Origin of the sequence: Agrobacterium sp. Ap1 (assembly GCF_017313375.1) — a bacterium.
Classification (GTDB): domain Bacteria; phylum Pseudomonadota; class Alphaproteobacteria; order Rhizobiales; family Rhizobiaceae; genus Neorhizobium; species Neorhizobium cellulosilyticum.
Genome location: NZ_JAFLMY010000002.1, coordinates 169,662 through 281,886, shown reverse-complemented (window position 1 = coordinate 281,886; position 112,225 = coordinate 169,662). Strand labels below are relative to the sequence as shown.

General features: G+C 59.8%; 111 protein-coding genes and 1 riboswitch (2 of these 112 only partly in view). Of the genes, 50 read left to right on the top strand and 61 right to left on the bottom strand.

Annotated features, from left to right (window positions below; genetic code table 11):
* Window positions 1-637, top strand: the 3' portion of a protein-coding gene (locus tag JZX87_RS04715) for a transporter (protein WP_206824192.1). The gene continues 350 nt to the left of window position 1, outside the view; the window shows 637 of its 987 coding nt (coding positions 351-987); the start codon falls outside the window, past its left edge; its stop codon occupies window positions 635-637.
* Window positions 638-700: 63 nt separating this feature from the next.
* On the opposite strand, the gene JZX87_RS04710 is transcribed toward JZX87_RS04715, so the two are convergent.
* The 3 genes from JZX87_RS04710 to JZX87_RS04700 all read right to left on the bottom strand — a co-directional run bounded on the left by JZX87_RS04710 (window position 701) and on the right by JZX87_RS04700 (window position 2,340).
* A complete protein-coding gene (locus JZX87_RS04710) occupies window positions 701-1,174 on the bottom strand; it encodes a BA14K family protein (protein WP_206824191.1) in 474 nt (157 codons plus the stop codon).
* 171 nt (window positions 1,175-1,345) lie between these two features.
* Window positions 1,346-1,831 carry a BA14K family protein gene (locus JZX87_RS04705; protein WP_148142853.1) on the bottom strand — a complete coding sequence of 162 codons (486 nt, stop codon included), beginning with the start codon at window positions 1,829-1,831 and terminating at the stop codon, window positions 1,346-1,348.
* Window positions 1,832-1,926: 95 nt separating this feature from the next.
* A complete protein-coding gene (locus tag JZX87_RS04700) occupies window positions 1,927-2,340 on the bottom strand; it encodes a winged helix-turn-helix transcriptional regulator (RefSeq protein WP_502711294.1) in 414 nt (137 codons plus the stop codon).
* Between the two features lie 90 nt (window positions 2,341-2,430).
* On the opposite strand from JZX87_RS04700, the gene JZX87_RS04695 reads away from it, so the two are divergent.
* Window positions 2,431-3,330 (top strand): NmrA/HSCARG family protein, encoded by a 900-nt coding sequence (locus JZX87_RS04695; protein ID WP_206824188.1) that lies wholly within the window; start codon window positions 2,431-2,433, stop codon window positions 3,328-3,330.
* A 49-nt stretch (window positions 3,331-3,379) separates the two neighbouring features.
* Here JZX87_RS04695 and JZX87_RS04690 read toward each other — a convergent pair whose 3' ends face one another.
* The gene (locus JZX87_RS04690; protein ID WP_183823039.1) at window positions 3,380-4,624 is read right to left on the bottom strand and encodes an aromatic ring-hydroxylating oxygenase subunit alpha; all 1,245 of its coding nucleotides are present in this window, start codon (window positions 4,622-4,624) and stop codon (window positions 3,380-3,382) included.
* A gap of 91 nt (window positions 4,625-4,715) precedes the next feature.
* Window positions 4,716-4,948: riboswitch (cobalamin riboswitch) on the bottom strand.
* A gap of 150 nt (window positions 4,949-5,098) precedes the next feature.
* Here JZX87_RS04690 and JZX87_RS04685 point away from each other — a divergent pair.
* The 5 genes from JZX87_RS04685 (at window position 5,099) to JZX87_RS04665 (ending at window position 9,453) form a co-directional block, all read left to right on the top strand.
* Complete coding sequence (locus tag JZX87_RS04685; RefSeq protein ID WP_148142857.1) at window positions 5,099-5,707, top strand: DUF6656 family protein; 609 nt, start codon at window positions 5,099-5,101, stop codon at window positions 5,705-5,707.
* A 31-nt stretch (window positions 5,708-5,738) separates the two neighbouring features.
* Complete coding sequence (locus tag JZX87_RS04680) at window positions 5,739-6,731, top strand: L-threonylcarbamoyladenylate synthase (RefSeq protein ID WP_206824187.1); 993 nt, start codon at window positions 5,739-5,741, stop codon at window positions 6,729-6,731.
* A 2-nt stretch (window positions 6,732-6,733) separates the two neighbouring features.
* Window positions 6,734-8,194 carry an FAD-binding oxidoreductase gene (locus JZX87_RS04675; protein ID WP_286194150.1) on the top strand — a complete coding sequence of 487 codons (1,461 nt, stop codon included), beginning with the start codon at window positions 6,734-6,736 and terminating at the stop codon, window positions 8,192-8,194.
* On the top strand, window positions 8,191-8,571 hold the full coding sequence (locus tag JZX87_RS04670) for a winged helix-turn-helix domain-containing protein (protein ID WP_148142859.1): 381 nt from the start codon (window positions 8,191-8,193) through the stop codon (window positions 8,569-8,571). Before JZX87_RS04675 ends, JZX87_RS04670 begins: the two co-directional genes overlap by 4 nt.
* A gap of 315 nt (window positions 8,572-8,886) precedes the next feature.
* Window positions 8,887-9,453, top strand: a complete 567-nt coding sequence (locus JZX87_RS04665) for a DUF6101 family protein (protein ID WP_148142860.1) — start codon at window positions 8,887-8,889, stop codon at window positions 9,451-9,453.
* Window positions 9,454-9,535: 82 nt separating this feature from the next.
* On the opposite strand, the gene ubiA is transcribed toward JZX87_RS04665, so the two are convergent.
* From ubiA to JZX87_RS04650, 3 genes are all read right to left on the bottom strand, one after another.
* Window positions 9,536-10,486 carry a 4-hydroxybenzoate octaprenyltransferase gene (gene ubiA / locus JZX87_RS04660; RefSeq protein ID WP_206824182.1) on the bottom strand — a complete coding sequence of 317 codons (951 nt, stop codon included), beginning with the start codon at window positions 10,484-10,486 and terminating at the stop codon, window positions 9,536-9,538.
* Between the two features lie 217 nt (window positions 10,487-10,703).
* Window positions 10,704-11,960, bottom strand: coding sequence for a cyclopropane fatty acid synthase (locus JZX87_RS04655; protein WP_148142861.1), 1,257 nt, complete (start codon window positions 11,958-11,960; stop codon window positions 10,704-10,706).
* 172 nt (window positions 11,961-12,132) lie between these two features.
* Entirely contained in the window at window positions 12,133-14,433 is a 2,301-nt protein-coding gene (locus tag JZX87_RS04650; protein WP_206824180.1) for a Tex family protein, read from the bottom strand.
* A gap of 227 nt (window positions 14,434-14,660) precedes the next feature.
* Here JZX87_RS04650 and JZX87_RS04645 point away from each other — a divergent pair, with 227 nt between their 5' ends.
* From JZX87_RS04645 to JZX87_RS04630, 4 genes are all read left to right on the top strand, one after another.
* On the top strand, window positions 14,661-14,843 hold the full coding sequence (locus JZX87_RS04645; protein ID WP_148142863.1) for a hypothetical protein: 183 nt from the start codon (window positions 14,661-14,663) through the stop codon (window positions 14,841-14,843).
* A 155-nt stretch (window positions 14,844-14,998) separates the two neighbouring features.
* Complete coding sequence (gene purD / locus JZX87_RS04640; protein WP_206824179.1) at window positions 14,999-16,270, top strand: phosphoribosylamine--glycine ligase; 1,272 nt, start codon at window positions 14,999-15,001, stop codon at window positions 16,268-16,270.
* Window positions 16,271-16,396: 126 nt separating this feature from the next.
* Window positions 16,397-16,873: a plant virulence effector HPE1-like domain-containing protein gene (locus JZX87_RS04635; protein WP_206824177.1), complete on the top strand. Its 477-nt coding sequence runs from the start codon at window positions 16,397-16,399 to the stop codon at window positions 16,871-16,873.
* Window positions 16,874-17,152: 279 nt separating this feature from the next.
* Window positions 17,153-18,985, top strand: coding sequence for a methyl-accepting chemotaxis protein (locus tag JZX87_RS04630; RefSeq protein WP_148142866.1), 1,833 nt, complete (start codon window positions 17,153-17,155; stop codon window positions 18,983-18,985).
* Between the two features lie 153 nt (window positions 18,986-19,138).
* Here JZX87_RS04630 and JZX87_RS04625 read toward each other — a convergent pair whose 3' ends face one another.
* The 8 genes from JZX87_RS04625 to JZX87_RS04590 form a co-directional block, all read right to left on the bottom strand.
* Window positions 19,139-19,633 carry a 2-thiouracil desulfurase family protein gene (locus tag JZX87_RS04625; RefSeq protein WP_206824176.1) on the bottom strand — a complete coding sequence of 165 codons (495 nt, stop codon included), beginning with the start codon at window positions 19,631-19,633 and terminating at the stop codon, window positions 19,139-19,141.
* Window positions 19,630-19,935, bottom strand: coding sequence for a type II toxin-antitoxin system RelE/ParE family toxin (locus tag JZX87_RS31745; protein WP_206824172.1), 306 nt, complete (start codon window positions 19,933-19,935; stop codon window positions 19,630-19,632). The genes JZX87_RS04625 and JZX87_RS31745 overlap by 4 nt, the downstream gene beginning before the upstream one ends.
* Window positions 19,928-20,179, bottom strand: a complete 252-nt coding sequence (locus tag JZX87_RS04615) for a type II toxin-antitoxin system ParD family antitoxin (protein WP_206824171.1) — start codon at window positions 20,177-20,179, stop codon at window positions 19,928-19,930. Before JZX87_RS04615 ends, JZX87_RS31745 begins: the two co-directional genes overlap by 8 nt.
* 121 nt (window positions 20,180-20,300) lie before the next feature.
* Complete coding sequence (gene glyS, locus JZX87_RS04610; RefSeq protein ID WP_206824169.1) at window positions 20,301-22,649, bottom strand: glycine--tRNA ligase subunit beta; 2,349 nt, start codon at window positions 22,647-22,649, stop codon at window positions 20,301-20,303.
* A gap of 110 nt (window positions 22,650-22,759) precedes the next feature.
* Window positions 22,760-23,083, bottom strand: a complete 324-nt coding sequence (locus JZX87_RS04605; RefSeq protein ID WP_148142871.1) for a type II toxin-antitoxin system PemK/MazF family toxin — start codon at window positions 23,081-23,083, stop codon at window positions 22,760-22,762.
* 2 nt (window positions 23,084-23,085) lie between these two features.
* Window positions 23,086-23,304, bottom strand: coding sequence for an antitoxin MazE family protein (locus tag JZX87_RS04600; RefSeq protein WP_148142872.1), 219 nt, complete (start codon window positions 23,302-23,304; stop codon window positions 23,086-23,088).
* 64 nt (window positions 23,305-23,368) lie between these two features.
* Complete coding sequence (locus tag JZX87_RS04595) at window positions 23,369-25,288, bottom strand: DUF2207 domain-containing protein (RefSeq protein WP_206824167.1); 1,920 nt, start codon at window positions 25,286-25,288, stop codon at window positions 23,369-23,371.
* 14 nt (window positions 25,289-25,302) lie between these two features.
* The gene (locus JZX87_RS04590) at window positions 25,303-25,854 is read right to left on the bottom strand and encodes a LemA family protein (RefSeq protein ID WP_206824164.1); all 552 of its coding nucleotides are present in this window, start codon (window positions 25,852-25,854) and stop codon (window positions 25,303-25,305) included.
* A gap of 428 nt (window positions 25,855-26,282) precedes the next feature.
* On the opposite strand from JZX87_RS04590, the gene JZX87_RS04585 reads away from it, so the two are divergent.
* Window positions 26,283-26,573 (top strand): addiction module antidote protein, encoded by a 291-nt coding sequence (locus JZX87_RS04585; protein ID WP_502711293.1) that lies wholly within the window; start codon window positions 26,283-26,285, stop codon window positions 26,571-26,573.
* Between the two features lie 32 nt (window positions 26,574-26,605).
* On the opposite strand, the gene JZX87_RS04580 is transcribed toward JZX87_RS04585, so the two are convergent.
* From JZX87_RS04580 to JZX87_RS04570, 3 genes are all read right to left on the bottom strand, one after another.
* Window positions 26,606-27,562 carry a glycine--tRNA ligase subunit alpha gene (locus JZX87_RS04580; protein ID WP_148142875.1) on the bottom strand — a complete coding sequence of 319 codons (957 nt, stop codon included), beginning with the start codon at window positions 27,560-27,562 and terminating at the stop codon, window positions 26,606-26,608.
* Window positions 27,563-27,644: 82 nt separating this feature from the next.
* On the bottom strand, window positions 27,645-27,836 hold the full coding sequence (locus tag JZX87_RS04575; RefSeq protein WP_148142878.1) for a hypothetical protein: 192 nt from the start codon (window positions 27,834-27,836) through the stop codon (window positions 27,645-27,647).
* Between the two features lie 57 nt (window positions 27,837-27,893).
* Window positions 27,894-28,760: a S49 family peptidase gene (locus tag JZX87_RS04570; RefSeq protein ID WP_206824161.1), complete on the bottom strand. Its 867-nt coding sequence runs from the start codon at window positions 28,758-28,760 to the stop codon at window positions 27,894-27,896.
* A gap of 157 nt (window positions 28,761-28,917) precedes the next feature.
* Between JZX87_RS04570 and JZX87_RS04565 the strand changes: the two genes are divergently transcribed.
* Window positions 28,918-30,258, top strand: coding sequence for an Nramp family divalent metal transporter (locus JZX87_RS04565; protein ID WP_183684978.1), 1,341 nt, complete (start codon window positions 28,918-28,920; stop codon window positions 30,256-30,258).
* On the opposite strand, the gene JZX87_RS04560 is transcribed toward JZX87_RS04565, so the two are convergent.
* Both JZX87_RS04560 and JZX87_RS04555 read right to left on the bottom strand, forming a co-directional pair.
* The gene (locus JZX87_RS04560) at window positions 30,227-31,060 is read right to left on the bottom strand and encodes a tRNA1(Val) (adenine(37)-N6)-methyltransferase (protein WP_206824158.1); all 834 of its coding nucleotides are present in this window, start codon (window positions 31,058-31,060) and stop codon (window positions 30,227-30,229) included. The genes JZX87_RS04565 and JZX87_RS04560 overlap by 32 nt on opposite strands.
* Window positions 31,057-31,278, bottom strand: coding sequence for a putative signal transducing protein (locus JZX87_RS04555; RefSeq protein WP_148142882.1), 222 nt, complete (start codon window positions 31,276-31,278; stop codon window positions 31,057-31,059). The genes JZX87_RS04560 and JZX87_RS04555 overlap by 4 nt, the downstream gene beginning before the upstream one ends.
* A 97-nt stretch (window positions 31,279-31,375) precedes the next feature.
* Between JZX87_RS04555 and JZX87_RS04550 the strand changes: the two genes are divergently transcribed.
* The 4 genes from JZX87_RS04550 to moaB all read left to right on the top strand — a co-directional run bounded on the left by JZX87_RS04550 (window position 31,376) and on the right by moaB (window position 35,915).
* On the top strand, window positions 31,376-32,392 hold the full coding sequence (locus JZX87_RS04550) for a polyprenyl synthetase family protein (RefSeq protein ID WP_148142883.1): 1,017 nt from the start codon (window positions 31,376-31,378) through the stop codon (window positions 32,390-32,392).
* Window positions 32,393-32,545: 153 nt separating this feature from the next.
* Window positions 32,546-34,381, top strand: coding sequence for a tetratricopeptide repeat protein (locus JZX87_RS04545; RefSeq protein ID WP_183823079.1), 1,836 nt, complete (start codon window positions 32,546-32,548; stop codon window positions 34,379-34,381).
* Window positions 34,382-34,389: 8 nt separating this feature from the next.
* Window positions 34,390-35,367, top strand: a complete 978-nt coding sequence (locus tag JZX87_RS04540; RefSeq protein ID WP_206824562.1) for a 4-(cytidine 5'-diphospho)-2-C-methyl-D-erythritol kinase — start codon at window positions 34,390-34,392, stop codon at window positions 35,365-35,367.
* Window positions 35,367-35,915, top strand: a complete 549-nt coding sequence (gene moaB, locus JZX87_RS04535; protein WP_206824154.1) for a molybdenum cofactor biosynthesis protein B — start codon at window positions 35,367-35,369, stop codon at window positions 35,913-35,915. The genes JZX87_RS04540 and moaB overlap by 1 nt, the downstream gene beginning before the upstream one ends.
* 2 nt (window positions 35,916-35,917) lie before the next feature.
* Here the strand turns inward: moaB and JZX87_RS04530 are convergent, their stop codons facing one another.
* Window positions 35,918-36,433 carry a glycosyltransferase family protein gene (locus JZX87_RS04530; protein WP_183823084.1) on the bottom strand — a complete coding sequence of 172 codons (516 nt, stop codon included), beginning with the start codon at window positions 36,431-36,433 and terminating at the stop codon, window positions 35,918-35,920.
* Window positions 36,434-36,560: 127 nt separating this feature from the next.
* Between JZX87_RS04530 and JZX87_RS04525 the strand changes: the two genes are divergently transcribed.
* From JZX87_RS04525 to JZX87_RS31225, 3 genes are all read left to right on the top strand, one after another.
* Complete coding sequence (locus JZX87_RS04525; RefSeq protein ID WP_206824152.1) at window positions 36,561-37,718, top strand: PA0069 family radical SAM protein; 1,158 nt, start codon at window positions 36,561-36,563, stop codon at window positions 37,716-37,718.
* A gap of 286 nt (window positions 37,719-38,004) precedes the next feature.
* Window positions 38,005-38,667, top strand: coding sequence for a ribonuclease HII (gene rnhB, locus JZX87_RS04520; RefSeq protein WP_206824151.1), 663 nt, complete (start codon window positions 38,005-38,007; stop codon window positions 38,665-38,667).
* A gap of 133 nt (window positions 38,668-38,800) precedes the next feature.
* On the top strand, window positions 38,801-39,430 hold the full coding sequence (locus JZX87_RS31225; protein WP_286194149.1) for a DUF6984 family protein: 630 nt from the start codon (window positions 38,801-38,803) through the stop codon (window positions 39,428-39,430).
* Window positions 39,431-39,530: 100 nt separating this feature from the next.
* Here the strand turns inward: JZX87_RS31225 and JZX87_RS04510 are convergent, their stop codons facing one another.
* The 9 genes from JZX87_RS04510 to JZX87_RS04470 form a co-directional block, all read right to left on the bottom strand.
* Window positions 39,531-40,010, bottom strand: coding sequence for a F0F1 ATP synthase subunit B (locus tag JZX87_RS04510; protein WP_183823091.1), 480 nt, complete (start codon window positions 40,008-40,010; stop codon window positions 39,531-39,533).
* Window positions 40,011-40,013: 3 nt separating this feature from the next.
* The gene (locus JZX87_RS04505; RefSeq protein WP_148142890.1) at window positions 40,014-40,625 is read right to left on the bottom strand and encodes a F0F1 ATP synthase subunit B; all 612 of its coding nucleotides are present in this window, start codon (window positions 40,623-40,625) and stop codon (window positions 40,014-40,016) included.
* A 92-nt stretch (window positions 40,626-40,717) separates the two neighbouring features.
* Window positions 40,718-40,945: a F0F1 ATP synthase subunit C gene (locus JZX87_RS04500; RefSeq protein ID WP_112455014.1), complete on the bottom strand. Its 228-nt coding sequence runs from the start codon at window positions 40,943-40,945 to the stop codon at window positions 40,718-40,720.
* Between the two features lie 68 nt (window positions 40,946-41,013).
* Entirely contained in the window at window positions 41,014-41,766 is a 753-nt protein-coding gene (locus JZX87_RS04495; RefSeq protein ID WP_148142891.1) for a F0F1 ATP synthase subunit A, read from the bottom strand.
* Between the two features lie 61 nt (window positions 41,767-41,827).
* Complete coding sequence (locus JZX87_RS04490) at window positions 41,828-42,187, bottom strand: AtpZ/AtpI family protein (protein WP_246435949.1); 360 nt, start codon at window positions 42,185-42,187, stop codon at window positions 41,828-41,830.
* A 228-nt stretch (window positions 42,188-42,415) separates the two neighbouring features.
* On the bottom strand, window positions 42,416-43,594 hold the full coding sequence (locus tag JZX87_RS04485) for a cell wall hydrolase (RefSeq protein WP_206824149.1): 1,179 nt from the start codon (window positions 43,592-43,594) through the stop codon (window positions 42,416-42,418).
* A 204-nt stretch (window positions 43,595-43,798) separates the two neighbouring features.
* On the bottom strand, window positions 43,799-45,700 hold the full coding sequence (locus tag JZX87_RS04480) for a potassium transporter Kup (RefSeq protein WP_148142893.1): 1,902 nt from the start codon (window positions 45,698-45,700) through the stop codon (window positions 43,799-43,801).
* A gap of 378 nt (window positions 45,701-46,078) precedes the next feature.
* Entirely contained in the window at window positions 46,079-47,233 is a 1,155-nt protein-coding gene (locus JZX87_RS04475; RefSeq protein WP_183824086.1) for an Mrp/NBP35 family ATP-binding protein, read from the bottom strand.
* Between the two features lie 350 nt (window positions 47,234-47,583).
* Window positions 47,584-48,306, bottom strand: a complete 723-nt coding sequence (locus JZX87_RS04470; RefSeq protein WP_148142894.1) for a helix-turn-helix transcriptional regulator — start codon at window positions 48,304-48,306, stop codon at window positions 47,584-47,586.
* A 369-nt stretch (window positions 48,307-48,675) separates the two neighbouring features.
* On the opposite strand from JZX87_RS04470, the gene JZX87_RS04465 reads away from it, so the two are divergent.
* Together JZX87_RS04465 and JZX87_RS04460 are read left to right on the top strand one after the other, a co-directional pair.
* Window positions 48,676-49,557 (top strand): SMP-30/gluconolactonase/LRE family protein, encoded by an 882-nt coding sequence (locus JZX87_RS04465; RefSeq protein WP_206824148.1) that lies wholly within the window; start codon window positions 48,676-48,678, stop codon window positions 49,555-49,557.
* A 165-nt stretch (window positions 49,558-49,722) separates the two neighbouring features.
* Complete coding sequence (locus JZX87_RS04460; RefSeq protein WP_206824147.1) at window positions 49,723-50,328, top strand: PRC-barrel domain-containing protein; 606 nt, start codon at window positions 49,723-49,725, stop codon at window positions 50,326-50,328.
* An 87-nt stretch (window positions 50,329-50,415) separates the two neighbouring features.
* Here the strand turns inward: JZX87_RS04460 and JZX87_RS04455 are convergent, their stop codons facing one another.
* The gene (locus JZX87_RS04455; protein WP_206824558.1) at window positions 50,416-52,452 is read right to left on the bottom strand and encodes an NADH:flavin oxidoreductase; all 2,037 of its coding nucleotides are present in this window, start codon (window positions 52,450-52,452) and stop codon (window positions 50,416-50,418) included.
* A gap of 156 nt (window positions 52,453-52,608) precedes the next feature.
* Here JZX87_RS04455 and JZX87_RS04450 point away from each other — a divergent pair, with 156 nt between their 5' ends.
* Window positions 52,609-53,061: a hypothetical protein gene (locus JZX87_RS04450; protein ID WP_183823110.1), complete on the top strand. Its 453-nt coding sequence runs from the start codon at window positions 52,609-52,611 to the stop codon at window positions 53,059-53,061.
* 62 nt (window positions 53,062-53,123) lie between these two features.
* On the opposite strand, the gene JZX87_RS04445 is transcribed toward JZX87_RS04450, so the two are convergent.
* On the bottom strand, window positions 53,124-54,479 hold the full coding sequence (locus JZX87_RS04445; RefSeq protein WP_148142899.1) for a putative bifunctional diguanylate cyclase/phosphodiesterase: 1,356 nt from the start codon (window positions 54,477-54,479) through the stop codon (window positions 53,124-53,126).
* A gap of 85 nt (window positions 54,480-54,564) precedes the next feature.
* Complete coding sequence (locus JZX87_RS04440) at window positions 54,565-56,244, bottom strand: response regulator (RefSeq protein WP_148142900.1); 1,680 nt, start codon at window positions 56,242-56,244, stop codon at window positions 54,565-54,567.
* Window positions 56,245-56,581: 337 nt separating this feature from the next.
* Between JZX87_RS04440 and mutL the strand changes: the two genes are divergently transcribed.
* Window positions 56,582-58,459 carry a DNA mismatch repair endonuclease MutL gene (gene mutL / locus JZX87_RS04435; protein ID WP_206824556.1) on the top strand — a complete coding sequence of 626 codons (1,878 nt, stop codon included), beginning with the start codon at window positions 56,582-56,584 and terminating at the stop codon, window positions 58,457-58,459.
* Window positions 58,460-58,527: 68 nt separating this feature from the next.
* Window positions 58,528-58,761, top strand: coding sequence for a DUF2093 domain-containing protein (locus tag JZX87_RS04430; protein WP_183684976.1), 234 nt, complete (start codon window positions 58,528-58,530; stop codon window positions 58,759-58,761).
* Between the two features lie 4 nt (window positions 58,762-58,765).
* Here JZX87_RS04430 and lpxK read toward each other — a convergent pair whose 3' ends face one another.
* The 6 genes from lpxK to JZX87_RS04400 all read right to left on the bottom strand — a co-directional run bounded on the left by lpxK (window position 58,766) and on the right by JZX87_RS04400 (window position 64,494).
* Entirely contained in the window at window positions 58,766-59,809 is a 1,044-nt protein-coding gene (gene lpxK / locus JZX87_RS04425; protein ID WP_206824146.1) for a tetraacyldisaccharide 4'-kinase, read from the bottom strand.
* A 5-nt stretch (window positions 59,810-59,814) separates the two neighbouring features.
* Complete coding sequence (locus tag JZX87_RS04420; protein ID WP_206824145.1) at window positions 59,815-60,558, bottom strand: HAD family hydrolase; 744 nt, start codon at window positions 60,556-60,558, stop codon at window positions 59,815-59,817.
* Window positions 60,555-61,883: a lipid IV(A) 3-deoxy-D-manno-octulosonic acid transferase gene (gene waaA, locus JZX87_RS04415; protein WP_206824144.1), complete on the bottom strand. Its 1,329-nt coding sequence runs from the start codon at window positions 61,881-61,883 to the stop codon at window positions 60,555-60,557. Before waaA ends, JZX87_RS04420 begins: the two co-directional genes overlap by 4 nt.
* 162 nt (window positions 61,884-62,045) lie before the next feature.
* Window positions 62,046-62,282 carry a DUF4170 domain-containing protein gene (locus JZX87_RS04410; RefSeq protein WP_206824143.1) on the bottom strand — a complete coding sequence of 79 codons (237 nt, stop codon included), beginning with the start codon at window positions 62,280-62,282 and terminating at the stop codon, window positions 62,046-62,048.
* Between the two features lie 60 nt (window positions 62,283-62,342).
* On the bottom strand, window positions 62,343-63,143 hold the full coding sequence (locus tag JZX87_RS04405) for a 3'(2'),5'-bisphosphate nucleotidase CysQ (RefSeq protein WP_206824142.1): 801 nt from the start codon (window positions 63,141-63,143) through the stop codon (window positions 62,343-62,345).
* Between the two features lie 4 nt (window positions 63,144-63,147).
* Window positions 63,148-64,494 (bottom strand): TldD/PmbA family protein, encoded by a 1,347-nt coding sequence (locus tag JZX87_RS04400; RefSeq protein WP_206824138.1) that lies wholly within the window; start codon window positions 64,492-64,494, stop codon window positions 63,148-63,150.
* A 136-nt stretch (window positions 64,495-64,630) separates the two neighbouring features.
* Between JZX87_RS04400 and JZX87_RS04395 the strand changes: the two genes are divergently transcribed.
* Window positions 64,631-66,448, top strand: a complete 1,818-nt coding sequence (locus JZX87_RS04395; RefSeq protein WP_206824137.1) for a monovalent cation:proton antiporter-2 (CPA2) family protein — start codon at window positions 64,631-64,633, stop codon at window positions 66,446-66,448.
* Window positions 66,449-66,459: 11 nt separating this feature from the next.
* Here JZX87_RS04395 and JZX87_RS04390 read toward each other — a convergent pair whose 3' ends face one another.
* The 3 genes from JZX87_RS04390 to JZX87_RS04380 are packed head-to-tail and all read right to left on the bottom strand — an operon-like array spanning window position 66,460 to window position 70,034.
* Window positions 66,460-67,341: a patatin-like phospholipase family protein gene (locus JZX87_RS04390; RefSeq protein WP_206824131.1), complete on the bottom strand. Its 882-nt coding sequence runs from the start codon at window positions 67,339-67,341 to the stop codon at window positions 66,460-66,462.
* 8 nt (window positions 67,342-67,349) lie between these two features.
* On the bottom strand, window positions 67,350-67,910 hold the full coding sequence (gene rsmD / locus JZX87_RS04385; protein WP_206824129.1) for a 16S rRNA (guanine(966)-N(2))-methyltransferase RsmD: 561 nt from the start codon (window positions 67,908-67,910) through the stop codon (window positions 67,350-67,352).
* A gap of 3 nt (window positions 67,911-67,913) precedes the next feature.
* Window positions 67,914-70,034, bottom strand: a complete 2,121-nt coding sequence (locus JZX87_RS04380; protein ID WP_206824122.1) for a pseudouridine synthase — start codon at window positions 70,032-70,034, stop codon at window positions 67,914-67,916.
* 149 nt (window positions 70,035-70,183) lie between these two features.
* On the opposite strand from JZX87_RS04380, the gene JZX87_RS04375 reads away from it, so the two are divergent.
* A complete protein-coding gene (locus JZX87_RS04375; RefSeq protein ID WP_206824121.1) occupies window positions 70,184-70,639 on the top strand; it encodes a nucleoside deaminase in 456 nt (151 codons plus the stop codon).
* A 46-nt stretch (window positions 70,640-70,685) separates the two neighbouring features.
* Here JZX87_RS04375 and JZX87_RS04370 read toward each other — a convergent pair whose 3' ends face one another.
* Window positions 70,686-71,324 (bottom strand): hypothetical protein, encoded by a 639-nt coding sequence (locus tag JZX87_RS04370; RefSeq protein ID WP_148142913.1) that lies wholly within the window; start codon window positions 71,322-71,324, stop codon window positions 70,686-70,688.
* A gap of 135 nt (window positions 71,325-71,459) precedes the next feature.
* Window positions 71,460-74,438 (bottom strand): isoleucine--tRNA ligase, encoded by a 2,979-nt coding sequence (gene ileS / locus JZX87_RS04365; RefSeq protein WP_206824120.1) that lies wholly within the window; start codon window positions 74,436-74,438, stop codon window positions 71,460-71,462.
* Between the two features lie 305 nt (window positions 74,439-74,743).
* Between ileS and JZX87_RS04360 the strand changes: the two genes are divergently transcribed.
* Window positions 74,744-75,016: a type II toxin-antitoxin system prevent-host-death family antitoxin gene (locus JZX87_RS04360; protein ID WP_206824119.1), complete on the top strand. Its 273-nt coding sequence runs from the start codon at window positions 74,744-74,746 to the stop codon at window positions 75,014-75,016.
* Window positions 75,013-75,471 (top strand): type II toxin-antitoxin system VapC family toxin, encoded by a 459-nt coding sequence (locus JZX87_RS04355; protein WP_206824118.1) that lies wholly within the window; start codon window positions 75,013-75,015, stop codon window positions 75,469-75,471. The genes JZX87_RS04360 and JZX87_RS04355 overlap by 4 nt, the downstream gene beginning before the upstream one ends.
* A 13-nt stretch (window positions 75,472-75,484) precedes the next feature.
* Here the strand turns inward: JZX87_RS04355 and JZX87_RS04350 are convergent, their stop codons facing one another.
* From JZX87_RS04350 to chrA, 4 genes are all read right to left on the bottom strand, one after another.
* On the bottom strand, window positions 75,485-75,724 hold the full coding sequence (locus JZX87_RS04350) for a BrnA antitoxin family protein (RefSeq protein ID WP_148142916.1): 240 nt from the start codon (window positions 75,722-75,724) through the stop codon (window positions 75,485-75,487).
* Window positions 75,725-75,728: 4 nt separating this feature from the next.
* A complete protein-coding gene (locus tag JZX87_RS04345) occupies window positions 75,729-76,733 on the bottom strand; it encodes a bifunctional riboflavin kinase/FAD synthetase (protein ID WP_206824117.1) in 1,005 nt (334 codons plus the stop codon).
* Between the two features lie 55 nt (window positions 76,734-76,788).
* On the bottom strand, window positions 76,789-77,637 hold the full coding sequence (locus tag JZX87_RS04340) for a TIGR01459 family HAD-type hydrolase (RefSeq protein WP_206824115.1): 849 nt from the start codon (window positions 77,635-77,637) through the stop codon (window positions 76,789-76,791).
* 114 nt (window positions 77,638-77,751) lie between these two features.
* Window positions 77,752-79,083 (bottom strand): chromate efflux transporter, encoded by a 1,332-nt coding sequence (gene chrA / locus JZX87_RS04335; RefSeq protein WP_206824114.1) that lies wholly within the window; start codon window positions 79,081-79,083, stop codon window positions 77,752-77,754.
* 352 nt (window positions 79,084-79,435) lie between these two features.
* On the opposite strand from chrA, the gene groES reads away from it, so the two are divergent.
* From groES to JZX87_RS04320, 3 genes are all read left to right on the top strand, one after another.
* The gene (groES, locus tag JZX87_RS04330) at window positions 79,436-79,732 is read left to right on the top strand and encodes a co-chaperone GroES (protein WP_092997992.1); all 297 of its coding nucleotides are present in this window, start codon (window positions 79,436-79,438) and stop codon (window positions 79,730-79,732) included.
* Between the two features lie 56 nt (window positions 79,733-79,788).
* The gene (gene groL, locus JZX87_RS04325; protein WP_148142920.1) at window positions 79,789-81,432 is read left to right on the top strand and encodes a chaperonin GroEL; all 1,644 of its coding nucleotides are present in this window, start codon (window positions 79,789-79,791) and stop codon (window positions 81,430-81,432) included.
* 653 nt (window positions 81,433-82,085) lie between these two features.
* The gene (locus tag JZX87_RS04320) at window positions 82,086-82,451 is read left to right on the top strand and encodes a hypothetical protein (protein WP_148142921.1); all 366 of its coding nucleotides are present in this window, start codon (window positions 82,086-82,088) and stop codon (window positions 82,449-82,451) included.
* A gap of 509 nt (window positions 82,452-82,960) precedes the next feature.
* Here the strand turns inward: JZX87_RS04320 and JZX87_RS04315 are convergent.
* Window positions 82,961-83,425: a DMP19 family protein gene (locus tag JZX87_RS04315; RefSeq protein WP_183684974.1), complete on the bottom strand. Its 465-nt coding sequence runs from the start codon at window positions 83,423-83,425 to the stop codon at window positions 82,961-82,963.
* A gap of 327 nt (window positions 83,426-83,752) precedes the next feature.
* On the opposite strand from JZX87_RS04315, the gene JZX87_RS04310 reads away from it, so the two are divergent.
* The 3 genes from JZX87_RS04310 (at window position 83,753) to JZX87_RS04300 (ending at window position 88,001) form a co-directional block, all read left to right on the top strand.
* The gene (locus JZX87_RS04310) at window positions 83,753-83,977 is read left to right on the top strand and encodes a hypothetical protein (RefSeq protein WP_183823142.1); all 225 of its coding nucleotides are present in this window, start codon (window positions 83,753-83,755) and stop codon (window positions 83,975-83,977) included.
* 151 nt (window positions 83,978-84,128) lie between these two features.
* The gene (locus JZX87_RS04305; RefSeq protein ID WP_206824112.1) at window positions 84,129-85,853 is read left to right on the top strand and encodes a peptidoglycan D,D-transpeptidase FtsI family protein; all 1,725 of its coding nucleotides are present in this window, start codon (window positions 84,129-84,131) and stop codon (window positions 85,851-85,853) included.
* A 198-nt stretch (window positions 85,854-86,051) separates the two neighbouring features.
* Window positions 86,052-88,001 (top strand): methyl-accepting chemotaxis protein, encoded by a 1,950-nt coding sequence (locus tag JZX87_RS04300; RefSeq protein WP_206824110.1) that lies wholly within the window; start codon window positions 86,052-86,054, stop codon window positions 87,999-88,001.
* A gap of 2 nt (window positions 88,002-88,003) precedes the next feature.
* Here JZX87_RS04300 and JZX87_RS04295 read toward each other — a convergent pair whose 3' ends face one another.
* Window positions 88,004-88,609, bottom strand: coding sequence for a LysE family translocator (locus JZX87_RS04295; RefSeq protein WP_206824108.1), 606 nt, complete (start codon window positions 88,607-88,609; stop codon window positions 88,004-88,006).
* A 168-nt stretch (window positions 88,610-88,777) separates the two neighbouring features.
* Entirely contained in the window at window positions 88,778-89,098 is a 321-nt protein-coding gene (locus JZX87_RS04290) for a hypothetical protein (RefSeq protein WP_206824106.1), read from the bottom strand.
* A 638-nt stretch (window positions 89,099-89,736) separates the two neighbouring features.
* On the opposite strand from JZX87_RS04290, the gene JZX87_RS04285 reads away from it, so the two are divergent.
* Window positions 89,737-90,183 (top strand): DoxX family protein, encoded by a 447-nt coding sequence (locus JZX87_RS04285; RefSeq protein WP_148147367.1) that lies wholly within the window; start codon window positions 89,737-89,739, stop codon window positions 90,181-90,183.
* A 79-nt stretch (window positions 90,184-90,262) separates the two neighbouring features.
* Here the strand turns inward: JZX87_RS04285 and JZX87_RS04280 are convergent, their stop codons facing one another.
* From JZX87_RS04280 to hisS, 4 genes are read right to left on the bottom strand one after another with little or no spacing between them, the layout of a single operon-like run.
* Complete coding sequence (locus JZX87_RS04280) at window positions 90,263-90,871, bottom strand: class I SAM-dependent DNA methyltransferase (RefSeq protein ID WP_183823146.1); 609 nt, start codon at window positions 90,869-90,871, stop codon at window positions 90,263-90,265.
* A 5-nt stretch (window positions 90,872-90,876) separates the two neighbouring features.
* Entirely contained in the window at window positions 90,877-91,569 is a 693-nt protein-coding gene (gene hisG / locus JZX87_RS04275) for an ATP phosphoribosyltransferase (RefSeq protein ID WP_206824554.1), read from the bottom strand.
* Between the two features lie 5 nt (window positions 91,570-91,574).
* Window positions 91,575-92,684, bottom strand: a complete 1,110-nt coding sequence (locus JZX87_RS04270; protein ID WP_183823148.1) for an ATP phosphoribosyltransferase regulatory subunit — start codon at window positions 92,682-92,684, stop codon at window positions 91,575-91,577.
* Window positions 92,685-92,714: 30 nt separating this feature from the next.
* Window positions 92,715-94,235: a histidine--tRNA ligase gene (hisS, locus tag JZX87_RS04265; protein ID WP_183823150.1), complete on the bottom strand. Its 1,521-nt coding sequence runs from the start codon at window positions 94,233-94,235 to the stop codon at window positions 92,715-92,717.
* 146 nt (window positions 94,236-94,381) lie between these two features.
* Between hisS and relB the strand changes: the two genes are divergently transcribed.
* From relB to JZX87_RS04235, 6 genes are all read left to right on the top strand, one after another.
* A complete protein-coding gene (gene relB / locus JZX87_RS04260; RefSeq protein ID WP_148173471.1) occupies window positions 94,382-94,612 on the top strand; it encodes a type II toxin-antitoxin system RelB family antitoxin in 231 nt (76 codons plus the stop codon).
* Window positions 94,596-94,865 carry a type II toxin-antitoxin system RelE family toxin gene (locus tag JZX87_RS04255; RefSeq protein WP_206824105.1) on the top strand — a complete coding sequence of 90 codons (270 nt, stop codon included), beginning with the start codon at window positions 94,596-94,598 and terminating at the stop codon, window positions 94,863-94,865. Before relB ends, JZX87_RS04255 begins: the two co-directional genes overlap by 17 nt.
* Window positions 94,866-94,882: 17 nt before the next feature.
* Window positions 94,883-95,635 carry a hypothetical protein gene (locus JZX87_RS04250; protein WP_206824104.1) on the top strand — a complete coding sequence of 251 codons (753 nt, stop codon included), beginning with the start codon at window positions 94,883-94,885 and terminating at the stop codon, window positions 95,633-95,635.
* A gap of 135 nt (window positions 95,636-95,770) precedes the next feature.
* Window positions 95,771-96,151: a hypothetical protein gene (locus JZX87_RS04245; RefSeq protein ID WP_206824103.1), complete on the top strand. Its 381-nt coding sequence runs from the start codon at window positions 95,771-95,773 to the stop codon at window positions 96,149-96,151.
* A gap of 52 nt (window positions 96,152-96,203) precedes the next feature.
* Window positions 96,204-96,605: a CopM family metallochaperone gene (gene copM / locus JZX87_RS04240; RefSeq protein ID WP_206824102.1), complete on the top strand. Its 402-nt coding sequence runs from the start codon at window positions 96,204-96,206 to the stop codon at window positions 96,603-96,605.
* A 78-nt stretch (window positions 96,606-96,683) separates the two neighbouring features.
* The gene (locus JZX87_RS04235; RefSeq protein ID WP_148147400.1) at window positions 96,684-97,400 is read left to right on the top strand and encodes an HAD family hydrolase; all 717 of its coding nucleotides are present in this window, start codon (window positions 96,684-96,686) and stop codon (window positions 97,398-97,400) included.
* A gap of 3 nt (window positions 97,401-97,403) precedes the next feature.
* Here JZX87_RS04235 and JZX87_RS04230 read toward each other — a convergent pair whose 3' ends face one another.
* Window positions 97,404-98,027 (bottom strand): DNA-3-methyladenine glycosylase I, encoded by a 624-nt coding sequence (locus JZX87_RS04230; RefSeq protein ID WP_148147375.1) that lies wholly within the window; start codon window positions 98,025-98,027, stop codon window positions 97,404-97,406.
* A gap of 305 nt (window positions 98,028-98,332) precedes the next feature.
* Between JZX87_RS04230 and JZX87_RS04225 the strand changes: the two genes are divergently transcribed.
* Together JZX87_RS04225 and JZX87_RS04220 are read left to right on the top strand one after the other, a co-directional pair.
* A complete protein-coding gene (locus JZX87_RS04225) occupies window positions 98,333-99,163 on the top strand; it encodes a L,D-transpeptidase (RefSeq protein ID WP_183684972.1) in 831 nt (276 codons plus the stop codon).
* A gap of 162 nt (window positions 99,164-99,325) precedes the next feature.
* Window positions 99,326-100,009 carry a L,D-transpeptidase gene (locus JZX87_RS04220; RefSeq protein WP_183684971.1) on the top strand — a complete coding sequence of 228 codons (684 nt, stop codon included), beginning with the start codon at window positions 99,326-99,328 and terminating at the stop codon, window positions 100,007-100,009.
* Window positions 100,010-100,042: 33 nt separating this feature from the next.
* Here JZX87_RS04220 and glcF read toward each other — a convergent pair whose 3' ends face one another.
* The 3 genes from glcF to JZX87_RS04205 all read right to left on the bottom strand — a co-directional run bounded on the left by glcF (window position 100,043) and on the right by JZX87_RS04205 (window position 104,616).
* Entirely contained in the window at window positions 100,043-101,365 is a 1,323-nt protein-coding gene (gene glcF, locus JZX87_RS04215) for a glycolate oxidase subunit GlcF (RefSeq protein ID WP_183823167.1), read from the bottom strand.
* A gap of 322 nt (window positions 101,366-101,687) precedes the next feature.
* The gene (locus JZX87_RS04210; RefSeq protein ID WP_206824100.1) at window positions 101,688-102,890 is read right to left on the bottom strand and encodes an FAD-binding protein; all 1,203 of its coding nucleotides are present in this window, start codon (window positions 102,888-102,890) and stop codon (window positions 101,688-101,690) included.
* A gap of 292 nt (window positions 102,891-103,182) precedes the next feature.
* On the bottom strand, window positions 103,183-104,616 hold the full coding sequence (locus JZX87_RS04205) for an FAD-linked oxidase C-terminal domain-containing protein (protein WP_148147380.1): 1,434 nt from the start codon (window positions 104,614-104,616) through the stop codon (window positions 103,183-103,185).
* 334 nt (window positions 104,617-104,950) lie between these two features.
* Here JZX87_RS04205 and JZX87_RS04200 point away from each other — a divergent pair, with 334 nt between their 5' ends.
* The 4 genes from JZX87_RS04200 to JZX87_RS04185 all read left to right on the top strand — a co-directional run bounded on the left by JZX87_RS04200 (window position 104,951) and on the right by JZX87_RS04185 (window position 109,353).
* Window positions 104,951-105,433, top strand: coding sequence for an NUDIX hydrolase (locus tag JZX87_RS04200; protein WP_206824552.1), 483 nt, complete (start codon window positions 104,951-104,953; stop codon window positions 105,431-105,433).
* 112 nt (window positions 105,434-105,545) lie between these two features.
* Window positions 105,546-107,072 (top strand): inorganic phosphate transporter, encoded by a 1,527-nt coding sequence (locus JZX87_RS04195; RefSeq protein ID WP_206824097.1) that lies wholly within the window; start codon window positions 105,546-105,548, stop codon window positions 107,070-107,072.
* A gap of 9 nt (window positions 107,073-107,081) precedes the next feature.
* On the top strand, window positions 107,082-107,819 hold the full coding sequence (locus tag JZX87_RS04190; protein ID WP_206824095.1) for a 16S rRNA (uracil(1498)-N(3))-methyltransferase: 738 nt from the start codon (window positions 107,082-107,084) through the stop codon (window positions 107,817-107,819).
* Window positions 107,820-107,979: 160 nt separating this feature from the next.
* Complete coding sequence (locus JZX87_RS04185) at window positions 107,980-109,353, top strand: glutamate--cysteine ligase (RefSeq protein ID WP_206824093.1); 1,374 nt, start codon at window positions 107,980-107,982, stop codon at window positions 109,351-109,353.
* A gap of 141 nt (window positions 109,354-109,494) precedes the next feature.
* Here JZX87_RS04185 and JZX87_RS04180 read toward each other — a convergent pair whose 3' ends face one another.
* On the bottom strand, window positions 109,495-109,800 hold the full coding sequence (locus tag JZX87_RS04180) for a DUF1127 domain-containing protein (RefSeq protein WP_206824092.1): 306 nt from the start codon (window positions 109,798-109,800) through the stop codon (window positions 109,495-109,497).
* Between the two features lie 191 nt (window positions 109,801-109,991).
* Here JZX87_RS04180 and JZX87_RS04175 point away from each other — a divergent pair, with 191 nt between their 5' ends.
* Entirely contained in the window at window positions 109,992-110,942 is a 951-nt protein-coding gene (locus JZX87_RS04175; protein ID WP_148147385.1) for a LysR substrate-binding domain-containing protein, read from the top strand.
* A gap of 112 nt (window positions 110,943-111,054) precedes the next feature.
* A complete protein-coding gene (locus JZX87_RS04170; RefSeq protein ID WP_148147386.1) occupies window positions 111,055-111,951 on the top strand; it encodes a hydrogen peroxide-inducible genes activator in 897 nt (298 codons plus the stop codon).
* A gap of 32 nt (window positions 111,952-111,983) precedes the next feature.
* Here the strand turns inward: JZX87_RS04170 and adhP are convergent, their stop codons facing one another.
* Window positions 111,984-112,225 carry the 3' end of an alcohol dehydrogenase AdhP gene (gene adhP / locus JZX87_RS04165; protein WP_206824091.1) on the bottom strand. 787 nt of this gene lie beyond the right edge of the window, so the window shows 242 of its 1,029 coding nt (coding positions 788-1,029); its start codon lies off the right edge, out of view; it ends in the stop codon at window positions 111,984-111,986.

The window sequence follows — 112,225 nt, the reverse complement described above, 5'->3', positions numbered from 1 at the left end:
CACACGGCTGCAGCCGCTGCGCTCCATCGACCGGCTCAAGGCGCAGATGGAGAAGAATGCGGCACGCTTCAAACGGCCGATCGATGTGTTCGAGACGCTGGTTGCCGAATTCCAGCGGACGCTGATCTCGCTCGTCATGGAGCTGACGGAAGAGCTGAACCTGATCGAGGATTTCGTCTACGACAACGCACCGCGTGACGAGCGCCGCAAGCTTGCGCCGGTGCGCCGCACCGTCGTTCGGCTTCACCGGCATTTACGAACGGTGCTGACCCTGATGCGACGGGCCGCAGCTTCCGACGAGGACGAGATGCCGGACGGGTTCGACGATGCGGCGGCGCGGCTGATCAGCCGTCTGGAAGCGGTCGATCATGACGTCTATGCGCTGCAGGAACGGGCGCGGCTGCTGCATGAGGAAATCGATTCCAAGCTTTCGTCGGAAACCAACCGCCACCTCTACATCCTGTCGCTGATGACGGCCTTCCTGTTGCCGCCGTCACTGGTCACCGGCTTTTTCGGGATGAATACGGAGGGGCTGCCATTTGCGCATCTGGAGCATGGCACCCTGTTCGCCTTCGGCGCGATCGGGCTTTCGGTCGCCGCCGCGTGGTGGCTGCTGAGGCGCGTCGGCATTCTGTAAAGCGCAAATGAAAAACCCGCGCCGAAGCGCGGGCTGATCTCTCATGCCATTTCAAGGCCCCACTCAGTAGTAGGGCGAATAACAGGTCTGGCGCGGGCCGTTATACGGCTGGAACGAGTTCGAATAGCTGTCATAGGACCGGTAGCGGCCCGCGCACCATTCATAATGGCGCGGGTTCAAGCCGCCTCCGCCGCTATAGGCAGGCCTTGGTGCAGGCTCGACATAACGTGGCTGCGAAGCGATCGCTCCTCCGATGATCGCGCCGGCGCCGAAGGCTGCAAGCGGATACCAGTAGCCATCGTTGTGACGACGATATCCGTCACGGTGATAGCGGTAACCGCGATGACCTCCGTACCAGCCGCGGCGCGGGCCATCGCCACGCCAGCCGCGGTCGCGATAATATTGCACGTTGCTTACGTCGGATACGACCTGCGCATTCGGTGCGGCTGGCAGCGGCAGCGCCTGCGCGGTTCCGAGTGATCCAGCAAGAACGACGGCTGAAACAGCTGCAACGGCAAATTTCTTGAACAGAGTCATTTCGTACTCTCCATTCCCTTAGTTGAAGAGGTGACGCCTCCCGCGCCACCAACTCACAGGATAGTCAACAAACATTCCAACGCTAGGATTTTTATCCTGAATGCATGCTATGCGCGGAAATGTGAAAGCCCGGCCGCGTGAGCGTCCGGGCTTGTTCGTCATGATATCCGCTTACCTGTAAGGCGAAACGCAAGAGCGGCGGACGCCGGCGCTGGCGACATAGGTATTATCCGAAGCGCGATAGGTCCGGTAGCGATTGGCGCACCACTGATAATGGCTGCCCCCCGAAGCACGCGGCTGGTTGGCGATGGCGCCGCCGATAATCGCAGCGGCACCGAATGCTGCTAGCGGGAACCAGTAACCGTTGTGATACCGATAGCCTTGGCGGCGCTCGCGATATCCGCGATGGCCGTTGTAATATCCTTCCCGATAGGCGCGTCGATCATGGCGGTAGTGACGGCGATCGCGATCATGGCGATAATAGCGGCGGTCACGATCGTCGCGACGGTATTGGACCTCGGTCGCCTGGCTGGCGGAGGCCTGCACCGCCATCGGTGCCACCGGCATCACAGGTGCGGCCGAAACCGGAACAAAACTCGTAGCAAGAACGGCCGCTGCCGTTAAGGCGGTGGCGATGCGCATGCGGAATGCGTTCATGGGAATGTTTCCTCGACATATAATCAGCGATTTAGAACGTGATACATGCCGATTTGTTCCACGCCATATTCCCTGGCAGAGGAATGCCAGATACCCTATTCGCCGGCTTCGTCGAAAACGCGCCGGTTTTCCTCGATGCGGGAGAAGTTGTCCCTGATCCAGAAATTCAGCGCCTGAAGAGACGCCAGTATGCCGGCCCCCAATTCGGTCAGCTCGTATTCGACGCGCGGCGGCACCTCGGGAAAATAGTGTCGCCTGACGAAACCATCGCGTTCCAGGCCGCGTAGCGTCAGTGTCAGCATGCGCTGCGTGATGCCGTCGATTTCCCTTTTCAGATGCGAAAAACGGAGCCTTCGACCCTCTGCAAGCGAGAGGCGCCAGATGACCTGAACCGTCCACTTGTCACCCAGACGCCCGCATACTCCGTTTGCAGGTTGCGGCAGGAAAGCCTGATCGCGCGTCACCTGCCTTTCGGTTTTGCTCTGACCTGAATTGTCCAAGAGTATCACCCGTGTGCCCGAGGCTGAAAATAGTGCCGTCTTCCGGCTGTGTTTCAACAGTATATATGGAGACCCCGTGTTCACCACGAGGGTTCTCAGATGAAAGAAGACAAACGTCCAATCCTGGTATTCGGCGCCACCGGCCGGCAGGGCGGAGCGGTCGCCGAAGCGCTTTTGAAGGCAAGATGGCCCGTTCGCGCGATTGTGCGAGACACTGCAGCCCCGAAATCCGTCGCCCTTCGTCAGGCGGGTGCCGAACTGGTTGAAGGATTATTTGCCGATCTCGATACATTTCGCGCCGGGATGAACAGTGTCCATGGCGTGTTCAGCGTCTTACCGGCCAACCTGTCAGAGGCCGAAGAGGTACGGATAGGGTGCGGGATCGCCGATCTTGCGGCCGAAAGCGGCGTCGCGCATCTCGTCTATTCCTCGGGCGCCAGTTCCGGCGACACGCCTACCGGGATCGCCCGTTTCGACGCCAAGCCGCGGATCGAGGCGCATATCCGCCGGCTGCCGGTCACCGCAACGATAATCAGACCGATGATATTCATGGATATGCTGATCAACCCGGCATTCGGCCTTTCAGAAGGCCGGTACAAATTCTTCCTCAGGCCGGACCAGTCGATGCAACTGATTGCCGTGGAAGACATCGGGAAATTCGTCGCCGCGATCTTTGCCGATGGCATACGGTTCAGCGGACGGACGATGAAGATCGCGAGCGATACGGTTACAGGGCGCCAGCTTGGGGAAATCTTCAGCGAAGCCGCTTGTCGTCCGATCATCTATTCCCGCTTTGCCGATGAAGTCCTTGCCGCCAATAGCGATCTTGGTCAGCTTGCGGCGATCCTGGATAACGGCCCGCTGGCGGATCACGTGGACCTTGCTGCGATGCGCGAGATCAACCCCGAGATCATTTCCTTTCAGGTCTGGCTTGCGACCCAAGGACACCAAGCCTTCGACGCCGTAATCGGGAGTGATCATACGTCCCACTCAGCGTAAAAAAGGCTCCTCCGCAAACTGACGGCACATTGCGGAGGAGCGCTCAGCATCACGCCACCGCGTAAAGCGTGCTGTCCTTGCCCTGCAGGCGATCGATCATGAAGTTCGAATACCACTCAACGAACTGCATCACACCGCCTTCATGCGCCTCGGAATAAGGGCCGGGTTCATAGGCGGGAGAGCGGATGCCGAAGGCATTTTCCTCGACGATCTGCCTGTCCTGGTCGTTGGTCATGTTCCAGACATGGGTCAGCTGCTCGACATCGTAATCGACGCCTTCCACCGCATCCTTGTGGACCAGCCATGTGGTGGTGACCGCCGTCTCTTCCGGCCCGATGGGGATGACTCGGAAAGAGATCGCGTGGTCGACCAGCATATGGTTCCAGGTGGTGGGATAATGGAACAGAAGCATCGTGCCGATATGGGAAATCGTCACGTCGTCGGAGAGCGACCGTTGAACTGCGGGCCGGCCGTTCATCGTGTAGCTTTCGGCATCCTCGATCAGCGGCATGCGCGCCACGCGGAACTGGCCGTCCGGCGACATGTTGAACGTGCTCGGCAGGCCGGCCGCTTCACAGCGGCTCCAGTGTTCGGAAATGAACGGATCGTCGCCTGCGCCCTGCACACCGGTCGCAGTCGGCGCTTCCGGGTAGGTGCGGCAGAGTTCCGGATGGTTGCCTGCGCAGTGATAACACTCGCGATTGTTTTCCCAGACGAGCTTCCAGTTGCCCTTTTCGATAATCGTGTTCTGGGCGGCAACCTTCGTTTCGGGCAAGCGATGGGGCGCCATGTAAGGCTCGACCGTTGCGCGAACCGGAGCAAAATCCGGGGCTTCCTTTGCAAGGCAGATAAAGATGTAGCCGGCAACCACCTGGCAGTGGACGGGTTTCAATCCAAACTGCTTCTTGTCGAAATTCTCGCCCATATGACGGGCCGACATCAGCGAGCCGTCATGCTGGTAGGTCCACTGGTGATAGGGACAGACGAGGCGGGTCGCAGAACCCGTTTCCTTGGTGCAGACGCGGTGGCCACGATGGCGGCAGGTATTGTGATAGGCGCGGATATCGCCCTCGCGCGTGCGGATGACGAGAACCGGATAGTCGCCGACCTGCAGGGTGAAATACATGCCCGCCTTGTTGATCTGGCAATCGTGGCCGGCAAACAGCCAGTCGCGATACCAGATCATCTCGAGATCGAGCTTGTAGTAATCGGGATCGATATAAAAGGGCTGTTCCAGGCTGAAACCTTCGCGGCGGTTCTTCAGCTGCCGCAGAACCTGATTGTGAATGTCCATATGCTTCCTCGCAATACAAGCAAGCTTCAGGGCATGGACAAGCCGGCAACAATCAATGCAGCCAATTCCCGTCCCGTGCGCCCTCCGCGACCGGTGTCATCAAGCTCAGGCTGGTTTCCGGGCTGAGGAGTTGTCCCAAAAGGACTGCATGGCACCTTCCCGGTCGGCCGTTCGGCTCTGTCCCAGTGGCCGGGGTCGCCCCCTACCATGCCTTCAACTCCACCACCGTTGCGGGGGCAGCGCCGGATAGATCTCTGCGACCCGCCGGCTTCCCAATTCTCCGCCTCCCCTAGCGAGGCGGCACCTTGAGCTTTGTCATATTTAAGCGGGACGCCGGCCTGTCGCATAGACGACATTGCGACATCGGCCACTGCATTGGCGACGATCGCGCAATAGCATCCGATTGCGGGAGAAACCGACTGTTAAGGTCTTGCTAATAGTGTTCTTGAAAATTCATTGGGAAGAGCCGCCACCATGCCAGGACAGCTCCGTTATTACGAAGTCAACAGGCCCAGGCCCTTGATGATGCCGCCAAGCAGCGGCAATGCCCATACGGAATTCCTGCGAACCGGCAGAATTCCACGCTCCCGCCCTGTCTGGGTTCCCGACGAACGTCGCTATCTCACCCATGACGAAGTGGCTGAAAAGACAGGCAAGAAGCTCGAAACGGCCGGCGAAACCACGCATAAGCGGCTGAACAGCTTTCACCGGTCTATCCACCTGCCGAAGATCATCTTTCACCGCACGTTGGAGGGTAGCCCGCATCTGGGCTATTGCCATGTGACCGCAGCACGTACCTTCTTTTCGCAGGATGCGATGGTCAGCTGGTCATTCTACATCGCCAACTTCTCTTCCGAGATCGGCGGCGACGAGGTGTTTTTCGCCCGAATCAATCCACGGAATTCCCGCATGTATTTCGCCGTCGCGGTGGAAGGCGAAGCAGGCGAACAGGCGCGGATCGACCGGACATGGCGCAAGAACGGGCTTCTGTTCCAGACCAACAGCCCGCGCGAGGCGATGCGCAACGTTCTGATGCTCGGCGCGCCCAGTGCCGCAGTGCGCGAAATCATCAAAAGGCTTTAAAGCACGGGCACTCCGCTGTATTGACAGCGGCATGACAGCCGAAATCATAAACATCACCCATGAGCCCCAGCGCGCCATCAGCGAGGCAAGCCGCGTGCTCAATGACGGTTTTCCCGTCGCCATTCCGACCGAAACGGTCTACGGCCTTGCCGCGGATGCGACGCGCGCCGATGCGATCTCGCACATCTACGAGACCAAGGGGCGTCCGCAGTTCAATCCGCTCATCTGCCATGTCTGCGATATCGAGATGGCCGAGCGGTACGCGGTGTTCGATCCGGCGTCGAGAAAGTTGGCCGAAACCTTCTGGCCCGGTCCGCTGACCATTGTCCTGCCGCTCAGGAAAGACAGCACCATCCATCCGCTGGCAACCGCGGGGCTGGAAACGGTCGGGCTTCGCTGCCCGGAAGGTTTTGCCAACGACCTGATCCGCGATTTCGGCCGGCCGCTTGCGGCACCAAGCGCCAACACGTCCGGCAAGATCAGCCCGACCTCGGCACGCCATGTGATGGACGACCTCGGCGACAAGCTTCAACTGATCATCGACGGCGGCTCTTCGCCAGTCGGCGTCGAGTCGACGATCATCCGCGTCGATCCCGAAACCGGCGCGATCCTGCTTCTCAGGCCCGGTGGTCTTGCGGCCATGCATATCGCCGATGTTGCCGGGCGTGACCTTGAGCGCCGCTCAGGCCCTGCCGCGATCATCGAGGCGCCGGGCATGCTCGCCTCGCATTATGCGCCGGGCGCTAACGTGCGTCTCGACGCGACGGCGATCGAACCGGGCGAAGCGCTGATCCGTTTCGGTGGCCAGCCGGTTGCCGGTGCGGAAAAGGCTGCGATCGATCTCGACCTTAGCCCATCCGCCGACCTTGCGCAGGCAGCGGCCAACCTGTTCGAATACTTGAAGCGCGCAGATGCCAGCGGTGCCTCAAGCATCGCGGTTGCGCCGATCCCGAACGAGGGACTGGGCGAAGCGATCAATGACAGGCTGGGACGGGCAGCCGCACCACGCGACGGAGAGGAATGAAAATGGACAATGCAGCAGGCGAGAGCGCAAAGGCCGGTTCAGAGATGGCTTCGGGACTGATCGACCGTTTTGCCGCGATTGTCGGAGATGCCAATGTGATCCGCGATGCGGCAGGCCTTGCCCCGCATCTGGTGGAGGATCGTGGTCTCTACAAGGGTTCCTCGCCGCTGCTTCTGAAGCCTGCCACGACGCAGGAGGTCTCGGCGATCCTGAAACTCGCCAGCGAAACCGGCACCGCCATCGTGCCGCAGACCGGCAATACCGGTCTTGTCGGCGGACAGACACCACGCGCCGGCGGCAATGACGTTATCGTCTCTCTTGCCCGTATGAACCGCATCCGCGACGTCGATCCGGTAGCCAATGTGCTGGTTGCCGATGGCGGCGCAATTCTTGCCGACGTGCAGAAGGCTGCGGAAGAGGTGAACCGGCTGTTTCCGCTTTCGCTCGGATCGGAAGGTTCCTGCCGGATCGGCGGCAATCTTTCCACCAATGCGGGCGGCACGGCGGTGCTTGCCTATGGCAACATGCGCCAGCTCTGCCTCGGGCTGGAAGTCGTGCTTCCGACCGGCGAGATCTGGGACGGCCTGCGTCGGCTGAAGAAGGACAATACCGGCTACGACCTGCGCGACCTCTTCATCGGTGCGGAAGGCACGCTCGGCATCATCACAGGTGCCGTGCTGAAACTCTTTCCCCGCCCAGTCGGTCATCAGGTGGCATTTGCCGGTGTTGCCTCGACCGAAGACGCGCTCGCGCTGTTCGACAAGGCCTCGACACTTTGCGGCATGGCCCTGACCGGCTTCGAGCTGATGCCGCGGATCGGCATCGAATTCACCTCGCGCCATATCGACGGCGTGCGCGACCCGCTGTCGGAACCGCATCCGTGGTATGTGCTGATCGACATATCGACCTCGGACTCGGCCGAGACTGCTGAAGTCATGGTCCATTCGCTGCTGGAGCAGGGTTTCGAGGCCGGTCTGGTACGCGATGCGGTGATTGCCAGCTCGGTTGCGCAGCAGAAGGCGCTGTGGACGATGCGCGAAAGCATGTCCGGCGCTCAGAAGCCGGAAGGCGGATCGATCAAGCACGACGTGTCCGTGCCGGTCTCGAAAATTCCCCAATTCATGGCGGAGGCCGAAACGGCGGTTCTCGCCGCCATGCCAGGCGCGCGCGTCTGCGCCTTCGGCCATATGGGCGACGGCAATATCCACTACAACATCTCCCAGCCGGTAGGTGCCGACAAACAAGCGTTTCTCGACCGCTGGCGCGAGATCAACGAGATCGTCCATAGGATCGTGCTTGCCGCTGGCGGCTCGATTTCGGCGGAGCACGGCATCGGCCAGCTGAAGCGGGACGAGCTTGCGCATGTCCGCTCGCCGATCGAGATGGACCTTATGGCCCGGATCAAGAAATCCTTCGATCCGGCCGGCATCATGAACCCGGGCAAGGTCATCATCGCCCCATGAGCCATATCCGGAAAACCACGATCCGCATCGATTTCGATATCGGCGTAAGGCTCGGGCCGGGAAAGGCGCAACTGCTCGAGCTGATCGAGGAACATGGTTCCATCCGCGCCGCCGGAGCTTCGATCGGCATGTCCTACCGGCGTGCATGGCTGCTTTCGGACGAGATTAACCGGATGTTCCGCGAACCTTCGATCTTTACCCGCCATGGTGGAAAAAGCGGCGGTGGGGCCGGCCTTACCGAGTTCGGCCGGGAGCTTCTTTCACGCTATCGACGGATGGAAGCCGCCATGCTCAAAGCCGCCGACGAGGATCTGGCGTGGCTGTCGTCCAATATCGACGCGGCCTTCACACCCTTCTCCAAAAAAGACGACAGCTGATTTTTGTCCCAGGCTTTCGGCCTGCATAATCGGCGATCCGGACGGTTTTCCACAGACCCGAAAACGCGATCGCAAGGGCGTGTCTCACGGCGATACGCCTTCAATCCAAGCTGACGCGTTCACCCTTCAGAAACCGCGATAATTGCGGCATTCGGTAACCATCCACCAAGGCAAACTTTCCTTAACCGCGATTTTTAAGGGGTTTTCGCAACCCCGCCGCCTAATGTGAGCCCATCAGAGGACAAAAGTCCCGCAGAGAAACGAATACGGGAAACCGGAAGCGGCTCTCAGGTAAAACAAGGGTAGCATAAAGCGATGAGCAAAACCGTTCTGAAGCCCGATTGGGCAGGGTCGACATTGAGGCTCGATCCGTCTCGTTTTCCGCAGCAGATTACCTATTCGCTGCGCGAGACCTCAGGAGATGTCACGATCACCATCGACGAGCGCGGCGCCGTGCTGCGCAAGATCCTTCCGGGTAGCGGTCTGCCGCTGTCCTTCGCCCTGCCGGCGCGCGCGTTCAAGGGTGTCGCCGCCCGTGCGATCGACCATGGCGACGGTGAAGTCACCGTCACGCTCGAACTCCATCACGACGATCCTGATCTCTGCATCCCGCTTCTCGTAGCGCACGATCTCTGCGACATCGCAGCCGACTGGCGCTCGTGGTCTGAAGCCTTTCATATTCCGATGCTGATGGTTGAAGCCGATGGCGTTGCCCGTCCGCTCGAAAACCATATCGGCGACGTGCGCAACCATGGCACCAAGCAGCGCCGCCGTCACTCCTATTTCGCCGCAAGGCGTCCCCGCTTCCTCGTTCGCCGCACGACCGGCAGCCTCGGCGTCGCGCTGAGGATCGAAGGCCGGGAAATCATCGCGCGCCGGTAGGAACGTCCCCTGAACCTGCAAGGCGCAGCGCAAAGCCCGGCTTCAACAAGCCGGGCTTTTTCAGTTCAGCATCATCGCTGTCTCAGAAAATGAGCGAGAGAAGCAGGCCGGCAAAGAGGATTGCGCCGACACGATTGTTGGAGAGGAACAGGTCCCGGCACCGGGCGGTATTGCGGATATCCAGAATGAGAATCTGCCAGCCGAGCATAATGACCATAGCAATCAGCCCGACATAGGCGAAGAAACCGGCACCGGCTGCGATAAAGGACAAGAAAAGAAACAGGACGGTGACGCCGTAGAGCCCGACAATGCAGGGTTTTGCCTTGTCGCCGAACAGCCGTGCGGTGGAGCGAACACCGATCAGTTCGTCATCCTCGATATCCTGATAGGCATAGATCGTGTCGTAACCGATCGTCCAGGCAACGGCACCGATATAGAGAAACACCGGCGCCCAGGAGAGCGATCCGAAGATTGCCGCCCAGCCCATCAGCGCGCCCCAGGAGAATGCGAGCCCAAGGAAGAACTGCGGCCAATCGGTAAAACGTTTGGCAAAGGGATAGATGGCGACGACAGCGAGCGAGGCTATGCCGAGCACGATCGAGAAGGTGTTGAACTGAATGAGGACAAGCAGTCCGACCAGCGCCTGCAGAACGATGAACACCTTGGCACCGAAGCGGGACACACGACCAGATGGCAGCGGGCGCGAGCGGGTGCGCGCCACTTCCATGTCGATATCGTGGTCGACGAGATCGTTATAGGCACAGCCCGCGCCACGCATGGCGACCGAGCCGATGAACATCAGGAAAAGATAGAAGATGATCGTGCCTGCCGATGGCTCCAGACCATCGGGTGCCGCGTCCGCCGCAAGAGCGATGGACCAGAAGCACGGCCACATCAGAAGCTGCCAGCCGATCGGGCGGTCCCAGCGGGCAAGCTGGGAATATCCCCATAGCGATCGCGGCAGCACGCGATAGACAAAATTATCGGAAGGGGCATCGGCCACGCGAGCGGCATCATTTGGGGCGTTTGTCATCATGCCGAGGTTCTAGCGCCGGGGATTTGGGGTGGTCAAGGAGATGGAAGAATCATCACCTTCAAGTCCCCTCTGGCCTGCCGGCCATCTCCCCCACAAGGGGGAGAAGACCCGTGGCGGCCTCTTGCCAATTTCTCACCGGAGGGATCGGCCGGGTTAAGCCCTCCCCCTTGTGGGGAGGGTTGGCAGGGGTCTTCTGCCCCCAGCTGGGCCACCATCACACCGCAATCTTGTCCAGCGGCAACCGGCTCTGTTCAAACGCCCGCAACTCGGCTTCCCGCTCATAGATGTAGTCGCGCGTATCAGGCACGGCCTGGCGCTTCTTGACGATCTGGATCTGGAAGATGTGGAAGGCTTCGTGGGTGAAGGCCATTTCGGACGCTGCGAGATAGAATTCCCACATCCTGACGAAACGGTCGTCATAAAGCGCTGCCGCCTTTTCCCTGTTGGCCATGAAGCGCTCGCGCCAGTGGCGCAGCGTATAGGCGTAATGCATTGGCAGGATTTCAACGTCGGAGACCAGCAGTCCCGCCTTTTCGATCGCCGGAAGCACTTCCGCCAGAGACGGGATATAACCGCCCGGGAAGATGTACTTTTCGATCCACGGATTGTTGTAGATCGCCGGATAGGGCTGGCCGATCGAATGCAACACCATCACGCCGTCATCGGCGAGCACATCGTTCACCTTGTTGAAGAACTTTTTGTAGTTCAGGCGGCCGACATGTTCGAACATTCCGACGGATACGATGCGATCGTAGCTCTTGGTCGGCGGCAGGTAATAATAGTCCTGCAACTCGAAACGGACGCTGTTGGCGAGACCCCGCCTGGCGGCGCGTTCGCGGGAGATCTTGAGCTGCTCGGTCGACAGCGTGATGCCGGTCACGTCGATACCGGAGCTTTCCGACAGATACATCGCCATGCCGCCCCAGCCGGAGCCGATTTCCAGCGCCTTCTGGCCGGGCTCTGCCAGAAGCTTTGCCACGATATGGCGTTTCTTGGCGATCTGCGCCTCGTCCAGTGAAATGCCGGGCGGGTTGAAGTAGGCGCAGGAATATTGCCAGTCCTCGTCGAGAAACAGCGAGAACAGCTTTTCGTCGAGATCGTAGTGATGCGAGACGTTCTTGCGATTGTGGTTGATCGGAACGCGATTACGGAACTGCGCCTCGATCATGCGGCCGATGCCGCGGACGATCATGCCGAATGTCAGGCCTTCGGACAGGGTGTTGTCCTTGATCAGGGCCAGGAACTCATAGATGTCGCCTTCTTCCACGAGGAGACGGCCATCCATGTAGAGCTGGCCGAGTTGCAACTGCGGATCACGCAGAAGCGCCAATTCCGATGCCTCGTCGGTGAAGCGGATGGCCACCGACCGACCTCCCCCTCCTCCATATCGCTGTTCGCCTCCCGTCCCACGGACGGTGAGAGTGCCTATCTTGATGATTTTGCTAAGAAGATCGTGAAGGGACGAGTTCACGGACCCACCTCCTGAATACTAAGGGAACCTTACTATTTTTCGAAATCTAGCGTCTATTACTCGGACTGCAAGCACATTCCGGTCATGAAAATGACACGAAACAGCACGCCGTCAAACGGGTTGTTTGACGGCGCACACCTAATGGTAGCAATGACATCGAAGCTTGTAGAATTCAGCGCTTTTTTAAAGCTTCTGCGAGCGCTGCGCCGAAAGCGCCTTGTGAAGAAGGCTTTTCGGTCTTCATGAATTTTTGATTGGCGGGGCGTTCATTTTTGCCCGGACCACGCGGCGGCGGGGCGCTTTCGCCTCCATCCTTGCGCATTGTCAAGCCGATTCGCTTGCGCTTGACGTCCACCTCGACCACCCGAACCTTCACCACATCACCCGCCTTGACCACTTCATGCGGGTCCTTGACGAACTTGTCGGCCAGTTGCGAGACGTGGACGAGACCGTCCTGATGCACGCCGATATCGACGAAGGCGCCGAAGGCCGCAACGTTCGTCACGGTACCTTCCAGCAGCATGCCGGGCTTGAGATCGGTGATCTCGTCGACACCGTCTGCAAAGGTGGCGGTCTTGAAGCTCGGGCGCGGGTCACGGCCGGGCTTTTCCAGTTCGGCGATGATGTCCTTCACGGTCGGCAGACCGAACTGCTCGTCGATGAACTGCCGCGGATCAACGGATTTCAACGCCGCGCTGTCGCCCATCAGGGTGCGCAGGTCACGGCCACAAGCGGCGACGATCTTCTTCGCCACTCCATAGGCTTCCGGGTGGACGGAAGAAGCATCAAGCGGCTCCTTGCCGTTGACGATGCGCAGGAAGCCCGCTGCCTGTTCGAAGGTGCGGTTGCCAAGGCGCGCGACCTTCAAAAGATCCTTGCGGCTTGCGAAAGCGCCATTCAAATCGCGATGAGCAACGATCGCTTCAGCAATGGATTTACTCAAGCCCGAAACGCGGGCAAGCAGCGGCGCGGACGCCATATTGAGATCGACGCCGACGGCATTCACCGCATCTTCGACGACGGCATCAAGCGAGCGGGCGAGCTTGCCCTGATCGACATCGTGCTGGTACTGGCCGACACCGATCGCCTTGGGTTCGATCTTGACCAGTTCGGCCAGCGGATCCTGCAGGCGGCGGGCGATGGAGACCGCGCCGCGCAGCGACACGTCGAGCCCGGGGAATTCGGCGGCCGCGGTTTCCGAAGCGGAATAGACCGAGGCGCCGGCTTCCGAGACGATGACCTTGGTCGGCTTGGCCCCCGGAAGGGATGACAGCATGTCGGCCACCAGCTTTTCCGTCTCGCGGCTGCCGGTACCGTTGCCGATGGCGATCAGCTCGACATCATGCTTGCGGATCAGCGAGGCGAGTTCAGCCTGCGTGCCGCGCAGGTCGTTCTTCGGCGGGAAAGGATAGACGGTCGAGGTGTCGATCAGCTTGCCAGTGGCATCGACGATCGCGACCTTGACGCCGGTGCGGATGCCCGGATCGAGGCCCATGGTCGAGCGGGAACCAGCAGGAGCGGCCAGAAGCAGGTCCTTGAGATTACGCGCGAAGACGTGAATTGCATCCTCTTCGGAGCGCTCGCGCATTTCCCGCATAAGGTCGAGCGAGAGCGAAACGGAGAGCTTGACGCGCCAGGTCCAGCCGGCAGCTTCCATAAGCCACAGGTCGCCCTTGCCAGAGCCGCGGATTTCAAACGCAGCGGCGATGATGCGCTGTGCCGGCTTGACCGGGGATGTGTCGTCAGCATCGACATCGATCGTCAGGGTCAGCATTTCCTCATTCCAGCCGCGCAGCATGGCGAGCGCGCGGTGGCCGGGCACGGTTGCCCAGCGCTCCGTGTGATCGAAATAGTCGGCGAACTTGGCGCCCGCCTCCTGCTTGCCATCGACCACCTTGGCGCGGAGAACGGCGCCATCGCGCATATGCTGGCGCAGGCGGCCGAGAAGATCGGCATTTTCGGAGATGGTTTCGGCAACGATATCGCGCGCGCCATCGAGCGCCGTCTTCAGGTCGGCGACTTCACCCTGAACATAGTCTTGCGCAAGCTTTGCCGGGTCGGCGTTGCGATCGGCCCAGATGGCTTCGGCGAGCGGGCCAAGGCCACGTTCGCGGGCGATCTCGGCGCGGGTGCGGCGCTTCGGCTTGTAGGGAAGATAAAGGTCTTCGAGTTCGGCCTTGGTGGTGGCACCGGCAAGCTTGGCCGCCAGTTCGTCGGTCATCTTGCCCTGGGTATTGATGCTGTCGACGATCGAGACGCGGCGGGCTTCCAGCTCACGCAGATAGACGAGGCGCTCGGCGAGATTGCGAAGCTGCGTATCGTCGAGGCCACCGGTCACTTCCTTACGATAGCGCGCGATGAAGGGAACCGTCGCGCCTTCATCCAGCAGACCGATCGCCGCCTTCGCCTGATCCGGGCACGCGTTGATTTCTGCGGCAATCGCAAGGCTGAGTTTTTGGATGTCGGCGGCCATGGAAGTCCTCGTCTAGATCGGGAGGCGTGACCATAGTCAAACTTTGCGGCAAGACAACACTGCCTTTCCCTGCGCTCACAGGATGATGAAGCAGCCTGTGCCAAAACGGACCGGCATTCACAAATCGATAACCGTCACCCGGTGGATAAAGACGTGACATCTTCTCGCATTCGTCGCGCCACCTATAGTTAGCGACGCCGCATGATGCGGTACGCATGGAGGTATGAATGCCCAGAAGAATCGCCACCCAACTCGCCCGTGATGAGGCGGTGGGCTCCGAAGAGCTGGAGGCCGCCATCATCTACCTGAGCGAAAAGATAAAAGATGCGGCCAAAAGAGACGAACCGGTTCCCTTCCTCGCCTATAGAAATCGACTGATTTTCGAAACGACACTGGCGTTGCGCCGGTAGGAGCATGCACGCTCTAGAAACATATCATCAAGGCGGTGCCGACCCTGTTATCCCTGTGGGGCCGGCCGCCAACCGGGTGCATATCGGCCGCAGACCCTTGACCTTTGCGGCAACGGGCCTTAACCGCCCCAGTGAAACAACCATGAGGGCGGTTTATGAAGGTTCTGCTGATCGGCTCAGGCGGCCGCGAACATGCACTGGCGTGGAAGCTCGCACAGTCTCCCAAACTGACTGCCCTTTATGCCGCTCCGGGCAATCCCGGTATCGCGGAACATGCCCAGATCGCTTCCCTTGACGTCGATGATCATGGCGCAGTTGCCGAATTCTGCCTGACCAATGGTATCGACTTCGTCGTGGTCGGTCCGGAAGGTCCGCTGGTGGCCGGTATCGCCGACGTGCTGCGTTCCAAGAACATCGTCGTCTTTGGACCATCGGCCGCGGCAGCCCAGCTCGAAGGCTCCAAGGGTTTCACCAAGGATATCTGCGCCCGCTACGATATCCCGACCGGAGCCTACCGCCGCTTCACCAATGGTGAAGAAGCAAAGGCCTATGTGACTGAGCAGGGCGCGCCGATCGTGGTCAAGGCAGACGGACTTGCCGCCGGCAAGGGCGTCACGGTTGCGATGACGGTGGAGGAGGCGCTTGCCGCAATCGACGACTGCTTCGACGGCGCCTTCGGGGCAGCCGGTGCGGAAGTCGTGGTCGAGGCCTATCTCGATGGCGAAGAGGCGAGCTTCTTCTGCCTTTCCGACGGCAAGACGGCGCTGGCGCTGGCAACAGCGCAGGACCACAAGCGCGTCGGCGACGGCGATACCGGGCCGAATACGGGCGGCATGGGCGCCTATTCCCCTGCCCCGGTGATGACGCCCGAAATGGTCGAGCGGACGATGAAGGAAATTATCGAGCCGACCATCCGCGGCATGGCGGAAAGCGGCCATCCGTTTACCGGCGTGTTCTTTGCCGGCCTGATGATCACCCAGAAAGGTCCGGAACTGATCGAATACAATGTCCGCTTCGGCGACCCGGAATGCCAGGTGCTGATGATGCGGCTGAAGAGCGATCTTCTCGAACTGCTCTATGCCGCCGCAACCGGCACCCTCAATCAGGTCGAGGCGCTGTGGAGCGACGATGTGGCGCTGAGCGTCGTCATGGCATCCAAGGGTTATCCCGCTGCCTATGACAAGAACACGCCGATCGCCAAATTGCCGGCAACAGCAAGGGGCGAGAAGATCTTCCACGCCGGCACGGCGATCAAGGACGGACAGCTGGTAGCGACCGGCGGCCGGGTGCTGAACGTTACGGCGATCGGCCATAATGTCCGCGAGGCACAGGCCGGGGCCTATTCGCTCGTAGAAGGCATCACCTGGGAAAACGGTTTCTGCCGCCGCGATATCGGCTGGCGTGCGGCCGCGCGCGAGAATTCCTGACAGCTTGGCCGCATGCCTTCTGGTGATGCGGCCGATCGTTACAGTTTAAGCCGTTATTTACCGGTTCTCCTGACGGGATCGAAACCACTGATGAACTAAGCATGATGCAAAGAGAGGATTTGCATCATGCGCCATCTGGCCCTCACAGCCTTCGTGCTTTTCGCCGGTACTGCCCAGGCGCAGTCTGTCATGCCATTTCCGGGCAATACGCAGGGAACGACCCCAAGCATGCTGAGCTTGACTTGCGAAACCTGCCCTCCTCTTAAGAAGGCCGAAGACAGTAACTACAAGGTTCCCGAGCTGAAAGGCAGCATCCAATCGGTCTCGCTTATGGAGATCGACGGCCAGAAGAAGATCGTACGTACCGATGCTTGGATGGGCGGCTCGCCGGTCGTCCATATCAGCAAGGTACCGGACTGGATGAACATCGATCAGATGCAGGCTGTGATTGCGACCACGAGCGGCAGATATGTCCAGACAGAGGTCCAGACCGCGAGCCATCAAGCTGACCCGATCGACCTTGAGTCAAAGACAGGCGCCGTGGAGAAAAGCACCCTCAGCGAGCAGAAGATAAAAGACACTCCACTTAGGTTGAGTGAATAACGAGAGCTGCTTATTTCGCCATCAGCAAGATACATTATTCCTAATACTTCTACCCTGACTTGTTAAATTCCCTATCGGGCTGAAAATTCGCGATAACGTTCGATAATATATCCGTTATCATCAGCCATCCGCCAAAAACTTAAATTTTTATTCAAAGATACAGGGCATTTTTAGCCTTGTGCGATGCAGCACGAATTTTGCGCAGGATGCGCTCCTTCCCAACACTTGAAGTTTATTCGGCTGCCGGACAATGGCGGTCGGTATGGTCGCGAGGATTCCATGAAGAACCTGAAGATCTCCCATCAGCTCGTCCTGCTCGTGCTGACATTAATGGTCGCCTTCGCGGTCGGTACCTATTTCGAACTGCGCGCATCCACCAGCGCGATCTATGCAGAGCGTTACGGAATGCTGCGCAGCCAAGTGGAATCCGGCATCGGCATTCTGAAGAAATTCCAGGAGCGTGAAGCGGCCGGCGAGCTGACGCGCGAGGACGCCCAGAAACAGGCCTTCGCAGCTGTCTCCGCCATGACCTTCAAGCCGGACGGTTATCTCTATGCCTATGACTATGACGTGACGATGCGCCTGCATCCAGACCCCAAGCGTCTCGGCCAGAATTTCAAGGGCAAGCCCGACAGCCAGGGCTTCATGTATCGCGACGAGTTGGTCAAGCTCGCCCGTGCCGGCGGCGGCACTGCAGACTTCCTTGGGCCCAAGCCCGGCGAACAGGGCGAGGATTTCCGCAAGAGCTCCTATGCGCTCGCTTTCGAACCCTGGCAGTTGGTTCTCGTTACCGGCGTCTATGTCGATGACCTCGAAGCCCAGGTCCGCTCGGACATCATGAAGGCCGTCGGCATCGGAGCCGGTATCCTTGTGCTTGCCGCCATCCTTGCACTGATTGTCATCCGCAACATTTCCGGACCGCTCAGCGATATCCGCAACGCGCTGAACGCCGTTGCCGACGAGGATGTCAATCTCAAGATCCCGCACACGGGCATGACGAACGAAGTGGGCCTGATGGCCCGCGCCACCGAAGCCCTGCAGCAGAAGGTGCGCGAGCGCCATGCGATGGAAGAACGCCAGCAGCGCCAACAGGAGGAACTCGACGGCGAGCGCCAGCAGAACCTCGACATGCAGCGCGACGAGGCCAAATTGCAGGCCCGCGTCGTCTCCACGATTGGCTCCGCTCTCGAAAACCTCGCCAAGGGCGACCTCACGGTTCGCTGCGGCGATCTCGGCAGTCGCTATGCCGGCCTGCGCGACAACTTCAACGAGGCGCTCGGCCATCTCGAAGCTGCCATGTCCAAGGTCAATGCCAAGGGCATCGATATCGGCGGCTCGAAGGAGGAAATCCGTCGCGCTTCCAACGAGCTGTCGCAGCGCACCGAGCGCCAGGCGGCAAGCCTGGAAGAAACTTCGGCGGCTCTCGACGAACTGACGGTTGCCGTCAAGCAGACCGCTGACGGCGCTCGCGAGGCGGCCCAGCGGGTCGTCACGGTCAGCGGCGAAGCGAACCGCAGCGATGCCGTGGTCGCCGAAGCGATCGAGGCGATGAGCGGCATCGAACAGTCCTCCGGTGAGATTTCCAAGATCATCGGCGTGATCGACGAGATCGCCTTCCAGACAAACCTTCTGGCGCTCAATGCCGGCGTCGAGGCTGCGCGTGCCGGCGAAAGCGGCAAGGGCTTTGCCGTTGTCGCCCAGGAAGTGCGTGAACTCGCCCAGCGTTCGGCAGCCGCCGCCAAGGAGATCAAGGACCAGATCTCGCATTCCTCGCATCAGGTGGAAAATGGTGTTCGCCTGGTGGGCGAGGCCGGCGAAGCGCTCAAGCGAATTTCGAGCCAGGTAAAGGCGGCAAGCGACATCGTCAGCAAGATCGCCGATTCCGCCGCAGAGCAGGATTCGACACTGCGTTCGATCTCCTCGTCGCTCAACCATCTCGACCAGGCAACCCAGCAGAACGCCGCCATGGCGGAAGAGACCACGGCCTCTGCGGAAGCGCTCGCAGTCGATACCGAGGACCTCCTGAACCTGATCCGAGGCTTCCGCGTCAGCGGTTCGAAACACGCCGACAGCCTGCGCGACATGGCCGGCCAGATGCGCATGGCAAGCTAATTTACACTATCGAGGTTCCGCCCTAGTCGGGCGGAGTCCTCACCAAGTTACGCGGGGGACGCGGGGATGAAAGCCGTCAGGACATATGGTCCGGCGGCTTTCTCTTTTTCAGGACCGTTTCGGGATCAGTGCGATAACTGCGAATGGGCGGCGTCAGGCTTTTGCCAACAGCTCCACCAGTTCCTCCACCTGGCGATCGGAACGCACAACAATACCTGCCTGCTCCAGAAGCGCCGCCGTCACGCCGTTTCCTGCATGTCTGAGCCCCTCGAACGATCCGTCATAGATAAAGCCCGAGCCGCAGGATGGACTGCCGTCGATCAGCAGCGCATGAGTGCAGCCATGCGCCTGCGCAAATTCCAGAGCGTGACGGGCACCCGCGACGAAGGCCTCTGTCACATCACCGCCGGTGATCTCCATAACCCGCGCCCGCCCCTCAAGCACATCGGCCCCGGTCATGCCCTTCTCGATCTCGGCAGGCGGCCGCGGCACGCTCATGCCGCCAGCCAGCTCCGGGCAGATCGTCACCAGCCTCCCCTCCTCCCGCCACCGATCGATCGCTGGATGGTGAAGCGGCTTTCCCTTGCCGTCATAACGGACGGCATGGCCGAGAAGGCAGGCGCTGATGAGGATTTTGGAGACTGTCATTGCTGTTCGTCGAGATGGCGGCGGATATCGACCTTTTCGTGGAGGATACGAACGATTTCGACCTGCCCGTCCAGCCTTACGATGTAGAAGATGAGGTGTGAACCTGATCGCCGGCAATGGTAACCGGCTCGAACCTCGCGCAGCTTTCGCCCAGCCAAAGGCCACTCGCCGATCTGCCGTATAGTCTGTAACAACTTTTGCAAATAGCTCTGCGCCTGCGCTTCGGACCACTCCTCACGCGTATATGTGCCGATATCGACAAAGTCCTTTTCCGCACTTGGGCGTAGCCGGACCTCAACCACGTTTTTGCCAGGACTCGCGAACGGATGCCATCAGAGCTTCAGGATCGAAAGGCACCGTGTCTCCGCTATTCTCTCCTTCGATCAAAAGCTCGCGCAGCCTCTCGATCTTCATCTGCTCTTCCTCGAGCAGGCGAAGACCCGCCTCGATAACCTCATCAACGGTATCGAAACGTCCGCTTTCCAACTCGCGCGACACGAAGCTTGCGGCCTGATCGCTGACGGTCACTTGCACGGGCTTGTTCATCGAAGGCTCCTGGAGAAATCCACACTCAGTTTAACACGGAGCGCAGCGCAGAAAAAAGCCCCGGATTAGCGGGGCTTTTGAAAGTTCGGATGGATTGCGTCTGCTTTTGCAGAGCCGCGCCTTACCCGCTGATCTTGGAGAAATCCGCAACCGTGCCGGTCGCCTCGCGGATGGCTTTCAGGAGGGCCAGGCGGTTGGCGCGGATGGCGGTGTCCTCGTCGTTGACCAGAACATCCTCGAAGAATTTGTCGACCGGTGCGCGCAGCTGCGACAGGGCTTCCATGGCGGAGCGGTATTCTTTCTTCGATACCGCTTCGGAGGCTTCCTTCGAGGCCACCTGGACCGCAGCCCAAAGCGCCTTTTCGGCATCGAGCTTCAGGAGTTCGTCGGAAACGCCCTCGGCAATAACGGTGCCCTTCTTCTCTTCGGCGGCAAGCAGCTGCGTGGCGCGCTTGGTGCCAGCCAGCAGGTTGTGGCCGTCTTCGGAGGAGATGAAGGAGGTCAGCGCTTCTGCCCGACGGGCTGCGAGCAGGAGATCATCGGTCTCAGGCGTCAGCACCGAGTCGATGATTTCGTGACGGGCGCCCATATCGCGCAGATAGACTTTCAAGCGGTCATGGAAGAAGGACAGAAGGTCGGCAACAACGTCCAGTCCAACCCCGGGAACAGAGGCCTCAATATCAGCAATTTCTGCCATATCGGCCTCATGCGATCTCAACGGGGGATCTATGCTGTCTTCGTCCGATCGTTGCTGTTCGCGCTTCATGAAATGCGGTGCTGCTTCTGCGTTTGCCTTTGCGAGAAGGGCACGATGGAATCTTGCAACGACGTGCTCAACCAAATCCTGGCTTGCTAGCGGCAACTCGACACTCCGCTCCAGCAGAATGCGCACGACACCGAGCGCCGCACGGCGCAATGCATAGGGATCCTTCGAGCCCGTCGGCTTTTCATCGATGGCCCAGAAGCCGGTAAGCGTATCGAGCTTGTCGGCGAGCGCGACGGTGATTGCCACCTTGTCCTTCGGCACACGGTCGGACGGGCCTTGCGGCTTGTAGTGATCTTCGATGGCGATCGCGACGGATTCGTTTTCGCCCTGCAGACCGGCATAACGGCGGCCCATCAGGCCCTGCAGTTCGGGGAATTCGCCAACGGCTTCGGTGCGAAGGTCAGCCTTGGCGAGCACAGCCGCACGATCGACGAGGATCGGATCAGCACCGACGATCGGGGCAAGTTCCTTGGCAAGCGCGCGGATGCGGGCAACGCGTTCACCCTGCGTGCCGAGCTTGGCGTGGAACGTTACGTTCAGCGCATCGAGCTTGGCCATGCGCTGGTCGAGCGGCTTCTTCAGGTCGAGATCGAATTTTTTCGCCGAGTCCACCAGCGTGCCGAGATCCGGGATATCGCCCTGGTCGCGGGTCCAGAAATGCTTGGCATCCGACAGGCGGGCGCGCACGACCTTGCCGTTGCCGTGAATGATTTCCTTGCCGCCGTCCTTGGCATCGATATTCGAGATCAGGATGAAATGGTTCGAAAGCCCCTCTTCCGCGCCCTGCGGACGAGTTACGAAGCATTTCTGGTTGGTCTTGATCGTCAGGCGGATGATTTCGGCCGGGATTTCGAGATAGTCCTTCTCGAACGTGCCCATCAGCACATGCGGCCATTCGACCAGACCGGAAACCTCTTCGAGCAGGCCTTCGTCCTCGACCAGATCGAGGCCACTTGCGAATGCGAGATCACGGGCATCGTGCAGGATCATGTCCTTGCGACGGTCGGCATCGAGCATGACCTTCGCCTTTTCGAGGCTCGCCACATAATCATCGAAGCGGCGAACGGTAATTGCTTCCGGCGCGTGGAAACGGTGGCCATAGGTCACATTGCCGGCCACGATACCGTCGATCTCGAACGGGATGACTTTTGTCTCGTCATGCTCGGAGCCGAATGTGCAGATGATCGACTGCAGCGGGCGTACCCAGCGCAGGCTTTCCGAACCCTTGCCCTCGACGCCGCCATAGCTCGAACCCTTTGGCATGGAGGCGAAACCGGAGCGCATCGATTTCGGCCAAGGGAAGGAGCGAATGATGCCGGGCATCACGTCTGCAATAATCTCTTCGGCGGCGCGGCCGGCCTTGGAGACGATGGCGACATAGAAATCGCCCTTCTTCGGATCGGTCGCGACCTGGGCTTCAGAGATATCGGAAAGACCGGCCTTGCGCAGGAACCCGGCGATCGCCTGTTCCGGCGCCTTGGTGGACGGCCCCTTGATCTCCTCGCGCAGATCGGCGGAGCGTGCGGTCAGGCCGCGAATATCGAGCGTCAGGCGACGCGGCGTCCAGTATTCGCGCGCACCCTCATAGGTCAGGCCTGCATCCACTAGCGCGTCGGTCACGAGCTTTTTCAGGTCACCCGCCGCCTTGCGCTGCATGCGGGCGGGAATTTCCTCGGAGCGAAGTTCTAGAAGCAGGTCGGGCATGGGGCTCAAGTCTTTGCGCTTAAAAATAATGACGTGGCGGGCTTAGCAAGCCCATCCGCAAAAGTCATCAGGTCTGATTGGGAAAGTGGCGGCTAGGCCGCCGGTAAAGCTCAGACCAGGCCGAGAAACACCGCAAGCGATCTGGTGACGGCAAGCAGCGTTTCGTCTTCGAGGCGGCCGATAACGAGGCCGAGCTTGTCACGCTTTACCGACATGGCCTTGTCGATCATGATCTGGGAGGTCTTCTGCAGGCCGTTTAAAGAAGAAGGCTCAACCCTCACCCGTATCAACGGCGCCTCGACAAGAGCGGAAGAAATAAGCAGCACTGTCACCGTGGCGGTGTCGTCAAATAGGTCCGATTGGATAACTAACGCCGGGCGTGGTTTACCGAAATCACCAGAGACCGCAACGGTAACGAGATCGCCACGCCGCATTGTCAGCCTTCGTCATCAAGGTCGGCAAGCGTCGCATCCAGAATTGCATCGAGATCACGATCGGCGGCATCCGCGGCGGCGGCAATTTTGGCCTGACGGCGGCATTCCGCCGCAAACCCCGGCTGACGCGTATCGGGTACCCAAATCTGCACCGGACGCAGACCGGATGCTCTCAGGGCATCCCGATGCTTCTGTACTCTTCTGCCAACGGAAGCGGGCATTTTCACCTCCAAGGGTCACGTTACATGTAACGTAGTCGATCAGCTTGCAAAATTCAAGCAGCAGCTACCATCCTCCACCGCCTCCACCGCCGCCCCCGCCGCCGGAAAAACCGCCACCTGTCGAGAAGCCGGAGGAAGACAACGAGGATTTCGGGGTCGGGATGGTGGACTGGATGGTCTGCGACATGGATGACGAGAAGCCGCCGATGCGATCGCCAAAACTGCCGAAACCGTCACCGTGATACCAGGTCGAGCTATAGGCTGCGGCACCGGCGGCAACCGCCGTTGCCAACCATGCCTCGAATGCCTCGCTCCACGGCTTCTCCACACCGAGCGCAACAGCATAGGGCAACAGCTTTTCGAAATGCTGCGGTGACATGGAAGGGGCGCCGGCCATGTTCATGCGGTCCTTTTCGGCAACCGTCAGATAGGTTCGCAGGCCTTCGATCTCATCCATCAGCTTGCGGCCCAGCGGGGTCGGCGCGCCCATCAGGAAGAAAAACAGCACATTGATGAGGACGAGGCCGCCGATACCGGCAAAGACCGGCCACTGGCCATCCTCAACACTTTCAATCGCACCGACGATGAAGGTGCCGCCGATGGAAAAGGCGACTAGGCCGAACATCGCAAGCGAGATGATCGCGACGATACGGGCGGCAATGGTTTTCTTCCGCAGTAGCGACTTGCCGGCAGTGACCGCAAAGAAGGACCAGAAGCCTCCGAAGAGGACGGCGGGAAGCAGCAGGCCGAGATCATCCGGATCGATATCACCGAAGATCAGCAGCGCGGCTGCGGCCATCAGGCTGAGCAGCACGCCAAGCACGACATAGACGGTATTGTGCCTGTAATATTTGCCCCGATGTTCCTTCTCGATCGCCTGCCGGAAGGCCTTGCCGATCTCTTGTACCCGTTCGCCATTCGACTTCTCGATCGCGAATGTGTCACCCGCTGCGCCCATCTGGAACAGCATGCTCTTTTGTCCGGAGGGGAGATCCTTCAGCGGCTTTCTGTCGCTGATCCTGACGACAACCCGCGATTTGAGGTCTTCGAGCGTCAGATAGCCTTTGACCGCGAGATCGAGCAGGCTGGCTGAAAACGCCGTCCAGCCGCCGCCGGAAAATCCCTTGTTGTCGATATAGTTGACCAGCGCCGGCGAGATGCCGGCCGGTGTATCCCAGCGCGGCACGATGACGCCGCCTTGCGGGTCACGGCCAACTCTCCGCCAGACCATGAAGTAATAAAACGCAACGACGGCGAGGCCACCGAGGGCAAGGAACAGGTTACGGTTGTCACGCCACCACCACGCACTCTCCTGATCCGCGGAAGGTGCTGTAACGATGCCCTTGGGGAAGCCGACGACTATGGTGAGGCCTTCCTCACTGCCCAGCGGGCGGGTCGTGGTGAATGTCGCCTGGCTGCCAGAAGCGCTTGCGCGGACGTCGCTGGCGGTGGAACGGTAGGCACCGGTAAAGGCAGTGGTATCGGTAACCCTGCCACCCGGCAGTGTCACGCGCGCCGAGGCCTGCGCGATGCGAAACTGCCAGCCATTTCCCGTCGCGTTCCAGTACAGCTCGTCATGATCGTCGAAATAACGGATCTGCCGGTTGGTTCTGTAGGTGATGGCATAGGTGTGCACGCCGGGAGACAGAAAGGTGTTTTCGCCACCGGTATAGATGCGGATGCCACGGGAGATGGTTTCCGTGTGAAAGGCTTCCGGGCGGCCGTCGCGGGTGACGGAGACGGGTTCGAAACCGACTCTGATCGTGCGGCCTTTCGCATCCTCCATGGTCATCGGGAAATCGCGAAATATGCCGCGGCGGATGCGGTTTCCCTCGGCGTTGACGGTGATCGTCTCGGTCACAGTCAATTCGCCATCGGCAGCGATCTGGATATCCGAATTGTAGCTGCGGATGTATTCCTCCGCAGCAGCCGGAAGGTAACCTGCCAGAGCCAAGACAAGAGCGAGAACAAGGCGCCGAAACATCAGCGACCTCCGCTTTAGAATTTCACGCTGGGAACGGCGCGATCGGCCTCGTTCTCGATCTCGAAATATTCGCGCTTGGAAAAGCCGAAGGGGCCGGCGACAAGATTGGCGGGAAAGCTCTCGACCTTGATGTTCAGGTCGCGCGCCGAGCCGTTGTAATAACGTCGCGCCATCTGGATCTCGCTTTCGATCGTCTCAAGCGAAGTCTGCAGCTCGGCAAAATTCTGGTTGGCTTTCAGGTCCGGATAGGCTTCTGCGAGCGCGAACAATTTGCCGAGCGCCTGGGAAAGCAGGCCTTCCGCCTGCGCACGACCGGCGACATCGCCGGTAGGCACCGCCTGAGCCTGATTGCGCAGCTTCACCACCTCTTCGAGCGTACCCTTCTCATGCGCCGCATAGCCCTTCACGGTCTCGATCAGGTTGGGGATGAGATCGGCGCGGCGCTTCAGCTGCACATCGATGCCGGACCAGGCCTCTTCCGCCATCTGCCGCGCGCGGACGAGGCCGTTATAGATGACGATGACGTAGAGAGCGACGAGCGCGATAAGGCCGAGTGCGATGTACATATCGGTAATACCCCCAGTTTCTGCCGATACATCTAACGCGATCCGTCACTTATTGAATAGCTGACCGCACTAAACTTTGACGGCTTTCGCTTCTATTGAGAAACCGTATCCAATCGGATACATTTGTATGATCACGTTCGAGAAGACCAAGCAATTTGACGAGTGGCTGCGTTCGCTCAAGGATCAAAAGGGCAGGCTGCGAATTCTCGCTCGCCTGACATCGGCAGAGCAAGGGAATTTCGGTGATTGCGAACCGGTCGGCGGCGGGGTTTCCGAAATGCGTGTTCATACGGTCCCGGCTACCGCATCTACTACACCCGCCGCGGCCCGACCGTTTACCTGTTGCTGGTCGGCGGCGATAAATCCACGCAGAAGCGGGATATAAGCCGAGCCCTCGAGCTGGCCGCGACAATCGGAAGGAAATGACCATGAGCGAGATCAGCACATTCGAAATTGCCGACTATCTCGATAGCCCGGATGCCATGCTGGAATATCTGGAATTGGCAATGGAAGATGAAAACCCGGACGTCTTCATCGCCGCATTGGGGCACGTCGCCAAGGCGCGCGGCATGTCTCAAGTCGCAGAGCTTTCGGGTCTTGGACGGGAAAGCCTTTACAAAGCCCTCAAATCAGGCTCGAAGCTGCGCTACGAAACCGTCCAGAAAGTCGTTCAGGCTCTGGGCTTCCGGCTGTCGCTGGAAAAAAGCGACGCCGCATAACTGCGGCATCGCTCTATCGCATCGAGTGAACCTCAGGCGGCCTTTTCGCCGAAATTCGCGCCACCGGCATCCGTCAGCAGGAAAGCCTCGCCGCAGGCCTTTGCCAGCGTGCGGACGCGCAGGATGTAGCTCTGGCGCTCGGTGACCGAGATGACGCCGCGGGCATCAAGCAGGTTGAAGACGTGGGATGCCTTGATGCATTGGTCGTAAGCCGGGAAGACGCATTTGTGCAGCATCTGGTTGGCATTGTCGCCCGGTGCACCGGCAGCGAGAAGCGCCTGGCATTCCTTTTCCGCGTCGATGAAGTGGCGATGCAGCATTTCGGTATTGGCGTATTCGAAGTTATGGCGGGAATATTCCTGCTCTGCCTGCAGGAAGACGTCGCCATAGGAAATCTTCTCTTCGCCTTCGCGGCCGTTGAAATTCAGGTCATAGACGTTGTCGACGCCTTGGACATACATGGCGAGGCGTTCAAGACCATAGGTCAACTCGCCGGCAACCGGCGAGCATTCGATGCCGCAGACCTGCTGGAAGTAAGTGAACTGCGAGACTTCCATGCCGTCGCACCAGCATTCCCAGCCGAGACCCCAGGCGCCGAGCGTCGGGCTTTCCCAGTCATCCTCGACGAAACGCACGTCATGCAGAAGCGGATCGAGGCCGATCGCCTTCAGGGAGCCGAGATAAAGCTCCTGCAGGTTGGAAGGGTTCGGCTTCAGGATGACCTGATACTGGTAATAATGCTGCAGGCGGTTCGGGTTTTCGCCGTAACGACCATCGGACGGGCGGCGCGAAGGCTGAACGTAAGCCGCCTTCCAGGGCTTCGGCCCGAGCGCGCGCAGCGTCGTGGCCGGGTGGAAGGTGCCGGCACCGACTTCCATGTCGTAGGGCTGCAGCACGGCGCAGCCCTTGTCCGCCCAGTAATTATGGAGCGTCAGGATGAGCGCCTGGAAAGAGCGCTTGGGGTCCATGTGTTCGGGCAGATCGGTCATGGGCATATCGGCATCGTTTGATTGAGGATGCGGACGAGTGCCACGCGAGGCGGCGAGGGTCAAGCGTGAAGGCACGAGTGCCTTACTCTTCTTCCTTCTTCACCCGATACTCGCCCGTCACCGGATCCTTTTCCAGCGTGCCGACGGCACCGGTCTGGCGTTCCTTTTCCTGCTGCTTGCGGCGTGCGGTCAGTTTCTCCGCGTCCTTGATGAAGCGCTTGTAAAGCATCCATCCGCCGCAGATCAGCACGGCCATGAATATGAGCTGAGCCATTTCCCCTCGAAGTCCTTATGCAAATGCGCCCCGCCCTTGATCGAGACGCGGCGGGCGTCAGAGCCCGTATCGGCTCCACAATGCCCTTTCTTCGATGCTGGCGGCAAGTCCCGCCCCTGCCTGCGCGGCGATTTCCCCGAGACCCGACGCGGTCATTTCGACGCCTGGCAGACGCTTGCCGAACAGGGTGCGGGCGCTGCCGATCAGTTCGAGGCGGACATCCTTGCCGAAGCGGCGTTTCAAGACTTCGCGCATGTCGCCCAGCCCGTCAATCAGGCCGAGTTCCAGACCTTTCGAGCCCGTCCAGAACAGGCCGGAGAAAATTTCTCCGTCATCGGACAGACGCTCACCTCGGCGCATCTTCACCATATCGATGAAGACCTTGTGGATCTCGACCTGCAGCGTCTTCAGATATTCGATATCGCTATCCTTTTCCGGCTGGAACGGATCGAGGATGACCTTGTTTTCGCCGGCAGTATAGACGCGGCGCTCGATGCCGATCTTCTTCAGCATTTCAGGGAAACCGAAGCCGCCGGAGACGACACCGATCGAACCGACGATCGAGGTCGGGTCGGCAAAGATCTCGTCGCCCGCAAGCGCGATCATATAGCCGCCGGAGGCCGCAACATCCTCGACGAAGATCAGCACCTTCTTCTGCTTTTCTTCGGCAAGCGCCCGGATGCGCTGGAAGATCAGCCGCGACTGCACGGGCGAGCCGCCCGGGGAATTCACCGAGATGGCAACAACCGGTGTCTCCTTGTTGGCGAATGCCTTTTCCAGCATCGGGGCTGCCGTCGCCAGGCTCAATGTCGGCTTGAACTGGTTTCCGCCCGTCATGATCGCCCCATGCAGGCGAACGACGGGTATCGCCAATCCCTTCTTGCGAAAACGCTTCGGGAGCAGACGATTGAACAAGCCAGCCATTTAAGATCCTTCCAGAATATCGGTTCAGCAATGCATGTAGGCATTGGAACGACAAGTGCAATCACTGTGTTCCAACGAAGGTTTACGGCTTATTGCGAATGACTTGCAATTTCATTCCAAACAAGCAAGATGCCGTTATTGCCCATCCGAGGATTACATGGATTTCTCCCGCATAAAGACCGAGAGTGGCTGGCGGCAAGATGCCCGCGAGGCGTCGCTGTCGGATGTCTATCAATCGGTCAATGTCACCCGCCACGGCTCGAAACTGAGACGTGTCCTTGCCTTCGCGGGTCCGGGTTATCTGGTCGCAGTCGGTTACATGGATCCCGGCAACTGGGCCACCTCGCTCGCCGGCGGGTCGAAATTCGGTTACGCGCTGCTTTCTGTCGCGCTGCTTTCCAACCTGATGGCGATCGTGCTGCAATCGCTCTGCGCCCGACTGGCGATCGCCTCGGGCCGCGATTTGGCGCAAGCTTGCCGTGATGCCTTTCCGCGGTCGGTCTCGGTCGTTCTCTGGGCTTTGGCGGAGATCGCCATCATCGCCACGGACATTGCCGAGGTGATAGGCACCGCGATCGGGCTCAACCTGATTTTTGGCATCTCGCTGGAAGTCGGCGTTCTCGTCACCTCGCTCGACGTGTTTCTCATCCTCTATCTGCAGAGGCTCGGTTTTCGCTGGGTCGAGGCCTTCATCATTACCCTGCTCGGGGTCATCGCCGTCTGTTTCGGCGTGCAGATCTTCTTTGCAGATCCGGTCTGGTCTGAGGTCGCGTTCGGCTTCGTGCCGACGACGGAGATCGTCAAAAACCCCGAAATGCTCTATCTGGCGCTCGGCATTTTAGGCGCGACCGTCATGCCGCATAATCTCTACCTGCATTCCGGCATCGTGCAGACGCGTGATTTCGGCAAGACGGTGCCGGAAAAGCGCGAGGCGCTCAAATTCGCGACGATCGATTCCACGGTTGCGCTCACCTTCGCGCTGATGATCAATGCCGCCATTCTCATCCTTGCGGCAGCAGCCTTCAATGCCAACGGGCACACCAATGTGGTTGAACTCGGCCAGGCAAATGCGCTCCTGTCGCCCATCCTTGGCCTCGCTCTGGCGCCGGTCTTCTTCGGCATCGCCCTGCTCTGCTGCGGCCTCAACTCGACGGTGACGGCAACGCTTGCCGGGCAGATCGTCATGGAAGGGTTTCTGCATATCAAGCTGAAGCCGTGGGTGCGGCGGGTGGTGACGCGGGCGATCGCCATCGTCCCGGCCGGCATCGTCACTATCTGGTATGGGGATGCGGGCACGTCCGAGCTTTTGATCCTGACGCAGGTCGTGCTCAGCCTGCAGCTTTCCTTCGCCGTCTTTCCGCTGGTGATGTTCACCACCAGCAAGGCGAAGATGGGTGCGCTGGTCGCGCCACGCTGGCTGGCGGCACTTGCCTACCTGATCGCCCTCGCCATTGCCGCGCTCAATGTCAAACTGCTGATCGACGTGGTGAGCGGCTGACAGTGCGACGCAGATAGGCCGAACGGCCATTGTTCAGGTCGTCGACATCGGCGCTGAACGAATGGCCGTCTGGACCATGCACGACAAGCGGTGCGCGGAATATCAGCCTTGCCTTCGATCCCTTGATCGCCGTCACGAGAATGCGGGTCGCATCCTCGCCGGGGCGCGGATGGACGGGGGTGATTTCGATGCCGCCAAAACGCTTTCCGCAGGCTGCCAGAATATCGGCAATGGATTCAGGCCGTGCGATCAGCGACAGCTGCCCGCCGGATTTCATGATAGCGCCCGCAGTCTTCAGCCAGGCCTCGAACAGGCCATCCGTCATCGCATGCGCTTCTGCCTTCAGGTTGTCGGGCGTCTTTCGATCCCCGGCATGATTGAAGGGCGGGTTCATGATGACGTGATCGTGAACCTCGTCTTCAAGACCTGCTGCGACCCGGGCCTTGCCGGTCAGGCTCACGTCCGCCTCGACCACATCCACGCGGTCCGCCAGGAAAGCGTTTTCGGGCAGAGCGATGCTTCGTCTGGCATAATCCGCCATGACCGGAAATTTTTCGATCAGGAGGACGTGTGCCCCACCAAGCCGGGAGGCGACCGCGAGACCGGCCGCCCCTGCCCCGGAGCCTAGATCGGCAACGCTTGCTGGCCCGTCGCCCGATACCAGCGAGGCAAGCAGCATGGCGTCCACACCAGAGCGATGCCCTTCATTTTTCGGCTGTACAACGTGGAAGCGGCCACGATGGAAGGCATCGATGGTGAAGTCTACCTGCGGCTTGGACTTGATCAGATCGGATGTGCTCATGACCGCAGTTCGGTCTCCAGGCCGGCATCAGTAAGGATTGTGCGGGCCTCTTGCGAACGCGACTCTTCCACCAGAAGACGGCGCTGCAGGAGGCCAAGCGAACCTTCCAGCACGCTCATCGACTGATCGGCGACGAGGCAATGTATGCCGGCATCTTTCATCAGGCTTTCCGCAAGTGATAGCGTGACGACATCATTGGTGCGGATAAGCTCGATCATCAGGCACCCTTTCGTGAAAAGCCCTTTATGTTTGTGCCCTACCGCCCTATGACGACGTTACTAGTCTCGTCTCATACATTTCCAGGGAGGCCTGAACTTGGGCGTCGTCATACCGCTTGAAGAAGGCAAAAACAAATCTGCATCCGTAAAGCCGCTGGTGGATCTCACCAAGGCGGACATGGATCGCGTAAACCAGCTGATCCTGTCTAAGGCCGGCTCGGATGTACAGATGATCCCGGAAGTGGCCAACCACCTGATCTCTTCCGGCGGCAAGCGGCTGCGCCCGATGCTGACGCTCGCATCGGCCTCGATGTTCGGTTACCAGGGCGAAGGCCATGTGAGGCTAGCGACCTCGGTCGAGTTCATGCATACGGCGACGCTTCTGCATGACGACGTGGTCGACGAAAGCGATCTGCGCCGCGGCAAGTCCACAGCACGGATGATCTGGGGCAATCAGGCAAGCGTTCTCGTCGGCGATTTTCTGCTCGGCCAGGCGTTCAAGATGATGGTCGATGTCGGTTCGCTCGAAGCGCTCGACGTGCTTGCGACAGCAGCCGCCGTGATCGCCGAAGGTGAAGTTCTGCAGCTTTCCGTCGCCAAGAATCTCGAAACGACCGAAGACGATTATCTCTCCGTGATCCGCGCCAAGACAGCGGCACTGTTTGCCGCGGCTGCCGAAGTCGGCCCGATCATCGCCAATGCAGACAAGGCAAGCCGTTCGGCCCTGCGCTCCTACGGCATGAACCTCGGTTATGCCTTCCAGATGGTCGACGATGCGCTGGATTATGGCGGCAATGCTGCTGATCTCGGCAAGAATGTCGGCGACGATTTCCGCGAAGGCAAGATCACACTTCCCGTCATCCTCGCCTTCCGTCGCGGCACGCAGGAAGAACAAGCCTTCTGGCGCAGCGCCATCGAAAAGGGTGAAAGCAGCGACCAGAACCTCGAAAAGGCGCTAGGTCTGATCACCAGGCACGACGCGCTGAAGGATACGATCGCGCGCGCCCTGCATTACGGCAAGATCGCCCGCGATGCGCTGGCTCCGCTTCCGGCCGGTCCGCTGAAGGATGCGATGATGGAAGTCATCGACTTCACCATCCAGCGGGTGAACTGATCAATCTGCCGTGACAACCCTTCTGGGGATAGCTGAGCTCACGGCAGATTTCCTTGCGGACCTGCTTCAAAAAAGCCATTCTGTTATGAATCATTCGGCGCATTCCTGCGGCGACGCGTCGCCGACACGCCAGCTTTCATGAAAGGCCCGTTTATGCGGCAGACAAACCGTCATCTCCTGCTTTCCAGCGTCGCGCTCGCGGCATGCCTGGTGTTCGGTTCTGTGGCGGGCGCCGCCACACCGGACGCCAAGCCGGCCGAAGAGAAGGCGGCGACGTTCGGGGCGCGTGACGTGAAGTCGTTTGCCGGCGCGTTTCTCGCTGCCCGCACGGCCGATGTCGATCACGACTACCCGACCGCAATCGCGCTTTATCGCAAGGCACTCGATTTCGAGCCGGCCAATCTCGAAATCCGCGAACGGCTTATGATCTCGCTTCTTCTCAACGGCGATTTTGCCGACGGGTTGAAGGAAGCCGAAGCGCTGAAGAGCGACACCGCCGTCGAGCGTGTGACGAAGATCGTGCGCGGACTGGATGCGTTGCGCAGCGGTAAATACGACAGCGCCAGGAAGATCCTTGCCTATGAGGGACCGAACGATCTCGACCGCCTGACGCATCTTCTTCTGTCCGGCTGGGCCGATGTCGGCGCCGGCAAGGGTAAAAAGGCGATCGCGACGATCAACGGACTGAAAGGTCCGGCCTGGTTCAAGGTCTTTACCGATTACCATCTCGGTGCAATGGCGATCGTCGCCGGCGACACCTCGACCGCCCGCCAATATCTCAACCGGGCCGTGACCAATAATGACGCGGTCGCTACCGCCCCGGATACGTTCATGCGCGCTGTCATGGCGCTGGCGCGATTGGAAGCCTCGGCGGGCAACAAGCAGAAGGCGCTCGATGCGATCTCTGTCGGCGACGGCATGATCTCCAATTACGCTCCGCTCAAGGCGCTGCGCCAGAGCATCGAAAAGGGTGAAAAGCCGGCCCAGCAGGTCACGACCGCTGCCGAAGGTGCAGCCGGCGTGCTCTTCTCCATCGGCGGGGCGCTGAACCGCCAGGGTGCGGAAGACATGGTGGCGCTCTACCTGCAGATCTCGCATGCGCTCGACGAGAAGAGTGCCGATACGCTGATCATGCTCGGCGGCATTGCCGAAAAACTGGAACAGCCGCAGCGCGCCATCGCATTCTACCAGCAGGTTCCCGAGGATTCGCCGATGCGGCGGATTTCCGAACTGCAGCTCGGCATCACGCTTTCCGATACCGGCAAGATCGATGAGGCCAAGAGCCACCTGAAGGAACTGATCCAGTCCGACCCGGCCGATATCCGCAGCTACATCGCCTATGGCAGCGTCTTGTCCGAGGCCAAGGACTACAAGGAGATGGCCGCGAATTACGACAAGGCCGTCGAAGTCATCGGCTCGGTGCCGCGGCAGAGCGACTGGTCGGTGTTCTTCCAGCGCGGCATTGCCTATGAGCGCTTGAAGGAATGGCCGAAAGCCGAACCCAATTTCCGCAAGGCACTGGAACTGAACCCTGAACAGGCACAGGTTCTGAACTATCTCGGCTATTCGCTGGTCGACATGAACCTCAACCTGGACGAAGGCCTGAAGATGATCCAGGCGGCCGTCGATGCGCGCCCCGATGACGGCTATATCGTCGATTCGCTCGGCTGGGCTTACTATCGCCTCGGCCGGTTCGACGATGCGGTGACGGAGCTTGAGAAAGCGATCCAGCTGCGCGCCGGCGATGCCACGATCAACGACCATCTGGGTGACGCCTATTGGCGGGTCGGGCGCAAGCTCGAAGCGGTCTACCAGTGGAACCGCACGCTTGTTTCCGAAGGCGAAGACGTCAACCGCGAGCATGTGAAGCAGAAGATCGAAAACGGCCTGCCGGCGCTCGATCCGAATGCCACCAATACGGTGCGCAACCAGACGGAAACCCCGGCTCAGGCCGCTCCGGCACCTGCCACGCCCGATAAGAAGTCCTGATGCACGATATGTCTCTGGACATCACATCATCAGATATCAAAAGGCCCGCCACAGATGCGGGCCTTTTCGACTTAGCATTCACAGACTTCGCAGTGACCGAATTCGCACCGGCGAAAATCAATCTGGCGCTGCATGCGGTCGGCCAGTGCGCCGACGGATATCACCTGCTCGACAGTATCGTGACCTTTACCGCTGATGCAGACGATGCGACGGCAGGTGCGCCCGCCGGAGACAGGCTGGGTTTTACGCTTTCCAAAAAGGATGCATTTTCGATTTCCGGCCGGTTCGGCGAAGGGCTTTCGCCTGCTCCGGATGCGGCCCGGCAGAACCTGGTACTCAAGGCTCGCGATATCCTGCGCATTGCGCTTGACGCAAAAGGCATTGCCGCGCCGCCGGTTGCCATCCATCTGCAAAAGAACCTGCCGATCGCCTCTGGCATCGGTGGCGGATCGGCCGATGCGGCAGCAACCCTACGCGGTCTTTTACGCCTGTGGGATGCACAGATCAGCGAGCCGGAACTTTCGGCGCTTGCGCTTTCACTCGGCGCCGATGTGCCCATGTGCCTGAAAAGCCGGCCGCTTGCCGCAAGAGGCATAGGTGAGGACATCACCATGCTCGACACCATGCCGTCTTTCGCCATCGTGCTTGGCAATCCGCTTCGCGGCGTCTCGACACCCGATATCTTTCGGCGGCTGACAACCAAGAACAATCCCGCCATTCCAGCCCTTACCGGAGACTGGCAAGCCGATCTCAGCGCCCTGCGCAACGATCTGGAGCCGCCGGCCCGCTCGCTTGTCAGCGAGATCGGCGAGCTTTCCGAACTGATTGCGGCGGAAGGCGCGTGGCTTGCCCGCATGTCCGGTTCCGGTGCGACATATTTCGGACTGTTTGAAACATCAGCCAAAGCGGTAAACGCTGCGAACAGTCTTCAGAGCAAGCGGCCAGACTGGTATTTCACAGCCGCACGGACCATCGGAGCGAAATAATGATCGGGATAGACGAAATGCGCAGCTTCATTCCGCTCGGCACCGCGGTTCTGACCGTCTCCGATACGCGCACACTCGAAGACGACAAGTCGGGCCAGACGCTTGTCGACCGCATCGAGGCGGCGGGGCATCTGCTGAAAGCCCGCGCCATCGTGACCGACGACCGCGAAAAGATAGCCGGACAGGTGACGGCCTGGACGCTCGACCCGGAGATCGATGTCGTCATCACCACCGGAGGCACTGGCTTTACCGGCCGCGACGTGACGCCGGAAGCGCTGGAACCGCTGTTCGAAAAGCGGATGGACGGATTTTCGGCGCTTTTTCACCGGATTTCCTATGACAAGATCGGCACATCGACGATCCAGTCGCGCGCCACGGGCGGCGTGCTCAATGCCACCTATATCTTCGTCATTCCCGGCTCGCCCGGCGCCTGCAAGGATGCCTGGGACGGGATATTGAAGGCGCAGCTCGACTATCGCCACATGCCCTGCAATTTCGTCGAAATCCTGCCGCGGCTGGACGAACATCTGAAGCGCACGAAAGGCTGAAATTACCGGCTGCGGACAACCCAGGCCGGAATGAGCTGACTCATCAGCTTGGTCGCCTTGTGGCCCTTTGCCAGCGCTTCCAGGCTCATGCCCGATTTGGCGACTGCAATCGCGCTCTTCTTCGGCAGAATCAGCCCGTATTCCAGCGGAGGGACCGAACGCCCGATACGCTGGAAGAATGGCCGGCGGTAGTTGCGCGACGGCGAAAAGCGCGCCGGCTGCTTGTGGATCGCCAGATGCTCGATGACTTCCTCGATCCAGCCGCTTTGCGGACGCGCGCCTGCCTCTATGAAAAGCAGCCATTCGCCACGTGCACTGCGCAGGACATCCTTGATGTCCCAGTGACTGTGAAACCGGCAGCCGGCAGCATCCGCCACACGGGACGAACCATCATGCGACGCGTGATCGAGCACGATCACGTCACTTACAAGTCCTTCCACAGCGGCAGTAACGAGGATCGAAAGCGTCTGAGCAAGCTCGGCTTCCTGGTCCCTGCATTCCATCAAAACAGTCAGCATTTCTGACCCTTAACCCATAGCTTGGGCAAAAGCCAGCAACGAACAAAGTTTGTTCTTGCAATGTTCTCATTTTGGCGATAGGAATTTAGTCATCGAGAACGGGAAGTGATCCCGTCAGGAGCCTTCAATGACCGAGCTGTCCCAACTGCGGCAGGGTGCGTTTGCGCCCGCCCACACGGCTGACATTGCCGATGCACTGGTTCAATCATCCGGGCTCAGGATCGAGATCGATCGGCGGCGCGGCAGAGGCGCCGGCCTGAACCCGAGCGGACGCTTCGAGGAGGAACGCCGCGAGGCGTTCGACGACGGCTGGCAGACACTCGAGGAGCTCGAGCCGTTCCGCACGGAAGTGCAGATCGAGAAGCCGAAAACGGCGATTACCCGCAACGACAGCCCCGATATCGGTTTCGACCGGTCGATCAATCCCTATCGCGGCTGCGAGCATGGTTGCATCTATTGTTTTGCAAGGCCGAGCCACAGTTTCATGGGCCTTTCACCGGGGCTCGATTTCGAGGCTAAACTATTTGCCAAGCCGGACGTGCCGCGGCTTCTGGAACGGGAACTGAGCAGGCCGGATTACAAGGTGCGAGCAATTGCGATCGGCACCAATACCGATCCCTATCAGCCGATCGAGCGGGAATGGCGGATCATGCGCCAGATTCTCGAAGTGCTGCAGAAGGCCAATCATCCGGTGGTGATCGTGACGAAGTCGGCGCTGGTCATGCGCGATATAGACATCCTTTCCGACATGGCCTCGAAAGGCCTGGCCAAAGTCGGGATTTCGGTGACGACACTGGATCGCAAGCTCGCCCGAACGATGGAACCCCGTGCCTCGACACCGGCCAAGCGGCTGGAAGCGATCAAGGCGCTGTCGGATGCCGGCATACCGACTGCGATCATGGCTTCGCCGATCATTCCGGCGCTGAACGATCACGAGATCGAGCGTATTCTGGAATCCGGCCATGCTGCGGGTGCGACAGAAGCAAGCTACGTCCTGCTTCGCCTGCCTCTGGAAGTAAGCCCGCTGTTTCGCGACTGGTTGCTGCGCAATTATCCGGATCGCTACCGGCATGTGATGTCGCTGATCCGCTCGATGCGGGGCGGCAAGGATTACGATGCCGAGTTCGGCAAGCGGATGAAGGGTGCAGGTCCCTATGCCTGGCAGATCGGCCGCCGTTTCGAAATGGCGACCAAGCGGCTTGGGCTCGGCCGGCGCGGCATGCATTTGCGCGACGACCTGTTCATCCGCCCGAATGGCGGCGGCATCCAGCTTTCGCTTCTCTAAGATAAGGAACCATAGCGTCAGAAGGACACGCAAGAAGGGAATCGTCCAAGAATGCCTGCGCATTCTCAGCCAGATTTTTCTTCAGTCCTTCGTATGCCGAGTTTCGTATCACTCATGCGCCTCCCGTGAGGCCCGACATATTCAACTTCGTTCTCGGTAAGGTCTCCGCCCCCTTGCCCCGCCGAGAACATTGCCCCGAGCCCACCGCCATGAGCGCGGTGGAAAGCGAAGCCGCACTCGCTTTCGGGGCTTGCAGGAGATCGGGACGGCGTGCGAGCCTGCCGCCATGTTGGTTCACACGCCGCCCGATTCTCCGATGCTTTTCGATACCCCCCTCACCTGTGATTTCAGCCTGGAGCTTGCCGCTCGCGATGCCGGACACTGGCCGGTTGCCGGAACCGACGAGGCAGGCCGCGGGCCGCTCGCAGGTCCTGTGGTCGCCGCTGCGGTGATCCTCGACCCCGATAATATCCCGGCCGGCCTCAACGATTCCAAGAAGCTCAGCCTGAAGCAGCGCGAAATCCTGTTCGAAGCGATCATGGCGACCGCCCATGTGTCGATCGCCTCCTCCGGGCCGAAGCTGATCGACGAGATCAACATCTTGCGCGCCAGCCTCGACGCCATGCGCCGTGCCGTCGCCTTCCTTTCAGTCGCTCCAGCCCATGTGCTGGTTGATGGCCGCGATGTGCCCAAGGGGCTTTCCTGTTCGGGTACCGCCGTCATCAAGGGCGACGGCCGCTCTGTCTCCATCGCCGCCGCCTCGATCGTCGCCAAGGTGACGCGCGACCGGATGATGAACCGTGCCGACCTCGTCTACCCGGCCTATGGCTTTGCCAAGCACGCCGGCTACGGCACCAAGCAGCACCGCGACGCGATCATCGCCGACGGCCCCTGCCCGCTGCACAGGATGAGTTTTCGGCCGTTGAAGAACGACGACTTTTTAGAATAGAGCGAACAGAACGCCGGGCGGTCTCGACGCATTGCCTGGTTGCCCTCATTGGCCGATGCTGCGCTTCTCCGGGCAACAGCAATCGTCCAAGGGTCAAGCAAGTAGGATGACTAGGAAACTCGTAAAGCGAATTATGCGCGCCGATCAGCTAAAGCGCATAAGTATATATAGGCGCACCGGTGGACTGTTTTTCTATGTTGAGGAACAGGTATCGATGTGGGACGACTGCCCGCCGGCCTGGGTCGAAGAGCTAGTCTCCGGAATTTTTTATAGCACCGCCGAAGCAGTCATCGAAGCCCGGCAAGCTGTAGGCTGGCTCAGGCTTTCTGAAGAACGAGGTCAGGATCCGTCCAAAGAGCGCATCGTTGACAATTGGAGACCCATCGGAACAGTGGAGCACAATCTGCTGATGCATCTCCTTCGTGGCGACTTCCCCGGACGGCGTCAAATTCTCGATCAGATGCAGTCTGTAGAAGTCATGCGCATTGATCCGGAAGGAAGCTTGAAATTGCGCAGCAACGGCCCCTGGGCGGATGTTCGCGACAATGACTATCCATCGGATAGGGTTAGTGGGCGCATCCCGGTTGAAGGCTTCTATATCGATGACGTCGATGGAAGCGGCGCATTGGTCCACTTGCTGCTTCATGTCATCGACGGGAAAATAGATGAGCTTGAAATCTATAAAGAGGACGGCAGCCCGATCCTTATGAGATCGAACTCGATAGAATCTATTTCTACTAGGAGCCGGGAAGCTCTATCTTGAATTAGAGACTTGCCTACAGGCCATAATCAACGTCCGACATCTCGAAACAAAAAAGCCGGGCGTTTCCACCCGGCTTTTCAAATTCGAATTCTAAGCGAAGTCAGTTCAGGCGCGACTGGACCTTGGCGACGGCGTCCTTGAAGAGGGCGGTCTGGGTGGTCTTGTCGGTCTTTGCGGCGATCACCTTGCCTGCAGCTTCGACAGCGATGTCGATGGCGGCGGACTTGACGGCGGTGATGGCGTCGGCTTCGGCTTGCTTGATTTTCTGCTCCGAAAGCGCGTTGCGGCGAGCAACGAATTCCTCGGTCTTCTGGCGGGCTTCCTCGGTCAGAAGAGCGGCTTCGCGTTCGGCGGCGGCCAGCAGGGCTGCCGCTTCGGCTTCGGCTTCCTTGCGCTTCTTCTGGTATTCGGCCAGCAACGCCTGGGCTTCCTCACGCAGGCGCTTTGCCTCGTCGAGTTCGCCGCGAATGTTATCGGCGCGCTTGTCCAGCGAACGGCCGACCATACCCGGAACCTTGATGTAAATCATCAGGCCGAGAAAGAGGACGAGACCGATAAGGGCCCAAAATGTTGCGTCCATGGATCAGGCTCCCGTCTTGGCAGCTGCGACAGCAGCCTTGATGTCGTCGCCGGTGGCCTTGCCGCCGATCAGCTGATCGACGATCGCGGTCGCGGTTTCTTCGGCAATCGCGCCCACTTCGGCAAAAGCCTTGGACTTGATTTCGCCGATGCGGGTTTCGGCTGCGGCGAGCTTGGCAGCAAGTTCCGCCTCGATCGCGGTGCGATCAGCAGCAGCCTTGGCCTTGGCGTCGTTGCGGGCAGCGTCAGCAATGCCGTTTGCCTTGGAACGGGCTTGAGCCAGTTCCTTTTCATAGGTCTCGACGGCAGCGTCAGCTTCGGCCTTCAGGCGGCCGGCCTCTTCGAGATCGCCGGCGATACGGCCCTTGCGATCTTCGATGATGCCGCCAACGCGCGGCATGATGACCTTCTGAATGACGAGATAGAAAAGGCCAAAGGTGATGGCGAGCCAGAGCAGCTGCGACGCGAAATGCGACGAGTCGAATGGCGGGAAACCCGCAGACTCGTGCTCTCCGCCGTGAGCGACGCCGGTTTCGGTATGAACCTCGCCTGCGGGCGCAGCAGGCGTTTCAGATGCGGCCGGCGCGGTCTGCGCGTATGCCGAGGTCACGAACATCATCACCTCCAGGTGAATTCCATATAAAGTGGATCACGGCTCACCGTTGCCGGCCGGCCGTGATCCTATCCTATGCCGCTAGACGATAAGTCTTAGACAGCGAACAGGAGAAGGAGAGCTACGAGCAGCGAGAAGATGCCCAGAGCTTCCGTAACGGCGAAGCCGAAAATCAGGCGGCCGAACTGGCCATCAGCAGCCGACGGGTTACGCAGAGCGCCCGACAGGTAGTTGCCGAAAATCGTGCCGAGGCCGATGCCTGCGCCACCCATGCCGAGGCAAGCGATACCTGCGCCGATGTACTTTGCTGCTTCCGCGTCCATGATGAACTCCTTCGAATGGTTTGTTGCGGCTTTGGACTGGTGCCCTCAAGCACCAACGACTTTATTTCTCAGTGACCGTCCGGATGCAGGGCATCGTTCAAGTACATGCATGTCAGGACTGCGAAGACGTAGGCCTGAAGGAATGCAACGAGAAATTCCAGACCGGTCAGAGCGACGGTCATGATGAGGGGCAGGATGGCCGTGCCGATGCCGAGCGCACCGAGTGCACCGAGCGAGGTCACGAAGCCTGCGAAAACCTTGAGCGTGATGTGGCCAGCCAGCATGTTGGCGAACAGACGAACCGAGAGGCTGATCGGGCGGGCGATGAAGGAGATGACCTCGATCAGAACAACCAGCGGCAGAAGCGCACCAGGAACGCCCGACGGCACGAAAAGCTTCAGGAAGCGAAGACCATGCTTGGCAAAACCGTAGACCACGACGAGACCGACGACCAGGATCGACAGAGCGAAGGTGACGATGATCTGGCTGGTGACGGTGAAGAAGTAAGGGAACATGCCGATCAGGTTCGCAGTCAGGATGAACATGAACAGCGAGAAGACCAGCGGGAAGAATTTCATGCCGTGGCTGCCCGCCCCTTCTCGCAACATATTTGCGACGAATTCATAGGACATTTCGGCAACAGACTGCGCGCGGCCCGGGATCAGCGAGCGCTGCGAGGTCGAGAAATAGAGAAATCCGGCTGCAATAGCGACTGTCGCAACCATGAACAGGGAAGCATTGGTGAAAGAGAAGTCGATGCCACCGATTTCAATCGGCACGATCGTGTTGATGTGGAACTGATGGATCGGATCGTTTGCCACCGTTTACCCTCTTTCGATGACCGCCCACGCGGCCTGTTCACCAAGACGACCCGAGGTCGCCTCACTTCTTGTCTTCACTGCTCCGGCTTTCAAGGTGTGGCGGTTGAGCCACCATACCTACGGCGCGGAGCACACTTAGCACACCGGCACAAAAACCGAGGAGGACAAAAAGTATCATCCCCCAGGGTTTTGAGCCGATGGCCCAATCGATCAGATAGCCTATGACCCCGCCAACCGCGATGGCAGAGATGAATTCGGAGGAAATCTTCAATCCGAGCGCCATACCCTTGCGGCTGGCTTCCGATTGTCCGTTCTTCCGATCCTCTGCCGCGTCTTCGGCCTTTCTTTCAGCCAAGGCTGCAGAAAGGCGCTTCCGGCGCTCATCCAGACCATCATCAGGGTCGTCCATCGCATCCTCCATCACCGGCTCTCCCGCACGGCAAAGCCGTGCAACGGTTAGCGAGGGATTTCGCGCCTTCCGGCCCTCTTTCAAGTGCGCGCAACATAGTTTTCACCGCCTTGCTAGTCAAGGCGCTGAACAAGCTTGCCACAAGCGTTTTAAAGCTAATGAATTCATCGCCTTATAGCATAAGTGACGGGATAGTGGATAAAACTGTTGCGGGAATCGGCGGGCACTGGGGCGCTTGTATCAGCTCCAACCACCACCATAGGTTCTATAGAAGACGTGCAAACCGATGCGTCCCACCTTTTTCATCGTCTTCGCCCAGTTCGGCCGGACATAGGTGGCGTGATAATGTGTCGCAGAGCCGACCTCCGGCATCCAGATCTTGCCAGCGGTGACGGCCATGGCCACCTCACGCGCCGTCTTCCAATGATCCTGCGAACGTATCCGGTCCTTGATATTGTCGCAGGCGAAGGAAAACTGGCAGCGGTTTCGCCAATCCTCGTTCTGATAGACGACATCGCAGATGGTGTCCGGATATGCCGGATTGCGCACCCGATTGAGGATGACCTGGGCAACCGCGGCCTGGCCGCGCACCGATTCGCCCCGCGCCTCGAAATAGATGCCGGATGCCAGGCACTGCTGCTGCTTGGGCGAAAAAGAATCGGCGGGCAGCGGGTTCGCCGCCCAGGCATGGTCCTCGGGACCGATCGGCGGGATAAACCTTCCTGCCTCGGGCTTCTTCAGGATTGCATCGAAGGGTGACTGGCGGGAGAAATCAGGGGCGGATGAAGCATAGGCGGTTGCCAGTATATCCGCATGATCGTTAGTCACGAGGCTGGCAATCATCGGCGGAAGGCTCTTTTCCTTCACCTCATCCTTGCGGAAATAGAATTCGGCCACTTCGACCGGTTGCTGACTGGCCTGCTCGCCCTGGGCGACCTTGACGAAGGCGGTCATCTCGTCCTCGTCATCGACGGGCTTTGTCAACGAACTCGAACGATCGAGGATGGAGCCGGCAGAGAATGCCTTCGGCGGCAGCATCGGCATGACGGCAACGATGCGGCCCTTCTTTTCAGAGCGGTTGATGCGATCTTCGTCGGGTGTCCCTTCGCCCGGCTTGTCCTTGTCGGCCAGCGCCACCCTGCGCCCGTCCGGCAGCGCGACGCCGGCATCGCCGCCAAGCACATGCGAGCCGCCCGGAAAGGCAAGCGAGGCCGTGTGGAGCGATCCGGCCGGCGACTGGGTAATCACCATCCGCCAGCTTTCCGACGGCCCGTTCACACCGGAAAACAGGTCAGTGAGGTCACCCTGGGAGGGAACGGAAGGAAAGGCTAGCCAGGCGGCAAAACCGAACAGAACCGGAGAGGCCAATCTGTCCCAACGTGGCAGGGACCTCTTACGCAGAACTCTTTTCGAACGCAAAATGGCAACTCCACAAGGTAACCATAGAAGCCCGCAAGAGAACGTGCGGGACAGCGACTATGCTTAAAGAGTGAATCATTAACCTTGATGAGCGGTTAACGCGCGAACGGAAAGCCTTGCGCCACAGCCTCCTTCAGCACACGCGCATTTAACAAAAACGTGAATATAGCCCCAAGGACACGCGGTAGAGGTGGTCCATTCCGCTCAGATGATGACGTGCGCACCGAGTTCGACCACACGGTTAGCCGGCAGATGGAAATAGTCTGATGGGTCGGTCGCAGCGTTGGCCATGGCGATGTAGAGCCGGTCCTGCCACATGGGCATGCCCGATTCGGCATCCGGCACCAGCTTCCTCCGGCCAAGATAAAACGAGGTCGACATGATGTCGAACTTGAAGCCGGTCTTGCGTAGATAGGCGAGCGCCTGCGAGACATTGTGCGACTGCATGAAGCCGAAGCGCAGTTCGATCACGGTGAAGCGCTCGGAGATTTTTTCCAAGCGATATCGCTCCTCGATCGAAACACGCGGCTTGTTGACAGTACGAATGGTCAGGATGACATTCTTTTCGTGCAGGACGTGGTTGTGCTTGATGTTGTGCAGCAATGCGGCAGGTGCGGTTTCCGGATCGCTGGTCAGGAAGATGGCAATGCCGGGCACCGAAACCGGGGCATGATCCGACTTCTTCTCCACCATCGGCACGAAGGTATTAAGCGGCACATCGATGCGACGGGTCTTTTCGAAAAGGATCGCGGTGCCACGTTTCCAGGTCCACATGATGATGGTGAAAAACGCGGCCATCATCGCCGGCACCCAGCCGCCATCATGGATCTTCAGGAGATTGGCTCCAAGGAAAACCAGCTCGAAGGCGAGCAATGGCGCCAAAACCATAATCGCCACCGTCTGCGGCCAGTTCCAGCGAAGGCGGACGAATTCGAAAGCCATGAGCGTCGTGACCACCATCGCGCCGGTCACCGAAATGCCATAGGCGGTAGCGAGTGCTTCGGAGCTTTCGAAGCCGAGAACGAGCGCAATCACACCGACAAGCAGCAGCGTGTTGACGCCGGGCAGGAAGATCTGCCCCGTATTGGTCTCCGAGGTAAAGAGGATCTGCATGCGCGGCAGGTAACCGAGATGGATCGCCTGGCGCACGAGCGAGAAAGCACCGGTAATCACCGCCTGGCTGGCAATGATCGTCGCGGCTGTCGCCAGAAGGATGACCGGGATCAGCGCCCATTCCGGAAACATCAGATAGAAGGGATCGCTCATCGCTTCCGGATGCTGCAGCACCATGGCGCCCTGGCCTAGATAATTCAGCGTCAGCGCAGGGTAAACCAGAAGGAACCAGGCCAACTGGATCGGCTTGCGACCGAAATGACCGAGATCGGCATAAAGCGCTTCAGCCCCGGTCACCGTCAGAAAGACAGCGCCAAGAACGACAATGCCAGCAAAGCCTTCGCGCAGCATGAATTCCATCGCGTACCAGGGGTTAAAGGCCTTCAGAATACTCAGATCATCGGCGATATGGACGAGCCCTATCGCACCCATGACGATGAACCAGAGCGCGGTAATCGGCCCGAAGAAACGTGACACCAGGGCAGTGCCCTTCGACTGTATGGCGAAAAGCGCAATCAGAATGACCACGGAGATGGGCAGAACCGCGCTATCCAGCTTCGGCGTGACCAGTTTCAAGCCCTCGACCGCGGACATGACGGAAAGCGCCGGCGTTATCATCGCATCGCCAAGGAACAGGGCTGCGCCAATCAGGCCGAGCAGCATCAGCATGGCGCGCTGTCCATTGGCCGACTTGGTCAGAAGCGCCAGAAGCGAGAGCGTGCCGCCTTCACCGTCGTTATCGGCTCTGAGCAGAAAGATCACGTATTTCAGCGTAACGATGATCGTCAGGGTCCAGATCATCAGCGAGATCAGGCCGATGATTTCCATATGAGTGAGGCCGTCGCTGGCAACGGGTTTCAGCGCCTCGCGGAATGCATAAAGCGGGCTGGTGCCGATATCACCGTAAACGACGCCGACGGAGCCGAGGGTGAGTGCAAACAGGCTGTGAGTACGCGTCTTTTCGGCAGCGTGATGTTCAGCGGGGTGACCCATAGAGTGCCTGACTTCAGTCAGCCTTTCCAGAAGACGACGGACAATGAAACGGATAACGGCATGCGCAACAGAATGGGCGAAACAGAGCGGACGAACTTCCGGACTAAGGTTAAGATAGGCAGACTATTATTTGGCAGGTCGGGCCTTGATCACTCTCGATTTTTTGCCCGGAACCGGCCAGCGAACCGTCGCCGGCCAGCAAGCGAGGCGACGATGAAAGCGGCAATTGCCAAAATATAGGAGGCGGGGTGCCCCGGACAGTAGACGGAAAATGGCGCTTGGAAGCCTTCTGCGCAAGGGCCTTGCGGCGATCGGCCACAAGCCCTCCCTGCATTAGGCGGTAACACCGCAAAAGAAAGCGCCAGAGCTGCGGCCGTCCTATTCGAAAACGATTGACGGCGCCTGGCGGCGCTTGCCTTGCGAAAGCTGCGCCCAGACCTTGGCGGCGATATCCTTGTAGATGCCTGAAATCTCGCTGTCCGGTTCGGCATGCACGATCGGCGTCCCGAGATCGGAGCGTTCGCGAATATCCATCGTCAACGGTACTTCGCCGAGGAAGGGAACGCCGATGCGGTCGGCTTCCGCGCGGGCACCGCCATGACCAAAGATGTCATAGCGCTTGCCGGTATCAGGGGCGAGGAAATAGCTCATGTTCTCGACGATGCCGAGAAGCGGGATTTCCACCTTGCGGAACATCGTCACGGCCTTGCGGGCATCGATCAATGCCAGGTCTTGCGGCGTGGACACGATCACCGCACCAGCGAGCGGCACCTGCTGGGCCATGGTCAGCTGCGCATCGCCGGTGCCGGGCGGCATATCGACGACGAGAACATCGAGATCACCCCAAGCGACTTCACGCAGCATCTGTAGAAGCGCCGACTGGACCATGGGGCCGCGCCAGATCATCGCCGTTTCCTCATCGACGAGGAAACCCATCGACATGGCCTTGAGGCCGTAGTTTTCCATCGGCTTGATCAGCCGGCCGTCGATCTGTTCGGGCCTGCCGGAAATCTTCAGGAGCCGTGGCACGGACGGTCCGTAGATATCCGCATCGAGAATGCCGACACGCAGGCCGTTCGCCTGCAGCCCAAGCGCAAAATTGACGGCAGTGGTGGATTTTCCGACGCCACCCTTGCCGGATGCGACCGCGACGATCGCCCCAACACCGGGAACGCCGGCCTTCACGTTGCCCGGACCACGGGATGGACCGCCGGCGGGAGCATGAGCGTGCGAATGACCGTGAGCCGACGGCGCCGCAGCCTGCTGCGGTGCGGCAGACGCCTTTCGGTCTGCCGTCAATGTGACCAGCGCACCCTTGACGCCCGGCACGGACGTGACCGCCTTTTCGGCGGCCAGCCGCAAGGGCTCCAGTTCCTGAGCCTTATCTGCAGGCACGGTGATCGAAAAATAGACTTTGTTATCCGAGATGAAGACGTCCGACACCATGCCGCGGCTCACAAGGTCGCTTTCCAGATCCGGACTGCGAACCTTGCCGAGTGCTTCGAGCACCTGGGTTTTCGTTACATCCGGCATGTCTAGCTCCTGCTTGTCCTCAAGCGCATCCCGGCTTTTCGCCACGGCGCACATTCCTTGCTGCTATATAGGAGTTGCTGCCGCATACCGGCAAGATGAATAAAGCCGCTGTCTGGATGGCAGCCAATGGGCGCTCGATCCGGACAGCGGCTTTTTTCTTGGTCGCGTCTCTTGGTACGCTTTTGAAGTCCCCTCTGGACCTATTTCTAAGCAAGCATGAAACGTGCCAGTCTGAAAGAGGGTATTTTAGCACTTTTTTGCAGTAATTTTCAGAACAAACGACGTATAAGACGGCATTCCGCACTGCAGCAAACAGGGTTCGCACATCATTTGTGCAGATTAGCGAAAGCCTATTTAATCAGCCCTATGCGCAAAGCCTTGGCCACAGCTTGAGTACGATTGACGGTATCCAGCTTTTTGGCGGCACGATTCAAGTAATGATTAACGGTATGTTCCGACAGGCCGAGGATATCGGCGATCTCGGCGCTTGTCTTGCCCGCTGCAGTCCAGGTCAGGCAATCGATCTCGCGATCCGTCAAAAGATCGGTCGCACGAACGTCCATGTTTCGGATTTCGGCAAGCCGGTCGAAGATATGGATCGCCGCAAAAGTCATTTCCATCAACTGCTGGCGATTCGGCTCGCTGCCCAAACCGCCGATCACGACCGCCCCCCTGGCTCCAGCCGGATCGTGGACCGGAATGCAAGCGCCGCGCACGATACCAAATCTGCCAAACACGGCAGCCATTTCCGGCGTTTCCGCATCGCGCTCAAGGTCGAAAGCGAATGGCACTGCGGAACGACGCAGCTGACGCACGACAAAGCTTGAGCGGATCATGCCTTCGCGATCGAAAAGCGAAACGAGTTCGGACGGCCAGTTATTGATGATAGCACTGCCGGACAGGCCCAACGCGGTTGCAGGCGGAAGGTTGAGAACCATGAAATTGCGAAAGCCGTAAAACTCCGCAAGCTTCTTGGTGAAACGGAAGACATCGAACTGGGTCTTCAAACCTGCAATCTCTTCGACATCGACGTCGAAGGTAATCAGGTTGGCGGCCGTTTCCGTTTTGGACATTTTCTAACTTCTCTGTTCCGAATGCGCAGGATTGGCGGCGCAAGCACACGAATCATTCAGGTGATTTTCGGAGATCGCTCATTGGGAGAAAAGGCAAAAGTTGCAATTTCCTTGCATTTCTTCCCGCATCGCGTGTCTTACAATATAGGAGCTTCCACTGCAGACTTAAAAGAGATGTTAATTTTTTCCGCCATCAACCGTTTTATCAATACTGACAGGTACTCGTCTTAACAGAGTTCTCGCGCAGGCGACACGAGGGTGCAGGTTATTAGCTGGGGATGACGCATATTGCGCAGTCGGTGTGGACAGGGACGCCGCAATATGGCGAATAGGCAGCCGCGAGAACATGACTGTATCCGGGAGGAAAAGATGGCATCCGTTCATTCGTTCAAAGGCACGGTATTGTCTTCCAGCTTGTGCGAACTGGGTGAAGGGATCAGCTTCGAAGCCGAGACCAATACGCTGTGGTGGTGCAATATTCTCGGCAAGGCGCTGCATGCCCTCGATATGGCAACCGGCATCGAGAGCATCCATCCGCTTCCAGTGATGGCGAGCGTCGTTGCGCGGATCGATGCCGACACACAACTGATCGGCAGCGACAAGGGGCTGTTCGTCCGCAACCGGGCAACCGGCGAACTCGCACCGCATTGTGAACTTGAACCGGGCAATGACGGCAATCGTTCGAATGACGGGCGCGTACACCCCTCCGGCAGCCTCTGGATCGGTACGATGGGACGCACCGCTGCCGATGGTGCCGGCGCGATCTATCACGTCTCCCGAGGCGTGGTGACGAGGCTTTACGATGCAATCAGCATACCGAACTCCATCTGCTTTTCCCCCGATGCCGCAACAGCCTACTTCGTCGATACCCGCGGCAACCGGTTGATGAAAGTTGCGATCGATCCCTCAACCGGTCTTCCAGCGGACCAGCCATCCGTCTTCATCGACGGCAGCGCGGATGCAGGCGGTATCGACGGGTCTATCTGCGATGCCAACGGCCATCTGTGGAATGCACGCTGGGGCGAAGCGGCGCTCGACCATTACGATGCCGCCGGAACCTTCATTCAGCGATATCAGCTGCCGGCCAGTAGAACGACTTGCCCCGCCTTTATCGGTAACGGCCGCATCGCTGTCACTTCCGCCTGGGAAGGGTTGGACGCTGCCGGCCGAGCGGCTGATGCGATGGCCGGAGCAACATTTGCGGTCGATACCGGCGCAGAGGCCAAATACGATCCCTCCTATTGCCTCTGACGACCGAGGCGCGTCTCAAATCAAGACGTTCTCAGCGTAAAAAAACAGCATTCGGGGAACCAATGCTGTCCCTGCTTGTTTCCCTATCGAGCCGCAGCCGTGACGACTTCCCGGTCAAGGCAGTGGTTTTATGTAACAATAACAAATGGAAAAGGCAGGAACACCATGAAGAAGACCTTTGGAGCACTTATTGCGGCCGCCCTCATGACGTCCACCGCCCTTGCGCCGGCATTCGCCCAGACAAACAATGCTACGCCGGCTACCCCTGCAGCACCGACAGCGCCGGCCGAGACCAATACGATGGCACCGGCAGCCGGCTCGACGACATCCGCTGCGGCTGATGCAGCCTATCTGACCCAGCAGTCGGAAACCCAGGTCAGCGCCAATGATTATATCGGCAAGCAGATCTATAACGCCGGCGACGAGAGCATCGGCAAGGTCAACGACCTGATCCTCGAAGAAAACGGCGGCATCGTCGCGGCGATTGTCGGTGTCGGCGGCTTCCTCGGCATCGGTACCAAGGATGTCGCACTGCCGATGAGCAAGATCAGCATGACCCGCGATGCCGAGAAAAACGACGTACGCCTGACGACGACTGAAACGGCCGAAGCGCTTCAGTCCGCCCCGGAATTCAAGACTCTGGACGACAAGCAGGCTGCGACGGACGCAACCACGACATCGTCCACGACTACGACGCCGGCCACCCCTGCCACGCCGGCAGCCCCCGCAACGGGTGGCGATACAAACTCGTCGACGGCGACGAAGCCTTAAAGCTTGAAGCCCGGAACGAGCCATCCGCCACGTGTGATGCGATGAGAATGACAGAGGGCGGTGCCGCGGCGCCGCCCTTTCGTCGATCTAGAGAAGGGAACAGAGCCGTAATGCGTCATAGATGGCCGCATGGATGTTGCGGCTCGATACGGCATCGCCGATCCTGACGAGGTCGAAAGTGGCATCTTCAAGCTTGAGAGGCAGCGGGACGCGGCGGTCGATCAGGGCGCGGTAATCCACCGCTCCAAGATTTTTCGACAATGGCTTCAATGCAAGAAACAAGTCGGCATTGGCCGCGGTGCCGTGTTCCACCACCACCTGACCGACCTGACGCTCAACAGTCGCGGGCGAGTAATCCGAACCGAGAACGGCCGTCAGGCCATTGCCATTGCGCCGCACGGATTTAAGCCGTGTGTTGATCGTGACCTTTACGTTCTTGTCCGCGAAGTTCTTTGCATAGGGCACATGGTTCATGCCGCCCATTTCCGGGGCGAAAAAACGCTCGGGGGAGACCAGTTCCAGCTCCGCGCCGCTTGATGCGATAACTTCGGCCGCGCTCATGCCCGGATGGCCGCCATTGTCGTCGAAAAGAAGAACCGAAGCTTGAGGCTTTGCGGTACCCGCGAGGATATCCCAGCTCGAGGTAACCAGATCCTCACCCTCCTCCAGCTCGGGCAATTGCGCGAAACCTCCTGTCGCGACAACAACAAGGTCGGGATAGAGCGACATGACGTCATCCGCCTCGGCGTAGATGCCGTAACGGATTTCCACACCGAGACGTTCGAGTTCCGACAGGCGCCAATCGATAATGCCGATCATTTCGCGCCGGCGGGGATTGCGGATGAGAAGATTGATCTGGCCGCCGGCCTCTCCCGTGGCTTCGAGCACTGTCACCGAATGCCCCCGTTCTGCCAGAACCCGCGCCGCCTCCAGCCCTGCCGGACCGGCGCCGACGACAACGGCGCGCCTTACCTCATGTGCAGGAGCGATATCATGAGATATCAGCGCCTCGCGGCCGGTCGCCGCATTGTGGATACAGAGCGCCTCGCCGCCTTCGTAAATCCTGTCCAAACAGTAGGTCGCACCGACACAGGGGCGGATACGCGCCTCCTCTCCGCGCATGATCTTCTGGACGATATGCGGATCGGCGATATGGGCGCGGGTCATGCCGACCATATCGAGCTTGCCGTCCGCGATCGCGTGGCGGGCGGTTGCAACGTCGGCGATGCGGGCCGCATGAAAGACCGGGAATTTCGTCGCCGCCCTAACCTCGCCGGCAAAATCCAGATGCGGCGAGGCGCGCATGCCCTGGATCGGGATGACATTGTCGAGATCGGCATCGTGATCTATATGGCCTCTTATGACATTGAGGAAATCGACATTACCTGAGGCGACCAGCCGCCTTGCGATCTCGATCCCCTCTTCGCGTGAAAGGCCCTTCTCCCAATCCTCGTCCGTCACCAGACGAATGCCGACAATGAAATCCGGTCCCACCGACTTTCGGACAGCCTTCAGCACCATGTCGGAAAAGCGCATGCGGTTTTCCAGCGAACCGCCGAATTCGTCCTCCCGCTTGTTTGTGGCGGGCGACCAGAACTGGTCGATCAGATGGCCGTAGGCCTCGATCTCGATCCCATCGAGACCGCCTTCCTGCATGCGGGCTGCGGCATCGGCATAGTCGCCGACGATCCGCTCGATATCCCAGTCCTCCATTTCCTTCGGGAAAGCGCGGTGGGCGGGTTCGCGGATAGGAGAAGGTGCGAGGACCGGAAGCCAGTTGCCCTTGTTCCAGTTGGTGCGCCGGCCAAGATGGGTAAGCTGGATCATCACCGCCGTGCCAAGCTCATGACAGTCGTCGGTCAACCGCTTCAGCCATGGAACGATCTCGTCCTTGTAGGCGAGCAGATTGCCGAAGGCGGGCGGGCTGTCGACCGAAACGCTGGCCGACCCCGCCGTCATCGTCATGGCGATGCCGCCCTTGGCCTTTTCCAGATGATAGAGCCGATAGCGATCCTTAGGCATCCCGTCTTCCGAATAGGCCGGTTCATGGGCTGTCGACATAATGCGGTTTTTCAGCGTCAGATGCCTGAGCTGAAACGGCTGTAGCAGCGGATCGTTGGACATCGAAATGGCGCGCTCTCGTTCGGTCGAGAGGGGATCATCGCCGAGGAGCGGGCTTCCCGCGACAATCAGAAGCGCCGCGGGATGTCTGTAAAACGGCAATTGCCGTCATGAGCTACGGTTGTTAGAAAATTCGTGATTATTTGTGCGAGCCCAATTATGAACTCTATCGATCAAGAGCGAGCATTTTCTGATAAGATCGACTGCAAATTTCCATACCTAGATACTTCCAAGGCTACGGCACTCGTCGCGGAAGCATTGTCCATTTCCCCAAATGCCGCATTTTGTGTGCTGTACGAAATCCTCGCCCCGCCACATTCGGAAAAGGTGCCAAAACAAAGACAGCGGGAATTGCTGGCCACCTGGAGTGAGCTTGCGAGTTTTCCCCTTGCTGTTCCCATCTCAAACATGGCCAGTCACGTGATTGATGGTAGAGAAGTGTCCACAAAACAGGCGCTAAGCTTGATGCGCGAAGCAGCGGCAATCCAAGGACAATACGCGGCTTTAACGGTGATATCTCACCTCGCATATGCGGGAAATGAAAACCTCGACTGTGATGCGGTGGATACTTTGGAGCGAGAAATTCGGATGCGATGGGATGCGTCTATATAACCACACCGGATCGAACCCTGCCTTTGCGGCAAAGTCCAGCTCTCAAGCAAGCTACGCGCGCCTCAGATCCGCTCGATCGCCATGAAGTCGTGGTAGTGGTCCTGCAGGTAGCGCAGGGTCGCGGCGCCATCGACCGGGCGGCCGTAGTGGTAGCCTTGCCCCATGCCGCAGCCGAGTGCGCGCAGCATGTCGACATCGGCCTGTTCCTCGATGCCTTCGGCAACGACTGCGAGATCCAGCCCCTGGCACATGGCGATGATGGCGCGCACGATATGTTCCGACGCGCGGTCTGAGGTGATGCGCGAGATGAAGGCGCGGTCGATCTTGACCTTGTCGAAGGTGAAGTCGCGTAGCCTGCCGAGGCTGGACTGGCCGGTGCCGAAATCGTCGAGCGAAATGCGCACGCCGCTTGCCCGCAGTTCCGAGATGATGCGCTGTGCCGTGTCGGCCGACGTCATCACGGCCGTTTCGGTGATTTCCAGTTCCACGCGGCGCGGATCAAGCCCGACGCGCGACAGCGTCGAGAGGATGTTGCGCGATGTGCCCGGATCCATGAGCTGGGCCGAAGACAGGTTGAAGGACAGGAAAAGCTCGCGCGGCCATGAAAGTGCAGCCTCTGCCGCTTTGCGCAGCAGAGTATCCGACAATGCATCGATAAAGCCGCGCTCTTCGGCCAGCGGCACAAAGACGGCAGGCGAGACGAAACCGAGATCGGCATCGCGCCAACGCGCCAAAGCTTCGAAACCCACCACCACGCCGTCGCGGATGCGCACGATCGGCTGGAAATGCACATCGACCGCATCTGTGATGATTGCGTTGCGCAGTGCCTGCTCGATCTGCGTGGCACGCTTCATTTCCTGGGCAATTTCAGTGGAATAAACAGTGATCTGGGCGCGGCCGCGGCGCTTGGATCGGTAGAGGGCCGTTTCGGCGCTCTTCAGCAGGTTTTCGAATTCCTCACCTGCGAAAGGATAGATGGCAAAACCGAAGGATGCCGAAAGGCGAACATTGCGGTCGCCCAAATCATACGGAGCGGACAGCACATCCTTCATCATCTGACCGATGCGCTCCGCCCCTACCCGCTCGAAGACAAGAGGAAGGACAAAGGCGAATTCGTCGCCATCGTGGCGTGTTACCGTCGCGCCATCGGGCATGCAGGCCTTCAGACGATGGGCAACCTGGCAGAGAATTTCGTCACCCGCCTCCGAGCCGAAAAGATCGTTGATGGGCTTGAAGCCGTCGAGATTGGCGATGCAGATGGCAAAGGGGGCTGGGTCGTCGGCGCGTTCGGCGGCAAGCAGGCGCACCTTGTCGCGCAACCGGTAGCGGTTGCCCAGGCCCGTCAACGGATCGCTGTAGGCCATGGCCTGCAACTCGTTCTGGCTGACGTGCGGCAATGGGTTGCCCGCTAGCTTCATAAAAAATCCTGCTCATCGAAACGAGCGAAGGATGAGGGACAAAGATTAAGAAACTCTGCTGATGTATCAGCTTATGCCAATATGGTCACGAAACGGGCCAAGCTTCAGCCGCTATCTCGTCTTCGTCCGAAAGCAAATACCTCTGGAATACCGCATCCAGTGCTTCCGGGCTGATCGGCTTCAGGATCACATCGTTCATGCCGGCCTCGATGCAGGCCTCGCGATCACGATCGAACGCTTGCGGCAGGACAGCGATGATCGGCACCGCCTGAACTCCGTCCTCAAGTGCACGGATCGCCGCAGACGCTTCGAAACCGGTCAGTTTCGGTAGCGTTACATCCATGAGAACAAGGCGCGGCGAATGCTCGCGCCAAAGGCGGACTGCCTCTTCGCCATCGGTCGCCAGAACGTAGCTATAGCCAAGTCCTTCGATGATCTGTGAAAAGACGATCTGATTGACTTCATTGTCCTCGGCAACAAGGACATCGATACTATCGTCCTTCGAGACCGGCGCGAACGACGGCTCGTCGATTGGCGGCAATATGATTTCATCAACGGGTTTGCGCAGTTCGGTGGCGATCCGAACCGGCAGGCCGGGCCCGAAAGTCCCTTCTTCGACACGCAATGCCGTTACGCCATAGGCTTCGGCGATCTGCTTCAACTCGGCCGGCATACGGGCATCGATGACGACGATGTCGATGCGGACATCGGCTTCGGCCGCGAGCTGAAGAAACAGGGTGAGTTCCTCGGCGTCGGCTGCGGCTGAAACATCGGCGGCCTGGCGGGAAAGGACATCGATTGCCTCCGCCACCGTGTCGGCGAAACGGCTTACAACGAGTATCTTTGCGCCAGCGACGGCGGAGAGCGGGTCGACGGCCGAGCTCGAAACGGCGCTCCGGGTCATGTCGATCGGAACAAAGCCGGAGACCCATTCGCTCGATTGCTGCGACAGATCGGTACGGACGCCGGCGACAACCGACGACACATCCTGCTTGACGGTTACAAGATAATAACGGCCGGGCTTGCCGATCCGATACTTGTGGACGATCGTCAGTGCGGTCGAACCATCAGGGCGGGTGATGTGCTCGGGGAGCTGGATCGGGTCGCCGGTCTCATAGACATGCTGGTTGATCGGCGCAAGACGGTCTTCGAAGGCCCTGGAATTGATGTCGGAACCCTTGTGACCAAGGATCGCATCGGCGGGCAGATCGAGGAAATCGCAATTGGCCTTGTTGACCGCGACGAAGGTGGCGTTGCGGTCCTTGACGCTGATCGGGAAAGGCAGGTTGTCGAGAACTTCTTCGGTCACCTGAACGCGTTCGGTGTCGAGGCGCCACTGCTCCTCGCGCTTCTTCTGTTCGGAGACATCCTTGATGACGCAGACGCCGTAGCCGGAAGGAAGACGGCGCTTGACGACACTCAGCCACCGATCGGGACCGGGGCGCTCCAGGCTTTCCGAACGCTCCTTCCACAGACCGGCAATCTGTTCGGCGACCCAATCCTCGCGATTGAGCGCACGGCGATAATTGTGGGTGTCGGCGACAAGGCGGATACCGGCATCATACATGGCAGCGAGAAGATCGCGAATACGGGTTCCCGGCACCAGCAGACGGGGCTGTACCCGTGTGATGCTCGCGATCTGCTGGCTGGCAAATACGACAAGATCGTTCCTGTCGTAAAGCAATACAGCCGCGGACAAGCCTTCGGCCAGTGCTTCCAGAATGGCAGTCTGAATGTTCGGATCCGCCGCGTCCAAATCATTCATGGATGAAACTCCGTATGCTTTCGGGACGGCTTTCGGCCACTCCCGGTCAGCCGATTCAACGTACGATCGGCAAAACTTCCTTCACGCTCGTCAATGGGAACATGCTGGCTGCAAGTCATCAACGAATGACCAGATTGTTGTGGCGGTGCCCAGCTGGCCGCCACTCCGGTCATTCGCGAAGAGCAGAGATGCTCTCCCGGATTCATCCAATTTCTCACATGAACCCTAGCCCGTTTACCTTAAGGCCGGATTAATGGCGTTTCCCATTGAGACGATTGCCGAGGATAATCCTATTGCAGCACTTTCCTCCGGCCGCAGAATCCCCGAAAATAGCGACATGTCTGTAAAGCTCCTGCCTGAAACCCTGATCAACCAGATCGCCGCCGGCGAAGTCATTGAACGGCCCGCCAGCGCGACAAAGGAATTGATCGAGAATGCGATCGACGCCGGTGCGACGCGTATCGAAATCGCCACGGCCGGCGGGGGCAAGAGCCTTGTCCGCGTCACCGACAACGGATCGGGCATGGATGCGGCAGATCTGGAACTGGCCGTGCGCCGCCATTGCACCTCGAAGATCTCGACGACGCTCGACGATATCCACACGCTCGGTTTCCGCGGCGAAGCGCTGCCGTCGATCGGTTCGGTCGCGCGGCTGACGATCACCAGCCGCCGCCACGGCGATCCGTCCGGCTCGCAGGTCTCCGTCCACGGCGGTGCTGCCATCCCGGTCAAGCCGGCGCCGGCCAATCCCGGTACGGTGGTCGAGGTGCGCGACCTGTTCTTTGCCACCCCTGCCCGGCTGAAATTCATGAAGACCGAGCGGGCGGAGGCGGCAGCGATCACCGAAGTGGTCAAGCGCATGGCCATCGCCTTCCCGCATATACGTTTCGTGCTCTCCGGTTCCGACCGCTCGACGCTGGAATTTGCCGCCACCGGTGACGACCATCTTGCCCGCATGGCACAGATTCTCGGCTCTGAATTCAAGGAGAATGCGATCGAGATCGATGCCGGGCGCGAGGATGTGTCGCTGTCCGGTTTCGTCGGCGTGCCGACCTTTCACCGCGGCAACTCGGCGCATCAGTTCGCCTTCGTCAACGGGCGGCCGGTGCAGGACAAGCTGATCCTGTCTGCGATCCGCGGTGCCTATGCCGAACAGATGCCGGCGGGGCGTTATCCGGTCGCGGTTCTGTCGATCGACCTCGATCCCGCCTTTGTCGATGTCAACGTGCATCCGGCCAAGGCCGATGTGCGTTTCCGCGATCCGCAACTGGTGCGCGGGCTTATCGTCGGGGCCATCCGTCAGGCGCTGCATCGCGAAGGCGACCGGGCGTCGACCACCGGGGCTGCAGCCATGCTGCGGGCCTTCCAACCCGGCTCTTTCCAGCAGCCTTCCGCTCAACCGGGCTTTTCCGAGGGCTCGGCTTCAGCTTTCCCGCAGCGTTCCTATCCGCATTCGGCTCCCGCGCAGGCAAGCTGGTCCGCGTCTTCTTCGCCTTCAAGACCGCTCGATCTCGATATCGCAACCGCCTATGCAGCCCGCCCGGTCCAGTCCGGTTTCGACGCCTTTGCCGCGCCGACGGCTCGCGCCGACAGGGGTGCGGAAACAACCTATACGCCTGAGACCACCGCCGCCGGTTACCGGCTGGGTGCTGCCCGCGCGCAGGTCCATGAGAACTATATCGTCGCCCAGACAGAGAAAGGTCTCGTGATCGTCGACCAGCATGCGGCACATGAACGCCTGGTCTACGAGAGCCTGCGCAAGGCGCTGGAAAATGACCGCCTTGCCTCGCAGGTGCTGCTGATCCCGGAGATCATTGACCTTCCGGAAGAGGATTGCGACCGGCTGATGGTGCATGCAACGGAACTCGACAGGCTGGGGCTTGCGATCGAGCGTTTCGGTCCGGGCGCGGTTGCCGTGCGCGAAACGCCGGCCATGCTCGGCGAAGTGGATGTGAGCGCGCTTGTCCGCGATCTCGCCGACGAGATCGCGGAATGGAATACGGCGAGCGGCCTCAGGAACAAGCTCGAATATATTGCCGCGACGATGGCCTGCCACGGATCAGTCAGGTCCGGTCGGCGGCTGAAACCGGACGAGATGAATGCGCTTTTGCGCCAGATGGAGGCGACACCCGGCTCGGGAACCTGCAACCATGGGCGGCCGACCTATATAGAACTCAAGCTTTCTGATATAGAAAGGCTGTTCGGGCGGAGTTGAGAAGCGCTCTGGTAATCGTAATTGGTTCGGGGTAGAGGGGACCGATGTTTTTTCGCAGGAGACGAGTGATGAACCGGTTTGAGGGAAGCGGCTTTCGCGAGGCCAAGATCCGCTATCTCGACGGCGACTACCAAATCCTGAGCGCCGGCTCCTACGTCACCTGCGCCTTGACCGGCGCGCATATCCCGGTCGACGAACTGCGTTATTGGAGCGTTGCAAGGCAGGAAGCCTATATCGACTGCGCAACCTCGCTCGAAGCCGAAAAACGCGCCGGCACGCTGCCGAACCAGCAGGTGGGCTGAACGATCAGCCCTTGGCCGCGCCCTCGCGCAGCCGTCTTTCGCGGAAATTCCTGAATGCCGCCTCGATCATGGTCAAAGGACCATTGGGATCGTCGAAGACCATGTCGATCTCGACGATCTTCGATCTCTCCAGCAGCGTGCGGGCCGGGCCGGAATGGCCGGCAAGGCGGGCGGCATCCTTGGCCGTAGTCGCCAGTACCAGGTCCTCGCGCTCGGCATCGTCGAGCAGCGACTGGATCTCGTCCCCGGTGAAATAATGATGATCGGGAAAGGAGCGGGTCGTCGAGATCAGCCCGCCGATGGCGCGGACGGTGCGGTAGAATTTTTCCGGATCTGCTATTCCGGCATAGGCCAGCACATTCTTGCCCGACAGGCTGGCATCCGGACGCGGCACGGTCGTGGCGACATGGATCGCTTTGCCGGCACGAGCTGCCTTGCGGACAAGCGCATCCGCAGCTTCGCCATTACCAACTTTGAGGATGGCAGAGAGCTGGTGCATCTGTTCCTTTATCGGAGCGCGAACCGGGCCACCCGGAACGAGATGGCCATTGCCGATGCCTCTTACGCTATCGATCACCACAAGAGCGAAATCCAGATGCAGGCGGGCACTCTGGAAACCGTCGTCCATGATGATCAGGTCGGCGCCTTCCGCGGCCAGTTTTCTTGCGCCATCGACCCGCTTGCGCGAGATTACCGTCATGGCTTCTGCCGCCAGAAGCAGCGCCTCGTCGCCCACCGCATCGGCCCGGTGGCGATCGCGATCGACCAGCGTGGTCACATCCAGCGAGCCGCCATAACCGCGGCTGAGGAAACCGGGTGTGTGGCCCATTGCCTTGGCAGCCCTTGCGAGCGCGATCGAGGTCGGGGTCTTGCCGGCGCCCCCAACTGTAAAATTGCCTACACAGATCACAGGTATCGGGGCAGAAGCGCGCTTGGCCGTGCGCATCCTTTTGCCCGCAACCGCGCCATAGATGGCCGAAAAAGGTGACAGCGCATAAGCGCGCCAATCGGCCTTTTCCCACCAGAAGGGCGGCGCTTCGGAAACCATCGCGGCTAGTCCCCTAAGCGGGCCGCGCCGGGCGATGCGGGGGCAAAGATGACGTCGGGAAGTGCGGTAATATCGTCGAGACAATGGTCGGCAAGGGCGGAAAGCGTCTGGCGCGTCCCCGTGCCGGTCAGGACGGCAAGGTTGAGCCCGGCACCTGCGGCACGGCCCATATGCATGTCGTGATTGTTGTCACCCACCATCGCGACTTCCGCCGGCTGAAGGCCGACGGCCTTGCAGAAGGCGAGCATCATGCCCGGCTGCGGCTTGGTGCCGAAACCGCTGTCGTAACCGGCGATGAAATCCACATGTCCGGAAATGCCGAAGCTTTCGGCCATGCGGCGGATTGCCTTTTCGTTGTCGCTGGAGGCGATGCCAAGCTTCAAACCGCGTGCCTTCAAATCCGAAAACACGGAAGGGAGATCGGCGACCGGCACGGAAAATTCCGCCGCACGGAGGAACAGCGCGTCCAGTTCGCGGGTCAGCTCATCGACATCGAGCGGCGAGCCGGCCGTGACGAAACCTTGGGCAATCTCGGCGGAATTACCGGCGGCGAGCAGGCTGTCGGCTTTCGTCTTGCCCGTCTCCGGGTCCATGCCGCCGGCGGCCAGCAGAACGAGTTCGAGCGCTGCGTTTCCGGCTGCAGCGATGCGTGCAGCCTCCCGGTTTACCGGTCCCCAGCTTTCGTCGTAACGGATAAGCGTGCCGTCCTTGTCGAACAGGATGCCCGCGATCGCGGGGGGCGGGCTCACCGAGCGGTTCCGGCAGCCGCGACCTTCGGCTGCAGGCGTGCCGTCACGGTCAAGGGATTGAGATAGGGTTCGAGCGCCTTGACGGTCTTGGCGAGTGCACCGCGCAGGTCTTCCATCGCATCGGCTCCGGCTTCCACCATCCTGGCCCGGGCGTGATCGGTAATCAGCAGGTAATGCACGGCCTTGGCCAGCATCTCGACATCCTTGACTACTCGCGCCCCACCTTTGCGGACGAGATGTTGATAGGCATCACGGAAATTCTGGATGTTCGGGCCGGTCAGCACGGCGCAACCGATCATTGCCGGCTCCAGGGGGTTCTGACCACCTTCATTGGTCAGCGAGCGGCCTACAAAGGCGATTTCGGTCAGGCGCAGGTAAAGCCCCATTTCGCCTATGGAATCGCCGAGGAAAATGTCGGTCTCAGGCGTCAGTTCGTCATTGCGCGAACGACGTGCAACAACGAGTCCCTCTTCCTTGAGCATGGTTTCGATCGCATCAGCCCGGTCAGGATGGCGTGGCACGATGATGGTCAACTGGCCATTCTTCGGTTTCAGCGCCCGGTGAACGGTTGCTGCAGCCATTTCCTCGCCATCGAAGGTGGAGATCGCTGCCCAGGTCTTGCGGTCGCCGATCTCTGCCTTGTATTTCGCCAGCAGCAGCTCGTCGCAGGGTGGCGGATCCGTATCGCTCTTCAGGTTTCCAGAGACGATGACCGGCCATGCACCGAGGTCACGGAAGCGTTCTGCATCGAGATCGGACTGGGCGACGACAAGCGCCATCTTGTCGAACAGCGCCTCAGCCACCTTGGCGTGGTTGCTCCAGCGCGTGAAGGAGCGATCCGAAATGCGGGCATTGACCCGGATCTGCGGGATGCGGCGGCGCGCGAGTTCAGCGACGGTTGTCGGCCAGATTTCAGATTCCGCCGTAATGCAGGCATCCGGCCGCCAATAGGCGATGAAACGCTTGATCGGGAATTTAAGATCGATCGGCACATACTGATGGATGACCTCGTCGCCCAGTCGAGCGGCGACAAGCGCAGCGGAGGTGACAGTGCCGGTAGTCAGCACGACATGGATTTCGCGGCGGCGCAGTTCACGGATCAACGGCAGGATGGAAAGGGTTTCCCCGACGCTTGCCGAATGAACCCAGACCAGCGGCCCACGAGGACGCGGCTGGCTCGCATAACCCAGTCTCTCAAGTCGTCTTGAGCGGTCTTCCTTGCCCTTCATCGCCCGGCAGGCGAGATAGGGGCCGGCCAAAGGATAAAGCGCCACGCCTACAAGGCGATAGCCGGCAAGAGCCATGCGAGCCACAGCACCGCTCATAGCCCTCGCTCCATATCCCTGCCTAGCGCCATCAATACCTCACCCCTGGAGCGATAATTTAGCTCGTCTTACCTGCTTCATAAATGCGTCAAAAAAGCGAGCTTCAGGTCAAGTGCGCCCTAACCTGAAGGCCTATCATATTTCTGGCGCCTTGTGTCAGGCCTACTTGATTTCAGGATCCAGAAGGCGGTGCATGTGGACGATGAAATAGCGCATCTCGGCATTGTCGACAGTCGACTGCGACTTTGAGCGCCAGGCGGTCAGCGCTGTTGCGTAGTCGGGATAGATGCCAACAATGTCGAGGGCAGACAAATCCTTGAACTGCACGCCGTCCAGGCTCGCAAGTTCACCGCCAAAAACCAGGTGCAGGAGCTGCTTCTTTTCGCTCGATTGCGTCATTTCCAAATCCGTCCATTTCTTGACTAGAAGCCCTTCCTCTGCGGCATTCCGTCACAAAGGTCAACCCGCTGCACCGGTCACAAGATGGGGCAGAAGCACATGGCGCGCATGGCGGGTTCCAGCCACCAGAACGCCGTGACGGACGGTTTCGCGATTGTAGATCAGGGGTTGGTCATCAAGCCCGGTCAGCGCCCCGCCTGCACGCTCCAGTATCAGGTCGGCAGCGGCCAAATCCCAGTCATGGCTGTCCTTCTTCACGATCGTCCCATCGATGCGTGCATCGGCCACCATCGCCAGGCGATAAGCGAGCGAGGGAACGTGGCTGACGCGGTGGATTGCAAGCTCGGGCTGCAGCTTCTTGACGATCTTGTCGTCCGCGGCCAGCACCAGTTCGTCAACCTCCACCTCGGATCGGACAGCGATCGGTGCGCCGTTCCTCAAGGCCGGACCTTCTGCCACGGCCTGGTATTCCTGCTGCAGCGCCGGCGCGACGAGGACGCCCGCCACCGGGCGGCCCTCGTGGACAACCGCAACCGATACGCACCAGATCGGCTCTCCGGCGATGAAGGCGCGGGTGCCGTCGATCGGATCGACCACGAACAGCGTCTCACAGGTCAGCCGGGCGCTGTCGTCATCGGTCTCTTCCGAAAGCCAGCCATAATTCGGGCGCGCCTTCAGAAGAAGCGACTGGAGACGATCATTGGCGGCAAAGTCGGCGGCGCTGACCGGCGAGCGGCCCTCGTTCTTCCACCAGACTTCCGGCGATTGCCGGAAATAGCCGTTGGCGATCTCACCTGCCTGCCGGGCGGCATCGAGGATGAGATCGAGATCGGCGCTCCAGTTTTTGTCAGAGGAAACCATGGCGTCAGCTTCCCGCCAGCGTCATGCCCTCGATCGCGATGGTCGGCGAAGCGACACCGTATTTGCGGTCGATATCGTTTGCCAGCGTGAGACGCATGAACATGTCCTTGAGGTTGGACGCGATCGTCACCTCGGAGACGGGGAAGGCAAGCTTGCCGTTTTCGATCCAGAAACCGCTGGCGCCGCGCGAATATTCGCCGGTGAGCATGTTTACGCCTTGGCCGATCAGTTCGGTCACATAAAGGCCGGTACCCACCGACGCGATCAGTTCCTCCGGCGAGATATCGCCCGGTTCAAGCGCCAGGTTGGTAGAGGCCGGGGTGACGGAGTTACCGCCGCGCACGCCACGACCATTGGTCGGCAGGCCGAGTTCGCGGCCGGTGGAGGTCGACAGGAACCAGTGCTTCAGCACGCCGTCCTCGATCATCGTCATCCGCTCGCCGGAAACACCTTCGCCATCGAACGGACGCGAGGATGAACCGCGGACGATCAGCGGATCGTCGGTGATGTTGAGACCAGCCTTCAAAACCTGCTGGCCCATCCTGTCACGCAGGAAGCTCGTCTTGCGCGCCACGGATGAACCATTGATGGCGCCGGCGATCGTGCCTACGAAACCACGCGCCATGCGCGGATCGAAAACGACGGTGACATTGCTTGCCGTCGGCACCTGGCGCGGATTGATACGGGCAACCGCACGCTCGCCGGCGCGCCGACCGATCAGGTCCGGCGCGTCGAGATCGGCGTCATAAAGGCGGCTGTCGAAATCGTAGTCGCGCTCCATCTTCGTGCCTTCGCCTGCAATTGCGCTGACGGAGCGGCCGAAACGCGTGGCCATGTAGCTGCCGGAAAAGCCATGCGAGGTGACGAGAACCATGCCGCCCATGCCCGCAGAGGCGCCGGCGCCGGAAGAATTGGTGACGCCATTGACGGCCAATGCAGCAGCTTCGGCAGCAAGGGCTGCCTCACGCAATGCATCGGTTGGCACATCGGTCGGGTCAAAAAGGTCGAGATCCGGATAGGATTTCGACAGCCGGTCCGCATCCGCCATGCAGACGAAGGGGTCTTCGGGAGAGACCTTCGCCATGGCGACGGCGCGTTCCGCAAGCGTCTTCATGTCGAAGCCCGGATTGGCCGACACGCTGGCAACCTTCTGGCCGACAAACACGCGCAGCGAAAAATCGTCGCTTTCCGATGATTCAGTTCCCTCGACCTTGCCGAGGCGCACCGAGACGGAGCGCGAGCGCGAGCGGACCACGACTGCATCGGCCGCATCGGCGCCTGCCGCCTTCGCCAGGTCGATTAGTTCAGAAGCACGGGATAAAAGCTGGGCGGAATCAATTTCAGAGCTCATATTTGCAAGCCTTTCGTTCCTGTCCCATTTATTGTGAGCGCTTCGAAGCATCAAGTGTGCCACACCTTTTCTTGACCGGGTTGTCGCGTCTGCGAACAGCCCGACTGATTCATTCCGCCTATTCGAAAGTTTCTGCATGACCGCACCGGGCTCGCTATTCACCGAAATGTTGCTTCTTCTGGCCGGAGCGGTCATCGCCGCACCAATCTTCAAGAGGCTGGGGCTTGGCACGGTTCTCGGCTATCTGGCGGTCGGCGTCATCATCGGCCCGGTCTTCCAGCGTATCACCGATACGGAAGAGGTGCTGCATGTGGCGGAATACGGCGTTGTCTTCCTGCTCTTCGTCATAGGGCTGGAGCTCAAACCCTCGCGCTTATGGCAGATGCGCGGCGACGTGTTCGGTCTTGGTCCGGTTCAGGTTCTTTTGACCGGGCTTGCGCTTGCGGCGCTCGCCTTCGAGACCGGCATGGCGACGTGGCAGGGAAGCCTGATCGTCGGCTTCGGCCTTGCGCTATCCTCCACCGCCTTTGCATTGCAGTTGCTCAACGATGCTGGCGATATCAACAGCCGCTACGGGCAACGCTCGTTTTCAGTTCTGCTGTTCCAGGATCTGGCGATCGTGCCGCTTCTGGCGCTGATCACCGTGCTTGCGCCGGGAACGGAGGAACAGGCCGCCACGCCGTTTGTCGATTTCGCCATTGCGATCGCGGCCATCGGGGCGATGATCATCGCCGGGAAATATCTGCTCAATCCGATGTTCCAGATCATTGCCCGCACCGGCGCGCGCGAGGTGATGATCGCGGCCGCCCTGCTCGTCGTGCTCGGATCGGCGGCGGCAATGCAGATGGTCGGCCTGTCGATGGCGATGGGGGCGTTTCTCGCCGGTGTGATGCTGGCGGAATCCTCCTATCGGCACGAGCTGGAGGCGGATATCGAGCCGTTCCGCGGCCTGCTTCTGGCACTGTTCTTCGTTGCGGTCGGCCTGTCGCTGGAACTCGAAGTGATCGTCGACAACATCCTGTTCATCATACCGGCCGTCATCGTGTTCATGGCGGTGAAGGCGTTTATCGTCTACGGGCTCTGCCGGCTCTGGGGCTCATCCCATAACGATGCGATCCAGATCGCCTTCCTGTTGCCGCAAGGCGGCGAATTCGCCTTCGTTCTGTTTACCACCGCCACCGCCGCCGGGCTTCTGTCATCCTCGACCGCCTCGCTGCTGATCGCCATCGTGACGCTTTCGATGGCGCTGACGCCGCTTGGTGCGGCACTTGCCAAACGCCTGATGCATGGTGAGGCGCGGGAGGAACTGGACGAGGATTTCGCCGGCGCCGGCGCAGACGTGCTGATGATCGGCTTTTCCCGTTTCGGCCAGATCGCCTCGCAGATGCTGCTTGCCGGCGGCAGCGCCGTGACCGTGATCGATGATTCCGCCGATCGTATCCGCCAGGCCGCCAATTTCGGCTTCCGCATCTATTTCGGCGACGGCACCCGTCGCGACGTGCTCGTGTCATCCGGTATCGAAAAGGCCAAGATCGTCGTCGTTGCGACGCAGAAGAAGGAAACGACCAGCAGGATCGTCGAGCTTATCCAGTCAGAGTTTCCCAATGTCCGGCTTTTCGCCCGTTCCTATGACCGCATCCATTCCCTGTGGCTGAGGGAAAAGGGCGTCGAATACGAATTGCGCGAAACGCTGGAATCCGGCCTGCTGTTTGGTGCCAAGACGCTGGAAGCGCTCGGCATGTCCGAAGCGCGCGCCGAGGAAATTCTTCAGGATATCCGCCGCCGCGACGAGGAGCGCCTGCAGATCCAAGCAGTCGAGGGCATTTCGGCAGGACGTGACAAGCTGTTCAACAGCCCCGTCAAGCCGGAACCGTTGATCAAGCCGAAACGTATCAGTGTTCAGGAAGACGTGGCCGACGAGGTGGAAGCGGGTCTGTCTCTGGGGAAATGGTGAGCCGGACGGCTTCAGCCCTTGGCGACGGATGCCTGCAGTGCATCCACTGCACGCTTCAATTCATCCTTGACGTGGTTTGCTTCGTCCAGAATTTCCTGCGCTTTGAGGAAATCCAGCACGCGGAAACGGTTGACCTGCGGGCGCAGGAAGATGTGCGGCGGATTTAGTTTCAGTTTCAGCGCGATCGAAGCCTGCATGGTTAGCTGACTGGCACCGAACAGCGCGTCGATGCGGGTCGGCGGGTGGGTGCCGTCGCCTTCCGGTGCGCCAACGACATCGACGCCGATGACAACGTCGGCAAGGTCGAGCAGCTGTTCATAGGGAACCGGATTGAATACGCCGCCGTCGATCATCACCCTTCCGTTGACCCAGACCGGCATGAACAGGCCGGGAATGGCGGCTGATGCAGCAATCGCAGTTCTGAGATCCCCCTCTTCGAGGATCACCTCGGCCTGCCCGTAATAATCGGTGGCGGAGATTTTAAGCGGGATTTTCAGGTCGGAAAAATCCTCCGGGATATCGGGAGGAAGGAAGGCATCGAGGATGGGATCGAGGTTGAAATGGCCGAAGCGAAAGCCGCCCAGCTTGTCGCGCATTGAAGCCGGTCCGAGCGTCCAGAGGCGATTGAATAGCGAATTGCGGTTGCCCATGGTGCGCACCGTATAGTCGCGGATGTCGGCGCCTCGCATGCCGGACGCCATGCCGGCCCCCATGATCGCGCCGATCGAAGATCCCGAAATCGCCACCGGTTTGATGCCGAGTTCATCGAGCGCCTCGATGATACAGATATGCGAGATGCCTCTTGCTCCGCCGCCGCCGAAGGCTACGGCATAACGCAGGCCCTCCCCGCTGTTTTCAGTATCCAGATCCGGCAGGGAGAGGCGCGTGTTCATGGCGAGGTTCAGCCTGGCTGATATCGATAAAATTCGATGCGGCTATCGCCGAACATCCGGCTTTCCAGCGGTTTGAAAACTGGATCGACGACAATCTCGGCATCAATCCGCTCTTCCAGCAGAACAAGAGCATCCGCGGCCAACCAGCCGCCGGCATGCGCCGCATGGAGTGCCTTTTCACCCAGGCCCTTGCCGTAAGGCGGATCGGCGAAAATCAGGTTGAACGGCTCGATATTGCCGATCGAACCGAGGCTGGTTGCGTCTCGACGGAGAATACGCGCCCGGCCATGCAGACCGAAACTGTCAATATTCTCCCAGAGAAGGCCCCTGCCTTCGACGCTGTTTTCAACGAACAAGGCCTGCTTGCAACCGCGCGACAGGGCTTCCAGCCCCACCGCGCCGGTTCCGGCAAAAAGGTCGATCACCCGTGTGCCATCGAGCGCGTCCGGATAGACGTGCCCGAGGATATTGAACAGGCTTTCGCGCGTCCGGTCGATGGTCGGCCGGATATCATTCGTCTTCGGCGTGGCCAGAGCGCGGCCGCGGAACTCACCCCCTACGATCCGCACAGCTTAGCCCCTCGGTGTCCGCGGCTTGCCGCCCGGGCGTCCACCGCCTGGGCCACCACGCGAACCACCACCTGGCTTACCGCTATTGGGTCTGCCGCCGGAAGGCTTGCCGCCAAAGGACTTTCCACCACCCGGCTTGCCACCGAAACCGGGCTTGCCACCCGAGGGCTTGCCGCCGAAGCCAGGCTTTGCGCCAGAAGGCTTGCCACCGAAGGGCTTGTCACCTCTTGCGGGGCGATCACCGAAGGAGCGCTCGCCTCTATCGTCACGCGACGGGCGGTCACCACGCGGCGGACGATCCGAGAAGGAACGTGCGGGGCGATCACCAGAGGGGCGATCACCGAACGAACGTTCTCCCCTCGGCTTGTCGCCGTAGGGACGATCGCCACGGGGCTTGTCACCAAAGCTGCGTTCGCCGCGCGGACGCTCGGAGCGCCCCTCGCTGGAGAAGGATTTGCCGCGGGCCGGACGGTCTCCGTCTTCGCGGGGCTTGCGGTCGCCGTAAGGCCTGTCACCTCTGGGGCGATCACCAAACGAGCGCTCGCCTCTCGGCTTGTCGCCGAACGAACGTTCACCGCGTGGCTTGTCACCGAAACCACGGTCGCCACGGTCTTCGCGATCACCACGCCTTGCGCCTCGTTCCGGCTGGTCTTCGCCGCGGATCCAGTCGCTGTCATCCTTAACGCGGTTGATCTTGACGCGGAGATCGTTTTCCGGCGCTGGCTTCTTGAACAGCTGCTCGGCCTGGGCACGGGCTGTTACCTTCCGGCCGCTGTCGTCGGTCGTCGGGCGGGCGCCGGGCGCCATCCAGACATTCGCCGTGCGGCTGGTGCCCATCGGCGGGCGCTTCTTCGGCTTCTCATCACCGAAATCGCGATCCGATGGCTTCGCCCCGAACTTGCCGGAAGGCCTGTCGGAGAACTTGCGATCGTCGCGACGGCTGTCGGGACGCTTGGTATCGAGGCGGCCAAGGGCACGCTCGCGACGGTCGCCGCGATCACCACCCCGATCGTCCGAGCGGTCACTCGCCCAGCCGCGTTCGGACTTGGCCGGACGCTCGGCCTTTTCGGCGCGCTGCGGCTGCTCGTCTTCGGAAACGCGCTCGTTATAAAGCGGGGCTTCGAAATTGGCTTTCGATTCATCGATCAGGCGCGGGCCGAGCTGGTCGCGCAGTGTGCGGCCGCGCACTTCCAGCACTTCGCCTTCCGGCAGGTCGCCGAGCTGGAACGGACCGTAGGAAATGCGGATCAGGCGGTTGACCTCGAGACCGAGCGCGCCGAGCACGTTCTTGATTTCGCGGTTCTTGCCTTCGCGAAGACCCATAGTGATCCAGACATTGTGACCCTGGGCACGGTCGAGCGTCGCTTCGATCGAACCGTAGAGCACGCCGTCAACGGCAATGCCGTCCTTTAGCTTGTCGAGCGCGGCCTGATCGACCTCGCCATGGGCGCGCACGCGGTAGCGGCGCAGCCAGCCGGTGGTCGGCAGTTCGAGCGTGCGCGACAGACCGCCGTCATTGGTCAGAAGCAGCAGGCCTTCGGTGTTGATGTCGAGGCGGCCGATGGAGAGAACCCGCGGCAGGCCTTCCGGCAGGTTGTCGAACACGGTCGGGCGGCCTTCCGGATCGGAATTGGTCGTCACCAGGCCACCGGGCTTGTGGTAGAGCCAAAGACGGGTGCGCTCGATGCCGCGGATCGGCACGCCGTCCACTTCGATCTTGTCTTCCAGCGTCACGTTGACGACAGGGGTATCGAGCGGCTTGCCGTTCAATGTGACGCGGCCCTCGAGGATCATCCGCTCCACATCGCGACGGGATGCGACACCGACACGGGCGAGAATTTTCGAAATACGCTCGGGCTTGCCGTCGGTCGGCGCGGATGCACCCTCGCCGACGAATTCTTCGCGCTTGGCCGAACGGACCGGCTTTCTGACTGCCCCTTCTGCCTTGGCGCGCGGCTTTGCCGCGCCAGCAGGCTTGTCGCTGAATTTGGCTCCCGGCTTGCCTGAGGACTTGAAGCCCTGCTTGCCCCCCGACTTGGAAGCAGTGCTGCCTTCGGCTTTCGGCTTGATTTCGCGAACGAAGGTTTTCGCTTCGCCGCGCTTCGGCTTGTCTTTTGAATTCATATGTTGTTTGCCTGAAGCAGGATGTCGACGGAGTATCCCGGACATACTTGTTCGTGTTGACCAGATGGATGCACACCTTTCAAGGGCGCGCTTCGCGTTGCATGCTTCCTACCAGTTCATGCGATCCGGGTTAAGAGGAAATCGCTGAAATGCCTAAGAGCGACAGCTTCATGGATGCCGCACTGACAGAAGCCAGAAATGCCGCCGAACGCGGCGAGGTTCCAGTCGGTGCCGTCATCGTTATCGATGGCGAGATTATTGCCCGCTCAGGCAACCGCACCCGCGCCGAAAACGACATCACCGCCCATGCCGAAATTGCCGTGATCCGCGAGGCTGCAGCCAAGGTTGGAAGCGAGCGGCTTGGCGGAGCGGATCTCTATGTGACGCTGGAGCCATGTACCATGTGCGCCGGCGCCATATCCTTCGCCCGAATCCGCCGGCTTTATTACGGCGCCAACGATCCCAAGGGCGGCGCTGTGGAAAACGGCGTGCGGTTTTTCTCGCAACCCACCTGCCACCATGCGCCCGAAGTCTATTCCGGCATTGCCGAAGTGCCGGCGGCAGACCTGCTCACCGACTTTTTCCGGTCCCGACGGGACAAATAAGACTAACAAAAAAGGCCCGGCTTGGCCGAGCCTCGTTCGCTCAATCTTACTGGAAGGGCTTCCACCAGGCTGAGCCCTTTGTGGAGGCGGCCTCGGCTTCCTTCTTGCGGCGAGCTTCCTTCTTGGTCTCCGGCTCGCCCAGATCCTGCAGGGTCTGCGCATCGGCAGTCCGGAATTCCGTCGGCGGATCGGAGAGCGAACGGCGGCCTCCGCTGATGCCCGGATCGTTTGCGTTGGCTTTCGCCTGGCGGAAGGCTTCCCACTTCTGCGATTCCGTCAACTGCCCGGCCTGGCCCTTGCCGGCCAGAAGCGGTGAACGGTAGTTCGGGTTGCTCTGGTTGTCGGTCGCTTCCTGACGAAGGCGCTCACGTGCCTCTTCCGGCGATTCGACCCAGTTCGGGTTGTTTTCGCGGTTGGCAAGCGATTGCTGCGGCGGCGGCAACGCCCCGCCTTCCTGATGGCTGGCGACGACCAGAGCAGGACGTGGGTTGTAGCGGATCTTCGCCTTTTCCTTGGCGCGATCGCCACCGATATCGATGGCCGAAGTCACGTCATCGCCCAATTGTTCCATGGCAGTCTTGTCGGTGCCGTAGGTCGGGCTTCCCATGCAGCCGGAAAGCGTCACGGTCGCAACCAGAATACCGGCCGCACCAAGGGCCATACGCAAGGTTTTCGTCGTTTCCATCAAACCCCTACCACGGGCGCCCGCCTCGACGCCTCATAGACTATTGCCATCGACCTGACGGATAAATCCGGCCAATTTCAGGCAGGAATACCGGATGACGCGTAGAAGCGCAATCATCCGGCACGGTTCAAGACATTACAACTTGCCAAGCTTGGCGAGTTCGGTCAGCGCCACAGCGTCTCGCGCCGAGACATCCGGCCAGGCCGGATCGGAGCCGACATCGGTCGTCACACGCCATGAACGGGCGCATTTCGTGCCTTCCGCCAGCTTCGGATCAACCGACACGCCTGAAACTTCGGCCAGACGGAAAGCCTGATCCGGGCCTTCACCTGCCGTGATCGTGATCGCGGAGGTGATGCAGGTTTCCTCGAATTCGAGGCCTTCCAGCGCCTTCAACAATTCGGCATCGGCAACATAGACTACCGGGGCCGCTTCCAGCGACGAGCCGATACGCTTGTCCTTGCGCTCGATTTCGAGAGCACCCGTGACAACCGAGCGAACCTTGCGGATCTTCGCCCACTTTTCGGCAACCGCCTCGTTCTTCCACTCGGCCGGGATTTCCGGGAACTGCTCCAGATGGACAGACACAGCGTCAGGCTTCAGCGACAGCCATGCCTCTTCGGTGGTGAAGGGCAGCATCGGGGCGAGCCAGGTGACGGTCGCTTCGAAGATCTTCCGGATGACGGCAAGCGAGGCGCGGCGGCGCAGCGAAGACGGGGCGTCGCAATAAAGCGCGTCCTTGCGGATGTCGAAATAGAAGGCCGACAGTTCGATATTGGCAAAATCGATCAGCGCGCGGGTGATCTTCTTGAATTCGAACGCGTCATAGCCTTCACGCACGAGCTTATCCAGCTCATGCAGGCGATGCAGCATCAGCTTTTCGAGTTCCGGCAGCTCGGCATAGGCGATTTCCTCGCCCTCGTCATGCGCCAGCGTACCGAGCATCCAGCGGATGGTGTTGCGCAGCTTGCGATAAGCATCGACATTGGTCTGGATGATCGTCTTGCCGAGGCGCTGGTCTTCCCAATAGTCGGTGGTCATGACCCAGAGGCGCAGGATATCGGCGCCGGCATCCTTCATCACGTCCTGCGGGGACACGACGTTGCCGAGCGACTTCGACATCTTCTGGCCCTTCTCATCCATGGTGAAACCATGGGTGACGACCGTATCATAAGGCGCGCGGCCGCGGGTGGCAGCGGATTCCAGAAGCGACGAATGGAACCAGCCGCGATGCTGGTCGGACCCTTCGAGATAGACGTTAGCCGGCCATTTCAGGTCGGGGCGGTCTTCCAGCGTGAATGTGTGGGTGGAGCCTGAGTCAAACCAGACATCGAGGATGTCCATGACCTGCGTCCACTTTCCGTGGTCGTGGCCATTTCCAAGGAACCGTTCCTTGGCGCCTTCGGCGAACCAGGCATCGGCACCTTCGGCATCAAACGCTTCGAGAATGCGCTTGTTGACCTCTTCGTCTTGCAGGACATTGCCTTCTTCATCGGCAAAGACGCAGATCGGGACGCCCCAGGCGCGCTGACGCGAAAGCACCCAGTCCGGGCGCTGCTCGATCATGGCACGCAGACGGTTCTGGCCGCCGGCGGGGACGAAACGGGTGTCGTCGATTGCCGAAAGCGCGCGGGTGCGCAGCGTCGTGCCGTCCTTCAGGTCCTTGTCCATATAGACGAACCATTGCGGCGTGTTGCGGAAGATGATCGGCTTCTTGGAGCGCCAGCTATGCGGATAGGAGTGCTTGAGGCGGCCACGGGCAAACAGCGCGTTACGCTCGATCAGCGCCTTAATGACGCGGTCGTTGGCATCGCCCTTCTTGCCGTTGTCGTCCATGACGCGGCCACCCTCGAAACCGGGGGCATCGGCGGTATAGGTGCCGCCATCGTCGACCGGGAACGGGATGCGGGTGTCGATACCCTTTGCTTCCAGTTCCTTGACCGAAGACATCCAGGCCTCGAAGTCTTCGCGGCCGTGGGAAGGAGCGGTGTGGACAAAACCGGTACCGGCATCGTCGGTGACGTGATCGCCAGCGAGAAGCGGAACGGCAAATTCGTAGCCACCGCCGAGGCCCTTCAACGGATGGGCAAGCGTCAGGGCAGCCATCTCTTCGGCCGAAACGCCACGAAGCTTCTTGAACGTGAGCTTGGCCTTGGCAGCAGACTCCTCCGCCAGCGCATCGGCAAAGATCAGCTTTTCACCCGGCTGCGGGCCGAAGTCGTTGACGGCTTCGGTGACTTCGTAAAGGCCGTAAGCAACCTTCGGCGAATAGGCGACGGCGCGGTTGCCGGGGATGGTCCACGGGGTGGTGGTCCAGATGACGACATGGGCACCATAAAGATCGTCGTTGAGCGTGCTGCGATGCTCCATAACGCGATCTAACTTTTCCGGATGCTCTCGTTTGATAGCCTCAACGACCGGGAACTTCACCCAGATCGTGTCGCTCTCGTAATCATGATACTCGACTTCCGCTTCCGCCAGCGCGGTGCGCTCGACGACCGACCACATGATAGGCTTCGACCCGCGATAGAGCTGGCCGCTCATGGCGATTTTCAGAAGCTCGCCAGCGATGCGGCTTTCCGCATGGAAATTCATCGTCAGGTACGGGTTGTCGAAATCGCCGACGATGCCGAGGCGCTTGAATTCTTCCGCCTGGATCTTGATCCACTTTTCGGCATAGGCGCGGCATTCCTTGCGGAATTCGATCATCGCGTCGGGCTGTTTAAGGTCAGGCTTGGCCTTGCCCTTGGCGCGGTAGTTTTCTTCCTCGATCTTCCACTCGATCGGCAGGCCGTGGCAATCCCAGCCCGGAACGTAGTTCGAGTCATAACCGCGCATCTGGAACGAGCGGGTGATGACGTCTTTCAGGATCTTGTTCAGCGCATGGCCGATATGGATGTTGCCGTTGGCATAGGGAGGGCCATCGTGCAGCACGAACTTTTCGCGGCCGGCGGCGGAGGTGCGCAGCTTCTTATAGAGATCCATCTGCTGCCAGCGGGCAACGGTTTCCGGCTCCTTCTGCGGCAGGCCGGCGCGCATGGGGAATTCCGTCTCGGGCAGATAAAGGGTCTTCGAGTAATCGAGCTTTTCAGCAGTATCGGTCGTATTCGTCATAGGGTCTGGCAATCGTCTCTTGGCGCCACGTCCGGGCGCGATGCGGATGAGAATTCGGTGGCGGAGGCGCTGTTCAAACGCCAAAATCCCGGACCTTCCCGCAGCTTGATCAAGCAGCGCGGAAAGCCGGGCCGATAATTCGTATGATCATCCTAGCGATGATCTGGGCCGACCGGAAAACTGTCATGGACGCGGTTATTAAGGCGTTTTGGGGCGGAAAGGAAGGGGGATTTCGGCAGATCAGCGATCTGGACGGTATCATCCCGCGGGTGTATAACTGACTAGCTGACCAGTTGGAACCTCTCATGCCCACCAAAACCAGTGCCAAAGACAATATATGGAAACTGGAAGACGCCAAGGCGCGCTTTTCCGAAGTCGTGCGTCGCGCCAGAAATGAAGGTCCGCAGCATGTGACAGTGCGCGGACAGGATAGCGTGGTCGTGATCAGCACGGAAGAACTGGCGAAACTGACCCGGCCCGAGCCGGAAAAGCCATTCGTCGAGTTCATGGAAAGCCTTGGGCTCCACACACTCGATATCACGCGTGACGATGACCGTGGACGGGATATCGAATTGTGAACGGCTGGCTGCTCGATACCAACGTCGTTTCTGCGCTTATCAATCCCAATGGCGCACCATCCGTGAAAAAATGGGCCGCCGGGCAATCCGAGGACCGCTTCTTCATTAGCGTTCTCACGCTCGCCGAGTATGACAAGGGTATCGAAAACCTGCCCGCGGATGACGAGAACCGCTATCGCTACACCGTTGCGCGCGATGGACTGGAAGCCCGCTTTTCCGGGCGCATTTTGTCGGTTTCAGACGCGATCGCCCGTCGCTGGGGCCAGATTACCGGTCGCACCAAGCTGGCTACACGCATCGCGCCACCCGTTATCGACACGCTTTTCGCTGCGACCGCGCTTGAATATGATTTTTATCTGGCAACGCGCAACAAGAAGGACTTTCAACATTCAGGCGCAGCGGTATTCGATCCGTGGACCGATGACGCAACACTTTTCCCGCTGAGACCGCGATAGAACGCGTAGCCCATCAACCCCTCGGATTTGCCGCCATCACACCGCGCAGTGCATCGTTGATGCGGTCCTGCCAGCCGGGGCCGTCTTCCTGAAAATATTCGATAACCGCGCTGTCGAGCTTGATCGAGACAAGTTCCTTCACTTCCGGCAGGGCGCGCTTTTCGACAGGTGCTGCGGCGGCTTTCTTTGCCGGCTTGAACAGGGCTTCGGCGGCATCCATCGGGTTGGCGGGTCGGCGCGGGGTGCTTGCCATGATCTTATCCTTCGTTTTCTGCGTTGAAGGCGAATGCGATCTTCGCATCCAGTTCACTGATCGGCTGAACGCCGGTAAGCAATGCTCGCGCCTCTTCCTCGTCGCGCTTGATCTGCGCCACCAGCGGGTCCAGCCCGTCGAATTTCAGCTCGTCGCGCAGATGGCCGAAAAAGGATACTGCGCAGATCTCGCCGTAAAGCGAACCTGAAAAATCGAAGAGATAGGTTTCCAGAAGCGGGGCGCCGTTATCGGTCACCGTCGGGCGGCGGCCGTAGCTTGCGACGCCATCATAAAGCGTGCCGTCGGCGCGGCGGAAACGGACGGCGTAGATGCCGGGTTTCAGCTCCACTTCACGCGGCAGGCGCATATTGGCGGTCGGGAAACCGAGCTCGCGGCCGAGCTTTTCGCCGTCGATCACTTCCGCTTCCACCGTATAGCGATAACCGAGCAGGCCGGCGGCCTGGGCGACATCCCCTTCACCCAGCAGTTCACGAATCCGGCTGGATGAAATCACCTCGGCGTTTTCATCGCGGAAGGCATCGACCAGCGAGACGGAAAAACCGTGGCGCTCACCGGCGGCCATCAGGAAGGCCGGCCCACCCTCGCGGCCCTTGCCGAAATGGAAATCGAAGCCGGTGACGACTGCACTAGCGCCCAGCCACTCGACCAAAATAGACCGGATGAACTCTTCGGCCGAGCGGCCGGCAAAATCGCGATCGAATGGATATTCGATCACCGAATGGAACCCCATCGCCTCCAGGAGCAGCGCCTTCACCGGCGCCGGCGTGATGCGGAAAACCGGCTGGTCCGGCTTGAAGACGGTACGCGGATGCGGCTCGAAGGTCAGGACCAGAGCCGGCACACCACGCTCTTCCGCAAGTTTCAACGCACGTTCGAGCACGCTGCGATGACCGCGATGCACGCCGTCGAAGTTGCCGATCGCGACCACTCCGCCCTTAAGAGCCTCGGGCAGCGGATCCTTCTTTTCGTTGCGGTGAAATACGGTCATGGGACAGGTCCGGATCAGGCTATTCAATATTGCGAGACTGGTCAGGCCAGATCAATCAAGCAAGTCTGGGCATCCAGAATTTCGGCGCGGCGTTTTCGCTTTTCAACCATGCCTGCAGGATGGCCTCGTCCGTCTCGCCGTTGACAGTGTATTCCGCCACATGGATACCAGCGCTGATATAAAGCAGGTCGAGGCCCTGCGAAAGCGCGCCGCGCACATCGGTCGGCATGCCGTCGCCAACGGCGAGCACCTTCGACTTGTCGAATTCGCCGCGCACTTCGCGGGCGGCCGCAAGCGAGGCCTCGTAGATCGGGAAATGCGGCTTGCCGGCGATGCGGGTCTTGCCGCCGAGCTGTTCGTAATAGGCGGCAACAGCACCGGCGCATGGAATGATCTTGTGGCCACGCTCGACGACAAGATCCGGGTTGGCGCAGATGAAAGGCACGTCGCGAGCAACCAAGGCCTTCAGCATGTCGGTATAGTCTTCCGGCACTTCCTTCTCGTCATCGAAGAAGCCGGTGCAGACGATCGCTTCCGCCTGGTCGGCAGAAACAACCTCGACGTCGAGACCATCGAAAAGCGGCATGTCGCGCTCGGGGCCGAGCAGAAAAACCTTTTTCGGGCCTTCGGCGATCAGATGGCGGGTCACGTCGCCTGACGTGACGATGCGGTCATAGGTGCCGTCTTCGACGCCGAGCAGCTTCAACTGCTCAATGACGCCCGGCGCGGGCCGTGGGGAATTGGTGATCAGCACAACGGTTGCGCCGGCTTTGCGGGCTTCGGCCAATGCCTGACAGGAATGCGGAAAGGCTGCAACACCGTTATGCACCACGCCCCAGACATCGGACAGAACCACATCGTAGCCGCCAATGACTTCACTCAAGTTCTGGATGCGCTTTGCCATGCCTGTCGATCACCTTCTGCCACGTCTGGCCTCACATATCTGGCGCTGATGTCGCAAAGCGTGGCCTTGATGGCAAGGAGATTTGCGTGCAGTGCGGTATATTTCATGCGGCCGTTACATGAGCGCCGACAAGCGAACCGCCAGCCCGGCCGCGGCGCAGATACCGAGAACCGGCATCATGCCGAGCTTCATCCGGAACAGCAAAACGGCCGAGAGCACGAACAGAAATGCTGCCACCGGATCGAGGCTTGCCCAGACCGGCAGCGCCAGTTCAAGCCCGAGCGACGGCACGAGTTCGACCTTTCCTACTTCGCGAAAAAGGACATGCAGGCCGAACCAGATGGCGAGGTTGAGGATGACGCCGACAATCGCCGCAGTGATCGCCGACAGCGCGCCGGACAGGATGCGATTACCGCGCAGGCGCTCGATATAAGGCGCACCGGCAAAAATGAAGATGAAGCTCGGAACGAAGGTCGCCCAGGCTACCAGCAAAGCGCCGAGAACGCCTCCGACGACCCCGGAAGCCTCGCGAAAACCGGTGAGGAAACCAACGAAGGAAAGAACGAGAACGAGCGGCCCCGGCGTGGTTTCGGCAAGCGCCAACCCATCCAGCATTTCGCCCGGCTTCAGCCAGCCATATTGCTCGACACCGACCTGCGCCACATAGGCCAAAACCGCATAAGCACCGCCGAAGGTGACCAGCGCCATTTTTGAGAAGAAGGAGAAAAGGCTTGTCAGGCCATCGGGCGCGGAAAAGGCCCAAAGGATCAGAAGCGGCAATTGCCAGACGATGATCCAACCGATCAGGCTCATGATCGCCCTGCCCGGTGATGGTGGTGCGGGAAGATCGGTGAGATCTGTTGGTGCCGTGGTGACACCGGTTCGCCGGGCATTGAGGAAACCGGCAGAGGCAGCAGCGAGAACCACGACCGGAAAGGGTACAGAAAAAAGAAACAGCGCCACGAAGGCCGTGGCTGCCACAAGACAGAGAAACCCGCTCTTCAGCGTCTTCTTCGAGAGCCGGATGACCGCATCGACGACGATGGCAAGAACTGCGGCCTTGAGCCCAAAGAACAGACCGGCCAGCCATGTGGTTTCCTGCCAGAGCGCGTAGGCGGCCGACAGGATGGTGATGACGACGAGGCCGGGCAGAATGAAAAGCAGCCCGGAAATGATGCCGCCGCGGGTGCCATGGGTCAGCCAGCCGATATAGGTGGCGAGCTGTTGCGCCTCCGGTCCCGGCAGCAGCATGCAGTAGTTCAGGGCATGCAGGAACCGCTCCTCCGAGAGCCAGCGTTTTTCCTCCACGACTGCACGGTGCATCATTGCTATCTGCGCTGCCGGACCACCGAAGCTCAAACAGCCGATGCGGGCGAAGACGGAAGTTAGTTCGGCAAGTGTGGGATGAGTGCTATCCGATTTTGCCACATCGTCAATCGCCGCCATATGCCCTCCCCCAAACCGACATCCTCAAAAGGAATGCGCCTCAGTAAAAATGTCATGTTAAAGCTATATGACAATTTTCATTGGCTGGCTTCATCGGCAGCTGCCATGCTGAGGTCAAACTCTTCTGACAGAAGCCGTCTCGCCAGAGCAGGAGAGTAATAGCCGTTAGCTGTTAATCCTGTTTTGCTTGATGTTGCAGAGCGGCAACGAAAATTTCGAGCCCGTTCTTGACTCGCCCGATGGCCACCCTTATCTCGGGCTCCGTTAGCACTCTCATCCGAGGAGTGCTAAACGAGATCCGCGGGTCTTATTCCTGAGACCTGTCCATGTCATTTGATCGAGGGATTAGACAATGGCAAGCACAACTTTCCGCCCCCTGCACGATCGCGTTGTCGTAAAGCGCGTCGAGTCTGAAGAAAAGACCAAGGGCGGCATCATCATTCCGGACACCGCCAAGGAAAAGCCGGCTGAAGGCGAAATCATCGCAGTCGGCTCCGGCGCACGTGACGACAAGGGCGCACTCGTTGCTCTCGACGTCAAGGTCGGCGACCGCGTTCTGTTCGGCAAGTGGTCCGGCACCGAAGTCAAGCTTAACGGCGAAGACCTTCTGATCATGAAGGAATCCGACATCATGGGCGTTATCGGCTGATTGCCGGCAACGCTTTTTTCGTAATTCGCTGAAACCTCTATTCAGGAGCTCTCAAAATGGCAGCTAAAGAAGTAAAATTCGGCCGCTCTGCGCGCGAAAAGATGCTGCGCGGCGTCGACATCCTCGCTGACGCAGTGCAGGTAACCCTCGGCCCGAAGGGTCGTAACGTTGTTATCGACAAGTCCTTCGGCGCTCCGCGCATCACCAAGGACGGTGTATCGGTCGCCAAGGAAATCGAACTTGAAGACAAGTTCGAAAACATGGGCGCCCAGATGGTCCGCGAAGTTGCTTCGAAGACCAACGACATCGCCGGTGACGGCACCACGACCGCAACCGTTCTGGCCCGCGCGATCGTTCGCGAAGGTGCAAAGGCAGTTGCTGCCGGCATGAACCCGATGGACCTGAAGCGCGGTATCGATCTGGCCGTTCTCGAAGTCGTCAAGGACCTGCAGGCCAAGGCAAAGAAGATCTCCACCTCGGCTGAAGTTGCCCAGGTCGGCACGATCTCCGCAAACGGCGACACGCAGGTCGGTAACGACATTGCTGAAGCCATGCAGAAGGTTGGCAACGAAGGCGTCATCACCGTCGAAGAAGCCAAGACCGCTGAAACCGAACTCGAAGTCGTCGAAGGCATGCAGTTCGACCGCGGCTACCTGTCGCCTTACTTCGTGACCAACCCGGAAAAGATGATCGCGGACCTCGAAGACGCGTACATCCTGCTGCACGAAAAGAAGCTCTCGAACCTCCAGGCTATGCTGCCGGTTCTGGAAGCCGTCGTTCAGACCGGCAAGCCGCTCGTCATCATTGCTGAAGACGTTGAAGGCGAAGCTCTTGCAACGCTCGTCGTCAACAAGCTGCGTGGCGGCCTGAAGATCGCTGCCGTCAAGGCTCCGGGCTTCGGCGATCGTCGCAAGGCCATGCTGGAAGACATCGCCATCCTCACGGGCGGCACCGTCATCTCCGAAGACCTCGGCATCAAGCTCGAAAACGTCACCCTCGACATGCTCGGCCGTTCCAAGAAGGTTTCGATCTCCAAGGAAAACACGACGATCGTCGACGGCGCCGGCCAGAAGGCTGACATCGAAGGCCGCGTAGCCCAGATCAAGGCGCAGATCGAAGAAACCACTTCGGACTACGACCGCGAAAAGCTGCAGGAACGTCTTGCCAAGCTCGCTGGCGGCGTTGCCGTCATCCGCGTTGGCGGCTCGACCGAAATCGAAGTCAAGGAACGCAAGGACCGCATCGACGATGCTCTGAACGCAACCCGCGCGGCCGTTCAGGAAGGCATCGTACCGGGCGGCGGCGTTGCCCTGCTCCGTTCGGCTTCCAAGATCACCGTCAAGGGTGCGAACGACGACCAGGAAGCTGGTGTCAACATCGTTCGCCGCGCTCTGCAGTCTCTGGTTCGCCAGATCTCTGAAAACGCCGGTGACGAAGCTTCGATCGTGGTCGGCAAGATCCTCGAAAAGAACGAAGACAACTACGGCTACAACGCCCAGACGTCTGAATATGGCGACATGATCGCCATGGGCATCGTCGACCCGGTCAAGGTTGTTCGCACGGCTCTGCAGAACGCAGCTTCGGTTGCTTCGCTGCTGATCACCACCGAAGCCATGATCGCCGAACTTCCGAAGAAGGAAGCAGCTGGCGGCGGCATGCCTGGCGGCATGGGCGGAATGGGCGGCATGGACATGATGTGAGACCGTTAAGGTCTCATGTCTGAGCCATCCGGTTCAGTTATGGAAAGGGCGGTCGAAAGGCCGCCCTTTTTGCGTTGTGGAAAGGTGGGAATGCAGACGGCGGCTCTCGGCCCATTGCGGACGAAACGCGTTTAGTGGATCAGGGTCAATTCGATAAGAAAATAGGCAGAGCTAGCGCCATTCCGACAGGGGTCGCCATTCCGAACAGAAGGAAACAAGCAGCCGATGCAACACCCCAGCAACACCAGAATATGCGAAATTTTCCTGACGCAAACCCAAGCGCGCAGAGCGCTAACGTGAGCAAGAGAACGGTTAGACCTATTGGAAATCCTTGCGACCCCAATGCCATCAAGGTGCTAGGAATGAGGCCCAACACTATGGCGATAGCAACAAGAATTGGTGCCTTCGCCGCGACGCTCTGGATTGTTTTACCTTCTGTCATTGTGGCATCGGTCTCAAAGAAAATGTACACTCGCTGTTTAGTTGCGGTCATACTTTCTCAAACACGTTAATGTCCGCTTATGCCCAAAGCGGACATCAAAGCGCTGTTTGTTCATGTAAATCTAGGTATATGATGGCTGCGACTGGCCTGGGCCGAAACCGGAACAAAGGCTTGTTACTGATCGGTCGCGACGGGATGTGCGTTAGAACCCATGAGTGATGAGAGAATCCCGAAACATCTGATAGATCAGCGCCTCCGTAATCGCATTATTGAGGTGATTGAATCTCTCGCTGATGGTGATGAGGCAGTGAAGCTGTTTGGTTTCGGCGGATATTTCAATTGGTTCTTCGATTATTTTCCCGAAGATGGGAATTTTGTGCCGCTTTCCACAATGTCTATGGACGAGACGGCCGCAGCTCACGAACTTCTAAATCAAATGCTGAATGCAGCCGAAGCTACACCGCAACACATGTCCGACGACGAATTCATTGCAACAGGCTGGCCAACGCATATTCAGCCGATCGCTCGAAGGGCCATACGCACGTTCCTCATCAAAGGTCGTTGCGCCGAAGAATAGCGGTCACCTCAGTTTCCAATAACGAATGATCGGAATTGGCGCGAACCGGAAGGCGGCAGTCGGCCCAAACCCGTCATTACAGCGCTAACACTTCGCACGGTTTACAGCGATCACGCGCCCCAAAAAGGCTATGACTAAGGGTATCCATACTGCCACAACCAAATAGGATGTTGCTTTCGCGCCGACACATTCGCTCTGATCAATTTGACAGCTTCGAGCTACTCCCATTCGAAGCTCCGATATTGCGATGAACAGTAAGGCTCCAACCACGATCGAGGATATCCAAGTCCGGACGCCTCGGCGCACCGTCAAAATTGATATGATGAGGACGATGCAGGGCAGAAGATTTATAAGCCCCAGAGACATAGTTTCTCCAAGTTGATCGCAAACGTGCAAGAATTATATCCGTTGCAATAGTTGCCGCAATGCCGCTTCTGGTGTGAAGCGGAATGCCACTGTCGGGTGTCGGCGCGAAGGGGACATCGAGCCATGAAAAGCACTCTATGGCACTACTTTAGTAGATGGTTTTTCTTTGCATATCGTTCACGTGCTAGGATGTAGTCGCTGCTCCAAACATCTACGGCTTCGTGGGCTTCGTCGAGAATGATCTGCAGCTCTGGGTCGCCGTCAATCCGATCCATCCGATCAAGCTGACTTACAGGAAACGATGCTCCGAACGTATCGATAATCCTGCTCATGATACCCGCGTATTCGGGTAAGAGCATGTCCTGCAGCGCATCACGAACAGTGAGAGCTAAAGCTCCCGACGAGTTATTAAGGAATTGCTGGATGCCGCCATTCCCGACCTCTCCGTCGAAGAGTGCTGTGGCATAGAGATAGACGTTTGGCTGGCCAAGCATTGCCACCGTCTGGGGGATAAGCTGATCTTCAATGGAGATGCCTTGTTCAGCCTGATCTATCGCCTGCCTCAGAAGCCAGTCATCGAGCGAATTTAGATCATCGTAAATCGCCATCATCTCTTCCCGTCGAAACTCAAAGGTGTTTCAGCTCCAACTCCCAATCAATGGGTACTGGTGCTGGACGCGACCGATCCGTTGTGGCCACACGAACATCAAAAGCTTGACCTGCGAAGACGTCGTGAAATGATTCGACGTTAGACTGCGGATCGGATGACCGCAATTGGCGCGCAGCGGAAACCCACCTCCAGCCGAAAGCAGTCGTTCCCGCTCCGACGAACACAACCATATGCTGTCACATATCAGCGTTGCAGAATGAGATATATGCATCTGCCCAAAATGGGAGCATAAGGCACATAGCTTATGCAAATGAGAGCCTTTGTCATGGATTGGGTCCCTGTCGTCTTCGTCATCTTCAAAGCTGTCGCTTTGGGCTTGGCCATGTTCTTCGCCATCAAGTGGCATTATGATCAGGGTGAAAAGGGTGAGACGCTGGCGTTGGTACGCACGGGCGGCAAGGTAGCGGCAGTTTTTGCGCTGGCGGTGTTGGCCTTGGCAGTCTTCGCATTTTTCCTCAGCAGTCAGCTCGGTCTGGACTTGAGCCTGTGATGGCCAGGCATTCGGTGGCCCCTCCCGGGCACCGAATGTGCGTTTTCGTGATCGGTTCGGCGCGCGATATTAGCGTGTCGTTAACCATCCGAACCTAGACAATCGTCGGCACGGTGGTCGATGATCTTCCGCCTGAGAGCAGAAGACCTTCATGTCAGTTATCGCCTTTTCCCTTCGCAAGAGCGGTCGCGTGAAAACGCTGATCTCTGCAAAACGCTCAGCCAAAGCAAAGCGGAAGGCGCCGGGCAGTGCGAAGCAGGCGAGATCCCGCCTCGTCATCCTGTCGACCTGTTTCATCCTTGCCTATTGCGCGATGTTTGCCCGGATGACCGAATACGGCTTCAGCCCGGCAGAGGCGACCGCATCCATTCCCGCCAATAACAATATCGCGGCGCGTCCGGACATTACCGATCGCAATGGCGAGCTTCTGGCGACAGACATCCACACCGTTTCGATGTTTGCCGAACCTTTCCGCATCGTCGATCTCGATGAGACGGTGGAGAAAATCTCGGCCCTTTTTCCGGATCTCGATCGCAAGTCGCTTTATGCCAAGCTTTCCGACAAGCGCCAGAAATTCATCTGGGTTCGCCGCCAGCTGACGCCGAAGCAGCAGAGCGAAGTGCTGAAACTCGGCATCCCCGCCATCGGCTTTCGTCCGGAGGTGAAGCGGTTCTATCCGGATGGGCGCATCGCGGCGCATGTGCTCGGTTATGTCGATATTGACAATCGCGGCGTCGCCGGCATGGAAAAGTATCTCGACATGCAGGGGCTTTCCGACCTGAAGAGCGTCGGGCTGACCACCGAAGAAGCGTTGAAGCCGATCCGCCTTTCGCTCGATATCCGGGTGCAGAATATCGTCTATGACGCGGTTCGCCACGCGATGAGCGAATACAAGAGCAAGGCTGCCGGTGCGGCCGTCATCGACATTCACACCGGCGAAGTGCTGGCGCTTGCCTCCGCACCCGATTTCGATCCGAACGATCCGCAGGCCGATGGCGGAGACGGCTGGCTGAACCGGATGACCAACGGCACGTTCGAAATGGGCTCGACCTTCAAGACCTTTTCGATGGCGATGGCGCTCGATTCCGGCGTGACAAAACTCTCCGATACGTTCGACGCCACGACGCCGCTTCATTTCGGCCGCTTCACCATTCATGACGACCGCGACGTGCCGCGCCGCTGGCTGACAGTACCGGAGGTCTTCCGCTACTCCTCCAATATCGGCACGGCGAAGATGATGGACCGGGTCGGCATGGATAACCAGAAAGCCTATCTCACCAGGTTCGGGCTTTTGACACGGATGGAAACCGAACTGCCGGAAGTGAAGACGCCGAGCCAGCCGAAAGTGTGGAAGAAGATCAACGCCATCACCATCTCCTTCGGCCATGGCGTGGCGACCACGCCACTGCAGACGGCAGTTGCGGGCGCGGCCCTCGTCAATGGCGGCGAGCTGATCGAGCCGACCTTCCTGCCGCGCACGGCAGAGGCTGCCGAACAGACCGCGGTGAGGATCGTCAAGCCGAGCACGAGCGATACGATCCGCACCATGTTCAAGCTCAACGGCGAAGAGGGCTCGGGCAAAAGCGCCGACGTTCCCGGCTTCCATGTCGGCGGCAAGACGGGAACAGCAAACAAGGTCATCAACGGCAAATATTCCCACACGCTGAGCTTCAACGCCTATCTGGCGGCCTTCCCGATCGATCACCCGCAATATGTCGTTTTGTCCTTCTGCGACGAGCCGCTTTCGGGCGAAGGCACGACGAGTACTTTTGCCACCAATACGGCAGCGCCGATGGTAAAGCAGATCGTTGCGCGCGCAGCGCCGATGCTCAATGTCGTCCCGGATTTCGAACCGACGATGGTCGCGAACTACTGAGACCGCCTGCCCCCTATGAATACATTCGCTTCTCGGAGGCAGAAGCATGCTGCAACCAAGGTCCAAATGAAATTCGACGGCACCACCTGTGCGAGTATAATTTTAGACAGGTATAAAATAATACATTAGCCGATACTTAATCATAAAGACCTGCCGCTACCCTGGCCTCGACGCACTCTCTGCACACGGGGCATTTCGATGAAGCACATCTCGATCGTCGGCAAGTTCATGGCCATCATGGCGCTGTTTGGTATCTTCGCCATAGCCATTGCGGGTTACAGCAGTTCACGCATCTATGAGATCAACGGGTCCTATGGCGATCTTCTGCACAAGGAGAGTACGGCATCACTTTCGGTGGCGCGTGCCAACCGGTCGATCCAGATGGCTCGGGCGGCGATAGGTGATCTTTTGATGTCGCGCACGCCGGAAGGCAATGCGGCCGCGACCGCGGAACTGCAGCATGCGCAGGCGGGATTTGCCGAGCGGATGGACGCGGCGATCGGCATTCTTTCTGATAACCGGGATCTGCATGCGCTGAAGGCTGCCGGCCTTTCGATCCTTCAGCAATCCTGCGCACCGGCAATCAGGCTCGGCGAGGTCGCAAAGACAGAGGGCGAGATACAGGCATCGCAGGAGGCTTTCCTGACCGGCTGCCAGCCGCAGTTCGCCGCATTTGCCGAAACGTCGACGAAAATCACCGATACGATCATCAATGGCGTATCGGGCAAGGCCGAAACTCTCGGCAGTGCTGCCAATACCACAGCATTGACTACGCTTGGCGGCGTCCTTCTCGGTCTTGTCGTCGTGCTGTCGGTCGGGTTCTTTGCCATTCGCAGCTGGCTGGTGCGGCCGATCAAGCAGTTGCAGGCAACGATGGTCAACTTGGCCAACGGCAATCTTTCGGTGACGATCGACGGCGTCGATCGCCGCGACGAGGTGGGCCAGATGGCTGGTGCGGTGCAGGTATTCAAGGATAACGGCCTGCGCGCCCGCGAAATGGAACAGCAGGCGCAAGACAACCGCAGCGCCCAGGATGCGGAGCGCCAGCGCAACGCTGAAGCCGACCGGGTGCGGGCAGCAAACATGGCGCAGGCGACGGAAGGGCTGGCAGAGGGGCTGAAGCAGCTTTCCAGCGGTAATCTGGCAGTCACGCTTAACCGGCCGTTCAGCCCGGATTTCGAAGGCCTTCGATCGGATTTCAATTCCGCCGTAGCGCAGTTGCGTGACACGATGCAGGCTGTTTCAGACGCCACCGGCGCGATCGACAGCGGTTCGCGCGAACTTTCACAGAGCGCCGCCGATCTTTCCCGCAGAACAGAACAGCAAGCCGCCTCGCTGGAGGAAACCGCAGCAGCACTCGACGAGATCACCTCGAATGTTGCCAATTCCTCTAACCGCACGGAAGAGGCGCGCGGAATGGCCGTGGAAGCCAATCAATCGGCGCTGCAATCGGGTGAGGTGGTCGCGAAGGCGGTCAATGCTATGCAGAAGATCGAACAGTCGTCGGAACAGATTTCCAGCATTATCGGGGTGATTGACGAGATCGCCTTCCAGACCAATCTTCTGGCGCTGAATGCGGGTGTGGAGGCCGCGCGCGCAGGTGAAGCGGGCAAGGGTTTTGCGGTCGTGGCACAGGAAGTGCGCGAACTCGCCCAGCGCTCGGCCCAGGCGGCAAAGGAGATCAAGGAGCTGATCCGCAACTCGGCCGATGAGGTCAGAAGCGGCGTTTCGCTGGTCAGCGCCACCGGTATTGCGCTTGCCGGCATCCGCGATCATGTCTCGGCGATCAATAGCCAGCTGGATGCGATTGCCACATCATCGAAGGAACAGTCGGTCGGCATGTCGCAGGTGAATGTCGCGGTCAACCAGATGGACCAGGTCACGCAGCAGAATGCCGCCATGGTGGAAGAGGCAAACAGCGCTAGCGTGGCACTTGCCGGTGAAGCGGAGCGGCTGCGTGTGCTGGTGTCCCGCTTCGATCTCGGTGCGGGTGCTCCGATCGCAACGGCCCCGGCTGTGCGCGCCGTCTCACCGACAGCGCCCGCCCGTCAGGTTCACCCCTCGCCCGCCCGGTCGCTGGCCGGAAAACTGGCAGCAGGACTGGGGCTCGCGCCCAGCGCTGCAGGGGATAATTGGCAGGAGTTCTGAAGCTATCGCGTTCCTTCGGTCGCAAGCTTCAATCCAAGTGCAGCAAAGGATGCGGCGAAGGCGCGGCGCATCCAGTTCATCGCGGTTTCGCTCTGCAGCAGATATTGCCGCCCGGTCGCGGCAATCACGGCATAACCGATAAACACGATGAAGGTCATCGCGGTGAAGCCGAGACCAAGTTCGATCAACAGCCCAACCGGGCTTCCAGCGGGTACGAATTGCGGGATGAAGGCGACGAAGAACAATGGCAGTTTCGGGTTCAGTATATTCAGCAGAATGCCGCTACGGATGAGCTGCAGCGGGGATTTCGGTTCCGTTGGGCGCACCGACAGCCCGCCTCGCCCTTTCAAAACCGCCCAGGCCATCCAGAGCAGATAAGCGACGCCAGCGAATTTGATCGCCTGGAACAGAACCGCGCTCGTGTGGAGAATAGCGGCAAGACCGGCCATGGCGACGACCAGATGAATGACCGTCGCAATCGTGCAGCCGATCGCAGCCCAGAAACCCGCCTTCAATCCGCCGCCAAGTGTCGATGACAGCGTGTAAATGACACCGATGCCAGGCGAGAGGCATATTATGAAAGCCGTCACCAGATATTCGAAGGTCATCCCTCACTCCCTCCCATGATCGCAATGCGAAGACAGGGCGCAAGGATGAAGCAGGAAAGCACATCGATCAAGCTGCGTGCTCGCCACGTAGTCTTTCGTCGCGCAAATTCAGCGCAATAAAAAGGGCAACCGAAGTCGCCCTTCTTGAATTCTGTCGCTGTCTCGCGCTTAGTAAACCTCACGATTGTTATGCGTCTTGCGATAGATGTTGCGCGAGGCGCGATCCTGCATCTGATCAATCTTTCGGCGCTCGCCGCGCGTCACATACCCATCACGAGCTGTCCGCGCCTTGAAGCGGTCGATACGGTTCTGCTGGCGCTGAATCTGGCGAAGTTCGCCAGGCGTCAGTTCACCTCTCACCGCGCCGCGATAGATCCGGTAATCCTGGCGATGTTCGCGGGCCTCGCTGCGATAGGTCTGAGCCTGGGACAGGGTCGGAATGGTCGCAGCCATCATGAGGGCCATTGCGCCGATGACGATCTTCTTCATGCCTTACTCCTTTTCACGGTCATACTCGCTTGAAGAGCGAGGCGGCGATGGAAGGATAACGGTGAAGCGGGCCTGAAGGTTTCATTCACAAAGCGCAACGAAGTGAAACGAAATGGCTCACATTGCGCCATGGCGCGGCAATCGGACGGGGAAGCTTTGTCTCATTGATCCCAGTAAAATCAGGATGATGGCGTGAATTTTGCGCCTCTTCATCCCCGCAGCGAATGGCGGTCACATAATCATGTCGCTTTCGCCACCGGAGTGTTTCGCGAGACGTTCGTGGGCAGGTGGAAGCTGGCACAGTGTTGCCGCAGTCGTCGCTGCGGCAACTGACGCATGTCCGAGAGCCGCCCCTTCCTCATGAAAGAAGGAAAAATTGAGGGAAACAGGCAGGACATGATCCGATATGCCAAGGCCGCGCAATTGCAAAGCCACACAAACCCACATCCCGTTTCCGCATTTGCGCGGCCTCTCCCAATTCACGACAGCGCCGAAATGCGTTTTCATCGTTCACTTTTAAAGAATAATTTGTCTACTTTCGTTCATCTTTCGTATCGACGATGAACGTGGCACATAGGTTCCAGAGAATTCAACCGCTGGCCCGAAAGACCGGAGCTGGCGAATATCTGGAGACTTCCATGTCTAGCTCGCAAAACACCATCGTCCTGATCGCCCGTATCCTCTTGTCCTTCATCTTCATCTATTCCGGCTTCGGCAAACTGACCGATCCGGCAGGCACCGCCGGCATGATCACCGGCGCCGGCCTGCCTGCTGCCACGGCTCTGGCTTATCTCGCCGGCCTGTTCGAATTCGTCACCGGTCTTGCCGTTCTCGTCGGCTTCCAGACCAAAATCGTCGGCTGGGCGCTTGCACTCTTCTGCATCTTCACCGGTGCCGTCTTCCATTCGGGTACCGTTGCCGTTCCCGGCTGGCCTGATGCGGCTCTCGGCTGGATCAACGCCCTTAACGGCATCATGCTGATGAAGAATTTCACACTGGCCGGCGCATACATCCTGCTCGCAACCTTCGGCCCGGGCGCATATTCCATCGACGCCCGCCGCGGTTCCGTCGCAATTGCCGCCTAACGATTATCAAATCCCTGCCAAGACATTCCCGCCGGACCAACATCCGGCGGGTTTTTTATTGTCTGAATAAAGGACTGTTCTAGCGGCGGATATTTTTGGCGAGCCAGACGGTCGCGCCGCCGCAGGCAGGATCCTGCGAGATCTGGGCGACCACCCTAAAGCCGTTCTTCTGCAGCAGCGCCTCATATTCGGCCTTTGACAGGCTGGCATGGTAAAGCGGCTCGCCGCCGAACTCGCCCATCGCCTCGCCTTCGAAATGACCGCTGGTAAACATCAGCGCAGCACCCGGACCGGCAAGCGCGCCGAAGCGCGGAAACATCGCCCGCTGGTCATCGGCATTCAGGTGAAAGAAGCTGTGCCACGCAAGGATGCCGGAAAACTTGGTCGGTATGTAGAACTTCCGCATGTCGTCTTCATGCCAGGCCATGCCCGGAAACCGCTCGCGCGCCAGCCCGATCAGCGTCTTCGACGTATCGACACCGGTGACGTGAAAACCTCTGCTGATCAGATGTGCAGCCATCGGCTCGGCCGCCCCGCAACCGAGATCCAGCACATGCCCGCGCTGCGGGATAAGCCCGGTAAAATGATCGAGCCACGGCCGTTCGAACAGGTTGCGACCGCGCACCTTGTCGAAGGCCAGCGCGTGTCGCTCGTAAAGCCCGATAATGTTGGCGTCTGCGCCCGACATTCTGGTCACACGGCCTTGCGGACCGCCTCCGCGATCGCCGCGATGCGGGCGTCGCCCTCGTGCTCGGCCTTGCGGGCGCGAACAAGGCAGGCTTCCGACTTCAGGATCACGCCATCGGACAGGATCTTCAGGTGATTGGCCTTCAGCGTCGAGCCGGTCGAGGTGATGTCGACGATGATATCCGCCTGTCCCGCGGCAGGCGCTCCTTCGGTGGCGCCAAGGCTTTCGACGATGCGATAGAGCTGGATGCCGTGGCTTCCCGAAAAATGCTGCTGCGTCAGCCGCCAGTATTTGGTGGCGATCTGCAGACGGCGGCCATGACGCGAGCGGAAGTCGGCGGCAACGTCACCGAGATCCGCCATCGTGTCGACATCGAGCCAGATCTCCGGCACGGCGACGACGACATCCGCATGACCGAAGCCGAGGCGGGCCGAAATTTCGACCTTACGGTCGGCATCTGCCAAACCTTCGCGGATCAGGTCTTCACCGGTCACGCCGAAATCGACCGTTCCGGCACCGATTTCGCGGGCAATCTCGGAGGCAGACAGGAAGGCGATCTCGATATCGTCGTGACCGTCGACCTTGCCGCGATAGGAGCGCTCGTTACCAACGGCAACGATCGGCATGCCGGCGCGCTCGAAGATTGCGGACGCATCTTCCTTCATGCGGCCCTTGGAGGGGAGAGCGATGGTAATCATAGACATCAGCGCGCCCTCGCCTGTTCGATCCGGTCGAGCCAGAGCGAGAAGCCCACGGCCGGAATATCTTCGTTCGCACCGAGAAGCGTCATCAGCCGGTCAAAACGCCCGCCACCGGCCAGAACCGCGTTGTCGCGGCTGACTTCGAAGACGAGCCCGGTGTAATAATCGAGCGGACGGCCGAATGCGGCGCGGTAGGTCACCTTGGTCAGGTCGACACCGAGATCGGCCATGGCCTCCGCGCGTGCCTGAAACGTCACGAGTGCCGCCCCCATGGCAAGCCCCGCCGCATCGGCGAAACCGGCCAGTGCTGCGGGAGCCTCGGAAAGCGACATTTCCAGCGACAGGAATTCGCTCAGGAGAAGAAGCGCCGAGCCATCGAGCCTGGTTTCGGCCAGCGATTGCTTTTCCTTCAGCCGGGCCGCGATTTCGCGCGGCGAACGGCTGGCATTGGTGGAGTACCCCGTCTCTTCCATGGTCCGGTCGATATGGGCGATCAGCGCCGCCTCGTCCTGGCTCAGAAGCGCGGCAAGCTCTGGTGACAGACCCGTTTCAGCCTGCGGGCTCGCCAGCGTCATCAGCAGGTGCCGCAGATGGGCATTGTTGCCGAAGGACTGGATCAGCCGTTTCTGCCAGCCGCCGGGCAGGCCAAGCGCACGAACGACCGCCTCGAAGACCGCCTGGTCACCGAGCGTTACCGTCAGGCGGCGGCCGGGAATGAGGTTGTGCAGGATCTGCATCGCATCGTTGACGGCGCGCGCATCGGCATTGGCCGTCGCGGTCTCGCCCAGATCCTCGATACCGGCCTGATAGAACTCGTTGTCACCCTCGCGGCGCTGGCGGAACACTTCGCCGAGATAACAGTACCGCCGCGGCGTGCCGGTGGCATTGGCGATATGGCGCAGGCAGACGGGAATGGTGAATTCCGGCCGAAGGCAGAGGCTCTCGCCCGTCTCGCTTTCGGTGAGGAAAATACGCCGGCGCAGGTCTTCGCCCGCCATGTCGAGGAACGGCGCTGCCGGCTGGATGACCGGTGTGTCGATCCGCGCGGTACCGCGGGCAGCGAATTCATCGAGCAGGGTGCCTGAAAATTCGGGCATGTTGATCAGAGGCATGGGAGAGCTCCCGAAACACAGGAAACGCGATCAAACATCCTTCGCCCGCCTGCGATCTTCGGCCTGAGCCGCGAGAATATCCTTCACCTTGGCAACAAGATCGGCTTCCGACACAGTTTCCTGAGCCACACGCGCCTCGCGCCACGAAGCGTTGTCCTCGATCTCACCAGACAGGCGCTTGCCCTCGATCAGGTCCTTCAACTGTACGACGCCTTCCGCGCGCTCATCACCGCCCTGAATGATGGCGATCGGGCAACCTCTGCGGTCGGCATATTTCAGCTGGTTGCCAAACTTCTTCCAGTTGCCCTGATACATTTCGGCGCGGATGCCTTCGGAGCGAAGAGCCTGCGTGAAACGCTGGTAACGGCCCATGCTTTCCACATCGCCATCCATGACGGTGACGAGGACGGGAGCCAGGACCTCGTCCTGCCCCAGCTTGCCGAGGTTCTTCAGCGCCGTCATCAGCCGCGATACGCCGATGGAGAAGCCCGTTGCCGGAACCGGCTGCCCCATGAAGCGCGAGACGAGACCATCATAACGCCCGCCACCGCCGACCGAGCCGAAGACGACCTTTTCACCCTTCTCGTTGGTGACGTCGAAGGTCAGTTCGGCTTCGAAGACCGGACCGGTGTAATATTCGAGGCCGCGGACGACGGAAGGATCGATCTTGATGCGGTCAGGGCCGTAACCGGCACCGGTCGCCAGAGCGCCGATCGTGTTCAGTTCATCGACGCCTTCGCCGCCATTGGCAGTACCGGCAACGAGCTCGGCAAGCTGGGCAGCGCTTTGCGCATAGTCCTTGATGCCGACGAAGAAGAGAACCTTGTCGATCTGGTCGGCATTCAGGCCCGCACCCTTGGTGAAGTCACCGCTCTCGTCCTTGCGGCCTTCGCCGAGAAGCAGCTTCACACCTTCCGGGCCGAACTTGTCGAGCTTGTCGATGGCGCGCAGCACGTTCAGGCGCTGGCCGGCCTTGTCGTCACCGCCGAGACCGATGGCTTCCATGACGCCATCGAGAACCTTGCGGTTGTTGACGCGGATCACATAGTCGCCGCGCTTGATGCCGAGCGCTTCCATCGTGTCGGCCATCATCATGCACATTTCGGCATCGGCCTGTACGCCCGGCGCGCCGACCGTATCGGCATCGAACTGCATGAACTGGCGGAAACGGCCCGGACCGGGCTTTTCATTGCGGAACACATAACCGGCGCGATAGGTGCGGAACGGCAGCTGGATCTCGTTGAAATTCTCCGCCACGTGACGGGCCAGCGGCGCCGTCAGGTCATAACGCAGCGACATCCACTGCTCGTCATCGTCCTGCAGCGAAAACACGCCTTCGTTGGGGCGGTCAGAGTCCGGCAGGAATTTTCCCAGCGCATCGGTATATTCGAACAGCGGCGTCTCGACCGGGTCGAAACCATAACGCTCATAGACCTCGCGGATTTTCGCCGTCATCTCGTTGGTCGCATGGATATCGGCAGCCGAGCGGTCGACAAAACCGCGCGGCAGGCGGGCCTTGAGTTTCTGGGGCTTCTTCTGCTTGTCGCTCATGATCGATATCCATTGCTTTGTGGCCTTCTGGAAAGGCCGAAAATACGAGCGGTTTCTTAGAGGATCATGCCTTGAGCGGCAAGGGCGGCGGCTGGCGAAGTGTCAAGCCGGATGGTATATATCCGAGACCCAAAGGGAACATCGCCATGAACAAGCGCGTCACGATCGAAATGCCGGACGAGATGATGAAGCTCGTCGAGGAATATGCGGCCGAAGCCGGTTCCGCGCCGGATGCCTATATGCGCGAGGTGATCGAGCAGCATCTGGAGGATCTGCACGACATCGCACTCGCCGAGGCGGCGATGGAGCGCTTAAAAAACGGCGAGCGCACCTACACCTGGGAAGAGATGGAGCGCGAGCTTGGCGTGGAAGATTGACTTTCAGGCGACTGCGATCAAACAGCTCAAGAAAATGGGCCATAAAGAGTCGGCTCGCATACGAGATTTTCTGCACACCCGGGTGAAGCCGCTCGACAATCCCCACCAACTCGGTAAGGCCCTTCAGGGGCCTCGTTTCAAACATCTCTGGCGCTACAAGGTCGGCGACTACCGCATCATCTGCGACATACAGGATCGACGACTGGTGGTTCTGGTGATGGAAGTTGATCACCGCCGCCAAGCCTACCGTTAATCTTTGCCTATATTCATATGATCCTCGAAGCCATCCAATATGCCGCGACCGCTCTGGTCACGCCGCGCGAATTCCGCCCCTTCGTCCGTTCCTCCCTCGGCCTCTGGGGCCGGGCGGGACGATGCGCGAAGGACTGGGCGGCGCATGAAGAGAATTGCCATGCCTTCATCCGCGAGACGATCGCGCCGATGAAAGAGCGGCGCACCGCCGTGGTGCTCGGCTCCGGCCTGCTGCGCGATGTGCCGATCGCCGAACTGTCGAAGAGCTTCGATACGGTCGTGCTGATCGATCTCGTGCATCTTGCCAGCGTCAGGACATGGATCAGGGCAAAACGACTTTCCAATGTCCGGCTGATCTCGCGGGATCTGTCCGGCCTGCCGGGTGCAGTGTCCGGCAAGGTGCCGGAGCCGCTGGCGTTCCTGCGGCAGGTGCCGTATCTCGATCTCGTCATATCGGCCAATATCGTCTCGCAGATCGGTGTCGGCTGCCGCCGGGTGCTGGAGCGCTCCGGCCATGAAAATCCGGATTCGGTTGTTTCGCAACTCATCCGCGCCCATCTCGACGGTCTTGCGCAACTGCCCTGCAGGACGGCGCTGCTGACGGATATCAGCTATGAGGTTCACGATCGGCAGGGCAAGGTGATCGAGGCCGATGACCTGCTCTGCGGCGTGCCGCCGCCTCAAGCAAAACGACGCTGGGATTGGCCCGTCGCACCGTTCGGAGAAATCGGGCGGGATCGTCAGGCCTTGCATCGGGTGATCGCTGTTTGACGGTAAGCCGCTGCGCTTCCGTTATGTCACAGATCGCCGCCGCAAAACGGCCTCACAATCCGGCCCGCATCCGATCAGCACGACGTGATGCCGGCCTCGCTTGCTTTCCGTCCTCCGAAGTTTAGAATCATTGCAATGAAAAAGCTCGCCGCCATCATGATGTTTGCCGCATGGCTCCTTTACGGGGCAATGCCGGCTATGGCGGTGATGCCCATGGCTGGCGCGACTGATGCCAGAACTTCAATGCCGCAGCACACCATCTCCGTTCATTCGGGGCACGGCGATGTTGCGCAATCCGATGCCATGCATGGCGAGATACGGCAGCCTTGCCCGCACAAGAGCGAAGACGGCAAGAAGATTTGCGTCGCACCTTTCTGCTCCGCCTGCCTGGTGATGCCGCCGCACATCACCTTCGCCGATAGCGGCCGTTTCATCCACCGTTACCCCGCACCGGAAACCGGCCTTTCGCTGATCGTTTCAGGCCCTGCGCCGCTGACGCCTCCTCCCCGAGCCTGATTGTTTTCGTCATATCATCGATAACGAATTTCAGGACACGGAAGGATACCTCATGCCCAGGACCACAATCACTGCCGCGGCTGCGATAACGCTCGCCTTTGCCACCACGTCCTTCTCCGGCGCATTTGCGCAGGAAATGAAGGGCCACGACATGAAAGGCCATGCCGGCATGACGATGAATGCCGCGTCGGCCGACGACAGCGCCTCGACAAAAGCTTTCAAGGCCGCCAATGCCAAGATGCATCAGGGCATGGCGATCGAGTTTTCCGGCGATGCGGATGTCGATTTCGCCCGCGGAATGATCGCCCATCATCAGGGCGCGATCGACATGGCCAAGGTCGAACTCGAATACGGAAAGGACCCGACCCAGCGCAAGCTGGCGGAAGCAGTGATCAAGGCGCAGGAGGCAGAAATAGCCGACATGCAGGCCTGGCTGAAACAGCACGGAAAATAACAGCTGAATGAGATGGCGCCGGGCAAGCTTGCCGCTTGCCCGGCGTCGATCTTCCTCCATATGATAGGGCCGGAGGCAGTGGACATGCGCCCGATTACCGCTATCGGCTTTGATGCCGACGATACGCTCTGGCAGAACGAACAATATTACCGGCTGACGGAAGAGCATTTTCAGACCCTGCTCGGCGATTTTGCCGAGGGGCCGGATATTTCGGCCAAGCTGCTCGAAGCCGAAAAGCGAAACCTCGAATATTACGGTTTTGGCATCAAGGGTTTCACCCTGTCTATGATCGAGACCGCCGTCGAGATCACCGAGGGCAAGGTGCCGACGCAGACGATCACCAAGATCCTCGAAATTGGTCGTGACCTTTTGCGCCATCCGGTGGAATGCATGCCGCATGTGGAAGAGACGCTTGAAGCGCTGAACGGCCATTATTTGCTGGTGCTGATCACCAAGGGCGACCTGTTCGACCAGGAGCGCAAGCTGGCGCAATCAGGCCTTGGCGACTACTTCGATGCCGTTGAGATTGTCTCGGACAAGAACGCCACCACCTATCGCCGCATCTTTCACAAGGTTGCCGAAGGTCCGGAACGGGCGATGATGGTCGGCAATTCATTGAAATCCGACATCGTGCCGGCAATTGCCGCCGGCGCTTACGGCGTCTTCATTCCCCATGCACTGACCTGGGTTCTTGAACACGTCGACGCACCGACCGATGCTCCGCGCTTTCGCCAGATCGACCATCTGGGCGAGCTGCACGGCGTGCTGAACGGCATCACCTCGGCCTCGGATTAAGGCTCAGGGTCGCTTGAACTTCAGCCGCATCTCGTCAACCTCGCTCTGGCAGAAGCAGCCGTCGATATGATCGTTGACCATGCCCATGGCCTGCATGAAGGCATAGATCGTCGTCGGGCCGACAAAGCTCCAGCCGCGTTTCTTGAGGTTCTTGGAAAGCGCCACGGAAACCGGCGTGGTCGGATTGGCGCGCAGCGTTTCGAGATCGCGCGTAGCCGGGCGCTGGTCGGCACCGGGTTCGAAACTCCAGAAGAATTTGGCGAGCGAGCCGAATTCCTGCTGCAGCTCGATCGCGCGGCGGGCATTGTTGATGGTAGAGACGATCTTGCCGCGATGGCGGATGATACCGGCATCCGCCACCAGCCGCTCGATATCGGCCTCACCGAATTCCGCCACCTTGTGAAAGTCGAAACCGGCAAAGCCCGCGCGAAAATTCTCGCGCTTGCGCAGGATCGTCAGCCAGGAAAGGCCGGACTGAAACCCTTCGAGGCAGATCTTTTCGAACAGACGGATATCGTCGGTGACCGGGCGGCCCCATTCCTCGTCGTGGTAACGGCGGTAATCCTCCAGCCCGCCATGCCAGAAGCAGCGTCCCCTGCCATCCTCGCCGGTTATGATGCCCGCCATTTCCTTCTCCCAGACCATACTATCCGCTCTAATTCTTTCTACGCAATTCCAATCGTTAACGGCAGTATCGCCGGTTTCAGTTTCAGGCAACCATGTCTCGAAACCGGCGGGTAACCTTGCCGGAAGCTATATCGGATTTGACGCATGAAACGCGCCACCCGTTTACCATTCGCTTTGAGCTTGCGTTCACCATCTGCCTCAAATGGCGGGCAATTTAAGTGGCGCATCGTACTTTCCGAAAATCGATTTCGATTTTCAGGTCGATGCGCGGCCGCCTTTCGGTGATTGTAACGAGTGGATCCGACATGAAGGCGAAACTTCTTCTCGCGCTGGGCCTTGCTGCCCTGTTTTCCAGTTCCGCAATGGCGGATGATCGTTATCGCGAACGCCCGCCGATCGTGGTCAGCCCGGATCTTGCCGCTCCATGGCTGATGCAACTCGGTGCGCAGCCGCAGGCGCGCCAGAGACAGGTTCAGCAGCAGCGATCGATGAAGCCGCAGGCCGTGGTGACCGGCCAGCGTAATTATTACCCGGCAGCACCAAGCCGTGCCGGTGTCGCGCGGCAGGCGGAAGTTCAGCAACCGGCCCGCACGCCCGTCGTGCGCCGTGGCATCTTCGGTGACAACAGTCAGGTGCAGCAGGTGGCCGTGCGTCCCAACCGGGCGATCCGAAGCCAGATCGAGCCACAATTCCTGCCGCAGATGGTGGCTTACGACACCAAGGAAAAGCCGGGCACGATCGTTATCGATACCAATAACCGCTTCCTCTATCTCGTCATGGAAGGCGGCCAGGCCAAGCGTTACGGCGTTGGTGTCGGCAAACCGGGCTTCGAATGGGCTGGTGAACACAAGGTGACCCGCAAGGCGGAATGGCCGAGCTGGGTGCCGCCGCAGGAGATGATCGCCCGCGAGGCCGCCAAGGGCCACTACCTGCCTGCGCGTATGGATGGCGGACCGGAAAACCCGCTCGGTGCGCGCGCCATGTATCTCGGCTCGACGCTCTACCGCATCCATGGCACCAACGCGCCCTGGACCATCGGCAGCGCCGTCTCGTCCGGTTGCATCCGCATGCGCAACGAGGATGTAACCGATCTTTACGGACTGGTAGAGATCGGAACCAGGGTCATCGTGATCTAGGTTTTCCGCGCCTTCGACATGTATTCATGTGGCCGGATCGACACGATCCGGCCGTTTTATTATCCACAGGCTGCTCATATTCTCGCCTCTTTGACTTGCCCTACAGGCCAAGCCGGGACATTTTGCCTCGGCTTGAAGATCAGATCTGTATGAGGGGTAAGGATGAAATCGCCTAAATTGCTGCTGGCCGTAGCCGGCATGATATTTGCGGCCATCGCCACCATGGCACCGGTCGAGACCGCCAGCGCTCAATCTCAAACGACCGCCAGCGATGTCGCGCCAAAGGTTCGCAACAAGGAAGTGCCGGCGAAATTCCAGCGCCGCAGCGTTCGCTTCACCACCAATGAAGCACCGGGTACGATCATCGTCGATACCAACAACAAGTTCCTCTATTACGTCGAAGGCAAGAACCGCGCGACGCGTTACGGCATCGGTGTCGGCCGCGAAGGTTTCGGCTGGTCCGGCGAAGTCTCGATCGGCCGCAAGGCCGAATGGCCGACCTGGACCCCGCCGGCTGAAATGCGCGCCCGCGAAGCCCGCCGCGGCATCAAGCTGCCGGCGGTTCAGCCCGGCGGTCCGGACAATCCGCTGGGCGCCCGCGCCATGTATCTCTACAAAGGGGGCCGAGACACGATCTTCCGCATCCACGGCACCAACCAGCCCTGGTCCATCGGCCTCAACCTGTCTTCCGGCTGCATCCGCATGATGAACAAGGATGTCGAGCATCTTTATGCCCGCGCTCCGGTCGGCTCCAAGGTCGTCGTGATCGGACCCGGATCAAAGCCCGGCGACGTTGCCTTCAAGGATCGTGGCATCGACATTTTCCGCACGATTTTCGGCGGATAACAGAATTCTCCGGAGTTGACCTGGGAAGGCCACCTAAACGGTGGCCTTTTCCTTTAAAGCCGACAGTTTCCCCGGCTTCTCGCCACCATAAGCCCAATCCAGCAATTCCACTGTGTGGACGATCGGAATGGCCGTGCCTGAGCCGATCTGGGTCATGCAGCCGATATTGCCGGTGGCGATGACATCCGGTTTCGTCGCCTCGATATTGCGAACCTTGCGGGCTTTCAACTCGGCAGAAATATCCGGCTGCAGGATGTTGTAAGTGCCGGCGGAGCCGCAACAGAGATGCCCTTCCGCCGGATCGCGCACGGTGAAGCCGGCATTTTTCAGCAGCAGTTTCGGTGCCATGGTGATTTTCTGGCCGTGCTGCATGGAACAGGCGGAATGATAGGTGACGTTGATACGTCTCTGTTCCTGTCGAGGCAGATCGAGCGTTGAGAGATATTCGGTTATGTCGCTGGCCAGCGCCGATACCCTTGCCGCCTTTTCGGCATAGGCCGGATCGAGCCGCAGCATGTGGCCGTAATCCTTGATGGTCGTGCCGCAACCGGATGCGGTGATGATGATCGCATCGAGGCCCTTGTTGTCGATCTCGCGTGTCCAGACATCGACGTTGTGGCGGGCAAAATCGAGCGCCTCTTCCTCACGCCCCATGTGATGAACAAGCGCGCCGCAACACCCCTCGCCTTCAGGCAAAATGACCTCGATACCAAAGCGGGCGAGAAGCCGGATTGTTGCTGAATTGATGCCCGGATCGAGCACGGATTGCGCGCAGCCCGAGAGGATAGCCACCCGCCCCCGCCTTATGCCGCGAATGGGCTGGGCGCCGTGCATGACCGTTTCCTGCCGCACCGGTGCAGATTGCGGCGCGAGATCGAGCATGGCGGCGAGCGGCTTCAGCGCCTTGACCTGCTTCAACAACGGCGCGAAAGGGCGGCCGAATCTTGCCAGCGTCAGCGCCGTGCGGAAGCGTGACGGATATGGCAGAACGGCGGCAAGCAGGCTGCGGATCAACCGGTCGATCAGCGGGCGCCTGTAGGTGTTTTCGATATGGACGCGGGCATGATCGACCAGATGCATGTAGTCGACGCCGGAGGGACAGGTGGAAACGCAGGAGAGACAGGAGAGGCACCGGTCGATATGGGTGACGACTTCCTCATCTGCATCGCGACCGTTTTCCAGCATGTCCTTGATCAGGTAGATGCGGCCGCGCGGGCTGTCGAGTTCGTTGCCTAAAGTCACATAGGTCGGACAGGTGGCGGTGCAAAAACCGCAATGGACGCAGCGACGCAGGATCTTTTCGGATTCGGCGACGTGCGGGTCTTCGAGCTGTTCGGGGGTGAAGGAGGTTTGCATCAGAAGGTTCCTCGGATCGTCGAGGTCGCCAGCCCCCCTCTGCCCTGCCGGGCATCTCCCCCACACGGGGGGAGATCACAAGCGGCACGACCTTCGCGCATGTTTTTTAGGATGCCAACTCCGCCAATTCTGAACGCGCAATCGCCCCTCATCCGGCTGCCGCCACCTTCTCCCCGTTGAAACGGGGAGAAGGGATATGCCGCGACCGCTCGCCCAGCCACTGAGGTCGAGCGGGGCACGTCCCCTCTCCCCGCAGGCGGGGAGAGGGTTAGGGTGAGGGGCACGCCACGAGCAAAAGGGCATCTGCTAAAGTTCATTCTCATCACCCCATCTTCCCCACAGAAAAAATCCCCGCCGGATCGAGCTTTTCCTTCACCCGCGCAGACAACGCCGCAACGGCATCCGGCAGCGGTTCGAAGGTCGGGATATCGCCGCGTGCTGCTTCCGTGGCCCGGATCAGGGTTGCGTGGCCGCCGCCCAATGCGCGGATATAGCGGCGGAGAAGCTCAGCTTCGGGATCTGCCTCCATTCGCATCCAGACCAGTCCTCCCTGCCAGTCGTAAAAGGCATCGATGCCGGCCTCCAGCCGCAGCGCCGAGACCAGATGATAACCGGCGCTCGGGGCGAGCGAGACCCGCCAGAGCGGTTTTTCCGTGCCATCGGCATAAGGGACAACGTTGCGGATCTCGCGCCAGAGCGTGAGGCTCCGTTCCATACCGAGCGTCGCAACCGGTCCGAAGGCTTCCATGACGGCGGCAAGTTTTTGCGCCCGGACCTCTACAGAAGGCCCAAGCCCTTCGAGCCGCAGCACGGTCGCCTCACCTTCCGGCAGGTGATTGCCGATGAAGCGAGAACGGACGCTTGCCGGCAGGTGTGCGGCACCGGAGATTTCCACCGGCAAGGCCATGGCCGCAGCCATCGCCTTTGCCGCCATCTCGTCGTCAAGGCCGGAGATGACGACGGTTTCCACCGCTGGCGGAACCGGCAGCACGCGAAAAGTGACTTCGGTGACGAAACCGAGCGTGCCCTGCGAGCCGGCCAGCAACTTCGTGAGGTCGAGACCGGTAACGTTCTTCATCACCCTGCCGCCGGCGCGGATGATCTCACCGCGGCCGTTGACGAAGCGGAGACCGAGAAGGCTGTCGCGCGCAGCCCCTGCGGTGAGACGGCGGGGGCCGGAAACGTTGGCTGCAAAGACGCCGCCGATGGTCGGCTCGCGAGAATGAGCTCCATGGGTGCCGAGAATGCCGCGATGATCCATCGGTTCGAAAGCCATCATCTGGCGGTTGGCAGCAAGGGCTGCCTCGACCTCGGAAACCGGCGTGCCGGACCTGACCGTCATCACCATTTCGGCGGGGTCATAATCGACGATGCCGGTGAGACCCCGGGAGCTGATCTGTTCGGCTGGCTGGTTCGCCCTGGCAAAACCACGAGTGTTGTTGCCGCAGATCTCCAGCGGCTTTCTCTCGGCTGCCGCATTGCGAATGATGTAGGCGGCATCGGCTTCGGTGTTGGGGATCAGCATGCGGGGGATGCTCCCCGCTGGTGTCGAGAGTGTGAATACCCCCCTCTGCCCTGCCGGCTTTCCTGGGTCGAGCCACGTGTCTCGCCCCGCTCTCCGAGCCCCCCACAAGGAGGGAGATCAGCCAGGCGCACCCATTTGCTCCAATCAATGTTGGATATGTATCGAGACGATAAGACGGGTAGAGAGAGGAACGAGGCGCATGCCTCTCGTGATCTCCCCCCTTGTGGGGGAGATGCCCGGCAGGGCAGAGGGGAGTGATGGGGGAACGAGACGGAACTGGAAAGCATAGGCTTCATCCCCTCCCTTCCAGCGGAAACACCTTTGACGGATTGAGGATCCAGTCCTCGTCAAACGCGGCGCGCACCGCCATCTGCTGCGCAAGCTCGGCCGGCGTATATTGATGCCGCATCAGGTCGCGTTTTTCGATGCCGACGCCGTGTTCGCCGGTGAGGCAGCCGCCGGCATCGACGCAGAGTTTGAGGATCTCGTTGCCCGCCTCTTCCGCCTTCATCGCCTCTTCCGGGTCATTGGCGTTGAACAAGATCAGCGGGTGCATGTTGCCGTCGCCGGCGTGGAACACATTGGCGACGCGAAGGCCGAAGCGATCGACGATTTCCGACGTCTTTTTCAGCACATAAGAGAGCTTGCCGAGCGGCACCGTGCCATCCATGCAGATGTAGTCGGCGATGCGGCCGGTGGCGCCGAAGGCGGATTTGCGGCCTTTCCAGATCAGCGCGGCCTCGGTTGCCGACTGGCATTCGCGCACGGTCATGACCTGATGGCGACGGGCGATCTCGACGATGTTTTCCAGCGTGGCATCCATTTCCGCTTCCGAGCCTTCGACCTCGACGATCAGGAGTGCGCCGACATCGAGCGGGTAACCAGCCTTGGCAAAAGCCTCGCAGATCTCGATCGCCGGCTTGTCCATGAATTCGATGGCGACCGGTATGATGCCGGCGGCGATGATATCGGCCACGCAGGCGCCGGCTTCCTCGGATGTCGAGAACCCGAACAGGACCGGGCGGGCGCCTTCCGGCTTGGCGATCAGGCGAACCGTCGCCTCGGTGACGATGCCGAGCTGGCCTTCCGAGCCGCAGACGAGGCCCAAGAGATCATAGCCTGCCGCATCCAGATGCTTGCCGCCCAGCTCGATCACCTGGCCATCGACCAGGACCAGTTTCACGCCGAGAAGATTGTTGGTGGTGACACCGTATTTCAGACAGTGCGCGCCGCCGGAATTCATGCCGATATTGCCGCCGATGGTGCAGGCAAGCTGGGAGCTGGGATCGGGTGCGTAAAAGAAACCGTCCACCGCCACGGCTTCGGAAATATTCAGGTTGGTGACGCCGGCCTGGACCGTCGCGGTGCGGTTGGCATAGTCGATCTCGATGATGCGGGACATGCGCGACAGGCCGAGCACGACCGCATCCTCCTGCGGGATGGCGCCGCCCGAAAGCGAGGTACCGGCGCCGCGCGGCACGACGGGGATACCGTAGCGATGACAGTATTTCATCACCGCCGCCACCTGCGAGGTGGTACGCGGCAGAACGACCGCAAGCGGCACGCGACGATAGCTGATGAAGGCATCGGTTTCGAAGGGAACCAGCTCTCGCGCCTCATGGATGACGCAATCGGCCGGCAGAAGGCCGCGCAGATCATCGATGATGGTTGCCCTGCGAGACAGGACATCCTGCCTCGGCGGCAAAAACTGGATTGGCTGCGGCATGCATTCCTCCCTCGCATGTCTCAATCGCAACCTATTTCATGACGCCGGGATGCTTCAACTTATTCTTGACGAATGTCGCCTCGATGCGTTCGCCATGCGCATTTCGGCAACATTTCGAGGAAAGTTGAACAGGTGTGCAATAAGCTGTTGACGTCTCAGTTTATCGACCCCCTTATATTTAGCTGAGTAAGGGTTTTTAACGGGTGATTCACGATTAAATTCGATCCCGACACCTCGTTAATCCTGGCGCAATCATTATATTAGTAAAATGAAACTCTCGGAGGTGTTTTCTAAATTGGGCCTGATGAACCGTATCGCCAGCAATCTTCGTCTCATGGTGCAGCGCCCCCCGCGCCAGCAATATGCTGCGATCTGCTATCGCGCCACCAAGCGCGGCGAATACGAGGTTCTGGTTGCCACCAGTCGCGATACCGGTCGGTGGGTGATCCCCAAGGGTTGGCCGATGGAAAACAGACAAGCGCATCAGGTCGCCGAGCAGGAAGCCAGGGAAGAAGTCGGCGTCAAGGGCAAGGCCGAGAAAAAGCCTTTTGGCTTTTACCACTACCGCAAGGGTCTCGATAACGGCATCAAGGTGCCGGTGCGCGTGCAGGTTCATCTGCTCAAGGTCGAAGGCAGCTGCAAGGACTTCAAGGAAAAGGGCGTGCGGCAGATCGAGTGGGTTTCTCCCGAAGAAGCCTCCAACCGGGTGAACGAGCCGGAACTGAAAATCCTGATGCTGCAGTTTGCCGAAAAGATGCGCAAACCGGTTCAGGATGTCGCCGCGGTTGGCACTCTCGCCATGAAAGCCACGGGCTGAGCAGGCCCTGCGGCTCAACATCATAATCTCTTCAAAAGCGAGCGCTAAAAAAGCTTCGGGATAAAACCGGAGCAAGATATCCAAGCGCTGCTCATTACCGATAAAACGAAGCATGGCCCAACAGAAGCCGCGTCTGGCAAAGCCGACGCTCGACAAGGATCTGGAAAAACTCTCCTCGGTGGAAGACGCCGCGCGGCATACGGCGCGCGGGCTTGCCGGTCCGGGCGTGGCGCTGCTCTTCATCATTCTGGCCGCGATTTTCGCCTCGACCTATGTGACCGGCACATCCGGTTCCGTCATCGTCATCGCCGCTGCGGCCCTGGCCGGCTATATGGCGATGAATATCGGCGCAAATGACGTGACCAACAATATCGGTGCTGCCGTCGGTGCGCGCGCCATGACGATGGGTTTCGGTCTGGTTCTGGCCGCCATTTTCGAGGTGTCGGGGGCGGTTCTTGCCGGCGGCAATGTCGCCACCACGATCGCCAGCGGCATCACCAACGGGGCGCTGATTTCCAGCCCTAACGTGCTGATCTGGGCGATGATGGCGGCGCTTCTTGCCGCTGCCGTGCTGATCAACATCGCGACCTGGGCGAGCGCGCCGATCTCGACCACCCACTCGATCGTCGGTGCGGTGATGGGTGCCGGCATTGCCGCCGCCGGTTTCGGCGCGATCAACTGGGGGCTGGTCGCAGGCATTACCGCAAGCTGGGTCGTCTCACCGGTGCTCGGAGCGATGATCGCGGCGGCCTTCCTGTTGCTGGTCAAGGAAACGATCATCTACCGCGAAGACAAGATCACGTCAGCCAAGACATGGGTGCCGGTGCTGATCGGTATCATGACCGGGGTATTTGCGGGCTATCTGACACTTGTCGGTGGCAACCAGCTGCGTGCGCCCTCGCCTTATCTGGCAAGCCTGGTGGCCGTCGTGACCGGCCTTATCGCCTGGCGGGTGCTGATCCCGGTGATTGCCCGGCAGGCGGAGGGACTTGAAAACCGCAACCAGTCGCTGAGAAAGCTGTTTCGCATTCCGCTGATCCTTTCGGCGGCGCTGATGTCATTTGCGCATGGAGCGAACGACGTGTCGAACGCGATCGGGCCATTGGCGGCGATCGTCGGAGCGGTTCAGGACGTGGCCACCGGCAGCGTGCACCGCATGCCCGGCGTACCGCTGTGGGAACTGGTGATCGGCGGTCTGGGCATTTCGCTCGGGCTTCTGCTTTACGGACCAAAACTGGTGCGGCTGGTGGGTGCCGAGATCACAAAGCTCAACCCGATGCGGGCTTATTGCGTCTCGCTGTCGACGGGACTGACGGTGCTCGTCGCTTCCTGGATCGGACTACCGGTTTCCTCCACCCATATTGCCGTGGGCGCGGTCTTCGGCGTCGGGCTTTTCCGTGAGTGGTACACACGCAATTCGAAGCGGCGCTACGAATATATGCGGGTCCGTTCCGGCCGCGACATCCACCCCGAGCCCGAGCCCGAGGAACGCGAGCACAATGACGACGAGATGAAACGGCGCTACCTGGTGCGCCGTTCGCATATCCTGAGCATTCTCGCCGCCTGGATTATCACGCTTCCGGCCGCGGCAGGCCTTGCGGCGATCATTGCTACGGTTATGTTTGCGCTGTTTTTGTAAGAGAAGATCATGCGCGCCAATTTTCGCCTTCAGCGGCTTTTCGTCGATGCTCCCCTGTCTGCCGACACCCGGCATGAGGTGTCGAGCGAGCAGTTCAATTATCTCGCCAACGTGCTGAGGCTGGAAGCCGGTGCGAAGGTTCTGGTATTCAACGGACGCGACGGCGAATGGCTGGCCGAGATCACCTTTCCCAGCCGCAAGAAGATCGTGCTTCAGCCGATCGAGCAGACAAGGCCGCAGCCGGAAACCTCCGACCTGCATTATCTGTTTGCGCCGCTAAAAGTCGGCCGGCTGGATTATCTGGTGCAGAAGGCCGTGGAGATGGGGGCCGGCACCATGCAGCCAGTGATGACCCAGCATGTGCAGGGCAAGATCACCAATCTCGACCGGCTGAGAGCGAATGTGACGGAAGCTGCCGAACAATGCGGCGTGCTGTCGATCCCGGAGGTTTGCGAACCGCGCAAGCTTGCCGAGATACTGGAGCGCTGGTCTGAAGACCGGCGGATCATCTTCTGTGACGAAGGCGACGAGGGCCAGAACCCGCTGCCGATTCTGGCAAAGATCACTGAGAAAAAGCTTGCGCTTCTGGTCGGCCCGGAGGGCGGGTTTTCGGAGGAGGAACGCAGCCTCTTGCGCTCTCTGCCCTTCGTGACGGCGATCCCGCTCGGGCCGCGGATCCTGCGGGCCGATACGGCGGCGGTTGCGGCACTGGCGGTCATTCAGGCGGCGATCGGTGATTGGAAGTAATGGAGGACCATTGCAGACTTGCCAAAGCGCAACAGATCGCACTGTTTTTCTGAACTGATCTTGAAACAAATTCGCTTGCACCGCAGATGAATTCGGTTCAATCAGCCGGACGATTATCAGTCTGGCTTATCATTCCAGGCCTTCCGACCAAGGTATTTTCATGGCGCGTGACACGACCGACCAGACACCACTTTCCTCGGTATCTGAGCTTTCCGCCTATCTGGCGCAGGGCTCGCGCCCCAAGGAAAAATTCCGCATCGGCACCGAACACGAGAAATTCGTGTTTTTCGCCAAGGACAACTCTCCAGTTCCCTATTTCGGCGATGCCAGCATTTCCGCGCTTTTGAAGGGCATGCAGGAAAGGCTCGACTGGGAGCCGATCATGGACGGCGAGAACATTATCGGGCTTGGAGAACAGTCCGGCATGGGCGCGATCTCGATCGAGCCTGGCGGCCAGTTCGAATTGTCCGGAGCGCCGCTGGAGACGATCCACGAGACCTGCAAGGAATCCAACAAGCACCTGGCGCTGGTGAAAGAGATCGCAGAGCCGATGGGCATCCGCTTCATTGGGCTGGGCGGCAGCCCGACATGGTCTCTGGCTGAAACGCCGCGCATGCCAAAATCCCGCTACGACATCATGACCCGTTACATGCCGAAGGTCGGCGCCAAGGGTCTCGACATGATGTACCGCACCTGCACGATCCAGGTTAACCTCGATTTCTCCTCGGAAGCCGACATGGCCGCCAAGATGCGGGTGTCGATGAAGCTGCAGTCGATCGCGACCGCGCTGTTTGCTTCCTCGCCGTTTACCGAAGGCAAGCCTAACGGTCTCCTCTCCTGGCGCGGCGATATCTGGCGCGATACCGACAACCGGCGTTCCGGCACCCTGCCCTTCGTCTTCGATGCGGATTTCCGGTTCGACCACTATGTCGAATGGGCGCTCGACGTGCCGATGTATTTTATCGTTCGCGACGGCAAATATCACGACTGCACACATGTGACCTTCCGCCAGTTCATGGCCGGCGCACTGAAGGGCGAAGTGGCCGACTGGCAGCCGAACATGGGCGACTGGACGAACCACCTCTCGACGCTCTTCCCCGACGTTCGACTGAAGCGTTTTCTTGAAATGCGCGGCGCAGACGGCGGCCCGTGGCGCCGGATCTGCGCGCTTCCGGCCTTCTGGGTCGGTTTGCTCTATGACGATGCGGCGCTTGCCGAAGCCGAGGCGCTGACGGCAGACTGGACGTTCGAGGATGTTGTCGCGATGCGCGATGCCGTGCCGGCACAGGGGCTTGCAGCGACGATCAAGGGCCGTCCGGTTCTGGACGTGGCGCGCGATGCAGTGCGGATTTCGACGGCCGGCCTCAAGGCACGGGCGAAGCTGAATGGCGACGGCCAGGACGAAAGCGTCTTCCTGCAACCGCTCGAAGAAGTGCTGGCGAAGAAGGCAACGCTCGCCGACGACCTGCTTTCGCTATTCAACGGCCGCTGGAATGGCTCGGTCGAGCCGGTGTTCGACGAATACCAGTATTGATCTGAAAGCCCGCTTCGGCGGGCTTTTCTTCGCTCCACACAAAACAAAAAAGGCCCGGCGCGGGTGTCCGGCCGGGCAAGAGGCAGGGTCATTGGCTTACCCTGCGGGGAAAATCATAGACGTCAAGAATGATGCACGCGGTCAGCGAGCTGGCGGCCGGGCAAACCGCGTGCGGGCGCGCGTACGAGCCGCTTTTGCCAGAAGCAGAGACGGATCATCCAGTGCGCCGGAACGATCAAGTGCGATCACGACATCACGGCGGCTAAGTCCGATATCGTCGAGCATATGATCATCCAATTCAGAAAGCGGATGCGCCGCAATGCGATTACGGATGGCGCGCCATGCGGATTTGATGCGCACGAACACGGCCGTCTGGACCAAACCGGCGCGAACCGGGGCCGTAGCCTTTACGAGCTTCAAATCAGTTCCGCATTCGGTCGTGCTCATCGGGGTATCCTTTCATCGGGCACGGTCAAAGGCTTTCCGACTGCTGATGCGGGCGGATTGCCGGTGAGACATTTGCGCCGTTTGCAACAGCGCCTCTGTTCGAGAATTGCAGGTGTTATCGGTTAATCGTATTGATCAGTCCAACGAATGTTTCTAATGATGATTATCAACTTCACTGATGGATGACGCCCATGTCCGCTCCTCTCGATATCGACCAGTTGCATACTTTCATCGCCATCATCGACACGGGCAGCTTCACCAAGGCTGCGGACCGGGTGTTCAAGACACAATCTGCCGTGTCGATGCAAATGCGCAGGCTTGAAGAGCGGATCGGCAAGCAGCTCTTTGCCAAGGACGGGCGCGGCAACCGCCTGACCGCCGAGGGCGAGAAGCTGATGAACTACGCCCGGCGCATCATCCGGCTGAACAATGAGGCGATTGCTGCGTTCGACGACAATAGGCTGGAGGGCACGATCCGGATCGGCACTCCCGACGATTATGCCGACCGCTACATGCCGGAAATCATCGGCCGGTTCGCCAAGACCCATCCGAATGTGGAACTCTATATCGTCTGTGAACCATCGGTCAGCCTCGGCGAAAAGATGGCGCGGGGCGAACTCGATATCGCACTCGTGACCCATAACCCGCGGCAGCGGATCTCGGATGTGGTGCGGACGGAACCGCTGTGCTGGGTTGCATCCGCCAACCATCCACTGAAGGACGATGCGCCGGTGCCGCTTGCGGTCGGACGCCGTGACTGTCTGTGGCGGCAACTTGCCTGTTCGGCACTGGACGCGGATGGGCGCGAATATCAGGTTCTGTTCACCAGCTGGTCTTCGACCGTCATTGCGGCTGCGATCCTTGCCGGCATGGCCGTTTCGGTTCTGCCGGAATCGGCACTTCGGCCGGGCATGAAGGTTCTGACAGCCGCAGACGGCTTTCCGCCGCTGCCGCCAGTGCAGATCGGCCTGATGAAACGGCCGGGGCTTTCGCCGTCGCTGATGAACGCGATCACCGATCACATCACCGCCTGTCTCGACAACATTTCACCGGCCGCGATACCCGACGATCTCGACGGCGAGGTGAAGAGCTTCGCCCGGCAGGCGCGAGCGAGGTCGGGCCAGGTGATGACGGGGTGGTGAGATCACCGTCATCGTTTCATTTTCCAACGCGGCTGCAAACGGTTAAAGAAAATACCCTCATATCATAATCTTGAGGTGTGGCATCGCCGCCATTCGATCGGAATTTCCTATCATGCTTACACTTCGCCAGATGCGGTATTTCGAGGCGCTGGCTGCCACGCGGCATTTCGGCAAGGCGGCGGCGATGGTGCATGTCAGCCAGCCGGCGCTTTCGACCCAGATCATGGAAATGGAAGATCATCTGGGCGCGCAGCTGGTGGAGCGCAATCGCGCCGGCGTGCTTCTGACCGCCAAGGGCGAGGCGGTATTGTCGCGCATCCGCGTCATTCTTGGCGCGGTCGACGAACTGGAACAGACGGCGAGGCGCAAGAGCGGTGTGCTGGCCGGGCCGATCCGCATCGGCATCATTCCGACGGTCGCGCCCTATCTTGTGCCGAAACTGATCCCGTATCTGCGTCAAGCCTATCCGGAAATCGAGATTGAGCTGAAGGAAACAGTGACCGACCGGCTGGTTGCCGAACTTCTCGACGGGCGGCTGGATGCGGTGATCGCGGCGCTGCCGGTAGAAGCAGAGACGCTTGAGGTCAGGCCCTTGTTCGCCGACCGGTTCTTCATGGCGATGGCGAAGAATGACCGTGAGGTGCTGACCTCGCCGATGACGGAAAACCAGGTGGATGCCGACCGGCTGCTGCTGCTCGAAGAAGGGCACTGCCTGCGCGATCAGGCGCTTGCCGTCTGCAGCGCGGCCGGGAAAAGAAGCCTCGTCAATTTTGGCGCAACCTCAATGGCGACGCTGCTGCAGATGGTATCCCATGACATGGGAATGACGTTGATCCCCGAAATGGCGCTTGCCTCGGAAACCGCGCGAAACAACCTGATAATCGTGCCGTTTGCCGATCCCGCTCCGTCTCGCGAGATCGGATTGATATGGCGAAAATCCAGCGGGCGTTCAGAGGACATGTCTGCCTTGGCGGCAGCGATTATCGAGACAGCACCGAAGCAGAAATGAGGGGCGCCGAGCGCCCCTCACCCGATCTTGGATCAGGCCGCGAGGTCCAGGACGACACGGCCGTCGATCTTGCCCTCTTCCATGCGGTGGAAAATGGCGTTTATGTTTTCCAGCTTGTCCCAAGAGAAAGTCGCGGCAACCTTGCCTTCCCCAGCAAAGACCAGCGATTCCTCAAGATCCTGGCGGGTGCCGACGATGGAGCCACGCACGGTGATGCGCTTCAGAACCGTATCGAAGACCGGCAGCGAGATATAACCGGGTGGCAGGCCGACCA

Excerpts from the sequence above, each read along its gene's own strand:
- hisS (WP_183823150.1), bottom strand. The coding sequence starts at position 94,235 with ATGAGCGACAAGCAGAAGAAGCCCCAGAAACTCAAGGCCCGCCTGCCG.
- JZX87_RS04440 (WP_148142900.1), bottom strand. The coding sequence starts at position 56,244 with ATGAATGATTTGGACGCGGCGGATCCGAACATTCAGACTGCCATTCTG.
- JZX87_RS04675 (WP_286194150.1), top strand. The coding sequence starts at position 6,734 with ATGGACAATGCAGCAGGCGAGAGCGCAAAGGCCGGTTCAGAGATGGCT.
- JZX87_RS04465 (WP_206824148.1), top strand. The coding sequence starts at position 48,676 with ATGGCATCCGTTCATTCGTTCAAAGGCACGGTATTGTCTTCCAGCTTG.
- JZX87_RS04605 (WP_148142871.1), bottom strand. The coding sequence starts at position 23,083 with ATGCGGCGTGGCGATCTCGTTACCGTTGCGGTCTCTGGTGATTTCGGT.
- JZX87_RS04360 (WP_206824119.1), top strand. The coding sequence starts at position 74,744 with ATGCCCACCAAAACCAGTGCCAAAGACAATATATGGAAACTGGAAGAC.
- JZX87_RS04340 (WP_206824115.1), bottom strand. The coding sequence starts at position 77,637 with ATGGCAAAGCGCATCCAGAACTTGAGTGAAGTCATTGGCGGCTACGAT.
- JZX87_RS04530 (WP_183823084.1), bottom strand. The coding sequence starts at position 36,433 with ATGCTGACTGTTTTGATGGAATGCAGGGACCAGGAAGCCGAGCTTGCT.
- JZX87_RS04690 (WP_183823039.1), bottom strand. The coding sequence starts at position 4,624 with ATGGACATTCACAATCAGGTTCTGCGGCAGCTGAAGAACCGCCGCGAA.
- rnhB (WP_206824151.1), top strand. The coding sequence starts at position 38,005 with ATGTTGGTTCACACGCCGCCCGATTCTCCGATGCTTTTCGATACCCCC.
- JZX87_RS04490 (WP_246435949.1), bottom strand. The coding sequence starts at position 42,187 with ATGGAGGATGCGATGGACGACCCTGATGATGGTCTGGATGAGCGCCGG.
- JZX87_RS04175 (WP_148147385.1), top strand. The coding sequence starts at position 109,992 with ATGTCCGCTCCTCTCGATATCGACCAGTTGCATACTTTCATCGCCATC.
- JZX87_RS04230 (WP_148147375.1), bottom strand. The coding sequence starts at position 98,027 with ATGGCGGGCATCATAACCGGCGAGGATGGCAGGGGACGCTGCTTCTGG.
- JZX87_RS04455 (WP_206824558.1), bottom strand. The coding sequence starts at position 52,452 with ATGTCCAACGATCCGCTGCTACAGCCGTTTCAGCTCAGGCATCTGACG.
- JZX87_RS04170 (WP_148147386.1), top strand. The coding sequence starts at position 111,055 with ATGCTTACACTTCGCCAGATGCGGTATTTCGAGGCGCTGGCTGCCACG.
- JZX87_RS04630 (WP_148142866.1), top strand. The coding sequence starts at position 17,153 with ATGAAGAACCTGAAGATCTCCCATCAGCTCGTCCTGCTCGTGCTGACA.
- JZX87_RS04695 (WP_206824188.1), top strand. The coding sequence starts at position 2,431 with ATGAAAGAAGACAAACGTCCAATCCTGGTATTCGGCGCCACCGGCCGG.
- JZX87_RS04705 (WP_148142853.1), bottom strand. The coding sequence starts at position 1,831 with ATGAACGCATTCCGCATGCGCATCGCCACCGCCTTAACGGCAGCGGCC.
- JZX87_RS04710 (WP_206824191.1), bottom strand. The coding sequence starts at position 1,174 with ATGACTCTGTTCAAGAAATTTGCCGTTGCAGCTGTTTCAGCCGTCGTT.
- JZX87_RS04245 (WP_206824103.1), top strand. The coding sequence starts at position 95,771 with ATGAAAAAGCTCGCCGCCATCATGATGTTTGCCGCATGGCTCCTTTAC.
- JZX87_RS04590 (WP_206824164.1), bottom strand. The coding sequence starts at position 25,854 with ATGTACATCGCACTCGGCCTTATCGCGCTCGTCGCTCTCTACGTCATC.
- JZX87_RS04665 (WP_148142860.1), top strand. The coding sequence starts at position 8,887 with ATGAGCAAAACCGTTCTGAAGCCCGATTGGGCAGGGTCGACATTGAGG.
- JZX87_RS04280 (WP_183823146.1), bottom strand. The coding sequence starts at position 90,871 with ATGTCGGGCGCAGACGCCAACATTATCGGGCTTTACGAGCGACACGCG.
- JZX87_RS04290 (WP_206824106.1), bottom strand. The coding sequence starts at position 89,098 with ATGAAGAAGATCGTCATCGGCGCAATGGCCCTCATGATGGCTGCGACC.
- JZX87_RS04315 (WP_183684974.1), bottom strand. The coding sequence starts at position 83,425 with ATGGCGATTTACGATGATCTAAATTCGCTCGATGACTGGCTTCTGAGG.
- JZX87_RS04555 (WP_148142882.1), bottom strand. The coding sequence starts at position 31,278 with ATGATCGAGCTTATCCGCACCAATGATGTCGTCACGCTATCACTTGCG.
- JZX87_RS04200 (WP_206824552.1), top strand. The coding sequence starts at position 104,951 with ATGGTGCAGCGCCCCCCGCGCCAGCAATATGCTGCGATCTGCTATCGC.
- groES (WP_092997992.1), top strand. The coding sequence starts at position 79,436 with ATGGCAAGCACAACTTTCCGCCCCCTGCACGATCGCGTTGTCGTAAAG.
- JZX87_RS04395 (WP_206824137.1), top strand. The coding sequence starts at position 64,631 with ATGACCGCACCGGGCTCGCTATTCACCGAAATGTTGCTTCTTCTGGCC.
- JZX87_RS04190 (WP_206824095.1), top strand. The coding sequence starts at position 107,082 with ATGCGCGCCAATTTTCGCCTTCAGCGGCTTTTCGTCGATGCTCCCCTG.
- chrA (WP_206824114.1), bottom strand. The coding sequence starts at position 79,083 with ATGGCGGCGATTGACGATGTGGCAAAATCGGATAGCACTCATCCCACA.
- lpxK (WP_206824146.1), bottom strand. The coding sequence starts at position 59,809 with ATGGTTTCCGAAGCGCCGCCCTTCTGGTGGGAAAAGGCCGATTGGCGC.
- JZX87_RS04285 (WP_148147367.1), top strand. The coding sequence starts at position 89,737 with ATGTCTAGCTCGCAAAACACCATCGTCCTGATCGCCCGTATCCTCTTG.
- JZX87_RS04645 (WP_148142863.1), top strand. The coding sequence starts at position 14,661 with ATGCCCAGAAGAATCGCCACCCAACTCGCCCGTGATGAGGCGGTGGGC.
- JZX87_RS04560 (WP_206824158.1), bottom strand. The coding sequence starts at position 31,060 with ATGAGCACATCCGATCTGATCAAGTCCAAGCCGCAGGTAGACTTCACC.
- JZX87_RS04180 (WP_206824092.1), bottom strand. The coding sequence starts at position 109,800 with ATGAGCACGACCGAATGCGGAACTGATTTGAAGCTCGTAAAGGCTACG.
- ileS (WP_206824120.1), bottom strand. The coding sequence starts at position 74,438 with ATGACGAATACGACCGATACTGCTGAAAAGCTCGATTACTCGAAGACC.
- JZX87_RS04570 (WP_206824161.1), bottom strand. The coding sequence starts at position 28,760 with ATGGCTGGCTTGTTCAATCGTCTGCTCCCGAAGCGTTTTCGCAAGAAG.
- JZX87_RS04615 (WP_206824171.1), bottom strand. The coding sequence starts at position 20,179 with ATGAACAAGCCCGTGCAAGTGACCGTCAGCGATCAGGCCGCAAGCTTC.
- JZX87_RS04295 (WP_206824108.1), bottom strand. The coding sequence starts at position 88,609 with ATGACCTTCGAATATCTGGTGACGGCTTTCATAATATGCCTCTCGCCT.
- JZX87_RS04250 (WP_206824104.1), top strand. The coding sequence starts at position 94,883 with ATGATCCTCGAAGCCATCCAATATGCCGCGACCGCTCTGGTCACGCCG.
- JZX87_RS04310 (WP_183823142.1), top strand. The coding sequence starts at position 83,753 with ATGGATTGGGTCCCTGTCGTCTTCGTCATCTTCAAAGCTGTCGCTTTG.
- JZX87_RS04210 (WP_206824100.1), bottom strand. The coding sequence starts at position 102,890 with ATGCTGATCCCCAACACCGAAGCCGATGCCGCCTACATCATTCGCAAT.
- JZX87_RS04220 (WP_183684971.1), top strand. The coding sequence starts at position 99,326 with ATGAAATCGCCTAAATTGCTGCTGGCCGTAGCCGGCATGATATTTGCG.
- JZX87_RS04625 (WP_206824176.1), bottom strand. The coding sequence starts at position 19,633 with ATGACAGTCTCCAAAATCCTCATCAGCGCCTGCCTTCTCGGCCATGCC.
- JZX87_RS04450 (WP_183823110.1), top strand. The coding sequence starts at position 52,609 with ATGAACTCTATCGATCAAGAGCGAGCATTTTCTGATAAGATCGACTGC.
- JZX87_RS04375 (WP_206824121.1), top strand. The coding sequence starts at position 70,184 with ATGCCTAAGAGCGACAGCTTCATGGATGCCGCACTGACAGAAGCCAGA.
- JZX87_RS04585 (WP_502711293.1), top strand. The coding sequence starts at position 26,283 with ATGAGCGAGATCAGCACATTCGAAATTGCCGACTATCTCGATAGCCCG.
- JZX87_RS04430 (WP_183684976.1), top strand. The coding sequence starts at position 58,528 with ATGAACCGGTTTGAGGGAAGCGGCTTTCGCGAGGCCAAGATCCGCTAT.
- JZX87_RS04540 (WP_206824562.1), top strand. The coding sequence starts at position 34,390 with ATGTCTCTGGACATCACATCATCAGATATCAAAAGGCCCGCCACAGAT.
- JZX87_RS04370 (WP_148142913.1), bottom strand. The coding sequence starts at position 71,324 with ATGGAAACGACGAAAACCTTGCGTATGGCCCTTGGTGCGGCCGGTATT.
- groL (WP_148142920.1), top strand. The coding sequence starts at position 79,789 with ATGGCAGCTAAAGAAGTAAAATTCGGCCGCTCTGCGCGCGAAAAGATG.
- JZX87_RS04565 (WP_183684978.1), top strand. The coding sequence starts at position 28,918 with ATGGATTTCTCCCGCATAAAGACCGAGAGTGGCTGGCGGCAAGATGCC.
- JZX87_RS04400 (WP_206824138.1), bottom strand. The coding sequence starts at position 64,494 with ATGAGCTCTGAAATTGATTCCGCCCAGCTTTTATCCCGTGCTTCTGAA.
- JZX87_RS04575 (WP_148142878.1), bottom strand. The coding sequence starts at position 27,836 with ATGGCTCAGCTCATATTCATGGCCGTGCTGATCTGCGGCGGATGGATG.
- JZX87_RS04350 (WP_148142916.1), bottom strand. The coding sequence starts at position 75,724 with ATGGCAAGCACCCCGCGCCGACCCGCCAACCCGATGGATGCCGCCGAA.
- JZX87_RS04580 (WP_148142875.1), bottom strand. The coding sequence starts at position 27,562 with ATGACCGATCTGCCCGAACACATGGACCCCAAGCGCTCTTTCCAGGCG.
- JZX87_RS04225 (WP_183684972.1), top strand. The coding sequence starts at position 98,333 with ATGAAGGCGAAACTTCTTCTCGCGCTGGGCCTTGCTGCCCTGTTTTCC.
- ubiA (WP_206824182.1), bottom strand. The coding sequence starts at position 10,486 with ATGACAAACGCCCCAAATGATGCCGCTCGCGTGGCCGATGCCCCTTCC.
- JZX87_RS04685 (WP_148142857.1), top strand. The coding sequence starts at position 5,099 with ATGCCAGGACAGCTCCGTTATTACGAAGTCAACAGGCCCAGGCCCTTG.
- JZX87_RS31225 (WP_286194149.1), top strand. The coding sequence starts at position 38,801 with ATGCGCGCCGATCAGCTAAAGCGCATAAGTATATATAGGCGCACCGGT.
- JZX87_RS04345 (WP_206824117.1), bottom strand. The coding sequence starts at position 76,733 with ATGACCGTATTTCACCGCAACGAAAAGAAGGATCCGCTGCCCGAGGCT.
- purD (WP_206824179.1), top strand. The coding sequence starts at position 14,999 with ATGAAGGTTCTGCTGATCGGCTCAGGCGGCCGCGAACATGCACTGGCG.
- JZX87_RS04475 (WP_183824086.1), bottom strand. The coding sequence starts at position 47,233 with ATGCCGGATGTAACGAAAACCCAGGTGCTCGAAGCACTCGGCAAGGTT.
- JZX87_RS04650 (WP_206824180.1), bottom strand. The coding sequence starts at position 14,433 with ATGGCCGCCGACATCCAAAAACTCAGCCTTGCGATTGCCGCAGAAATC.
- JZX87_RS04305 (WP_206824112.1), top strand. The coding sequence starts at position 84,129 with ATGTCAGTTATCGCCTTTTCCCTTCGCAAGAGCGGTCGCGTGAAAACG.
- JZX87_RS04545 (WP_183823079.1), top strand. The coding sequence starts at position 32,546 with ATGCGGCAGACAAACCGTCATCTCCTGCTTTCCAGCGTCGCGCTCGCG.
- JZX87_RS04390 (WP_206824131.1), bottom strand. The coding sequence starts at position 67,341 with ATGAACACGCGCCTCTCCCTGCCGGATCTGGATACTGAAAACAGCGGG.
- JZX87_RS04525 (WP_206824152.1), top strand. The coding sequence starts at position 36,561 with ATGACCGAGCTGTCCCAACTGCGGCAGGGTGCGTTTGCGCCCGCCCAC.
- JZX87_RS04205 (WP_148147380.1), bottom strand. The coding sequence starts at position 104,616 with ATGCCGCAGCCAATCCAGTTTTTGCCGCCGAGGCAGGATGTCCTGTCT.
- JZX87_RS04470 (WP_148142894.1), bottom strand. The coding sequence starts at position 48,306 with ATGTCCAAAACGGAAACGGCCGCCAACCTGATTACCTTCGACGTCGAT.
- JZX87_RS04670 (WP_148142859.1), top strand. The coding sequence starts at position 8,191 with ATGAGCCATATCCGGAAAACCACGATCCGCATCGATTTCGATATCGGC.
- relB (WP_148173471.1), top strand. The coding sequence starts at position 94,382 with ATGAACAAGCGCGTCACGATCGAAATGCCGGACGAGATGATGAAGCTC.
- JZX87_RS04595 (WP_206824167.1), bottom strand. The coding sequence starts at position 25,288 with ATGTTTCGGCGCCTTGTTCTCGCTCTTGTCTTGGCTCTGGCAGGTTAC.
- glyS (WP_206824169.1), bottom strand. The coding sequence starts at position 22,649 with ATGCCCGACCTGCTTCTAGAACTTCGCTCCGAGGAAATTCCCGCCCGC.
- JZX87_RS04635 (WP_206824177.1), top strand. The coding sequence starts at position 16,397 with ATGCGCCATCTGGCCCTCACAGCCTTCGTGCTTTTCGCCGGTACTGCC.
- JZX87_RS04195 (WP_206824097.1), top strand. The coding sequence starts at position 105,546 with ATGGCCCAACAGAAGCCGCGTCTGGCAAAGCCGACGCTCGACAAGGAT.
- copM (WP_206824102.1), top strand. The coding sequence starts at position 96,204 with ATGCCCAGGACCACAATCACTGCCGCGGCTGCGATAACGCTCGCCTTT.
- JZX87_RS04600 (WP_148142872.1), bottom strand. The coding sequence starts at position 23,304 with ATGCCCGCTTCCGTTGGCAGAAGAGTACAGAAGCATCGGGATGCCCTG.
- JZX87_RS04185 (WP_206824093.1), top strand. The coding sequence starts at position 107,980 with ATGGCGCGTGACACGACCGACCAGACACCACTTTCCTCGGTATCTGAG.
- moaB (WP_206824154.1), top strand. The coding sequence starts at position 35,367 with ATGATCGGGATAGACGAAATGCGCAGCTTCATTCCGCTCGGCACCGCG.
- JZX87_RS04410 (WP_206824143.1), bottom strand. The coding sequence starts at position 62,282 with ATGACGCAATCGAGCGAAAAGAAGCAGCTCCTGCACCTGGTTTTTGGC.
- JZX87_RS04445 (WP_148142899.1), bottom strand. The coding sequence starts at position 54,479 with ATGAAGCTAGCGGGCAACCCATTGCCGCACGTCAGCCAGAACGAGTTG.
- JZX87_RS04405 (WP_206824142.1), bottom strand. The coding sequence starts at position 63,143 with ATGGTTTCCTCTGACAAAAACTGGAGCGCCGATCTCGATCTCATCCTC.
- JZX87_RS04300 (WP_206824110.1), top strand. The coding sequence starts at position 86,052 with ATGAAGCACATCTCGATCGTCGGCAAGTTCATGGCCATCATGGCGCTG.
- JZX87_RS04510 (WP_183823091.1), bottom strand. The coding sequence starts at position 40,010 with ATGGACGCAACATTTTGGGCCCTTATCGGTCTCGTCCTCTTTCTCGGC.
- JZX87_RS04270 (WP_183823148.1), bottom strand. The coding sequence starts at position 92,684 with ATGCCTCTGATCAACATGCCCGAATTTTCAGGCACCCTGCTCGATGAA.
- waaA (WP_206824144.1), bottom strand. The coding sequence starts at position 61,883 with ATGAGCGGTGCTGTGGCTCGCATGGCTCTTGCCGGCTATCGCCTTGTA.
- JZX87_RS04680 (WP_206824187.1), top strand. The coding sequence starts at position 5,739 with ATGACAGCCGAAATCATAAACATCACCCATGAGCCCCAGCGCGCCATC.
- JZX87_RS04505 (WP_148142890.1), bottom strand. The coding sequence starts at position 40,625 with ATGTTCGTGACCTCGGCATACGCGCAGACCGCGCCGGCCGCATCTGAA.
- JZX87_RS04500 (WP_112455014.1), bottom strand. The coding sequence starts at position 40,945 with ATGGACGCGGAAGCAGCAAAGTACATCGGCGCAGGTATCGCTTGCCTC.
- JZX87_RS04480 (WP_148142893.1), bottom strand. The coding sequence starts at position 45,700 with ATGGGTCACCCCGCTGAACATCACGCTGCCGAAAAGACGCGTACTCAC.
- mutL (WP_206824556.1), top strand. The coding sequence starts at position 56,582 with ATGTCTGTAAAGCTCCTGCCTGAAACCCTGATCAACCAGATCGCCGCC.
- JZX87_RS04380 (WP_206824122.1), bottom strand. The coding sequence starts at position 70,034 with ATGAATTCAAAAGACAAGCCGAAGCGCGGCGAAGCGAAAACCTTCGTT.
- JZX87_RS04320 (WP_148142921.1), top strand. The coding sequence starts at position 82,086 with ATGAGTGATGAGAGAATCCCGAAACATCTGATAGATCAGCGCCTCCGT.
- hisG (WP_206824554.1), bottom strand. The coding sequence starts at position 91,569 with ATGATTACCATCGCTCTCCCCTCCAAGGGCCGCATGAAGGAAGATGCG.
- glcF (WP_183823167.1), bottom strand. The coding sequence starts at position 101,365 with ATGCAAACCTCCTTCACCCCCGAACAGCTCGAAGACCCGCACGTCGCC.
- JZX87_RS04460 (WP_206824147.1), top strand. The coding sequence starts at position 49,723 with ATGAAGAAGACCTTTGGAGCACTTATTGCGGCCGCCCTCATGACGTCC.